Source organism: Halomonas sp. 18071143 (assembly GCF_019211725.1).
GTDB lineage: Bacteria > Pseudomonadota > Gammaproteobacteria > Pseudomonadales > Halomonadaceae > Vreelandella > Vreelandella stevensii.
Map to the genome: position 1 here is coordinate 2159435 of NZ_CP078120.1, position 113764 is coordinate 2273198.

Here is a 113764-nt window from a genome sequence, read left to right on the forward strand (position 1 = left end):
GCGGGCTTCCAGCCAGGTTTCGCGCTGTTTGTTGGCGCCATGCTCGGCCCCTTTGGGGCGGTGGTGGTTACGCGGTTCGGGAAAATCATCCAGCGCCTGCAGGGTGGTGAGCAGCGTCCAACACTTGCCGTTCTTCAACCGCAGGTAGCCTTTGCCGCTGGCAATGGCCGTTTTAAACGTGAACCACGCCTCCACGGTATCGCCGTTCTCACTGGCGTCGCCGTCTATCTGCCACTGGCCAGGCCGGGTATTCGCCAGGGTGGCCTCCAGCATCGCCTGAATCTCCTGTTTGCCTTCGCAGGTTTTGAGATTCCAGGTAAAGGATAAAAAGTCGCGCCAATAGCACTCGTCGTTGAACAGCGTTAATACGCGCTGAATATCCTGCGCCTGCAGCGCGTCATCCAGGGCCTGCAGCCATGCCTGAACGGAGGTGGTGGCGTTAGAGGGTGTACTTGCCTCGGTGTGAGTCATCGCGGGTACTCCAGAGTCGTTGTTATTGTTGAGCTGTCGATAAGACACCCAACCCTAAGCACCCGCCGTGCCAAACGCTCAAAACCGGTAATAAATGACTGAAAAACATCATCAATCAAGCATCTTCGAAGCGCTATAAAACCGTGCCAACCGCGTACAGCTGTCACGCCTTGTGTACGCGCCACGTTACAGGTGTAACGCGCGACTAACGGCGTAATACGCCCTCGTTGACACCCACCACAAAGCGCATAGGCTGGAGACACAACAAGAATTTTGTGTGGATACGCCATGCCAACGCCATCACTGCCACCGACCCGCCTGGCCCCGATGCAGCGCCAGCACATCGAACACATCTTTCAGCTCGGCGAAGGGCTGGATGTGCCCCAGCTACCGGCGCAGGCCACTATCCGCCGCTCCTGGCTGCGCTGCTTGAACGAGTATCGGCTCGACCCCACGCAGCCCCGCCCTGCCCGAGTGGTGCCCCAGCAAACACTGCTCGAGCATCGCGAATCCGTCGATGAACTGCTGCACGTTGCCCGAGCCGGGGTCGACCAGCTCTACGGACAAATCGCCCAGCTCGGCTACGTGCTGTTGCTCACCGACCACCGGGGCATTACCGTCGAGTTTCGCGGCAACCCAAGCCAAGACCAGCAGCTACGCAAGGCGGGCCTCTATTTGGGTGCCGACTGGGACGAGCGCTTCGCGGGCACCTGTGCGGTGGGCACCTGCCTGCACGACCGCCAGGCGATCATTTGCCACCGTCAGGAGCACTTCGACGCCACGCATATTTCACTCACCTGCACCGCTGCCCCCATCGCCGACCCGCAGGGCAACGTCATGGCCGTGCTGGACATTTCAGCGCTCCACTCACCGGCCCAGCACGAAAGCCAGAACTTCAGCCTCTCGCTGGTCACCCTTTACGCCCGCATGATCGAAGATGCCTACTTCTTGCAGCGCTACCGCGACTGCCTGATGGTGCGCCTGGATACCTCGCGGGAATTCGTGCATGTCAACGGGCGCGGTCTCATCGCCATGGAAGAGAACGGCCAAGTGATTGCCGCCAACGCCGTGGGCCGCGAGCTGATCAGTGCGCACCAGCGCCGCTGGCCGCCCTGGTCAAGCCATCACGCCCCCATGCTGGGTGAACTGTTCGAGTGCGACATGGCCGACGTACTGAGCATCAATGGCGCCAGCGACGACCAACTGCGAGCGTTTCGTGCCCGTGCCAGCAATACCATCTATTTTCTCAGCCTGCTGGAGCCAAAACGGCCCCGCCGAGAGGCAGCAGAGCGCTCCCAGACTCCCTTGGCCGCGCCGTTGGCACGGCTGGGTGGCGACGACCCCGCCATGCGCAAAGTCCAGAAGCTTGCCGATCGGTTGCGCAATGAGGTCAGCGTCAACGTGTTGATCACCGGCGAAACAGGCGCCGGCAAGGAAGTCGTGGCGAGAGCCCTGCACGACAGCGGACACCGGGCCAACGGCCCCTTCGTGGCGGTGAACTGTGCGGCCATTCCCGAAGCCCTGATCGAAAGCGAGCTGTTTGGCTACGAACCCGGCGCCTTTACCGGCGGCCGAGCCAAAGGCATGCGCGGGCTGATCCCCCAGGCCCATGGCGGCACCCTGTTTCTGGATGAGATCGGCGACATGCCGCTGGCGCTGCAAACCCGCCTGCTGCGGGTACTGGCCGAGCGCGAAGTGATGCCGCTGGGGGCGAATAAACCCGAAAAAGTCGATATTCGGGTCATTTCCGCCACCCACCGCCATATCGACGCCATGATTGCCCAGGGTGAGTTCCGCGAAGACCTTTATTACCGCCTGAACGGCGCCCAGCTCAGCCTGCCCGCCCTGCGTGAGCGAGCCGACCGGCTCTTCGTGATTCGTCAGGTGTTCGATGAGGTCGTCAACGAGCGCCAGGGGGCGCACACGCCCCGCCTGAGAGCCGATGCCATCAGCGCCCTGCTGGCCTACACTTGGCCTGGTAATATCCGCCAACTAAAAAATGCACTGGCGTTTGCCTTGGCCACCTCAGAAAGCGAGGAAATCACAGTTTATGATTTACCCGAGCAGTGCCTAAGCCAACGCATCACGCGGCAAGCACCTCCCCTGACGGCAGTCGCTGGTAGCGACAGCGATCACACACTGCTGGAAACACTCAAGGAGCAGCACTGGAACATTAGCGCCGTGGCTCGTCTGCTTGGGGTCTCGAGGCCTACCGTATACCGGAAGATGCAGCAGCAAGGCATAGTGCCGCCGAACTGGCAGGGGTGATATGTTGTTCAGCGACCGACTGAGCCATTTAACCTGGACGAAAGATGTCTAAATCCAACCCATCAATATGTCGGTAATGGCGATCATTGGCGGTTAGCAAGGGAGCCCCCAGTTCCATGGCCGTTGCGGCAATAAGTGCATCTGCCATTTGCATGTTATGGCTGAGTGCGTAGCTTTCGACCAGAAACGTGGCACGCGCCGAGACGCCTTCGTCCAAATGAACTATTTTCGCCTGCCAATAGTGTAGCGCTTGGCGCAGTTGGTTGAGTTCTTGCTTGTTGCGCATGCCCTGAACCAACTCCATATAACTCACAGCGGACAACGAAAAACCAGGCAAGTCATCCAGTCGTTCTGCCGCCGCAATATTACCGCGGAGATTCCAGATCAGTACGTCTGTATCGACGAGCATCACTCACTCATCTCGAAGTTACGTGGAGCGCGCAAGCGACGCACTTGTGACTCGACATCGTTGCCATTCGAGCTACCCTGATCCGCCCATAAACCGAAGGCAGGGTTACGCTCCGGGCGCGTTTTCTGGTCGTTCTCAACGACACCGATTAACCGAGCACAAGGCTTACCACGGTAGGTGATGTCGACGGTTTCCCCGCGCTGCGTCGCCGCCAAGAGCGCCCTGGTTTGTAAACGCAGCTGGTTGACGTTGGCATGCATGACGTTGCCCTCTCGTTCCACGCTATCGTTATCTTCTGTTGTAGCGATTATGACAGCTGCGGAGTGATTAAGTTACGCAGATAAGTGTAACTTTTGAGACACCGGCATACCACCCGTCGTAGCCATCGCGGTGTATCCTCTTGGCCTTGAGCACAACCCTCACGTACACTTGTTTGAATTCGTTTACCCTTTTATAAACCCGCTTTCGACAAGCCGAGGCTCTCCCATGGCGTTTGAATCCACTTCTTCTTACATCGCAACCGACGCGCTTAAGCAGGCGGTGAATGCCGCCGTGGTACTCCAGCGCCCGCTGCTCATCAAGGGCGAGCCGGGCACCGGCAAGACGCTGCTGGCCGAAGAGCTGGCGGCTTCGCTGGGCACTCGGCTGATCACCTGGCATATCAAGTCCAGCACCAAGGCAGCCCAGGGGCTCTACGAATACGATGCGGTGAGCCGCCTGCGCGACTCGCAGCTGGGCGTGGAAGGCGTCGAGAACGTCGGCAACTACATCAAGCCCGGCAAGCTCTGGGAAGCCTTCACCGCTGGCGAGCGTGTCGTGCTGTTGATCGACGAAATCGACAAGGCGGACATCGAATTCCCCAACGACCTGCTCCAGGAGCTGGATCGTATGGAGTTTCACGTTTATGAAACCGGCGAGACCATCCGTGCCGAGCAGCGCCCGATCATCGTCATCACGTCCAACAATGAAAAAGAGCTGCCGGACGCCTTCCTGCGCCGCTGCTTCTTCCACTACATCGAGTTCCCCGACCGCGAGACCATGCAGGCCATCGTCGACGTTCACTTTCCCGACATCGCCCCCAGGCTCGCCAGCGAGGCGCTGGAGGTCTTTTTCGACCTGCGCAGCGCTCCAGGGCTGAAGAAGAAGCCTTCCACTTCCGAGCTGGTCGATTGGCTCAAGCTGCTGATGGCCGACGAGCTGGCCCAGGAAGCGCTGTATCATCGCGACCCCGCCAAGGCGCTACCGCCCATGGCCGGCGCGCTGGTCAAGAACGAGCAGGACACCCACCTGCTGGAACGCCTGGCGTTCATGATGCGTCGCCAGAAGAACAGCGGGCGCTAAGCCATGTTCATCGGCTTGTTCGAGACCCTGAAACGCGCAGGCGTACCCGTTTCACTGCGGGAGCTTTTAGACCTTCACGCGGTGGTGGAGCGCAGCGTGGTGTTTGCCGATATGGAGGCGTTCTATCAGGTCGCGCGCACGGTCATGGTGAAGGATGAGCGCCACTTCGACCGCTTCGATCGCGCTTTTGCCGCCTGGTTCAAGGGCATCGAGGACATGGACGCCGCCATCGAAGCGCTGATTCCCGACGAGTGGCTGCGCCGCGAATTCGAGAAACAGCTGACCGATGAAGAGAAAGCCAGGATCGAGTCGCTGGGCGGGTTGGAAGAGCTCATCGAGACCTTCAAGAAGCGCCTGGAAGAGCAGAAAGAGCGCCACGCGGGGGGCAACAAGTGGATTGGCACCGGCGGCACCAGCCCCTTTGGGGCCTACGGCTACAACCCGGAAGGCATTCGAATTGGGCAAGACGGCTCCCGCCACCGCCGCGCCACCAAAGTGTGGGACGAGCGACGCTTTCGCGATTACGACGACTCTCTGGAGCTGGGCACCCGCAACATCAAAATGGCCCTGCGACGGCTGCGCAAATTCGCCCGCCAGGGCGCCAGGGACGAGTTCGATGTGGACGGCACCATTCGCGAAACCGCCCGCGATGCCGGGCTGCTCAATATCCAGATGCGCTCGGAGCGCCACAATGCGGTCAAGGTGCTGCTGTTTCTGGACGTGGGCGGCTCCATGGACGACCACATCCGGGTATGCGAAGAGCTCTTTTCTGCGGCGCGCTCCGAGTTCAAGCACCTGGAGCACTACTACTTCCATAACTGCCTCTACGAAGGCGTCTGGAAAAACAACCTGCGCCGTGGCAACGAGCGTATCCCTACCATGGACGTACTGCACACCTACGGCGCGGACTACCAGGTGGTCATCGTCGGCGACGCCGCCATGTCGCCTTACGAGGTCACCCACCGGGGTGGTAGCGTGGAGCACTTCAACGACGAAGCGGGCGGAGTGTGGCTCAAACGGCTGGCCGATAAATTCCCCCGGTTGGCGTGGCTGAACCCCATGCCACCCCGCGCCTGGGAGTACACCTACTCGACCACCCTGATCCGCGAGCTGATCGACGACCGCATGTACCCCATGACCCTGGAGGGGCTGGAAAACGCCATGCGTGACCTGGCCAAGTAGCGGACGTCTATTCACCACGACTATCCGCCTCAACTATTCACCAAAACTGCAGCGCACAAAAAACGGCGTGCCCAGGAGGCACGCCGTTTTTATGGACGCTATGCTGAACGGGCGCGCAGGCTATGCCATGCGGGTCATCAGGCTGTGGCCTGTCAAACGGCGGTGCAACACCGCCATGCCGATATGGCCCAGCACCAGTACCAGCAGTGCCCAGCCAAGCTCACCGTGCAGCAAGCCCCCCAGGTTGATCATCCACTCCACACGCTCACCGCCTCCCGACATCAGCGGCACGCCGAATACCTCCAGCGGCCGCCCCGAGCCGTACTGACGAATCAGCGCAATGGTGGGTACTGCGATCATCACGCCATAAAGCGCCAGATGGCCCAGCTTGGCCATGACGCTCACGGCAGGCGGGCGGCGCGAGGCATTGGCCAACGCCCAGAGCGCCCGCAGTACCACCAGCGTCATCAGCAGCACGCCAACGTTTCGATGAGTGCCCCACAAGAAGCTTTCAATGGCCGTATCTTCCAGCAGCACCCGTGCCCCAGCGCCACTGAATTGCCAAACGAACAGCAGGGCCATGCCCCAGTGCAACGCCCGACTCACCAGGCCGTAACGAGACGTCGAATCCATGATCGCAAGCGCCATGATGCAAATTCCTCATAACTATCACTATTGAGGAAGCCATTTTACCCTGAACTTGACGACGCTTCGTGACAACAACGTGCAAACAGGTTCTCAAACATGGAACACGCCGCTCCACCTGAAGGCTACAAAGACGTCGGGAACTGATTCAAGCCCGCCAGGAAGGCTTCCTTGGCCTGGCCGAAAGCGGCCGCGTCGTGCTTGAAACGACGCAGAATCAACGCCTCGTCCAGCTCCAGGGTGGGCGCCAGCTCATCCACATGGCTGGCAGGATGGCGCGCCACGAGCCCAACGCGCTGGCCCTGCGCCGTGGTCCACCAGCGCTTGAACCCGCACTGCTGGTAGAACGCCTCTTCCTGCTCACTGCTCACCTCGACACGTAGCGGCGCCTTCAGGCTCAGTTCGCTCAGCAGACGGGCCTTGGCCCCTTCCACCAGCTCGCAGGCATGGGTGACGGTCATGCCCTGGCCTTTCTCGTCCAGCACCAGCAGCGCCAGGGCCAGCGGCTTGCCGTTGCCATCCACCCCCGCCAGCAAGCGCGCGCCTTCCTGGGCAAACAGCACGTTCCGAGTACCGGTGAAGACCACCAGCGGCGTCAACCCTGCCGCCTGGCCATAGACTTCAGCACACAATTTGGCCAAACACGCATCCCGCTGGGCACGTTCACTTACATGGACTACCTTCATGACGCCCTCTCGTTGCGTTCATCTACCCCGCCCTTCAATAAGCGCTGGCGGGCTATAAAAGCCCGCCAGCGTAGAGCAAAGCGCGGGGAGACACCAGCCTGTTTCGATGGAACCCAGTGGTTATGGCACAGTCGCACTATGGGCAAGGCATGTTTGTATTGCCAAGGAGAACACATGACACAGTTCATCAACGATCCTACTCTGCCTAAACCCGACTTTCCGGGCAGCCACATGGTAATCGACGACCACTACGCGTTTATCTCTGGCCTTACCGTGGCCGATCTCTCCAATGGCGACGTAGCCCGTGGTGATGTGAAAGAAGAGACCCGTTTGGTGATGCGTGAGCTGGAACGCATGCTGGTGCAGGAAGGCGGTAGCCTCGCGGATGTCGTGAGGGTAGATGTTCACTTGGCGGATCTGAAACAGATTAGCGCTTTGGACAGCGTCTATGCTGACTTCTTTGAACCAGGACGCTACCCCGCACGAACTTGCACCGAATCCCCGCATATCTGCGGTGGCAGCCAGGTAGAAATTACCCTGATGGCCAAGCGGGCACGCAAAGCAAGCCCAGAAAAGTAAATGTTTGCCTTCACCTCAGCAAGGCCAGTATTGCTTCGATATCCAGGTGCGCCTCCAGCGTATCGGCCAGGCGGTCCAGCGCCTGTTCACGGTGGGCGGTGTAATCGATGCGACTGGCGCTGGCCAGCCCCAAGCGTTCCAGCAAGGCCTGACAGGCATCGGGGTGGTCGAACAACCCGTGCAGGTAGGTCCCCAACACTTGCCCATCTTCGCTGATGGCCCCATCAAAATGGCCGCCCAGGTCGAAGAGCGGGCGCTCCAGCGCCTTGCCCTCACTCACGCCGTGATGGATTTCGTAGCCGCTCACCGCCACCTGGCTACCGGCCAGCACTCCGTGCACGTTGCGCAGTTGCTTGGCCGGGGCCATGCGCGTCGAAAGCGCCAGCCAGCCCAGGCCCGCCACCCGCCCGGCGGTTCCCTCCAGCCCTTCGGGGTCGTCCACCCACTCCCCCAGCATCTGAAAACCGCCGCAAATGCCCAGCACCTTGCCCCCGTAACGCAAGTGCCTGGCAATGGCAGCCTCCCACCCTTGGCGCTTCAGCCAGGCCAGGTCGCTGGCGGTGCTTTTACTGCCCGGCAGGATGATCACATCAGCTGCCGGTATCGGCTGGTCCGGCCCGATAAAGCTCAACGATACCTGCGGGTGCAGGCGCAAGGCATCGAAGTCGGTGTGGTTACTGATGCGTGGCAAGGCAGGCACGATGACATTCAGGGTGTCGCGCTGTTTTTCTGCCTGCACCGTGCCAATGCTGTCTTCGGCATCCAACAGCAGCCCGGGCAGATAGGGCAACGTACCCAGTACCGGCTTGCGGGTGCGCGCCGTCAGCCACTCGAGCCCCGGCTCCAGTAGCCCGATATCGCCCCGAAAACGGTTGATGATGAACCCCCTGGTCCGCGCCTGCTCGCTGTCGCTCAGCAGCGCCAGGGTACCCACCAGCTGGGCAAACACCCCGCCACGGTCGATATCGCCCACCAGCAGTACCGGGCAATCCACGGCTTCGGCAAAGCCCATGTTGGCGATATCCCCCTTGCGCAGGTTGATCTCTGCCGGGCTCCCCGCTCCTTCGGCAATGATCACCTCATGGCGCTGGGACAACGCCTGCCAGGCGGCCATCACACTCGCCTGGGCGGTACGCTTGAAGGCGTGATAATCCAGCGCATCCATATGGCCATGTACCTTGCCCCGCAGGATCACCTGGGCACCCCGGTCCGTTTCCGGCTTGAGCAGCACCGGGTTCATGTCGCTGTGCGGCATCACCCCCGCCGCCTGGGCCTGAAGCGCAGTAGAGCGGCCAATCTCTCCGCCATCGATGGTCACGGCGCTGTTGAGCGCCATGTTCTGGGGCTTGAACGGAGCCACCGAGAACCCCCGGCGCTGCAAAACACGGCACAGCCCCGCCACCACGGTACTTTTGCCTGCATCCGAGGTGGTGCCTTGAATCATCAGTGTGGTCATGGCGTCTTCTCGGCCTACGCAGTTGCTGAATATCCGTCCATTAAATCGCGCGTCCTCAGGCTGCACAAGGTGCGGCGTGGAAGGGCCGGATAACGGGCAGACAGACTGCTCGTTTTCCGCTAGGGTAGCGGCTCTTGAAACGAGCGATGACCCCGAGATGCAAACGCTACTGAACGAGATTGCCGACGAGCTATCCCACGCCACCGAGCGCGGCAAGGTGGCCGACTACATTCCCCAACTGGCCCAGGTCGATCCCAACCAGTTTGCCATCAGCCTGGCCACCGTCGAGGGCGCGCGCTTCTCGGCGGGCTGCGCCGCCACGCCGTTCTCGATTCAGAGTATTTCCAAGGTCTTCACCCTGACCATTGCGCTGGGCAAGCTCGGCGATGCGCTGTGGTCCAACGTCGGCCGCGAACCCTCCGGCGACCCCTTCAACTCCATCGTGCAGCTGGAACACGAGAGCGGTAAACCGCGCAACCCGTTCATCAATGCCGGGGCCATTGCGGTGGTAGACGCCATCATGATGGGCCACGCCCCCAAGGAAACCCTGGCCGAAATATTGAGCTTCGTGCGCTATATCGCCGACGACAACAGCATCTGCTTCGACCATCAGGTCGCCGCCTCGGAAATGCAGTACAAGGACCGCAATGCCTCGCTGGCTCACTTCATGAAAGCCTTTGGGCGGCTGCGCCACGACGTGGACAAAGTGCTTGGCACCTACTTTCACCAGTGCGCCATCGCCATGAGCTGCGAGCAACTGGCCCACGCCGGGCTGTTTCTGGCTTCCGACGGCGTCAACCGCCCCAGCAACCTCCGGGTGGTGTCGCCCCAGCGGGCACGTCGAATCAACTCGTTGATGATGATGTGTGGCCACTACGATGCCTCGGGGGAATTTGCTTTCCGCGTGGGCTTACCGGGCAAGAGCGGCGTGGGCGGCGGCATTCTGGCCATTGCGCCGGGGCGCGGCTCGCTGGCCGTCTGGTCACCGGGGCTGGATAGCTACGGCAACAGCCTTCTGGGGGTGCGCGCCCTGGAGATGTTCGTGCAGCGCACGGGCTGGTCCATATTTGGACATTAGATGGGCCCTAGCCGGTCACTCGCTTCAAGCGCTGTCCGAGGATTCCAGATGCTGGGCCGCTTCCCAGGCCTGGACCTGGCGTTTCACCTCCAGCCCCCAGCGGTAGCCACCCAGGGCGCCGCTTTGCTGAATCACCCGGTGGCAGGGAATCCACAGCGCCACGGGGTTGGCGCCCACCGCGTTACCCACCGCCCGAGACGATTTCGGAGCCCCCAGCCACTGGGCGATGTGGGAGTAGCTGGCAAGCTGCCCGTCCGGGATCATCAGCAGCGCCCGCCACACGTTGAGCTGAAAGTTGGTACCCCGCACATGCAGCGAAAGCGCCCCAGGCGCTGCGCGGCGCGGCGGTTCGAACAGCGCCTCGACGGCGTAACGCGTGGCGTCCGGCTGGTGGCGCAAGGTACAGCGCGGCCACTCGGCGGCCAGCTGCGCCAGAATCTCCGCTTCGGGTGTCGCTGCCAAAAAGCCCATGCGGCAAATGCCTCTCGGGGTGGTGGCGACCAGCACCTGGCCAAACGGCGTGGGGTGAACCCCATAAGCAATCTCCACGCCCTCCCCCTGGCGCTTGAACTCCCCCGGTGTGACCGCCTCCAGCGTCACGAAATGATCATAAAGCCGCGAGCCGCCGCTCAGCCCCAGCGCTTCGGCGGTGTCGGCAAGGCTCTGGGAAGAAGCAATCAACTGCTTGCCCCGCGCCAACGTCAACGCTTGTAAAAAGCGCTTCGGACTCACCCCTACATAGCGGCTGAACAGCCGCTGAAAATGGAACGCACTCAAGTGTACCTGCTCGGCCACCGCCTCCAGGCTCGGCTGCTGGGCGGCGTGGGCCACCATGAAGGCCATGGCTTTTTCGATACGGGCGTAGTCGTTCATCGCGTCCATCTCACGGGCAAAGGGGCAAAAAGAGGCTGATGCTCGCTAAAGCTTACCCAGTGAAAGGCCCGACACCTACCCGAATCTTGCGCACTACACATGCCGGTAAATCACCCGCAAGGGTTGCCCCAGGTGGCGTTGCAGCGACTCGGTCTGTTGGGGGCTCATGGCCCCTGTTCTGGGGTTGATGGCCGTGAGCGAAAACCGAGCGAACCCTTGGGGGAAGGAGTAGTCGAGCTGGTGCACGCTGGCGACACTGCCACAGCACGGCAGCGCCTGGGGAAGGAGCGCAAAGCCACGCTGTGCGTCGTAATCCTGATCCATCACGAGATGCCACTCAGGAAGGGTCAGCTCTTGCGCGCACAGGTGACAGCGCACGTACTCGAAGTTGCTGCCACAGTCATGAAACATCACATGCTCTGATACCTGCTCGTCTATACTCTCTGCCTCGGGCATCCACTGCCACAACGCAGCCTTGGCCTGGGCTACCTGCTGCGCAGTGGGCAGATAGTGAGGCTCTGCCGGAATGATGACGATATGATGATCACTCATGTGAGTCACTCCGTGTGAGTCGCTCCAAGTGCGTCGGTCAATGAGTACGCAACAGTCTACTCTACACGACAACCCCGCACATTCATCATGTGCGCCGCCGCCAGTCGGCCATGCCATTTACGTCAGGAGGACACGATGGCGCTGATCTCTACCCGTACCCAGCACTGGCTGGAGCGTTTGAACGGCTCCAAACACATGCTCTGGCTGATCGCCACCCTCTCGTTTCTGGAAACCATCATCCTGCCCGTGCCCATCGAGCTGGTACTGATCCCGTTGATGGCGGTGAACAAACAGCGGATCTGGGCGATTGCCACGGCCACCACGCTGGGCTGCCTGGTGGCGTCGCTGGTGGGCTATAGCGTGGGCATGGTGCTCTATCAATCGCTGGGGACCTGGTTTATCGAGTTCATGGGCATGGAGGAGAGCTATCAGGCGTTTCAGGGCTTCTTCAACCGCTACGGGTTTGCCGCGATTCTGGCCATCGGCATTCTTCCCATCCCCTTCCAGGTGGCCATGATTACCGCCGGGCTTTCCGGTTACCCTATCCTGCTATTCGTGCTGGCAGCGCTGCTCTCACGCGGGCTACGCTACTACGGGCTGGCCTGGCTGGTGAAACGCTATGGCAAACGGGTTGAAACCCTGTGGAAACGCCATGCGCTGATGACCAGCCTCGCGCTGGGCAGCGCGGTGCTGGTCATCGTGTTGATAATGCAGGCATTGGCGGGAATGATCGTGTGATGCGCTAGCGGCTGATTGGCCCAGCCCTCACTCGATATAGTAACCGCTGACCCGCCAGGTACCCTCTTCCAGATGCGGGGTCACCACTTCCACCACCCGCGGGCGGTTGGCAAACTGGGTCTGGAAAGTGACGACCTTGAAGTCACCCCGCTGAGCGCCGGGCATGGAGGTGTACTGCGAAACGCGCACTCGGCGGCGCGATTGCACCGAGCCAAAGTCCTTACGCGACAGTGCAACGGTGCGTTCAAGCATGGCAGCAGAAAGCGGTGTACGCAGCAGTGGCGAAGCGGCTTCCCATGCCTGTTCATACTCGCTGTTATCGATCTTCACCAACCACGCCAGCGCCGCCTCCTCTGCTGCCTGCACTGATGCCTGAGCCGTTGCGGTAAGCATCAACAAAGTAGCGGACAACAACAGAGCACGTAATTTGGGCATGGCAGACTCATTAGTGGCTAAGAAAAGACGTACCTCTTTATTATCGGAAAGTCGCAAGGATTCTTTAGCATTTCAGCGCCCATCGCTGCCAGCGACGTCAATCTTTCACCGCAGTGGCAAAAAGATGCTCAAGCGACGAACCCAAAAGCCATACAGAAGTCATACATTAAAATTTTACCTGCAAGGAGTAGACCATGAACAGTCATGATGAGCACACGAGGCCTGGCGAACAATACACACATCACCAACCTCAGGGGCTGTCAGACCGCATTGCCTACCGAGTCGTGAAATTCATGCGTTTTTTTGCCGACAAGTTTTTTGCCGGCCGTTACGGCCACCGTGCCGTCATTCTGGAAACAGTGGCCGCCGTGCCCGGCATGGTGGGAGGGGCGATACAGCACTTGCATGCCATTCGGCGCATCAAGGATGATGATGGCTGGATTCGTACCCTATTGGATGAAGCGGAAAACGAACGCATGCACCTGATGACCTTTATCGAGGTCGCCAAGCCCAACCGTTTCGAGCGCTTCCTCATTCTCGTAGCCCAAGGCATGTTCTTTAATCTGTTTTTCCTGCTGTATTTATGCTCCAGCAAGACCGCCCACCGCGTGGTCGGCTACCTGGAAGAGGAAGCCGTCTATAGCTACACCGAATACCTGGAAGGTATCGACCGAGGCGAGTACGAAAACATCCCGGCGCCCCAAATCGCCATCGATTACTGGAAGCTACCCCAGGATGCGCGGTTGCGCGACGTGGTGATCGCCGTGCGTGCCGACGAGGCGAGCCATCGGGACGTCAACCATGACTTCGCCGACCAGCTTTCTTGATGGGCTACCGTAAGCGGCTAACGTGAAAAGCTGTCTCCACAACCCATCACCGGGCCTCTGCACCAGGCCCGGTGATATTAGCCTTTTCAGCTCTCGCCCAGGCATAGCCGCATGAAACAGCTATTGGGGTCAAGCCGGTAGCTGCCGAACGGCCCGCAATACTCGAACCCGAACCGGGCATATAGACGGCGAGCGGGCTCGAAGAAGGCCATCGAGCCCGTTTCCAAATAGACGGTGTGATAGCCCCGAGCCCGGGCCTCTTCCAGCACGTGCGTCAACAGCCGGGCACCCACGCCCTGCTGGCGGGCAGCGGGCGTGGTACGCATGGACTTCAGCTCCGCCTGGCCCTCCCCCAGCGCCTTGATTGCCGCGCAGCCCAACAGCTGGCCGTTCTGGCGGGCGCTGTAAAAGGTGATGTTGGCTGCCTTGAGCGCGGTCACGTCCAGCGCATGCACGCTTTCCGGCGGCGAAGTGGCGTGCATGTCAGACAAGTGCTCTTCCAATAGCGCCACCACATCCTGCGCTTCCAGCGTTTCAATTCCGATATGTATCATCGCCCTCTCCGTTGGCTAGCCAAACCCGGCTTCTCAAATACGAAGCGCTCGTATACCATGCGCCACCTCTTTCCTTTAGCGTTCACCGTTAGGCCACCATGTCCGTCAACGCGCTCTACACCGACCTTTCCGGCTATTACGATCTGATGTGCGTCGACATCGACTACCGCGCGCAAAGTAACGCCATTCATCGCCTGCATCAGCTGTTTGGCAACGCGGGCAGCCAGCACTTGGACCTGGCCTGCGGCACCGGCCCCCACGTACGCCATTTTCTGGATGTGGGCTACACCAGCAGCGGGCTGGACATTCACCAGTCGATGCTGGACCTGGCAGCCACCCGCTGCCCGGAAGCTCACTTTTCGCTGCAAGACATGGGCCAGTTCCAGGTGGATGAGCCGGTGGATTTGATCACCTGCTTCTTATACTCCATCCACTACAACGCCAACCTGGAAAAGCTGAGCGCCTGCATCGCCAGCGCCCACCGCGCCCTGCGCACCGGCGGCGTACTGTGCTTCAACAGCGTGGACAAGGAGCGCATCGACAACGCGCTGTTCGTCAAGCACACCGCCCAACAGGGCGAGGATCGCTTCACGTTTCGTTCGGGTTGGCACTATGCGGGGCACGGGGAACGGCAAACGCTGCGGCTCAGTATCGAAAAGAGCACGCCTGCGGTCACCCAGGTATGGAATGACGAGCACCCCATGGTGGCGGTCAGCTTTGGCGAACTCATCGCCCTGCTGACGCCCTACTTCGAGGTGCACGTGTTCGAACACGACTACCAGACCATCACCCCGTGGGACAACGCGTCTGGCAATGCCATCTTCGTGTGCGTGAAGCGCGACGGCTAAGGTATCACCTTAGCCGTCAGCTCTCCTGGCTGGGGCGCTGCTGTTGCTGCACGCCCATCAGAAAGTTGCGCAGCATCTGGTCCTTGCACTCGCGGTAATTCTTGTGGCTTGGCTTGCGGAAGAACGCGCTCAGCTCGTGGGGGCTGAGCGGTAGCCCCACCTGCTCGAACACCGCCAGCACGTCTTCGGCCTTCATGTTCAGCGCAATACGCAGCTTCTGGAACACCATGTTGTTGTTCAGCTGGGTTTCCGGCGCAGGCACCGGGCCTTCGCGCTTGCCGCGCTTGAAGCTGATGAAGCCATTCAAAAACGCCGCCAGCTCACGATTCTTCATGGGCACCAGCGCTTCATCCTCATCCTTCTTCAGCCAGGCCGTTACCTGGGCAGGCGTCACGTCCACCTCTGCCAGGGCGAAGATATTGACGATGGTGGCCTCCTTCAAATCGAAGGCATAGCGAATACGGCGAAAAATATCGTTATTGGTCAAGGGGACTCCTAACCGTTGGTAAGCGTGGCCAGCAGCTCGTCGATCTCTGCTTTCAGCTCGTTGTCTTCAATCGTTTGGGCGCTGGCCTGGGCGCGTTGCAAGCTTTCGATGGCGGCCTGGGGCTCGCCCAGTTCCACCTGCAGGGTGGCCATGGAAAAGCCAATCGAGGCCAGATGGTCGTTCGACTGCTTGGCCACCGCCTTGTCCAGCGCCTTTTGGTAGATCGGCAGCGCGTCTTCCAGCTCTTCGGTGAAGTCGGCCAGGGTTTCCCACTGCTCGGGGTGGTCTTTCTCGGTGTTCTCATGCTCGGTGCAGATCGCCTGCAGCTCGGCGTAAAGCACTTCAAAGGTGGCGCGGTCATCCTTGGACGCGGCCTTCATCAGCTTTTCGGCCAGCTCGTACACCGCCTTGTAAATTTTGGTGTTGATCATCAAACCACGACCTTATCGACGTAAAACAGCAGGCTAAAGCACACAGGCTTCGCCGGGAAGGGGGCATTATACCTTGTGTGAGGCGGGGTACGGTGACGCGGCGGGCAATATTCGAGCAACGGCGGGCCGATTTTACGCTATGCTGCACCACTTTTTACGTTCGACCCACCTACGACTCGCTGTCAGGGCCCCTTATGCCTTTTTCTACACTCGGTTTATCCACTCCCCTCGTTCAGGCGATCACCGAACTCGGTTACCAGACGCCCACGCCCATCCAGGAACAGGCCATTCCCGCCATTCTCTCGGGGAAAGACCTCATCGCCACCGCCCAAACCGGCACCGGCAAAACCGCCGCTTTCGTGCTGCCGCTGCTGGAGCGCTTCAGCAAGGCAGAAGCGCTGCGGGCCAAGCGCATCCGCGCGCTGATTCTGGTGCCCACTCGCGAGCTGGCGGTACAGGTCAACGCCAGCGTGGCGCAATACGCCAAGCATACCCAGCTCACCTCGATGGCCGCGTATGGCGGTGTGGATACCGCGCCCCAAAAGGAGCGTTTGATCGAAGGCGTGGACATTCTGGTGGCCACACCGGGCAGGCTGCTGGACCTGGCCCATCAGCGCGCCCTGCACTTCGACGAGCTTCAGGTCATGGTGCTGGACGAAGCGGACAGAATGGTCGACATGGGCTTTGTGGATGATATTCACAAGATCATCGTGCGCCTGCCGGAACAGCGCCAGAACCTGCTGTTCACGGCCACCATGACCCAGGACGTTCGCGCCCTCGCCCGCAGCTTTTCAGACAGCAAGATGACCGACCTGGCCGCCAACATCGCGATCACCCCCAACGTTCGCGCCGCCGACACCATCGAACAGTGGCTGATCACGGTCGATAAGGACACCAAATCCGCCCTGCTCAGCCACCTGATCAACGAACAGGCCTGGGACCAGGCGCTGATCTTCGTCGAGAAAAAGCACAGCGCGGCCAAGCTGGTGGCCCAGCTGGAGAAACGCGGCATCGTCGCGGACTCCATCCATGGCGGCAGAAGCCAGGCCATGCGCGAAAAGATTCTGGCCCAGTTCAAAACCGGTGAGCTCAAGTACCTGGTGGCCACCGGCGTCGCGGCGCGGGGGCTGGATATCGGCGAGCTGAGCCGAGTGGTAAACTACGACTTACCCTTCCAGCCGGAAGAGTACATCCACCGCATTGGCCGCACCGGCCGCGCCGGGGCCTCCGGGGAAGCCATCTCGCTGGTGGATATCAGCGACTTCAAGAACCTGTGTGCCATCGAACGGCGCATGAACCAGCTCATCGAGCGCAGGGAAGTGGCGGAATTTCCGGTCAAGAAGGCCGTCCCGGCCTCCAATTTGAAGCATGTGAAGAAAGGCAGCCGCTAGGCGCTGTAGGCAACATCGACGAGCGATGGCCCGCAGGCAGGTGGCAGGCCTTACCCCTGAGCGGGTGAAAACGCCGCCAGCAGCTCGGCGTTGGTGGGGTACTTCTCCATCAACGCCAGCAGCTTCTGCGCGCCGTCGGTTGGCTTGAGCGGCGTCAAGGCTCTGCGCAGGCTGCGTACCTTTTCGATCTCGTGGGCCTCGATCAACAACTCTTCTCGGCGGGTACTGCTTTTGGCAATATCGAGCGCCGGGAAGATGCGCTGGCTGGCCACCTCCCGCGACAGCACCAGCTCCATGTTGCCGGTGCCCTTGAACTCCTCGAAGATCACCTGATCCATGCGGCTTCCCGTCTCCACCAGCACGGTGGCCAGAATGGTCAGCGAGCCGCCGTTTTCGATATTCCGTGCCGCCCCGAACAGTTTGCGGGGGATTTCCAGCGCCCGGGTATCCAACCCGCCCGACATGGTACGGCCACTGCCCCGCTGCCCCGCATTGTGCACCCGGGAAAGCCGTGTCAATGAATCGATCACGATCATCACATCGTGCCCCTCGCCAGCTTGCCTGCGCGCCGTTTGCAGCAGGTTATCGGCCACGCGCGCATGGTGGGCGTAGCTTTCGTCAGACGACGAAGCGTGCACCTCGGCGGTCACGGTCACGCTGCGCTTGAAATCGGTCACTTCCTCCGGGCGCTCATCGATCAGCAGGGCATACAGCTTGATCTCGGGATACGCCGCCGCCACGGCCTGGCAGATATGCTTCAACAGGGTGGTTTTCCCCGCCCCCGGCGGCGCCACGATCAGCCCGCGCTGCCCCATGCCAATGGGCGTGATCAGATCCATCGCCCGCACGCTGTGCTCATGAACGCCGTGGGCGAGATAAAGGCGCGGGGAAGGATGAATGGCCGTGCCGTTGAGAAAGCGCTTTTCGGGGTCGGTGTGTGATTGCTCTTCGAGTGAGGAGTCGGCCACTGTGTCGGCGGGCTTGGCCTCTGGGGGCCGTTTCGTTTTGAGGCTTAGGGTTTTGCGGGTCATGGTTGGAGCCGTCTTGTCAAAGTGAGGATTCGTGGTTGGCCGTGTTCGTGGTGACTCGACGGCGGATGTTAAACGTAGGCATGGTATTCAACGACCTCCCTGACGGCACACAGTGCTTTTTCAAGCTGCTGAATATCTACCGATGCTAGCGCAAGACGGATGGCATGGGGCACCTGGGCTGCCGTTGAAAAGGGAGCTGCGGTCGATACACTGATGCCTTGTTGTAAAAGCGCCACCGTTCCCTCTTGCACCCATTGGCATGCCATCACCGTCACCACTGCTGGCGTATTTCAGGTCGTCGCACGAACCGTGCGCTCTATCTCGGCGACGTCGGGCCGTGAATAAAGGCTAATACATCCGCAACAGCCGTTGGTGATGCATTATTCGTAGTGGCTCCAGAGCCTGAGAACTTTCACCACTCGCTCTTCATCGAGCACTTGATAGACCAGGCGATGCTGAAGATTGATGCGGCGTGAATAGGCCCCCGCAAGATCACCCACGAGTTTCTCAAACGGAGGCGGCTTGCGGTATGGGTCTTCGGCTACCAGCGCTAGCCGTTCCTGCGCTTTTGGGTTGAGGCCGCTGGAGGCCAGCTTCGCAGCGGCGCGACTTTATCGCGTCGGCCTGCCTTGCCTTGTTATGGGTGCTTTGCCATGATATACCAATATTTGGTACAGGAGTTTCCCCATGGCTAGAAATACCAGCATTACACTCGGCCCCCACTTTGACGAGTTTATAGCCACTCAGGTTGAAAAGGGCCGCTATGGCTCGGTGAGCGAGGTGGTACGTGCCGGACTGCGTCTGCTTGAAGAAACAGAAAGTAAGCTTGAACGGCTCCAACGCCTCCTGGATGAAGGCGAACAGAGTGGAATCGCAGAGTATTCCCTTGAAAGCGTTATTACAGAACTGGACAACGAAGCTCACTGATGCGTCCATACCTGCTCACTGCCTCTGCCCGAAAAGACGTTGTCGAGATAGGCCGCTTCACCACCGAAAAGTGGGGAAAGCGCCAACGCGATACATACCTCAGGCAGCTTGACGATGCTTTCAAGCGGCTCGCTCGCCAACCTGATATTGGCCGCGATGCGGGTGACATAAAGCCAGGGTACAAAAAGTTCAGTCAGGGCAGTCATGTTATCTTTTACAGAGCCGGTACGGAATCCAGGATCGTTGTCATCCGAATTCTCCACAACAGTATGGATGTGGAGCAGCATCTTTAACGCCCGCCATCACCGGTGACAAAGCCGTAGCGAAGCGAAGGGTTTGGCATCCGGTGCATGGCTTGGTTATGTTTCGTTTGCAGGTAATTCAAGCTGCCTCTCACTTCGCCAGACTCGTATGAGCACAACCTCTTTAGCTTGCCTGAGATAGACAACTCGAAATGGCGCGTGAATCAATTCGCGAATATGATCCAGGTTGAATTCAGGAACAATACGGCCAGCATCAGGGTGGAGCTGAAGCATTTCGCTATGCTCCAAGATCGCAGCCACGAAATCATCACCGATATGTGGAACATCCTGCTCTTTGTAATACTCTTGAATAGCCTGTAAGTCCTCAAGAGCGGACTGTGCGATGCGTAATTCCATTTACTTGATGCCCAACGTTTTCTTGGCGTCCTCCAACGATACGGTGTTGCCCTCGCGAACATCCATAAGCCCCTGCGCCACCGCTTTTACAAACCGCAATTCCTCTGCACTTTTCTCATAATCCTCGAGCCCCTGCACAACCGCTACGCCGCGGCCACGGCTGGTAAGCAGGATTGGGCGATGCGTGTCCTGTGCTCGACCAACCACCTTTCCGGGATTGATCTTCAGGTCTGATAGAGGAATGACATCCTCGGAAAATTTCACTTGCATAGTGGTTACCTAGCCAACAATTTAGTGCTATTAATAGCACCATTTAACAGGTGCGGTCAAGAAACATAACGCGAAGCTTTGCGGCAATTTTGGAATCGCAAAGCGGTGAAAAAATTGTCCGGCAACAGCGTATTGTTATGACTAAATTAGGTTGAGGGATTTCCATAACCCTGAATGAACTACTAGTTCGTGCTTAAGGTTCAGATTTGCATTTATTTTACGATGTTTCCAAGAGTATCTTGGAGTCCCTTTATTGGTGTCCCACCGATTTCCGAGCCATGAGGAATTAAAAAGGTCTCGTGCGATTTGCTCAGCCGTTATCCCCTTCGAAAGCAACCCATGCTCCTCAAGCTTTTCTTTTAAATCATCTATTTTAAAGTTACGACCCAATTCTGAAATAATATCAGGTAGCTCTACTCGAATGTTTTCATCTATCACGCCAACCAGAGCATCTCCAAGTTCCTGCAAAAACCAATCTGAATAATTATTTAAGGCAGACAGGACGTCTACTCTGTTAAATGGCGGTTGCTTCCCAAGTTTTTGAACCTCCCTGAAAAAACTTATTAAGTCCCTTGGAAGGTATCTTGTATTTACGATCACGAATTCAAATGAGCCCGTACCGTTAATCTCCCTTGGAAACCAGTTATACCAAAGCTCCCTCATAGAAGCCTGGTATCCAGCGAGTGCAGCCCTGCTCCGAATCACCTCTAAAAGGCTGCTATCGAATGGCGATCTAACATTGTCAAACCACTTTAGTTGAACACCGTTATCATTAATTCTTTTGGTAAGGTTTGGATCGGGAACTACCTTTAAAACTTCATTTCGTATCAGAATTATTGCCTTCGCAGATAACCCTAAAGATGCAAAAAATATATTTAGCTGCCTCACGGCATTTATCAGATCGGCAATATATTTTGTATTATCTCTACCCTCCCTCAGAATATAATCTAAACCATCGATTACTAGATAGTAGCTTGATTCTGATGGAGTGGCCTTTTCAAATATGCTCTTAATTGAAGAAAGTAGTGCAGCTGGATCTTTTACCTTATAGTTTTCTTCTTCAACTTTTTCACCTGTAACTTCAGATATTGCAGATTTAACCTTCCCAAAAATGCCTCGGCGACTTGTATACTGGATTATGCTGATCAAGCTATCAGACTCAGATAGGCCATATTTCTTCAAGGATTCACTTAGCTTTATAATCCCAGGATTTTTATCTTTAAAGTGTTCATCTTTTAAAAAAAGGGGAATAATCCTGAGAAAAAGGATTAACTGCCAAGCAGTAACCTGAATCCGTGAGACCGGCCCCCGGAAGCACTTCTAACCCACTGACCTGCATGGCAATATAGCCATTATCGCCATTCACCCAGACAGTGCCATGCCCAACATAAAGTTCCGCGCCAGTCGCCGCACCCTCACCAGCCACGCCGGGCTGTCCATCATCGGGCAATGCTTCGAGATCGCTGGCGTCGACAGCATCGACAGCCGCTTCCCCACCACGCTGGGCATGCGCACCAGTGACGTGATCAAGAGCTACCTGGGCCTGCTGTGTCTGGGCATGAGCGACTATGACGCTGTCGAGAACTTCCGCCGCGACAAGCCCTTCCAACAACTGCTGACCCTGCAGAAGGTGCCGAGCGCGGCGACGCTGCGACAGCGGCTGGAGAAACTTGCCGCCAACGACCTGCAGGCGCGCACCGCCACCTGGTCCACGACCCTGCTGTCACTGATCGAAGCACCGATCACCGCCGAGACGACGCACGTCTGCACGGACATCGACACCTTCGTCATGGACAACAGCAACTCGAAGAAGGAAGGCGTCTCGCGGACCTACCAGAAGGTCGATGGCTACACCCCGATCGCCGCCTACCGGGCAACGAAGGGTGGTGCCGGGTCTGGAACTGCGGCACGGCAAGCAGCACACCATGAAGGAGAGCAACGCCTTCCGAGCGGGTACTGCCTCGCGCCCAATGCCTGACCAGCAACCGATCCTGTTACGCGAGGACAGCGGCTTCGACAGCCGTGCGCACCGGCGCTTCTCGAACAGCAACGCCGGTCTTTGCCGACGAGGGGCGCCGGCTCGACTATGTCGTCAAATGGAACCCGCGCGGCTCGGCCACGGCTGATCGAGATACCTGGCTGGCGGTGGCGGCGGACTACTGGGAAGAGCTGCGTCCTGGCAAGCGCCAGGCGCTGTGGCCGCAGACCGTCTCGATCCACGACGACAACAAGACCGAATACGTCGTCCAACGCGTGATGCGCCTGGTAGAGCGCACCGCCGATCGCGATACCAGTTGCTGCTCGAACCGGACTATGAGTTGGAAGGCTGGTGGACCAGCCGACGAGGCGCCGGAGGCGGTGATCAAGCGCTACCAGGCGCATGCCACCCATGAGCAGTTTCACAGCGAGATCAAGACCGATCTCGACCTGGAGCGCTTGCCGTCCGGCAAGTTCGCCACCAACGATCTGATCCTGCATCTCGCCCAGTTGGCCTACAACATCCTGCGCCTGATGGGACAGCTGGGCATGACCGGCGAGCTGAGCCCGGTGCGCCACCCGGCCAAGCGGCGCCGGCTGCGCACCGTGCTACAAGAGCTGGTGCACCGTGCGGCTCTCGTGATTCACAAGGCACGGCAGATCATCCTCGACTTCGGGCAGGATATCGGGCGCATGACGGTGCTCAAGACGCTGCGGAGCCGACTGCGTTATCCACGAGGAACGCCATGCTGACCGTCAATCGGCGACACTCTATCCACAAGCAGTTCCAAGCGACACGCGATCGCCAGATATGTCGTGCCTGGCGGGTGGAAAGGCATGACAAAACGGGCCGTCAGCACCGATCAGCACGGTGGGTTTTGGCAATAACGGGCTTGCGAAAGCCAACTTGCACGGGGCGAATGATCAAAAAGTGCTCGCTGGCGGTGATAGGGAAAGTGTCGGCGCCGGCTTCACGGATTCAGGCTGATTCCCTGGCTCTACCTGCGTGGCGTTTCCTCCGGTGACTTCCAGGAGGCCCTGAGCGCGCTGGTCGGCGAGCAGGCCAATGGCCTGTCGGCGAACACGGTCTCCCGGCTCAAGTCGAAGTGGCTTGATGAGCACAAGGGCTGGCAGCGACGGGACCTGAGTCAGAAACGCTATGTGTACTGGTGGGCTGACGGCGTGTACAGCAACGTCCGTCTGGATGACCGGCTCTGCCTGCTGGTGATCATCGGCGTGACCGAGCATGGTCACAAGGAGCTGGTGGCTGTGGAGGACGGCCACCGGGAGTCCGAAGCCAGCTGGCGAGAGCTACTCACGGATTTGCGGGAACGTGGCTTGGAGCCCTCGCCCAAGCTGGCTGTTGGCGACGGCGCACTGGGCTTCTGGAAGGCTCTGAGCAAGGTGTTTCCGGACACCCGGCATCAGCGGTGCTGGGTGCATAAGACCGCCAACGTGTTGGACAAGCTGCCCAAGTCGGTACAACCGAAGGTGAAGTCAGCCTTGCATGAAATCTACCTGGCGGAGACCCGAGACAGCGCCCACAAGGCGTTCGACAGCACCTTGAGACGATTCCGAGACAAGTACCCGAAGGCCATGGAAAACCTGGAGAAGGACCGGGATGAGCTGCTGGCCTTCTACGATTTTCCGGCGACTCACTGGATTCACTTGCGGACCACCAATCCGATTGAATCCACGTTTGCCACGGTGAGGCTAAGAACCAAGCGGAGCCGCTCCTGTGGCAACCGGGACACCACGTTATCGATGGTGTTCAAACTGCTCCAATCCGCCCAGAAACGCTGGAAGCGGATCAAGGGGTTCGACCAACTGAAGCTGGTCGTGGATAACGTACAGTTTCAGGATGGAATACAGGTGGAAGATCAATCTGACAGGAACGCTGCCTGATGGTCATACACCAGATTTGACAATAACTCCAGAGTGCGTCATGCTGAACAAAGGGACGCACGTTATCGAAGCGCTTGGTGTGCTCGACAGCATTCTCAAGCGCATGGAACAGCATCAAACCAAAAAAAGGGCACTACTCAGGGCACTGAGATTGGCCCAGAACGGACGGTAACAAGTGGATACCGATGAAGGATTGCTAGCCAGCTATCTAAAACGGAAGTTGTCTGCCCATGAAGCGGTCGAGACCATTTCAGGCTGCAGAAACCTGATTCTCGGAATGAGCGCCGCGCAACCGCCGGCATTGATGGCAGCCACTGCAGATGCCCTCAGAGATCGATTGATTGGTCCGTTAAACGTCTATTATCTGCATGGTACGGAACATCTTCAGCAAACTCTTTTAGCTCCAGATCTCATTGATCTCGTAACACCTCGTCCACTCTTTCTAAGCCATTCAGACAGGGCTGCCATTGCACAATCCAACTCTACAAATTGGATTGAATTCGTACCCGCAATGCTCCACCAGGCCGGCCGCCTGCTGACAGAGCACATAGATCCGGAATGTTTTTTTGTGACCGTATCGCCGATGGATCGCCATGGATATTTCAGCCTCGGCACCAACGCTGATTACGGAGCGTCGGTGATCCGAAAAGCAAGGAAAGTCATTGTCGAGGTCAACCGGTATATGCCTCGAACCTTTGGTGAATGTTCCGTCCATATTTCAGAAATAGACCACATCGTTGAGCACGATCAACCGCTGGTAGAGGCAATCCCCAAGGCGCCCACAGAGGTCGATAGAAAGATTGCGCAACAGATCATCGAACGGATTGAAGATGGGGACACCTTACAGATCGGAGTGGGCGGAGTACCAAATGCCGTGCTCTCGGGGTTGAAGCAGCACAAAGATCTGGGGCTACACAGCGAACTGTTCTCCCCGGCAATGGTTCCCCTGATTCAGGCCGGGATCTTGAATGGTCGACGCAAGACATGGATGCAACACAAGCACATTTTCACCTTCGCTCTCGGAGACCGTGCGCTCTACGAGTTCCTTGACGATAACCCTGCTATCGTTGGATACCCCGCTTCCTGGGTAAACAATCCCGACATCATTCGGCTAAACGACAACATGGTGTCTGTAAATTCAGCACTCGAAATAGATCTGACTGGCCAGATCAATTCTGAACAAATTGGCGATCGCCCCTTTTCAGGCACCGGTGGCCAACTCGATTTTGTTCGTGGTGCTTACGCCGCAAGAAACGGGCGCTCCTTCATTGCATTAAGGTCAACCGCTCAATCGGGCTCTGTAAGCCGTATCGTCCCGCGTCTACTCGGCGGTGCCGTCACAGACCCCCGGAATGATGTGCAATTCGTAGTGACTGAGTATGGCTGCGTAAACCTTAAAGGCCTCTCTATCCCTCAAAGAGCCAGAGCCCTCATCCAAATTGCATCTCCTGAATTTCAAGATCATCTTGAGCGAGAGGCAACGTCACTTGGATGGATATAGGCACTATAGATCGGATCACTGAAATCAGAGCGCTGGATAATGCCAACCTAGTTGTTTAGAACAGCCTCAATCGCCCGGTAATCATCATAGGTCACGAGGTTTATTCCCACCGCTCGCTGAGTATTCAGGTATTCCGAGAGCATTGGCGAAGGGGTTGTCAGTAGATTAATGACCCGGCTCCGAACGTCCTCGCAAATTCCACTGCGGAATACAAAAGGGTCATAGTGTAACGGTACCGAACGCCAGAGAACCGTTAGGGTGTCCTCTGCAATCATGCCGCGCCTGAGCGCTTCATCTGCTCTTGAGCTGGAGACAAAGGCAGCCTCCGCCTTGTTGTCCAGCAACGCCATCAATGCCTTGTCATGGCTACCCGCGTATATGTTGGCTCCAAAGAAATCGGAGAATGGCTCGCCGATCGTGGTTGCAAACTCGTTTTTGGGAATGAGAGCCCCTGATGTACTGGAAGAATCTGTCAGCAGTATCCTGGTATTTCTCAGGTCCTCAATGCTGTTTATCCCCGCTGCCGTTGGAACTACCAGTAACGAATAATAGAAACTCCCCTCGGGTGTAAAGAGCCCGGCCTCGGTGGTTAGAGAAGCGAAGGCATCCAGACCCGGGTCTGTTCGATGGGCGATAACATAGGATGCCGGCCCCATAACGGCCAGGTCGACACCGCCCGAGAGTACACCGTCCATCACGCTCTCGTAAGAGGTGGCTCTAACCAGTTCTACCGGCATCCCAAGCCCCTGCTCTAGCAGCGTAATCAACGGCTGATATTCAGAGGCCTGCTGGTCGATATCTTTTTTTGGGATCATCGTGAAGGTCAATCTGTTCATGTTGCAGTTTTTGACCTCTCGGACGGCTCCCCAACTATAAAACGATGCAAAGGCGAGCGATGCGAACGCGAGAATTAACGTCAGCAACCTCATGCTCTGGCTTCCTCTTCTGCGAAGGTTCTCAGGAACTCAGGAATCTTCTCCGCTGGCATGGGGCGCCCCAGGTGATAGCCCTGTGCAATGTCACAGCCGGCGACTTTCAGGTGAACCAGCTGCTCACGGGTTTCCACGCCCTCGGCCACCACTTTGAGCGCCATGCGCTTGGCCAGAATAATGGTAGAGGACACGATCGGACTGTCATCATGGCTGTTTGAGATGCGGTTAATCAGGCTTCGGTCAATCTTGAGCTTGTCTACCGGTACCGCCTCCAGGTGGGCGAACCCCGCGTAACCGGTGCCGAAATCGTCAAGACTGAGGCGGATACCTGCCGACTTGAGGCAATGCAGGCTCTCAACTGCCCGGCCTTCCAGCATACCCCCGGAGTTCGAGGTCTTCCCGAATAACCTCCGGATGACGGAAAGCAATCTCGATGAGTGCCTTTGCCGGCCCTGAGGGTTTACGTCGACCTTGCTCCCATTCCTGCAACGTACGCGGAGAAATATGCAGTACCTCAGCAAACTCCCTCTGGGTCAGGCCGGTTTTACCGCGTGCCTCTGCCACCTCGTTAGGCTCCACACGACTGACTCGTGCGGCTTTGCCCGCTTTCATTTCTTTGACGGACTGGAGTAGCTTGTTGCCAAGCTCCTCAGCACTCAGGGTCTCGTTACTCATTTTCCAATACCTCACGAATCGACTTCAGGATATGCGCGGGTATGTTGTCCTTGACGGCCTTTTTGTAGATCACCAACAGCCAGATCTCGCCATTTGCCAACCTGGTGAAGTAGATAACTCGCACTCCACCCCGCTTCCCTGAACCCGCAACCGACCAACGAACCTTTCTACATCCACCACTACCGGGAATGGGATCACCTATTTCCGGATTGGCTGCCAGCCAAGCGAAGAAAGAGCTCCGCTCCTCTTCAGTCCAAATTTTCCTGGCGTCCGCTTCAAATGTAGGGGTTTCGATGATGGTAAACATACTGACAAATATACGTCATTGACGGAGTTTTGCAAGGTAGGCGGCTAGAAGGGTTAACGCCTGAGTTAAGCCGCGCCGCGAAGCGGCGTCGGCTTGAATGAATTGTTAGGTGTGATGTTAGCCACGGAACGGCTCATCTGTACGAGGAGCGTCAGGCGCTTGCTTGTCTAGCGACTCGCGGTACTTGATGCAGCCACGCATGAAATGAGGCCACGCTGGCACAGCAATTTTGGGATCAACCTTCTCGGGCAGGAGCGCCCACAGAGCCGGATGGTGCCAGCACAGATCATGGCCAGTGGTGTCTCGGTGTTCGCGGATACCTTGGCGAAGTTTTATGACCTCTGCCACAAGTTGTTCCTGGGACATTTCTAGTAAATCACTATCCATCCATGACCTCTTAAATTTGCGGCGGACTTCACCATCACACCTAACGCAGAGCACAGCGGCGGCCCGTCAGGGACGTCCGGCGGCCATCGGCCGCGTACTGCTGCGCCTTGTTAATTGGATACCTCAATGTACCACTTGGGCTTGATGCGCCCGAAATCCCGGCGAACGTTTGATTTCAGTGCCTTTTTGGAATCGAGCACCTTTGCCTCGCCATTTTCTCGGACGAACAGAACCCAATGCCAAAATGGCTTGCCCTGCTCTATTCGCCATTTAATGGCAAGAAGGGCCTTATCTGGCAACTGCTCCCACGATTCGAATGGTGTTTCTTTGGGAGAAATGGAGATACCGAAATCTCGCAACAGCGTTCGGACGTACTCCGTGTCGGACCAGAGCGATGTGTCTGATGCGTGGATACCAAGAGCACTAGCTCTATTTTTGGCCTCAGCATAGCTGAGACCCGCCAGTGCAGCAGATGCCGCAATGCCACAACCGGTCACTTCTTCTTGAATGACAACTTCCATACCTTTACCAATTAACAGTGAAGCATTTATTCGCCGTGCGGAGCATGGCAAATAAATGCCTGTTGGACTAAGGCGCGTCCATCAGGCGGCTATTTAATAGGGAATTGTATTGACTGACAGGTGGCCTGAGGTGCCAAACGGCGCATTGGCAGGTCGGGGGGCACGCGCTCTGATCGTCCGTTTCGTCATTATGTCGACACTTCCAAATCCAATTTAACCCAATGTAGCGCGTCTGATGGCTAAAATCCATCATCGGGACGAGCTTATCCATGACTCGCTAGCGAGCCGGTTAGCCAGGTCTGTTGTTGTCGTAGGGCGTTACATCATGCTCGATAGTGTTGCTCCTTGTCGTTAGGCGGCTGATCATGGAGGGGGCGCTGGGGTGTGAGCGTCCCGATCATCCGTAAGGTGGGCTGCTTGCAGTGTGGACAGGTGTAGGTCGGCTCCGCATCGCTGGCGGCTGTATCGACATGGGGGCCGGTCAACCATCGCTAGCGCTCGACGGATCTGTACCAGACGTTGCCGTCGGCAGCGATTGGCCAGAAAGCCGTAATGCCGCACTCGCATCAGTCCCCAGGCAGGACGTGGAGCAGGAAGCGACGCACGAACTCCTCGCCATCCAGAATGAGTTGCTTGTGTCGGTTGTGGTCGCGGTAATCCTTGTAACGTAGGGTCACTTGCTGGTCGTCTACGGCGAGGATACGTGCGTTGCTGATGGCGATCTGGCGCGTGTAGCGCGCCGTAGCGTACTACCGCCCGGTGTGTTCAAGGCAGTCCTTGCTGTAAACCACCCAGTCAGTGGCCATCAGTGTGTTCAATTGAGCATCGACATCGCCGGGCCGGGTAACCCGGTGGAGATCGCCAGCATGGGCGGCCTTGCGCAGAGCGCTCACCATGTGCCCACGGAAGTGGCGTGACAGGGCCCGCACGGGGAACAAGTAGTTGCTTCGCGCTTCATGCCACTTGCCATCGTCACTCAAGGCACCGCCTCGAACCAGACAATGCAGATGCACATGCTGGCTCAGGTTCTGGCCCGTGTGAAGCACCGCGATCATGCCCATTTCGCCGTTGAGGCGTTTTGGGTCTCGTGCAAACGTGCACAGCGTTTGCCAGGCACTCTGGAACAGCAATCGGTGAATCACCTCGGGATGAAGCTGAACCCAGCCATTAAGACTGTGCGGTAGCGTGAATACGACGTGGTAATAGCGCACCGGCAGCATATTGGCCTGCTGACGCTCAGCCCATTGCGCCATGGCGCGGCCCTGACACTGTGGACAGTGACGATCACGACAGCCAAAGTAGCGTGGCTGTACATGAGCGCAGTCAGAGCACTGTAAGACCATCCCACCCATCGCCTTCGTTCGGCAGGCCAGCAGATGGGTACACACCCGTTGGCGCTGGCGATCAAGACCGCTTGGGTCGAGAAAGCGGGTCAATGCCTGTTGCAAGGTAGCGGCCTTAGTCATGGCTCACCTCCAGGGCGGCCACCAGGTCAATATGACACTGATCTCCCCCTTGCTGGTTCGGTAGCCAGTGCAGGTAGCGCATCGTCGACTGGAGGTTACGGTGGCCCAGTAGTCGCTGGAGCTGATGGACGGGCAGGCCTTGCTCCAGAACATGGGTGGCATAGGCATGGCGCAGACTATGGATGCCACCCACCCGCTCGACCCCGGCCAGACGCTTGGCCTGGGTAAAGGCCTTCTGTGGCGCACTGGCGTGCAGGGCTTGATCGGGAAACAGAGCGCTCGGGAACAGCCATGTGACTGGCCGATAAGCGCGCCAGTAATCGCGCAAGCGATCAAGCAGGGTCACGGGTAGTAACACCATACGATCCTTGCCGCCCTTGCCCTGCGTCACACGGAGTTGGTAACGCTGGCTGTCGATGTCACTAACTCGCAGGTGGCAGACCTCGGTCACACGCAATCCGCAGCCATAGCACAGTTCGAGCATCATGCGATGCTTGGCGTTTTGGCAGGCGGCCAGGATCCGCCGAACCTCGTCGCGGGTCAGCAGTTCTGGAATCCGCTGCGGTTTTTTGGGGACGGTGAGCGGCACATCAAACGACGGCCACTGCAACACGTGCAAATACAGGAACCGCACGCCGTGCAGATAGACACGGCAACTGGCGGCAGACAAACCGCGCTCCTGAACCAGGTGATTGAAGAAGTGTTGCAGGTCGTCGGTACTCAACGTGTCTGGCGAACGGTGGAAATAACGTGCCAGATCAGTGACCACCATCAGGTAGGTATTGTGGGTACGTTGCGCAAAGCCACGCTGACGCATGGCCGCGATCATCTTCTGTCGCAGGGCAGTCATCGTCGTCACTCCTGTTGATTGACCCACGTGGGTCAATCAATAGTGTGGCCCGATGAGGCGAAAAACGTGATTCGTCAACAGCTACCGCGAAGCGGTTTAGTTCAACAGTGATTATACGCCCTTCCACATAACATTATTGAACGCGCCAGCATGATTATTGATGTTATATCGCCACTCAAAAAATCATAAACCACTGTTTCTAATAGACTATGTCTGACTCATGGCAGCATAACCAAAATTCGCGTGACCGCCGCTTTTTACGGTTTAATCATACTCTATTGATAAATTTGGCTTTGGTCACGCAGATTTTTTGAAAAATTGCGTTGGGTCAGTTTGAGGAGTGTGGGTGAGGGGATGTGGCGGGGTCTGGGCGGCTGGTCGCCGCCTTCGCGCCGGGCCGCCGCTGCGGGTGCCTTCCTCGCTCGTTGCTCTCGCTCGGGCGTTACGCCGCGCTACGGGTATGCTGAGATTTGGTGGCTTGATCGTCGCGAGCTGAAGCTGCCTCCCACAAGGGCGGGTGGGATGAGGCTTGGTGGCTTGATCGTCGCGAGCTGAAGCTGCCTCCCACAATGCAAGTTCGGGGCGGCTGGGGGCCGCCTTCGCGCCGGGCCGCCGCTGCGGGTGCCTTCTTCGCTCGTTGCTCTCGCTCAGGCGTTACGCCGCGCTACAAGTTGCCATCGACCATTTGCATTGCCGTTGCCCCCTTGCACTTTTCGCCTCACTTCATAGCTCGATGCCTTTTTGGGCTTTGATGCCTTGGTCTTTGAAGGCGTGTTTGACGACTTTCATTTCGGTGACGGTGTCGGCAAGGTCGATGAGGGGTTGGGGGGCGTAGCGGCCGGTGACGATGGCGTGTTGCATGGGGGGGCGGGCTTGCAGGTCGTCGAGGACCTGGTCCAGGTCGAGGTACTCGTAGCGCAGGGCGATGTTGAGTTCGTCGAGCAGTACCATGTGGTAGCTGTCGTCTTGCAGCATGCGCTTGGCTTGTGCCCAGGCGGCGTTGGCGGCGGCGACGTCGCGTGCGCGGTCCTGGGTGTCCCAGGTGTAGCCTTCGCCCATGACGTGGTAGTCCACGTTGGGCAGGTGGCGGAAGAAGGCTTCTTCGCCGGTGCTGAACGCGCCCTTGATGAACTGCACCACGCCTACCTTCATGCCGTGGCCCAGGGCGCGGGCGAGCATGCCAAAACCGGAGCTGCTTTTGCCTTTGCCGGGGCCGGTGAGCACCAGCAAGATGCCCTGCTCTTTGTCGGCGCGGGCAATGCGCTCGTTCATGATTTTTTGCTTGGCCGCCATGCGCTGGGCATGGCGTTCCGGGGTTTTGGCATTTTCGCGCATGGGGGCTCCTTGGGGTGTTTTACGCTTTCAGTACATAGCGCAGGGTTTCCACGACCTGATCGGTGGTGGTGCACCAGGCTTGGGCCTGGGCGTCGACTTCTTTCAGCGGGTGAACGATCTCTTCGCTGTGCAGCGTGATGTAGGGCTTGGCCAGGGCTGCGCAGTAGCCTGCATCGAAGGCGGCGTTCCACTGCTTGTACTTGTCGCCGAAGCGCACCACCACCAGATCGGCTTGTTCGATCAGGGTGCGGGTGCGGATGGCGTTCACTTTGGAAGACTGGTGGTCGCGCCAGAAGCCGTTGTCCGGCTTGCCCAGGTGGTCGCCAGCGGCATCGGAGGCGTCGTGGTCGGTCACCGGGGCGGTGAAGACCACGTCCAGGCCTGCGGCTTCTGCGCCGCGCTGGATCTCTTCACGCCAGTCGGTGTGGATCTCGCCGGAAAGGTAGACGTAAAAGCTCATGGTGGCTCCTTGCGATTTGCCGAGGGTATATGCGTCCATTCTATGGAAAGACATTCCATATTCATACCCGTGTTAGTGCAAAGGCTGCTGGGCCAGCAGGTAAATGTCCATGATCCAGCCATGGGCGTCACGCAACTCACCGCGCCGCTGAAGAATGGTATCGGCCACGTCGCTCAGTTGCCCTTCGATCAAGCACTGCTTGTCCATGCCCAGGTAGGCACCCCACCAGATGTAGGTGTCCTGGGGCGGTAGCGTGGTGAAGGCACCGCCGCTGTCCAGCATGACAGCCACCGTGGCGGCATCGCCTGGCCAGCCGCGTTCGCGCAGGCGACGGCCGGTGGTGATGTGTACCGGCTCGGCCAGGGCGTTGAGCGGGATTCTGTGTTCGGCGGTCAGCACTTGCAGGCTGGTAATGCCCGGGATGACCTGTACGTTCATCGCCCTGCCCGCGGCGCTCAGGCGCTGGGTAATCCGCAGGCTGCTGTCGTACAGCGAAGGGTCTCCCCACACCAGCATGCCCACCCGCCCGCCGTTGGGCAGGTGAGCATCGATGTGCTGTGCCCATGTGCGGGCGATGGCGGCGTGCCAGTCGTCCACCGCCCCCAGGTAGTCGTGGCCGTTGGCCCGCTGAGGCAGGTCGAACTCGACCACCCTGGGCGTCATCGGCGCTTCCAGCAGGCGTTCGCAGAGCAGGCGGCGCAGGTCGATGAGATCCGACTTGGACGCGCCTTTGCGGGGCAGCAGTATCAGATCGGCATCATTGAGGGCGCGCACGGCGGCCAGGGTGACGTGGTCAGGGTTGCCGGTGCCAATACCGATCAACGATAACGTAATCATGGCTCGCTCTCCCCCGCTGGGGCCGCAAAGGGAGAATCCGCCGACTGGGGACGAAAACGGCGGTCATAGCCTATCGCGTAGAGGCTGCTCTCCTGGAAGTCTTCGCACTCCAATACCGGCCCCACCAGAATTAGCGCGGTGCGCTGCATGGTGTCATCGATCTTCGTTTCTATCGTGGCTAGCCGCCCACGCACTACCCGCTCATCGGGCCAGCTTGCTCGCCATACCACCGCCACCGGGCACTGCGCTCCATAATGTGGGGTCAGGCTTTCCACCACCTGGGCAAGATTGTGAATGGAGAGGTGAATGGCCAGGGTGGCGCCAGTGCGGGCAAAGTTGGCCAGGGTCTCTTCGCTGGGCATGGCACTGGCCCGCCCAGGTGTACGGGTGAGCACCACCGACTGGGCCACGCCGGGCAGCGTCAACTCCTGGCCCAGGGTCGCTGCTGCGGCGGCAAAGGAGGGCACACCGGGGGTGATGCTGTAAGGAATCTTCAACTCACGCAGGCGGCGCAGCTGCTCGCCCATGGCCGACCATACCGAGAGATCCCCCGAGTGCAGGCGGGCGATGTCCAAGCCTGCCGCGTGGGCGGTTTGAACTTCGTGAAGTATCTCGTCTAGCGATAGCGGCGCGGTGTTGATCACCCTGGCCCCTGGCGGGCAGTGTTGCAGAATCTGCTCCGGCACTAACGAGCCCGCATAGAGGCACACCGGGCAGGCGGCGATCAGGTCACGCCCGCGCAGGGTAAGCAGATCCGGCGCGCCGGGGCCTGCGCCAATGAAATGTACGGTCATTATCGATTTCCTTCTGCCAACGCCAGCGCGGCGGTGGCCTGTCGATCCGCTGAGATGATTCTGGGCCCTAGCAGCCTTGCCCCTGGCCCGGCCCCCAGTAGCGCCACGGCTTCGGCGACGCTGCCCGTACCACGGGCCTGCATGCTGCGAACCGAGTGGGTGAGCGTTGAGGCTGAAGAGAGCTCGGCGTCTGCCACGGCGATTACCTCCAGACTGCGCAGTTGGCCCAGTTGTTGAACCAACGGCAGCATGGAGTGGGCCGATGCCAGTTGGTCGATGGTGCCATACTGCTCGATCAGTTGATCCAGCGCTTGACCAAGAGACGTCAGCGGCGCTTCGCTGCGAAAGCCAAACCCCGCTACTTTTATCCTTTGCACCTTCATCGCGTGCGCTATCGGTGTATCGTCAACATCGTTCATCGAACGCCCCGCCACTGCACAATCGGGTAGTTGGCCTTCCAGCCCCGGCGGGTGCCGATGGGGGCCGCGCTGGCCAGCTCCAGGCGCAGCAGCTCACCGCCTGCCTGCTGGTGCCAATGGGCCAGCAATGCTTCCGACTCCAGGGTGACCGCATTGGCGACGATGCGCACGCCTTGGGGTAGGCATTGCCATAAGGCCTCTAACAGCGTTTGGGATAACCCGCCGCCGATAAACACCGCATTCGGTAGCGGTGTCTCGTTGAGCCTGTCAACCGCACTGCCCTCTTTGACCGCTAGCCAGTCAACGCCCAGGCTGGCTGCGTTGGCGCGTGCCCTAGCAGCCCGTTCAGGGTGGCGCTCAAAGCCGATGGCCTGATTATCCGGGTGAGCGAGCAGCCACTCAATGGCGATGGAGCCCGACCCGGTGCCGATATCCCATAGCCGCTCACCGGGCATGGGGGCCAAGGCGGATAGAGTGATTGCGCGAACGGCCTGCTTGGTGATCTGGCCGTCATGCTCAAAGAGGCTATCTGGCAGGCCGGGGGTAAGCGGCAAGGCGGGGCCAGCCCCGGCAATGTTGAGCCCTACCGCGACGGGGTGGGCGATATCCTCGGGTAACTCGGCCCCAATACGACAATGGCGAATGCGCTCTTCGGCACCGCCCAGGGATTCCAGCAGCGTTAGCTGGGAATCACCAAAGCCGAAGCGGTTCACCAGTGCCGCTAACTCGGCCACCGCCTCGCCGTCTCTTACCAGCACTAATAAACGCCTGCCCGCATGCAGATAGGGGCGAATGCGCGTTAGCGGTTTGGCATGCAGGCCCAGGCAAGTGCAGCGCTCCAGCGGCCAGCCTAAACGGGAAGCCGCCAGGCTAAAGGTGGAGGGCGATGGCAGCGCCTGCCACTCCTCTGCCGCCAGGTGACGTGATATGGAAGTGCCTGCCCCAAACCAGAAGGGGTCGCCGGAGACCAGCATAACGACCCGACGGCCGCGCTGCGCTAACAGCATGGGAATGCCATCGGCAAAGGGCACCGGCCATTCATGCATCTCCATGTTCAGGTCAGCATTCAGGGGTGGCAGCAGGCGTAAGTGGCGGCGCGCACCGAAGACTACCTGGGCATTCTCCAGCGCTTCACGGCTTGTCGGGGTTAGCCCCGCTATGCCACTCTCCCCCCATCCTAATAGCGTCAGCCAGGGAGCCTGACCCACTGGAGCGTGAGAAATTTCAGCCATGATCAACATCCTAATTCTTGGGGGAACCTCTGAAGCCAGCGCCCTGGCCAGCGCCGTCGCCAAGCGCGGCCTTCCTGCTGTGTTCAGCTATGCTGGGCGGGTGAACGCGCCCAAACCCCAGCCGCTACCTACCCGCATTGGCGGTTTTGGCGGCGTCAGTGGGCTAGTCGCTTTTTTAGCCCAGCAGCGCATTACCCATGTTGTTGATGCCACCCACCCTTTTGCTACCCAGATGAGCACTCATGTTGTCGCCGCTGCGGCTCAGTGTGGGGTTAAGGCCACTGCCCTTACCCGGCCTGCCTGGCGACCCATTGATGGCGACCAGTGGCAGAGCGTGGCAACGGTCGATGAGGCGGTTAGCGCGCTGGCTGGCCCACCCCAGCGTGTACTACTGGCCATTGGCCGCATGCACCTGGCTGCCTTTGCCCCCCAGCCCCAGCACCATTACGTTCTGCGTCTGGTCGATCAGCCTAACAGCCCGCCGCCGCTCGTGGATTATAGCACCGTGATCGATAGAGGCCCGTTTACCCTGGAAGGCGACTTGGCTCTGCTGGAGACCCTGCGTATCGAGCGCATCGTATGTAAAAACTCCGGCGGCGAAGGCGCGGCGGCCAAACTCACCGCTGCCCGTAGGCTCGGCCTGCCGGTGGTAATGATCGAGCGGCCGGAGCTGCCTTCCCGCCATGAGTTGCATAGTATCGATGACGTGATGAGCTGGCTTGATGACCACTGTTAAGATACCACTGTTAATCGGCAGAACGTGGCGTATACACCAGCGGCACGCCCTCCCGCTCGATCAGCCGCGTCTGCTGGGAACCGACGATCACCAGCGTGCGCATATCGGCCATTTCAGGTTCAGCCCCGCCTAGCGTCGTGACGCGAACCGATTCCTCGGGGGTAGAAACCGCGCGGGCGAAGATGATCAATCGGTCCGGGCCGCAGGCTTCCCTCAGTACCTGCAGGGTGCGCGCAAAACCCTCGGGCCGCGCTTTGGAGCGAGGGTTGTAGAACGCCATGGCAAAATCGGCCTCGGCGGCCAAACGCAGGCGTTTTTCGATGAGCGCCCAGGGCTTGAGGTTGTCAGAAAGATTAATGCAGCAGAAGTCGTGACCCAGCGGCGCGCCGACACTGGCGCTGGCGGCCAGCATGGCGGAAATGCCCGGCAGCACCTGGATATCCAGGGTACGCCACTGGACGTTCCCGGCTTCCAGCGCCTCGAACACCGCCGCCGCCATGGCAAACACGCCGGGGTCACCAGAAGACACCACCACTACCCGGTGCCCCTCAAGCGCCAGCTGCAGCGCATGCTCTGCCCGGCGAATCTCTTGGCGATTATCCGAGCCATGGCGAATCAACCCGGCTCTAGGCGCGACCCGGTTGACGTAGGGTACGTAGCCCACCACATCGGTGGCCTGCTGCAGCGCAGCCGTCACTTCCGGGGTGATCATCGTTTCGGCCCCAGGCCCCAGGCCGACGATTTTCAGCCAGCCGCTCATGGGCGCCGCCCGTTGCCGTGAATCAGCACGATCGAGAAGTACGGTACGCTCTCGCCAACGTCGGCCAGCGGCAATACCCGTTGCTGAGGCATGGCGGCGTACTCGATCAGCCAGGCATCCTCTTCTCGGCCAGCGTGCACCAGCGCCCGGCGCAATTTGGCCAGGTTGCGGCCAATCTTCATCACCACCAGCGCGTCGGTCTGGGCGATACGTTCGGCCAGCGCCGCTTCGGGTAGCGTGGCCATCAGTACGGTCATGATGTCATCGCCCCAGGTGATCGGCTGGCCGGTGGCTGTCCATGCCGCCGACATGCCGGTAATGCCCGGCACCACCGAGACCGGCACCCGGTTCAACAACCGCGTGTAGAGGTGCATGAAGGAGCCGTAGAAGAACGGGTCGCCTTCGCACAGCACCACCACATCGCAGCCTGCCTCGGCCATCTCAGTTAGCTGGGCCACGCTGCGTTCATAGAAGGCTGACAACAGCTCGTTGTAGCGGGGGTCATCAAAGGGAATCTCCGTGGTCACCGGATACTCCATGGGCAGCTCGATTGCCCCAGGGCTTATCAGTCCTTCCACAATGGTGCGAGCATGGCCGCAGCGGCCCTTCTTGCGAAAATAGGCCACGTGGGTCGCCCCGCGTATCAGGCGGTCGGCGCGCACGCTCATCAAGTCCTGGCTGCCGGGCCCCAGGCCCACTCCGACGATGGCTCCCTGGGTCATTCGATGCGATCCGCCATGGCGTTGATGGCAGCCACCGTCACGGCGCTGCCGCCCAGCCGACCACGAACGACACAGCTGGGCAGTGCCGAATGGGCCAGCAGCGCTTCCTTGGATTCCGCCGCTCCCACGAAGCCCACCGGGCAGCCGATGATCGCCGCCGGGCGTGGGCAGGCCGGGTCTTCGAGCATGTTGAGCAGATGAAACAGCGCGGTGGGCGCGTTGCCAATGGCGACCACGGCGCCTGCCAGACGCGGGCGCCACAGCTCCAGCGCCGCCGCCGAGCGGGTATTGGCCATTTCCCGGGCGAGCGTGGGCGTGCGCTCATCGTTAAGGGTGCAGATGACCTGATTGTCGGCTGGCAGACGCTTGCGAGTGATGCCTTCCGAAACCATCCGGGCATCACACAGAATCGGCGCGCCCTGCTCCAGGGCGGTGCGGGCCTTGTGCACCACATCGTTTCGAAAGTGAATATGCCCGGCCAATTCCACCAGGCCAGCGGCGTGAATCATGCGTACTGCAACCGTCTCTTCTTCCGCTGAAAAGCGGCCAAGTTCCGCCTCGCGGCGAATGATGGCGAAGGATTCCCGGTATATCGCCGGGCCACTGGTTTCATACTGATAAGGCACCCAAACTCTCCAAGTAGGCGATCACCTCACTCTCCGTGAGATCTGACTTCACCGGCGTGCTGTCGGCACTGCCATTGACGATAAGATGGAACCGGCCCGACTGCCCCACCAGACACAGATCGGCCGCAGCGCGTCGGGCGCACCCTTTCGCACAGCCGGAAATATGTACACTGCTGCTGTTCACGCCGCTCAGCCGCTCGGCAAGGCGCTGGGTCTCGACACTGGCCTGCTCGCAGTAGGGCGCGCCAGGGCAAGCATCCAGGGACAACCGCGGGTCGGCGTCATCCAGGATCAAGCCGTCGTTGGCGGCCTCGAATGCCCCTTTCAGCAGCAACCGCCGCCAGGGGGTCACCCGGCCTGCCGTCACCGTGGCGGGCGCTATCCACTCCCGCAGCGTGGCCGCAGTGGTACGCCCCAGGGGTAGCCCCACCACCCATCCAGCCGGATGGCGACCCAGCGCCAGCCGGGGGCCCGCAGGCGCGGGCAGCGTGTCCTCGGGTGCCCAGGCAGGCAGCGGCGCCATATGGCGCCGCATGCGGCCAGACTGCCCGCCACCGCTCTCCATGAACCAGTGGGTCAGGCGGATGAGCAGTGCCACAGCGGTGTCCACATCTTCCACGGCGGTACCTGCCGGATGGCCATCGGCCCGTACCAGCAGACCGCCACACTCGGAGCGCTCGATGCGAAAATCGGCGGCCTCCTCACCCAGCACCGGGGCGTCGCCCGCATCGATGGCGATGCCCACCTTGCCGGGCAAGGCGGCCACTTCAGCGCCCCTGGCCTGCAGCAGGCGAGCCATGGTAGGCGAGTCTTCCCCCGCTTGCCAGTCGGGCGCCAGCATCAGCGGCGGCTGGCGCTCCGTTTCGGGGTCGGCGCTCACCAGCTGGTGCCGAAGCAAAAAGTCCATCAGCGGCGGCCAGCTAGCATGGCTCACCCCGCGTAGCTGGATATTGGCGCGCCGGGTCAGCTCGATCAAACCACTGCCGAAGGTTTCGGCGGCATCGCAGAGCGCCAGCAGCTGCGCTCGCGAAAGCTCTCCCATGGGCGGGCGCACCCTGACCAACAGGCCGTCTCCGGTGGCCATGGGGCGCCAGGCACCAGGGCACCAACCCTTGATACGCGGGCTAGACAACATGGCCATTGGCCTCCCTGGCTTCGTCCAGTGCCAGCAGTAGCTCCTGCAGCGCTTCGCCATGCTCGCCAGGGGAATGCCACATGCCTCGCTGGGCGGCTTCCAGCAGCCGCTCGGCCATCTCTTCCAGGGCTGCCGGATTGTGCTGACGCAGAAACTGCTGATTGGCAGCATCGAGCACCAGGGCATCGCTGACCTGAGCATACTGGTAGTCGGCGACCAGGTCGGTGGTGGCGTCGTAGGCAAACAGATAGTCCACCGTGGCGGCCATTTCGAAAGCACCCTTGTAACCGTGCTCGCGCATGGCGTCGATCCATTTGGGGTTCAATACCCGAGCGCGCAGCACCCGATTCAACTCTTCCTTCAAGGTGCGGATTCTGGGCGCCGCCGGGTTGGCGTGATCGGCGTGGTAAATCTCCGGAGCGATGCCGCTCAGCGCTCGGCTGGCGTTGGCCATCCCCCCCTGGAAGGCGTAATAGCTGTTGGAGTCGAGAATATCGTGCTCGCGGTTGTCCTGATTCTGCATGACGGCATCGAGCCCCTGGAGCTGCTGCTCGAACGCTGCCCGTGCGGGAGCCCCCGAGCCCTTGAACTGGCCATAGGCGTAAGCCCCTGCGTCCAGATACGCCTCGGCCAGATCATCGGCGCTCTCCCAGGCGCGGTTGTCGATCAGCCGATTGAGGCCCGTGCCATACTCGCCAGGCTTGCTGCCGAAGATACGGTAGCTTGCCTGCTGGGCCGCCATGTCCGAGGGCATGCCCTGTGCCTCCAGGGCTTGCTGGCGAGCCAGCACCGCCTGCCGAATTGTGTTGCTGTTACCGGGCTCCTCGTAGCTTGCCACGGCCTGCACGGCGGCATCGAACAGACGAATCACGTTGGGAAACGCATCGCGGAAAAACCCGGAGACGCGCAGGGTCACATCTACCCGAGGGCGATTGAGCAGCATGGCAGGGATGACATCGAAATCGGTGACCCGCTGCGCCCCCAGCGACCACCTGGGCCGCACGCCCATGAGCGCCAGGGCCTGGGCAATGTCGTCGCCACCGGTGCGCATGGTGGCGGTGCCCCAGATCGACAACCCCAGCCGCCTTGGGTAGTCGCCATGATCCTGCAGGTAGCGCTCGACGAACGCCTGGGCGGACTTTTCACCCAGCGCCCAGGCGGCTGGCGATGGAATCGAGCGGTTATCCACGCTGAAAAAGTTGCGCCCGGTGGGCAGCGTGTCCAGGCGGCCTCGGCTGGGAGCCCCACTGGGCCCGGCAGGCACGAAGCGGCCCGCCAGGCCATCCAACAGTGATTGAATTTCCATGCGGGCACCCCGCTGCATGGCCACCCACAGGTGTTCCCGGGCGTAGTGCAACTGTTCCGCCGTGGCGGGGTAGCACTGGGCCAGGGTCTCCAGGCAGCCCGGCGCGAGCACGTAGTCACTCACCCAGCGTTCGGCAAGCAGCTCCAGACGCTCCCGGGTGTCGGCAGCGGTACGCCAGGGGGCATCGAGCTGTGCGAGCAGGATGCCAGGCGTGGGCCCTTGCCAGGGCTCGCTGCCCGCGGCCAGGGGGTCGAAAGCCGCGCCCTCATCGGGGGCGCTCAATCCGAGGTCCTGGGCCAGGTTATGCAGCAGGCCGCGTTGGGCTACGGCCTCCCCTCTGGGCAGCCGCAACAGCGCCACCAGAGTGCCCGCCCGCTTGTCTGCTGGCGGCAGGTCGCCAAGCACATGGAGGCCGTGGCGAATCTGGGCCTCCTTGATATCGCACAGAAAGGTATCCAGCTCGTTGAGCAGTTCGGTGTCGTCGCTGCTGTGGGCCAACTCCTGGTCGATGCCGGTATCCCGCAGGTGGGCCAGTATCTGGCCGCGGATCAGCGCCTCCCGGCGCGGGTCCATGTCCAGCGCCTGATAATACTCGTCGGTGAGCGCTTCGAGTTCGGCCATGGCGCCGTACAGTTCGGCCCGGGAAAGGGGTGGCATCAGATGGTCTATGATCACCGCATGGCTGCGCCGCTTGGCCTGGGCGCCTTCACCGGGGTCGTTGACGATGAAGGGGTAAAAGTGCGGCAGCGGCCCCAGGGCAATATCCGGCCAGCAGTCGGCGCTCAGGGCAGTACTTTTCCCCGGCAGCCACTCCAGATTGCCGTGCTTGCCTACGTGGATAACCGCATCGACTTGATACTGTTCGCGCAGCCAGACATAGAAGGCCAGGTAGCTATGCGGCGGCGCCAGCTGCATATCGTGGTAGGACTGGGTGAGGTCATCGATGAAGTCCCGCTCGGGCTGGATCCCCACGAAGGTATCGCCTAGCCGGATACCGGCAATCATCAGCCGCCCCTGACGACACTTGGGGTCATCCTGGGGGGCTCCCCAGCGGGCCCAGACGACTTCCTGCAGTTCGGCAGGCAAGGTGTGGAACCAGGCCAGGTAATCCTCCACGCTGATGCTCTGCCAGCAGGCGCGCTGGTCGAGGCTGGCGTGGTCGTTGGTCACCGCGCCCTGGAGCTGGCGAATCAAGGTGTCGCCGCTGTCAGGTAGCTCGCTGAGCGGATAGCCCGCCTCGGCCAGCGCCTGCAGAATCTTCAGCGTCGACGCCGGGGTGTCCAACCCTACCCCGTTGCCGATACGCCCATCACGGTTGGGATAGTTGGCCATCACCAGCGCCACCCGCTTTTGCGCATTGGGGGTCAATCGCAGGGCAGACATGCGCCGCGCCAGCTCGGCCACGAAAACGGCGCGCTCCGGTTGGATGACATGGTGGGTCACCGCCAGCTGGCAACGCGGGTCATAGTGGGCTTCGGCCTTGAAGCCCACCGGCCGGGTAATGATGCGGCCATCCATTTCCGGCAGCACCACCTGCATGGCTACATCGCGGCTATGCAGCCCGGCCGCCATGGCTTGCCAATCTTCCAGAGTGCTGCTGGCGAGAATCGCCTGGAGCACGACCGGACGGCCCACGAACAGCTCGTCAGGTAGCGCATCCCCCAGGGCATCCAGGCCGTCGGCGCTGCGATTCACCGCGAAGCTGGTGGTGTTGATCACCAGCAGGGCACCGGTCTGCTCGATCAGATGGTTGATGAAATCGATGCATGGCCCTGCTTTCAACGACGCCACGGCAACCGCCAGCGGCGCCAGCCCCTGCTCCTCAAGCGCCGCGATCATGCCATCGGGCACTGCGGTATTGGCCCCTTGCAGGTGGCTGCGATAAAACAGCAGCAGGCAGACGGGCCGCCCCGGCGCCTGGCGTGCCCGCCATTCGCTCAGGCTGGAGACCTGCTGCGCTGCCGGCGCATATATCACCGCAGACGGGATGACCTTGGGCTCCTGCCACGCGCCCAGGTGGGTCTGCCGATACTCGCTGGCAACAAAGCGCAGCAGCTGCTCGGCGTTATCCACCCCCCCCTCGCGCAGGTAGCGCCACACCCGGTAAGCGTCATCGAACGCCACGCTGGAGTCTTCCAGCAGCGCATCGTCCGGGGCATCGCAACCGGGCACCATGATCAACTGGCGGCCGGGCTTCTGGGCCCAGGCCAGCAGACGTTCGTGCCCATAAGGCCAGTAGGTCTTGCCCCCCAGTAGCGACACGATCACCAGTTGAGCGTGCTCCAGCACCCTGTCTTCGTACAGGTCGTAGGCAGCGGGCTTGACCAGGTTCATCCAGTTGGCCAGCCGCACCGAGGGGCAAGGCTCCCCCAGTCGCTCCACCGCCTGGGCCAGCGCCGACAGGTTGCTGTCGGCGGCGGACAGGATCACGATCTCGGCGGGGCTCTGTTGCAGGTCGATGATGCCCTCATCATCGACGAAGCCTCCTGGCTTGGCGGCAAATAAGTGCATCAGTTGGCCGTCTGGACCTCTGCCGTTGCCAACGCTTCGCGGAGCGCGGCGCTATCCAGGTGCTTGCCAATGATCACCAATTGGGTTTGGCGGGCTTCCCCAGGGGCCCAGAGCCGGTCGAAATAGCCTTCCAGGCGCTCGCCCACCGCTTGAATGACCCGCCGCATGGGCTTGCCGGGAATTGCCGCAAAGCCTTTGGCGCGATAGATCTCATGGTCTTTCAGCAACTGCTGCAACTGGCTGGCCAGGGCATCGCCATCCACGTCGCCCAGGGTGATCACACAAGAGTCGAAATGATCGTGAGCGTGGTCGTGGTGAACACCTTCGGCGTGATGCTTGTCGTGGTGGTTGGTGATGCTATCGATGTGTGCTTCGCTGGCGGCGCCAATCCCCATGAGTGCTTCCAACCGAGCGGTATCGGTCACTTGGGTCTGATCGATGAACAGCGTTTTCACCGAGTCGTTGACCCGCGCCTGGATGACCGTTTCCACTCGCGAACGCGCTTCCGGGCTGAGTAAATCCGCCTTGCTGACCAGCACCAGATCCGCCGCGCTGAGCTGGTCGTCGAGCAACTCGCGCAGGCTGGGATCGTGGTCGAGGCTGTCGTCGGCACGGCGCTGGGCCTCTACTTTATCGACATCGCTGGCATAGCGCCCAGCGGCCACGGCAGGCCCATCGATCACGGTGATGATGGCATCCACGGTGCAGTGCTGACGTACCTCGGGCCAGTTGAACGCCTGCACCAGCGGCTTGGGCAGCGCCAGGCCGCTGGTTTCGATGAGAATGTGGTCGATATCATTGCGGCGGGCGACCAGCTTATTCATCACCGGCAGAAACTCCTCTTCCACCGTGCAGCAGATACAGCCGTTGGCCAGCTCATAGATGCTGCCGTCTTCGCCGTCTAGCTGCCCGCCTTCGCTACCCTCTTCACACCCCAGCGCGCAGCTGCGCAGCAGGCTGGAGTCGATATCCTGTTCGCCGAACTCATTGACGATCACGGCGATCCGCTTGCCGGTCACCTGACGCAGAATATTGGCCAGCAACGTGGTTTTGCCGCTACCCAGAAAACCGGTCACGACGGTGGCAGGAATCTTATTCAATTGCATGGGTAAATGCCTCGCGGTGGGACGGTTCGCCCTGTGCCGGGTTTGCCGCAAACAAGCGGCCCACGGCCTCAGGGTTGTTGGGAAAAAACAGATGTAGATAGGTCGCCGTCAGGCGCTTCTGCCGATAAATCGCCTCACCCGGCGCCGGGTGGCGCTGACGGCGGCCGTGGGCAATCGGCTCCGGCGTGCCCTCCGCCATGGAGCGGTGGTGGGCATGGCCGCGCACTGGCCCTTCCGGCAGTTCAGCGGTCTGCATGCCCTGGCAGCCCCGGCGACCGCGCATGGCGCCTTGCCCAGGCAACAGGCCCAACATGGTGTGGGTAGCATCGGCGTAGTCGGTCAGGGTTTCCAGGCAGTACAGCAGGCCACCGCACTCGGCCAGGATAGGTTTTTCGGCATTAAAAAACGCCTGAATGGCCCCGCGCATGGCGCTGTTATCGGCAAGGGTTTCGGCGTGCAGCTCCGGATACCCCCCCGGCAGCCACAGGGCATCGCACTCGGGCAGGTGGCTATCCGTTAGCGGCGAGAAAAAGCGCAGTGTGGCACCCATCTGCTCCAACACATCCACATTGGCCTGGTAGATGAAACTGAAGGCAGCGTCTCGGGCCACGCCAATGGTGTGGCCTTCGAGCAGCGGCGCGGTGGACGTTCGACTTTTCTGAGGAGCGGCAAACGTCACCGGAGCCAGCGTCGAGAGCGCCTCCAGCAAGCCCGCCGCCTCCAGCGCCTGGGCAGCTGCCTCGAAGCGGATTTCCAGATCTTCGCGAATTTCCGCCGCCTGGACCAACCCTAGGTGACGCTCGGGAAGCGACAGGCCGGGGTCACGTGGCACGGCCGCCAGCAACGGGATCGAAGGTGGCAGCGCCTCTTCGATCAGCTCGCGATGGCGCGCCGAGCCACAGGCATTGGCCACTAGCCCGGCAATATGGATATCGTCACGAAAACTGGCCAACCCCGATACCAGCGCGGCGGCGGTTTGGGCCATGCCTTTGACATCCATGACGATGGCTAGGGGAATGCCGAACAGTGCTGCCAGATCCGCGCTGGAGGGTTCGCCGTCAAACAGCCCCATGGCACCTTCCACCAGGATTAAGTCAGCCTCAAAAGCGGCGTCATGAAAACGCTGGCGGCAGTAGGCTTCGCCTGCCATCCATAGATCCAGCTGATCCACTGGCTGGCCAGAGGCCTGGGCAAGTATCTGCGGATCCAAGTAGTCCGGGCCGGTCTTGAACACCCGCACCACCTTGCCCTGGTTGCGTAGCAGACGTGCCAAGCCCGCCGTGACGGTGGTTTTGCCCTGGCCTGAGGCCGGGGCAGCGATAAACAGCGCGGGACAGTGGGCGGTTGGCATGGTCATCAGGTGGGGCTCCCTGGCAGTAGTGGGCTAAACGGAGCGGGCCAGTAACGCGCGCCCAGCTGCAAGGCAATCCGCTTGCCCTGCCCGCGTTTGACACGGGACTGTTCGGTGTCGATCAGCAGGCACTCTTCCAGGGGGGCAAGGTCGTCCACGTGTTCCCGGGTACGGCCGTCGGTAATCAGGTAAGTGCGCACCCGCAGCCCGGGTTCGCGTCGCTGCCACTGACGAATCAGCCGCTTGGCTTCAATGATCGCTTCCCGCAGGGGGGTTCCCCCACCGCCTTTGGCGTTATCGAGCGTGCCTCGGACGTTTTTGGGTGCACGGCGGCGGGACAGGATCGGCATCACCCCGCCATTACCAAATCCCAGTACCGCTACCTGCTCCCGCGTGGCGTAGGCTTGGGTCACCAGCGCTTCCACCAGCCCTTTCGCCTGCCCCAACAGGCGCTGGCCCAGGGTCGAGCCGGAGGTGTCCAGCAGCACCAGGTGCGCCGTCGCCTGCCCCGCTCGGGCCTTGCGCATCGTCAACTGCCGCCAGGGCCACTGGCCGCGATTGGCAACAATGGTCGCAAAGCCGTCCAGCCGTGAAGTCGCCACTCGGGATCGCCCCTGGTCCAATGCAGCGCCGAGACCCGCGCTAGCGCCGGTGTCGGTGCGTTTAGCCCGCTGAAACAGCGCCTCGCTATCGGGCAGGCTCACCGCAGGCTGGCGAATCGATGCCTGGGCCACGGGAGGCATAGCTCCCCACTGGCCCTGTTTACTGTGGGGATGGGATGAACCGCCCTCGCCCTTTGAGGGCATCTGCTCAGGCGGGGGAGACGGCGGGCTCTGCTCAGGCGATTGGGTACGCCGATGTGCCAACACCCAGGGCTCCACGGTGTCGATATCCTGCTGCTCCACGCTAGCCACACCCCGCCAAGCCGCGTGGGCCTGGGCGGCGCGATGCCAGGTGACATCGGCGCGCAGGCCTTCGACCCCGGCGGCTTCGCAACGGGTGGCAATGATGCGGTAACCCCAAGGCTCGGTGGTGATCTCATCGAGCAAGCGCTGCGCTTGGGCAATCCGCTCGGACAGGGCGGCCTGGGCATCCTCTACCCGTGCGAGAGTGCCAATGGGGTCGCGGTCAAAGGCTTCCCGCTGTTGCACGATGGCGATCCGCTCGTCGATACTCATGGCGCCCGCCTGCTCAAGACAGAGGCCAAAGCGATCCAGCAGTTGAGGGCGCAGCTCACCCTCGTCCGGGTTCATGGTGCCAATCAGGCTGAAACGCGCTGGATGCGTGTGGCTGATCCCGTCACGCTCGACGATATTGGTACCACTGGCCGCCACGTCCAGCAGCAGGTCCACCAGGGTATCCGGCAGCAGATTGACTTCATCCACATAAAGAACACCGCCGTGGGCGTTGGCGAGCAGCCCAGGGTGAAAAGTGGCTTCCCCCGCCGACAGTACCTTTTGCAGGTCCAGGCTGCCGACCAGCCTATCTTCGCTGGCGCCCAACGGCAGCGTAACGAAAGGCGCCTGCGGACGCTGGCCATCGCCGGGCAAGAGGGCGGCCAGGGCCCGCGCCAAGGTCGATTTCGCACTGCCGCGTGGCCCGCTGATCAGCACCCCGCCAATGCGCGGGTTGATGGCATTGAGCAACAGCGCGGTTTTCAGCGATTCCTGGCCGATCACCGACACAAAGGGAAACTCATCCACTGGCACCTCCTGTGCTGGCCATGCCCGTTGGGGGTCATCATCTCGCCACCGAGACAGAGAGCGTCACCCATGAATGACATTCATGAAAAAGTGGCTATACAAAAGTCGCTTAGTATAGAGGAAACCTTGGCCGTGAGGCCAACCCGGACGGCCCATGGAGCGGGAAGAACCGCATGACCATCAGCGCAGATGATCAACTGCCGATGACACGCTCAAAAACATTATGATATAACATATCAATCCAGCACAGGCAGCACAGGCTTCTGGCCTTTCAGTTGTTCGCCACCTACCCGCCCCCTAGAATGGCCAGCGTCGGTGTTCCCAACGGAACTTAATAGAGAATCCGCCGTGGCGTGCCACGAAACGGAACTGCCCCCGCAACTGTAGGCGGCGAGCGACGCTCATCGATGCCACTGGACATCACGTCTGGGAAGGCGAGCTAGCCATGACCCGTCAGTCAGGAGAACTGCCGATCCACTACTTACCTCGAGCAAAGCAGTCTGGCCAGCAGGTCACGGCCAGGGCTGAGCTCATCATGCACGGAAGGGTACATGATGTTGAGATTGACCATGGCCATGGCCGCAGGCGCCATCGGCCTCGTTCAGGTGGCACACGCCGCCACCGACTATCCGCTGACGCTGACCAACTGCGGCGTAGAGATCAGTGTAGCGTCGGCCCCGGAGCAAACGGTGACCGTGGGCCAATCAGCCACGGAGATCCTCTATTCGCTGGGGCTCGCTGACCGAGTGAATGGCACGTCGGTTTGGTTTAATCCGGTGTTGCCACAGTTTTCTGAGGTCAATGAAGGGATCGAGCGGATCGCCAACGACGACCCGAGCTTTGAGGCCGTGGTCAATAAACGGCCTGAGCTGGTGGTAGCGCAGTATGAGTGGCACGTAGGCCCCACCGGCAGTGTCGCTACCCGTGAGCAGTTTCATGAGCTGGGTATTGACACCTATGTCATGCCCGCCGATTGCGACACCAAGGATAACTCCACCGGCGGTGATGGTACCCGCACCGCCGCCTTCTCGACGGATTCAATCTATAAAGGCATTACCGAGCTAGCCCAAATTTATGATGTGCAAGACGCTGGAGAAACCTTGGTAGCCGATCTTATTGACCGCGAAGCGCGTGCAATTGAGCTGGCGAGCAGCCTTGACCTACCGGAAGACCTGTCGGCGGCATTCTGGTTTTCATCGACAGACCTGGGGGTTAGCCCCTTCGTGGCGGGCCAGCTCGGCGCACCGGGCTATATGATGGACAAGCTTGGTATTCACAATGTGATCGAGTCCGATGAGGAGTGGCCCACTGTCGGTTGGGAGAGTATCGCCAGAGCGGATCCCGATGTGCTCGTGATCGCTCGAATGGATCGCCGTCGCTTTCCTGCCGACGATATTGAAGCCAAGCGTGAGTTTCTGCGTCGTGACCCGGTCACCCGTGAGATGAACGCGGTCCAGAATAATCGCATCGTAGAGATGGATGCCCATGCCATGAGCGCCACGATGCGCACTATTTACGGCCTTGAAACTCTGGCCGAGGCGCTGGCGACGATGGCATTTGACGAATGAGCATCGCGTTAACGCGGCTATCGACGGCGGGTTTCGAGGTGCGCTGGCTATGGATAACCCCGCTCGTGCTTGTGACGGCTCTGATCGCGGGCACAGCCATCGGCGAAACCGCCATTCCAGTGGATACCATCCTGAAAGTACTCGCCAACCAGCTGTTGGGGGCTGATTACGCAGTCGACCGGATCGATGAGGGCATTATCTGGAATTATCGTCTTAGCCGCGCCGTCGTGGCCGCCTGCTGTGGCACCAGCCTGGCCTTGGCGGGGGTGGTATTGCAGGCCTTGCTGCGCAACCCCCTGGCCGACCCTTACCTGATGGGTATTTCCGCTGGCGCCTCTACCGGCGCGGTTGCCGTGGCAGTGGCTGGATTGGGCGCCGGGGTGCTTTCGCTCTCTCTGGGGGCCTTTACCGGCGCCCTGCTCGCCTTTGGCATCGTGGTCCTGCTTGCCCACGCAGCCAACAGCGGCGTGGGTGGCGGACGTGGCGTCCAGGCAGCGGGTGCCATCATTCTGGCGGGCATCGCCGGTTCGCAACTCTTCAATGCATTGACGGCCTTCATCATCACCAAATCGGCAAGTGCCGAGCAGGCAAGGGGCATCATGTTCTGGCTAATGGGCAATCTCTCTGGAGTTCGCTGGGCCGATGCGACACTGGCTGTGCCAGCCGCCCTTTTTGGGCTGCTGGTTTGCCTGTGGCACCGCCGCTCATTGGATGCGTTTACCTTTGGTGCCGACAGCGCCGCCTCCATGGGCATCGCGGTGCGCCCGGTGCGCGGGATGCTGATCATTGCCATGGCGCTGGTGACGGCGGTGATGGTATCTATTGTGGGGGCGATTGGCTTTGTCGGCTTGGTGATTCCCCATGCCATGCGCTTTATTGTGGGTAGCCAACACACCCGCTTGGTACCCGCCACGGCGCTTGCGGGCGCAGTATTTTTGATTGGCTCGGATATTCTATCGCGCATTCTGATACCCGGCCAAGTGCTACCTATAGGCGTGATTACCTCGCTGATGGGCGCCCCGGCATTTGCACTTATCCTCATTCGCGGCAGGAGGTACTGATGCGCTTGATGGCCGAACGGCTAGATTGGGCGGTGCATGGTACACCGCTGCTGAGGGACATCAACCTCACCGTGGAACCAAGCCAAACCTTTGGCCTGGTGGGCCCGAACGGCTCGGGAAAAACCTCCCTGCTGCGTCTGCTAGCGGGCCTGAATAAACCCAGGTCCGGGAGGGTATTGCTCGACAGCCAGCCCATGCACTCCCTCAGGCAGCGTGCCATTGCCCAGTCCATTGCGCTGGTAGAACAGCAGGCGGAAACCACTGACCGGATCACCGCACGCCAGGTGGTTTCACTGGGACGCACGCCGTTTCTCTCGGCGCTGCGTCCATGGTCCATGGAAGACGATCACATCGTGGCTAAAGCGTTGTTCGATGTGGACATGGCCCATATGGGCGATCGGCTTTGGCATACCCTCTCGGGTGGCGAGCGACAGCGCATCCATATTGCAAGAGCGCTGGCTCAACAGCCCAGAATACTGCTACTGGATGAGCCCACTAATCATCTCGATATTCGTCACCAGCTATCGATACTGCAACTGGTTCGAGGGCTACCGATCACGGTCATCATCTCACTACACGACCTCAACCAAGCCATGGAGTGTGATCGCATCGGCGTCATGGAGGGTGGCCGCCTGATCGATAGCGGCGCTCCTCATGAGGTGCTGACCCCGAGCAGGCTGCACCACACCTTTGGCGTACACGCGCATCTCATCGAAGACCCCTCGGATGGCCGACAGATCATGCGATTCAGGAGCACGACTGCCTAGCCACTGATAGGCACGAACACCGGCGCGCCGTCCACCACTACCGTGGCCAGCCGCTGGCGGTAGAGCCGCTCCAGGGCGCTGGGCACCAGCATGGTGTCCCGGGGGCCCCAGCAGGCTTCGCCGCTGGGGTATAGCAGCAAAATGTGGTCGCACCAGCGGGCGGCCAGGTTGAGGTCGTGCAGGCACATCATCACCGCGCTGCCCTGGGCGGCCTGTTCGGCCATCAGCGCCATCACCGCACTTTGATGGTGCAAATCCAGATGATTGGTGGGCTCGTCGGCCAGCCAGAGGCTGGGGGCCTGGGTCAGTACCGTGGCCACGGCCACCCGCTGGCGTTCGCCGCCGGAGAGCGTATTCACCAGGCGGTCGCGCAGGTGGGCCACGTCCAGCGCTGCCAGCGCGGCCTCGGCACGGGCGTAGTCGTCGGCGCCTTCCCGCTGCCACAGGGAAAGGTAGGGGTGGCGGCCTATCAGCGCGGTCTCCAGTACCGTGGCGGGAAAGCCGTCCAGCCGCTCCTGAAACACCAGCCCCAACCGCTGGGCCACTTGTCGCCTGCGTAGCTGGCCAAGCGGCGTGTCGCCCAGCAGCACCTGCCCCGAGCGGGGGGCGTGAAGCCCGGCCAAAGTGTGCAGCAGCGTGGTCTTGCCCGCGCCGTTGGGGCCCAGCACGCCCCATACCTGCCCCGGCTCGATGGTGAGGTTCAGCGCGGTGCCTGAACGGCGCCCCGGCACGTCGATGATCAACTCCTGGGTGGCCAAGCGGGTCATCAGCGGCTCCGGTAGAGCAGAAAGAGGAACGTGGGCACGCCCAACAGCGCGGTGATTACCCCCACGGGCAGCTGTTCCGGGGCAATCAAGGTGCGGGCCAGGGTGTCGGCCAGCACCAGCAGCGTGCCCCCGGCCAGGGCGCAGGCGGGCAGAATCAGCCGCTGGTCGTTGCCCAGCACCAGGCGCAGCATGTGCGGCACGATCAGCCCCACGAAGCCGATGCTGCCCGCGCTGGTCACGGCGGCGGCCGTGAGCAGGCTGGCGGCGATGTAGATGCTCCACTCCAGCGGGCGCACATCGACCCCCAGCGCAGCCGCCTGCTGGGGGCCTCGGGCCAGTACGTTCAGGCTGCGCCCCAGCGGCACCAGCACCAGGCAGGTCATCAGCAGCAGGAGCAGCGGCGGCCAGGGGGTGCGGGAGTAGGAAAGGTCGCCCATCAGCCAGTAGAGCATGCCGGGCAGCCGCTCGGCGGGGCTCAGCGCCAGCATCAGGGTAATCACCGCGCCCCATCCGGCGGCCACCACCACGCCGGTCAGCAGCAGCCGGGAAGGAGTCCAGCCGCCCCGGCCATGGGCCAGGCCAAACACCAGCAGCGTCGATACCAGCGCCCCCACGAATGCAGAACCGGAGACCAACAGGCCGCCCAGGCCCGCCAACATGGCCGCCAAGGCACCAATCGAGGCGCCGCCGGAAAGCCCAAGCACGTAGGGGTCGGCCAGCGGGTTACGCAGCAGCACCTGCATCAGCGCCCCGGCCACGGCCAGCAGCCCGCCCACCGCAAAGGCCGAGAGCGCCCTTGGCAGGCGCAGTTCCACCACCAGGGTGCGCGCCAGCGTATCGCCCTGCCCCTGAACCACGCCCCAGAGCTGAGCCATGGAAAGCGAGGCGCTGCCCACCGTCAGCGAAAACAGCAGCGCCGCCACGGCCATCAGGGCCAGCAGGCCAAGGGGTGTCCAGCGGCGCAGCGGCATCAGGCGTCCTCGCGCTTCTGGCGCGCCTGGTCGAGTTTTTCGCACAGCAGCTGTGCGCCTTCCAGCAGCCGCGGGGTGGGCCGCTGGATCAGTGAAGGCGGTACGAAGTAGAGGTTCTCCTTGGCCACCGCATCGAGGTGAGGGTATTGCTCCCAGTGGGTCAGCCAGTGGCGGTTCTCTTCGCCCATGCCGCCCGCGATGATGGCTTCCGGGTTGGCGGCCAGCACGGCTTCGTCATCCAGCCTTGGCACCAGCCGTTCCAGCTCGCCAAACACGTTCTCGCCGCCGCACAGGGTCACCACCTGGCCAATCAGATGTTCGTCACTGACGCTCATCAGCGGTTCGTCCCATACCTGGTAGAAAGTGGGTACCGGGTCGCGTTCGCTATAGCGCACGGTGAGCGCGGCCATGCCGTCTCGGAACTCGCTGGCCGCCTGCCGCCCTATTGGCTCGGTTCCGGCCAGCCGGGCGAGTCGTTCGATGGTGTGGGCGACCGCTTCCACGCTGCGCGGCTCGATGTAGAACACCGGCATGCCCAGCGCTTCCAGGGTCTCCATCTGCTCGGCGGGGTTGCCGGTCACCCAGCCGATGACCAGGTCCGGCGCTAGCCCCACCAGCGCTTCCAGGTCGATGCGCGTGTGGCTGCCTACCGAGGCCACCTGTTTGGCTTCCGGGGGGTAGTCGCTGTAGCTGACCACCGCCACCACCTTCTCCCCCGCCCCGGCGGCGTAGACCAGCTCGGTGGCACCGGGCGAGAGCGCGGCGATACGGTTGGCGGAGGCGTGCAGGCACACCTCCCGGTCGCGATCATCCACCGCGCAGCGCGAATGGTCATACCCCTGGGCGGCGGCCGCCATGAACGAAAACGCGAGGCCCAGGGCCCCGCGTGTCAGTGTGTCATTGGCCAAAGTGAACACTCAGGAACCCTGCCCGGCCAGCGTTGATGTAGTCGGCACCGTCGAAGGAGCGCGTGGTGGTGTACTCCTGGTCCAGCACGTTCTCCAACGTCACCCGGGCGCTCCACAGCGGCGCAAACTGCCAACCGGCGCGCAGGTTCACCAGGCCGTAGCCACTCAGGCGGTCCTGATTGGCGGCATCCCGGAAGCGGTGGTTCTGGGCCAGCCAGGAGCCGCCCACCGACCACTCGCCCAGCTCACGGTCGATGTCCAGACGCAGGCTTTGGGAAGCGCGGTTTTGCAGGCGCATGCCGGTCAGGCGATTCTCCGGGTCGGTGTAGGTGAGCGCCGCCGCCAGCGTCCAGGCGTCGAGTTCGAGCCCAGCGCTCAGCTCGGCTCCCCGAATACGGCTTTCCGGCACGTTGAACTGCAGCCCCTGCCCCGCAATCAGGTTGTCGATGTCGGTCTGGTACAGCGCCGCATCCCAGAACCACTGGGCATACTGGCCGCGTAGCCCAGCCTCGACGGTATGTGACGTTTCCGCTTCCAGATCGGGATTGCCGAAGCCAGGGAAGTAGAGCTGGTTGTAGGTGGGCGCATTGAACGCCGTGCCGTAGCTGGCGCGCAGGGTGTGGTAGTCGTCCAGCTGGTAGCCCAGCCCCAGGCTGCCGGTCACTTCCTCGCCGTAAGCCTGGTTGTCGTCGAAGCGCAGGCTCGCCTGTACCAGCAGCGGGGAGAAGTCCAGCAGGGCCTGGGTGAACACGGCGGCATTGCTGCGGCTGGTTTCATCGTAGGCGGTGGTGCTGTCTACCCGGTCTTCGCTGTACTCGGCCCCGGCCACCAGCTCATGGGCCCCTGCGGTGAAGGTGTTTTCCCAGCGGGCAGCACGGATCCTGGTATTAAAGGCAGACTCGCTGAAGCCATCGAAATTATCGCTTTCATCGCGGGATTCGCTGAGCGTCAGGCGGCTACGCCAGCTGTCTGTCAGCGGCAGCTCGCCATATACCCCGGCCACCTGCTGCACGAAGTCGTTCTCGCCGCCGTCGTATTCGTTGTGGCCACGGGCACGCAGGGCCAGCACGCCCGCTTCGGCACCGTTATCAAAGGTGTGCGATACCCGCGCCAGCGCCGATGTGTTGTCGTACCCCTTGTCGTCGCCATCGCGGCGCACGGGTTGGCCATCGGTGGTGAAGTGGCTACCGGCAAAGCTGTAGCGGGTGCCGCCTTCTCGGCCGCTGATACCTGCGCTGAGCCGCTGGGTGTTGAACGAGCCACCGCCTGCGGAAATACGCGGCTGCGGGCCTTCCTCACGCCCTTCGGGGGTAAACAGTTGAATGACGCCGCCCATGGCATCGGCCCCGTAGAGGCTGCCACGGGGGCCGCGCACGACTTCGACGCGGTCGAACATGCGTGGTTCCAGGTACTGCCAGGCCGCGCCGCCGCTGGTGGCCGAACGTAAGCGAATGCCGTCGATCAGCAGCACGTTCTGGGCGCTGCCGGTGCCGCGCAGAAAGACGCTGCTGTTCTTGCCGAAGCTGCCGTTGCTGGAAACGTCCACGCCCGGCTGGCCGCGCAGCAGGTCCGTAATGCTCACCGGGTCCTGGCGGCGAAGCGTCGCTTCATCCAGAACGGTGACCGAAGAGAGACTTTCGTTGGCGGTACGCGGTGCCAGCGCCGCCGTCACGACGACAGGATTGAGCGTATCGTGACTGGCCGAGGCCTGCTGCTGCGCCTGCGCATGAACGGCCATGGGCACGGCGGCCATGGCAAATGCCGCCAGCGTGGCGGTAGAAGATAAACGTTGCATGATGGATCCCTTGCGCACTGTGCTCACCCGCACAGCGTGTTTTTTAGTGGCCGGTGCAGGCGCACACGCAAGGCAGGCAAGCTGCGTTGGCAGCCCACCCTACACCCTGCACATGCCCACCGCATGCCGGTAATCCGTGGCTTTTCAGCCGTCACTCCTGGGCCGGTCTCCGGGCTGACGAGCGAAAGGAGGCGCTTTTTTCAAGCGCCGACCCTTTCCGAGCGACCACCTTCCCATGCCTGAGCACAGTGGCGTCCTGGCCGTTCTTGTCTCGATCACCGTTGCGGGGGCAGCGTTGGATTGACGCAGTTGCGTTCACCAACTTCCCGTTTAACTGAGGGCGAAGGGTCGCCATCAGCACCTAAGAGTGCGCGTAAACTAGCAACTTGCGCTAATCAGGTCAATTTTGGCCAGGCGGGGCGTGCTGCACTAAGTCGGACTTTATGGCGTGCTTTATGCCGTGCTTTTCAGCGCTTGCACGAGCCCATGGCGCACGTACCACACCTGGCTTGCCTGGGCGGCGGCGTCCTGGGTGAACCAACCGCTGAGGTCCCTCAGGCGGCGCTGGTCCCGGGCCATGGGCACCAGGCCTCGGCCCAGCTCGTTGGCAATCACCACCAGGGTGGCGTGCTGGCCTGCCGCTGCCTCGTCCAGGCGCTGCAGATCTTCGCGCCAGTGGGCGCGCCATTCGTCGCTGCTGAAGTCGGAGTGAATGGCCGCCGAGAGCCATTCGAACAGGCCATGCAGCACCAGCGGAGTGCCGGGGTGCATGACGTGGGACACTTCCTGCAAGCGCTGGCCCGGCGCCAGGCGCCACCACACCGCGCCGGGAAAGCGCTGTTTTACTGCGTCTCGCTTGCCTGCGCTGGCACCGCCGATGAACAGTTGCATTGCCACTCTCCTTTGCCTGCATCGTTGGGCTGATAGGTCAGCTGCCAGCGACGGCCCTGGGCCTGATGGACGATGCCCGCCCAGAAATCCAGCGTTTCGAACCGGCGGCGCAGCTCACGAATCACCCCGCCGTGGGTCACCACCAGCACCTTGCGATGGCCCTGTTCGCGCGCCTGTTGCGCCACCTCTTCCAGCCAGGCATCGAGGCGCTCACGCAACTGGCCAGACGACTCACCGCCGGGTATCTGCAGCTCGCCCGCGCTGTCTATCCAGGCGCGGTAGTGCGGCAGCTCCTTGAGTTCATCGTAAACCTTTCCTTCGTACTCGCCAAAATCCAGCTCTCGCAAGCGCGGCTCCCGGTACACCGGCATGCCGGGCTTGGCCGCCTGTGACCACGCCAGGGTTTCCTGGCAGCGGCCCAGGTCACTGGCATGAATGGCATCGAAACGCTCGCTTGCCAAAGCGTCACGCAGGGCCAGCAGGCCCGCTTCCGCGTCCGGGAACAGCAGCGGGATATCGCGCTGCCCCTGGTACCGACGCTCCAGATTCCAGGACGTTATACCGTGGCGAACTGCCACCAGCTCCACATCAAGACCAGTAGCCAAAGCTCTCCTCCTTCGATAGTGGCACCCACCATGTCACCGTTGATGCCGTGAAATAAGCGCAGCAGCGCCTGACGCACCAGCACGACCCACAAGGCCGTGGCCACCAGCCAGACCCACAGCCCCGGCATGAACAGTGCCCCCAGCAGCAGCGGCAGCAGGGCCAGCACCACGTCTCTTCGGCCCAGCGACTGCTGCCAGCTAAAGGCCAGGCCGCTGGGCTGGGCACAGGGCGTCAACACCAGCAGGGCCACCCCCGCCAGCCGACCCAGCGCGGGGGCCACCACCAGCCAGCCAAGCGGCGCCTGATAGTGCACCAGCGCCCATAGCAGCACCCCTTTCCAGGCCAGCAGAAACACTAGCGCCAGCATGCCAAAGCTGCCCACCACCGGGTCTTTCATGATCTCCCATCGGCGGGCCACGGGCTGGTTGCTGCCCAGCGCATCGGCCAGGTCCATCACGCCATCCAGGTGCAGGCCACCGGAAATGGCCACCCACAGGCTAAGCAGCACCAGCGCCGTGATGGGCGATGGGGTTTGCCACTGGCCCAACAGCAGGGCGACACAGGCCAGCAGCGCTCCCACCATCAGGCCCACCAGCGGGTAGGCGCGAATGGCCCAGCGCCGGGTGGCCGGTGTCCAGGGGCAGGCAACGGGGATCGGCAGGCGCGTCAGAAACTGCAGCGCCAGCAGCATGCCGTACAGGGCATTTTTCATGGTGCGCCAGCCGCCTTCCATTCGATGGACTGCCCGGCCACCACCTCCACCACCCGGTCGGCCTGAGCCGCCAGCCAGCGGTGCAACCTTTGCAGGAATTCAACGTAGCGCCACACCTCTGCCGAGGCAGGCAGGGGCGCTTCGTTGAGATCGTTGGAGACCACCACCAGCGTCACCCCCCGGCGGCGGGCATCGTGAAGCGCACGCACCAACAGTGCAAAGGCTTCCGTTTCACTGACCGGGGCGGCGTCCTCCTGGGTATTGAACATCACCTGGCTGGCCCAGAGGGTCAGACAGTCCAACAGGGCGGCATGGCCGTTGGGCACCTGGGCCACGGCCTGCTCGATGTTGAGCGGAGCTTCCAGGGTGACCCAGTGGTTGGCGCGGCGGGCCTGGTGATGGCCTACCCGTTCGGCCATTTCGCTGTCGTAGATGTCGGCGGTGGCCACGTAGTAACACGTCTTGCCGTCGGCGTACTGCTGAACACACTGCTCCGCCACCAGGCTCTTGCCCGACCGAGCCCCTCCACTAACAAAGACAATCATTCAGCACCTTTAACAACCGATCATTGGTCACACCATCGCGCAGTGCCAGCCTTAGCCAACCACCCTTCAGGCCAGCAAAACCATGGGTATGTCGCGCCAGCATACCTTGGTGAAGCAGGCGTTCAAGCAGCACGATACTGGAAATGCCCCGTTGCCGCTGAGCGGCCCCAGGCCGCACCAGATGAAAGCAGCTGTGGCTGGGCACCACCTCCAGCCCCAGCGCGGCCAGGGCAGCGCCCATGCGCGGCTGCTCACGGGCCAACCACTGGTGGGTACGCCGAGCAAAGCCCTCATCCGCCAGCAGCGGCGGCACCAGATCGGCAGCCAGATGATTGACGCTCCAGGGCGGTTGCTGCGCCTGAAGCTGAGCGATATGCCCCTCATCGGCCAGCACGTAGCCCAGCCGCAGGCCCGGCAGGGTAAAGAATTTGGTCATGGAGCGCAGCAGGATCAACGCCGGGTAGCGTTGGAGCAGCGGGGTCAGCGGTGCAGCCTCCAACGCCAGGTCGATGAAGGCTTCATCCACCACCAGCGAGGCCCCCGGTTTCAAGGCGTCCAGCAGCGCCTCGATAAGCGCCACGGGCAGCAGCGTGCCGGTGGGGTTGTTGGGGCGGCAAACGAATACAACATCAGCGCTGGCCGCCGCCTGCAGCAACGCGGCCGCGGGCGGGTCGAAGGTGCCCGGCAACAGGCCAAGCTCGCTGATGCGCACACCGTGGGCGTTGCAGGCCCGGGCGTACTCGCCAAAGGTGGGGGTGACGATCAGCGCCTGCTGGCCAGCGTGGTGCGCCGCCGCCAGAAAGATGGCTTCCGCGCCGCCATTGGTGAGCAGTACCTGCCCCGGCTCCACGCCTGCGTGTTCGGCAATCGCCTGTCTGGCGGCGCGGTAGTCCGGTTCGGGGTAGCGGCCCAGCCCAGCCAGGCGCTGGGCCAGGTAGCCGGTTACCCAGTCGGGCGGGCCCAGCGGGTTCAGGTTGGCGCTGATATCTTCCAGCGGATGGTCGGCAGGCAGGCCAAAGCGCTGCAGCAGCGCGGCGGCCTGGCCACCGTGGCTTGGCCAATGGTCGAGAGGAAGGTTGCCGGGCTGGTCGCGCATCACCAGGCCACCGTAGCCATCACGAGGCACAGCAGCAGGAAGAACATCAACCAGGCCCCGTGCATCAGCCAAATCGTGGTAGTGATGTGGCTGGCTTGCAGTAAATCATGGGCCGTGCCCAGCGTGGCCCGGTGCGATACTTGCCCCTGGTAGACGTTGGTGCCGCCCAACTGGACGCCCAGCAAATTCGCCACCATCGCCTCGGGCCAGCCCGCGTTGGGGCTTGGGTGGCGGGGTGCCTCGCGCCAGGTGGCCGCCAGGGCGCCTCGCCAGCGCAGAGGTGAGCGGTGAAACACCCCATACAGCACGCCCGCCAGCCACAGGCACAGGGCGGTCAGCCGGGCAGGCAGCCAGTTGGCCAGGTCGTCCAGCCTGGCCGAGGCGTAGCCGAAGTCGCCGTAGCGTTCGTTCCGGTAGCCCACCATGGAGTCCAGCGTATTGACGGCCTTGTAGGCCAGCGCCAGCGGCGCGCCCCCCAGCAGCGCAAACAGCAGCGGCGAGGTAATGCCATCGACGGTGTTCTCCGCCACGGTTTCCACCGCGCCCCGGGTAATCTCGGCTTCATCCAGAGCCTGAGTATCACGCCCCACCACTCTGGACAGCGCCTGCCGCGCGCCGGGCAAATCGCCCTGCCGCAACGGGGCGGCAATGGCCCGCCCGGCATCCGCCAGCCCCTTGATGGCCAGCGTGGTGGCCAGCAGCCACAGCTCGGCGGCCAGCCCCAGCCAGGGGTGCACCCACGACAACAGCGCAAGCCCCAGCCAGGCCACCGAAAAGGTGCCCAGCACCACCACCAGGGTAAGGCACCCGCCCAACAGGCGCCGCCGCTGGGGGCTGCCGTGGTTCCAGCGGTGCTCCAAAGCGCTAATCGCCTTGCCGATGATCACCACCGGGTGGGGCAGCGTGCGCGGGTCCCCCACGATCAAATCGATGACGATGGCCAGCGCGACCCATCCGGCCAGAGCGGGCAGGCTCAGCAAGTCGAGGCTCATGGTGCCTTGCCACTCACCCCCGCTTGGGAGAACGTGGCCATGTCACTGAGCATGGCGGCAGCAGCCTGTAGCAGCGGGTAAGCCAGCGCCGCCCCACTGCCCTCGCCCAGGCGCATTTCCAGGGCCAGCAGCGGCTGCGCCGCCAGGGCTTCCAGCGCCAGGGCGTGGCCCGACTCCGCCGAACGGTGGCCAAACACCAGGTAGTCGCGCAGTGCCGGGGCCATGCGGCAGGCGGTCAGGGCCGCCACCGTGGCAATGAAGCCATCCACCACCGCGGGCAGGCGGTAGGCCGCCGCCGCCAGGTACGCGCCCGCCATGGCGGCGATTTCCAGACCACCCAGCTTGCACAACACCTCCAGCGGGTCGTCAGGATTCGCTTGGCGATTGGCCAGCGCCCGTTCGATGACCGCCGCCTTGTGGGCCTGCTGGGTGCTGTCGATGCCGGTGCCCGCCCCCACCACTTGGGCGGCAGGCACCCCTAGCAAGGCCGCCAGCATGGCGCTGCTGGCGGTGGTGTTGGCGATGCCCATTTCGCCCACGATGAGCCCATTGGCCCCCGCCTGTACGGCCCGCTCGACCGCTGCCATGCCGACCTGCATGGCCTGGCGCGCGTCGTCCAGCGGCATGGCGTCGTGGTGCAGCATGTTGGCCGTGCCCGAACGCACGCGGGCATCGGTGGCTCCCGGCAGCGGTCGCGGCGACGCCACCCCGACATCCACCACGTCCACCCGAGCGCCCAGCTGGCGGGCAAACACGTTGATGGCCGCGCCCTGCTGAACGAAGTTGGCGACCATCTGCGCGGTCACCTCCTGGGGAAACGCCGACACGCCTTCAGCGGCCACGCCGTGGTCGGCGGCAAACACCACCACGGCGGGGCTATCCACCCGAGGGCGTGCGCTGCCCGTGATGGCGCTGAGCTGAATCGCCAGCGCTTCGAGCCTGCCCAGGCTGCCAGGCGGCTTGGTCAAAGTGTCAAGGTAGGCACGGGTGCGCTCAGCGGCGGCGGCATCGACGGGGCCGATGTCGGGCAGCCAGGGGTAAGCGGCAAGGGACTCAGAAGCGGCAGCAGAGGACGCGCAGGGAGGCATGGCAGCTCCAGTGGCAGCAAAACCAGAGATGAAGTGATCGCAAGCGCAGCATGGTAACAGATGCGGGCGGCCAGCGGAGCCGCCCGGGCTGTGGTTACCGTACCGGCAATCAGTAAACGGGGGTTTCCTGCCAGCCACCCCCCAGCGCCTTGAACAGCGTGGCCGTGGCCGCCAGCTGTTCACGGCGCGCACCGGCCTGGGCCAAACGGGCCGAGAGCAGGTTGCGTTCGGCGTCCAGGCGCTCCAGCTGGCTCACCTGCCCCTGGTCGTACATCAGCACGGCCAGCTCCCGGGTGCGGGCAACGGCCTCCAGCTGTTCGTCGATGGCGGCCAGCCGTCGCTCGCTGAAGTCGTAGCTGTAGAGCGCATCGCGCACTTCGTTGAAAGCGGTCAGCACGGTCAGGCGATACTGCGCTTCGGCCTGTTCGGCCAGCGCTTCAGCGCTTTCCACCCCGGACTGGCTACGACCGAAGTCGAACAGCGGCCCCATCACCGAGGCCCCGACGCCCCAGGTGCGGGCCACATCGCTGAACAGATCACTGGTGCTGGCGGCCGCAGTGCCCAAAAAGGAGCTGAGATTGAGCGACGGCAGGCGGTTGGCCTCGGCCACGCCGATCTGGGCGGTGGCCGCAATCAGCGCCGCTTCTGCCGAGCGAATATCGGGCCTGCGCTGGAGCATCGCCGACGGCATCACGGCAGGTATGCCCACCGGCTGGGCCAGGTCATCCAGCCGCGACGTGCCGGTGTCCAGGGTAGTCAGCAGCTCATCAGGGGACATGCCCACCAGCGTGCCCAGGGCCCCGCGCAGGGTTTCCACCTGCTGCTTGAGCGACGGCAGCTCTGCCTGCAGGTTGCGCCACTCGGCTTCGGCCTGGCGCAGTTCCAGTTCGCTGATGTCGCCATGCTCGAAGCGCAGCGCCTGAAGGCGATAGGTCTCCTGGTACGCGGCCAGGGTCTCCTCCATCAGCGCTTGCTGGGCTTCGGCACTTTTCAGGCTGACGTAGGTGGTGACCACGTCACCGATCACGCCCAGCTCGGCGGCGTCTCTGGCAAACAGGCTCTCCTGCAGGGCGGCCATGGCCGCAGCGCGCTGGTTGGCTAGCCGCCCCCACAGGTCGATTTCATACTCCAGGCTAGCGGCCAGGGAGTACTGGTTGTTGGTGGAGGTCAGCAGCTCCTGCACGGGCTGAACATCGATGGGCAGCGCCGCCCCCGGAGTGCGCTCACGGTTGGCTTCGGCCTGATAGCCCACGGTGGGAAAGCGCTCGGCATCGGCAAACCCCAGCTGGGCACGGGCCTCGCGGATGCGCGCCAACTGAATCGCCAGTTCGAGATTGTCTTCGCTGGCGCGCTCGACCAGCCGGTTCAGCGCCGGGTCTTCGAAGCGCTGCCACCAGCGGTGCCAGTCGTCACGGGCCTGCTGCTCCAGAGTGATATGGGCAGGCCAGCTCTCCGGCAGCTCAATGTCGGGCGTTTGATACTCCGGGCCGACCGCACAGCCTGCCAGCAGCAAGGCCAGCGCCGAGGCAGTGGTGAACGGTTTGAGGCGGGGGCCCCACGGGCGATTCCTGTGCACGCTGATCATCCTTGCAGTTCGGGTGAATACCGATTTAGGGCGGCGTTTAACCAAACACCTGTTCGAAGTGGCTAAGAGTACCTATTATAGCCTATTATAGGGGGCTGACGAAACAGGGGATACATCACACCACCGTGATCCCCATTGACTTGCAAGGAGGCATTGGATGAGGTTCATCCGCAAGGGGAAGTGGCTACCCACTCTGGCCGGGTTGCTGGCATGCGTGACGTTATTGGCAGGTTGCAGAGACGCCGAAGAGCCCCCCGAGCCTCCGGCTCAGGTGGTCAAACTGTTTGAGACCGGCCAGCAGCAGGCCTTTTCGGGCCGTCGTTTCGTGGGTCGCGTCGATGCCGTGAGCACCGTCAATCTGGCCTTTCAGGTGGGCGGGCGCCTGACCACCTTTCCAGCCGTACAGGGCACCACGCTGGCCAAAGGCGAGCTGATCGCCCAGCTCGATCAAACCGATTACGCTCTGCAGGTGCGCGCCGCAGAGGCGGAATTGTCCCAGGCCCGCCAGCATCTGCAGCGGCAGGAAAATCTGTATCGCCATAACGCCGTCTCCGCCTCGGTGCTGGAAGCGGCCCGCACTGATGCCGAGCTGGCCGCTACCCAGCTGGAGAGCGCCCGCCAGGAGCTGGCCTACACCTCATTGTACGCGCCCTTTGATGCGCTGATTGCCCGCCGCCTGGTGGAAAACCACACCACGCTGCCGCCCAATGCCGAAGTCGTCCGTATTCAGGACATCTCGGAGCTGCGCATTCGCATCAACGTGCCCGAAGCGCTGATGCAGCATCTCGATGGCGAACACGGTTTCAACGCCGAAGCCGAGATCGCCACGCTGCCCGGCGAGCGCATTGCGCTGGAGTACCGCGAACACATCACCGAGCCCGACGAGGTCGCCCAGACCTATCAGGTGGAGTTCGCGCCCGCCCAAGGCGAGCACCTGGTGGCGCTGCCCGGCACCACGGCCACCGTGTTCATCGAGCCCGCCGAGCGGCTGGTGTCCGGGGTGATGATGATTCCAGCCAGCGCCCTGGACACCACCGAGAGCGGTGATTTTCGCGTGTGGGTCTACGACCCCGACGAGGGCACGGTATCGCCCCGGGAGGTCACCGTGGGTGAGCTGAGCGACGACGCCGTGATGCTGGTGGCAGGCGTTCAGCCTGGCGAGTCGATTGCGGCGGCCGGGGTACACCTGCTGCGCGACGGCATGCGCGTCAAACCGCTCAAAGCCGCGCTCTAGGAGGCCTTATGAATATCGCAAAGCTGTCCATAGAACGGCCTTTAAACACGTGGCTAATCGTCTTAATTTGCTTATTTGGTGGTTTGTGGGGATATAACGCCGTCGGCAAACTCGAAGACCCATCCTTCACCATCCCTAACGCGATTATTAATACGCCCTATCCTGGCGCCACCGCGACAGAAGTAGAAAATGAGGTCACCGAACGCCTTGAGCGCGCTATCCAGAAAATGGAGCAGATCGACGTCATCAAGTCGAAGTCGCTACCTGGGCGCTCGGAAATCCAGGTGGAAGTCCACTCCAGCTACCGCAGCCACGAACTGCCGCAAATCTGGGATGAGCTGCGCAACAAGATCAACGATGCCCAGGGCGACCTGCCCGAGGGGGTGCTGGGCTCCCAGGTCAACGACGATTTCGGTGAAGTGTACGGCCTTTTCTATGCAGTCACGGCCGATGGGCTCACCACGCGGGAGATCCGCGACATTTCGACGTTTCTTCAGCGCGAGCTGCTGGCAGTACCCGGCGTGGCCAGGGTGACCACCGCAGGCGAGCGGGAAGAGACCATCTACATCGACATCTCCAACGAGCGCCTGACCACCCTGGGCATTCCCATCAATCAGGTCATCAACACCATCCAGACCGAAAACGCCGTGGAAAACGCGGGCAGCCTGCGGGTAGGGGAACGCCAGGTGCGGCTGGTGGCGCGTAGCGACATCGACAGCACCGCGCTGATCGAAGCCATCCGCATCGGCCGCCCCGGCACCACCGAACAGGTGTCGCTGATGGATATCGCCACCGTCTACCGCGAGCCCAGCGACCAGCCCAACCAGCTGATTCGCTATAACGGCGAGGATGCCTTCACGCTCGGCATTGCGGGCGCCGCCAACGACAACATCATCGAAGTGGGCGAAGCCGTCGAAGCCCGCATGGAAGAGCTGAAAAGCCGCCTGCCGCTGGGCGTAGAGCTGCATCCTCTCTACGAACAGCACCATGTGGTCAACGATGCCATCAACGACTTCCTGCTCAACCTGGCCATGTCGGTGGTCATCGTGATCGGGGTGCTGTGCCTGGCCATGGGCTGGCGCATCGGCGCGGTGGTCGGCAGTACCCTGCTGCTCACCGTGCTGGGCACCCTGCTGTTCATGGGGCTGTTAAATATCGAGATGGAGCGTATCTCGCTGGGGGCGCTGATCATCGCCATGGGCATGCTGGTGGATAACGCCATCGTGGTCGCCGAAGGCATGGTCACCAACATCAAGCGCGGCCAGCGCGCCAAGGAGGCTGCAGGCAGCGCCGCCAAGCGTGCCCAGCTGCCGCTACTGGGCGCCACGGTGATCGGCATCATGGCCTTTGCCGGTATTGGCCTGTCGGACGATGTCACCGGCGAATTTCTCTACTCGCTGTTCATGGTCATTCTGGTGTCCCTGATGCTGAGCTGGCTGCTGGCGATCACCGTCACCCCGCTGTTTGGCTACTACCTGCTGCGCCAGAAAGGCGACGACGAGGACCAGCCCGCTGACGAGCAGCAAGCAGGCGAGCGCCAGCACGAGAACGAGGAGAACGAGGAGAACGACGACGAGCCCAGCAAGCGCGAGCTGTACGGCGGCCTGCTCTATCGCGCCTATCGCCGGGTGCTGCTGTTGGCACTGCGCATACGCATCATCACCGTCAGCGCGCTGGTGCTGATCACCGCCGTGTGCCTGTGGGCCTTCAGCCTGATACCCCAGTCGTTCTTTCCGGACTCCAACACGCCGCTGTTCTTCGTCAATGTGGAGCTGCCCCAGGGCACCGACATTCGCTCGACCGCCGACTACGCCGCCGATATCGAGGCGTATATCCTGGAGCAGGAGGACGTGGTATCGGTGGCCAGCTTCATCGGCCAGGGCGCTACCCGCTTCATGCTCACCTACGCCCCGGAGCAGCCCAACACCGCCTATGCCCAGTTCATCGTGCGTACCGAAGACCTGGACGCCATTCCCGCGCTGGACCAGCGCTTCTACCGAGAGCTGAACGAAGCGTTTCCCAGCGCACAGGTACGCACCCAGCGGCTACAGTTCGGCCCAGGCGATGGTGCGGACATCGAGGCGCGCTTTCAGGGGCCCTCCCCGGAAGTGCTGCGCTCGCTGGCCGACCAGGCCCAGCGCATCATGGCCGACAGCCCCTACCTGATCGACCCGCGCACCGACTGGCGTCAGCAGGAGTTGGTGGTGCGGCCGCGCATCAACGAGGAGCGCGCCCGCATTGCCGGGGTCAGCCGTGAAGACATCACCCAGACCCTGCAGTTTGCCTCGTCGGGCATTCGGGCAGGCACCTACCGTGAAGGCGAGCACCTGCTGCCCATCGTCGCCCGCCCACCGGCGGCCGAGCGGGACGATGTGGCGCTGCTGGAAAACCGCAACGTGTGGAGCGCCGCGCAGCAGCGCTTCGTGCCCATCAGCCAGGTGGTCTCCTCCTTCGATACCGATAGCGAGGAAGCGCTGATTCAACGCCGCAACCGGGTGCGCACGCTGACCGTCGGGGCCGACCCCGCCGAGGGCTATACCGCCGCCCAGGCGTTCGACGGCATTCGCGAAGAGATCGAGGCCATGACGCTGCCACCGGGCTACCAGCTAAGCTGGGGAGGTGAACACGAGGATTCCGGCGATGCCAAGGAGGCGCTGGCCCAGCAGCTGCCCATCAGCCTGCTGGTGATGCTGCTGACCTCGATTTTGCTGTTTGGCAAGCTCAAGCAGCCGCTGATCATCTGGCTGGTGGTGCCCATGTCGGTGTGTGGCGTGGTGATTGGCCTACTGGTAACCGGCCTGCCCTTCTCGTTTACCGCCCTGCTGGGCATGCTCAGCCTGTCGGGCATGCTGATGAAAAACGCCATCGTGCTGGTGGACGAGATCGACGGGCAGATCAAGGAGGGCAAGGCGCGCTTTTCTGCACTGGTGGACGCTAGCGTCAGCCGCTTGCGGCCGGTCTTTCTGGCCGCTGGCACCACTATCCTTGGCATGCTGCCGCTGCTGGCCGACGCCTTCTTCAACAGCATGGCGGTGACCATCATGGGCGGTCTGGCGTTTGCCTCGCTGCTGACGCTGATTGCCGTACCCACCCTGTATGCCATGCTGTTCCATATCAGCAGCGATGAGGTCGAGTCCTGAGCAGGCGCGTTCGGCCCATGAGCGCTTTTTAGCCATCATGGGCCGGGGCCGGGGTCACCCGGCTCATCCTTTCGGGTAATAAAACTACAACTTAAGCTATAAATCGGCTTTTTATTGCCGTAAGGTCTCTATTATTGGCGCCATAAAATGTAAAATAACTACAAGATACTTTCACCGTCTCTACTCATGCAGAGGTTTCTATGCCTGGTTCAACGTCTGGTTCTACCCCCGCAGCCCTTCATCCCAAGGTCGCGGAAGTCACCCAACGCATTCGTGAACGCTCTGCCGAGCGCCGCGCCCTCTACGAGCGCCGCATGGCCGACCAGCACAAGCGTGGCGTGCATCGTGCCGAGCTCTCCTGCGGTAACCTGGCCCACGGCTTTGCTGCCTGTAGCCCCCAGGAAAAAGACGCCCTGAAGCTGATGAACAGCGCCAACCTGGGCATCATCTCGTCCTACAACGACATGCTGTCGGCCCACCAGCCGTTTGAAACCTTCCCGGAAACCATCAAGGCGGCGGCGCGGGCCATGGGTTCCACCGCGCAATTTGCGGGCGGCGTACCGGCCATGTGTGACGGCGTAACCCAGGGCCAGCCGGGCATGGAACTATCGCTGTTCTCCCGTGACCTGATTGCCATGGCCACGGCGGTGGGGCTGTCACACAACATGTTCGACGCCGCCATTTACCTGGGCGTGTGCGACAAGATCGTGCCGGGCCTGTTCATCGGTGCCGCACGCTTTGGCCATCTGCCCGCCATGTTCGTACCCGCAGGCCCCATGCCCAGCGGCCTGCCGAACAAGGAGAAAGCGCGCATTCGCCAGCTGTATGCCGAAGGCAAGGTGGGCCGCGAAGAGCTGCTGCAGGCAGAGTCCGACTCTTACCACAGCCCCGGCACCTGCACCTTCTACGGCACCGCCAACTCCAATCAGCTGATGATGGAAGTCATGGGCCTGCACCTGCCGGGCACGTCGTTCGTGAACCCCGGCACCGAGATGCGCGAAGCGCTGACCCGCTACGCCACCGAACAGACCATTCGCAATACCGAAGCGGGCGGCGAGTACCGTCCGTTCTACAAGCAGATCGACGAGCGCGCCATCGTCAATGCCGTGGTCGGCCTGCTGGCCTCCGGCGGCTCGACCAACCACACCATGCACCTGATTGCCATGGCGGCAGCGGCGGGCATCACCCTGAACTGGGACGACTTCACTGATCTCTCGGCGGTGACCCCCAGCCTGATGAAGGTGTACCCCAACGGCCAGGCGGACATCAACCACTTCCAGGCCGCAGGCGGCATGAGCTACCTGTTCCGCGAACTGCTGGGCGCTGGCCTGCTCCACGGCGACATTCCCACCGTCTTCGGCACCGATCTGACCGCCTACACCCAGGAGCCCTTCCTGGAAAATGGCAAAGTGGTCTGGCGCGAAGGCCCGGAGAAGAGCCTGGACGAAGAAGTGCTGCGCCCGGTCGCCACGCCCTTTGCCCCCACTGGCGGCCTGACCGTCATGAAAGGCAATCTGGGCCGAGGCGTGATCAAGGTCTCGGCGGTGGCCGAAGAGCATCGAGTGGTCGAAGCGCCGGTCAAGATCTTCGAAGACCAGAACGAAATGAAAGCCGCCTTCGAATCCGGCGACCTGGACCGTGATGTAATCGTGGTGGTGCGCTTCCAAGGCCCGAAAGCCAACGGCATGCCCGAGCTACACAAACTCACTCCCTTCCTGGGCGTGCTGCAGGATCGTGGTTTTAAAGTCGCGCTGGTCACCGATGGCCGCATGTCCGGCGCGTCGGGCAAAGTGCCCGCCTCCATCCACATGAGCCCGGAAGCGCTGGATGGCGGCCCGCTGGCCAAGCTGCGCGATGGTGACGTGGTGCGCCTGGATGCCAATGCCGGCAGCCTGGAGGTCAAGGTGGATGCCGCTACCTGGGCCGAGCGTCCGCTGGCCGTTGCCAGTCTCGACCACTACCACGTCGGCCTGGGCCGCGAGCTGTTTGCAGGCTTCCGTCATCTCGCCATGCGCGGTGAAGAGGGAGCCGGTTCGCTGGGGGGATTCGAAGCCGATGACCTGGCCCGCCAGGAAGGTCAGATCTTTCAAGAGGACGCCTGATGCGACCGGCACTGATCGGTGATATTGGCGGCACCAACGCTCGCCTGGCGCTGGTAGCGCCGGGCGAGGTAACGCCCCACGATATCCTCAACCTGCCCTGCGCAGACTACCCCGGCGTGGTCGAGGCGATTCAGGATTACCTCGCCCGCGTGGGCGCGACCGGGGATAACGCCCCCGAGGAGGCCTGCCTGGCCTTCGCCTGCCCGGTGCACGCCGAGCGGGTGAAAATGACCAATAACCACTGGGACTTCATGAAAAGCGACGTCCAGCAGGCGCTGAACCTGTCGCTGTTCAAGGTCATCAATGACTTCACTGCCCAGGCGCTGGGCGTACCCCACGTGGGTGAAGACAACCTCGTCGAAGTGCAGCCCGGCGTCGCCCAGTCGCACTCGACCCGTCTGGTCATCGGCCCGGGCACCGGGCTGGGCGTGGCCGGGGTGTTTCCCGGCCAGCACGCCTGGATTCCGCTGCCCACCGAAGGCGGGCACGTCACCTTTGCGCCCACCGACACCACCGAGCGCGCGCTGCTGGATGTTTTCCTGCAGCGCCACCAGCGGGTCAGCGTCGAGCGCATCCTGTGCGGCCAGGGGCTACTGGAACTCTACCAGGCCCACTGCGCACTGGAAGGCCAAGCGCCACGTTGCGAAACCCCGGCCGAGGTCACCCAAGCGGCCAATCAGGGCGACGCCCTGGCCACGGCCACCCTGCTGCGCTTTTTGAAAATCCTCGGCGACGTCTGCGGTGACGCCACCCTGACCATGGGCGCACGCGGCGGCGTGTACCTGTGCGGCGGCATTCTGCCCCGGCTGCTGGCGTGGCTGCCTAAATGCGAGCTGCGCGCCAGCTTCGTCAACAAGGGGCGCATGGGAGCGTACAACGCCGATATTCCGGTGTGGATCGTGACCCACCCGTGGACCGGCCTGCTGGGTGCCGCCGAAGCGCTGCATAACGAAGAAGTCTTTTAAACCGACGGAAACACGCCATGGCTGCTGTGACCTTTGACGTGCCGTTCGTACTCGGCATGATGCGCCTGCATGAAGCGCAAGAGATGCACCAGGCAAGCCAGCTGGCCGACTGGATCGAAGCCCGCCTGGAACAGGGCCTGCACTGGTTCGACCATGCCGACATTTACGGCAGCGGAGCTTGCGAAACGCTATTCGGCCAGGCGCTGCGTGCCCGCCCGGCGCTGGCCAAGCGGCTCCACGTTGTCACCAAAGCCAGCATTGCCAACGACAACCCGGCCGCGGGCTCCGGCAAGGTAAAGCACTACAATGCCAGCCCGGCATATCTCGGCCGGGCCATCGACGATGGCTTGAGCCGCTTGGGCGTCGAGCGCCTCGATCATTTTCTGATTCATCGCCCGGACCTGCTGATGGATGCCGAGGCCACCGGCCGTGTGCTGGACGATGCCATCGACGCGGGCAAGATTGGCGCGGCGGGCATTTCCAACCACCTGCCCAGCCAGTGGCGCAGGCTGCAACGCCACATGCACCAGCCGCTGCGGGCCAACCAGATCGAGCTTTCCATTGCCCATAGCGCGCCGCTGTTCGACGGCAGCTTCGACGACCTGAACGCCGATGGCCATGCGCCCATGGCCTGGTCGCCACTGGCGGGCGGCCAGTTGATGCAAGGCGAGATCAGCCGCGTGCTGAACCGTTTGGCAGGCGAGCTTGGCAGCACCCCCGGCGCGCTGGCGCTGGCGTGGCTGCGCACCCTGCCCGGCCGCCCGGCGCCGGTGGTGGGCAGCGTTAAAGCGGAGCGCATTGCCGATATGCTCAATGGTCCGGAAGCCCTACCCCGAGAAGCCTGGTACGAACTGCTGGAGGCGGCCCGCGGCCACTGCGTCGCGTGACGCGCTTGTTTCACATCCAATGCCAATAATGACAAGGAACGACCTATGACGCCGGTGATTGCTTTCGGTGAAGCCTTGATTGACATGCTCTCCAGCCGCCTGGGCGACGACACGGGGCCAGAGACCTTCACCCCCTACGCAGGCGGTGCGCCAGCCAACGTGGCGGTGGCCTGCGCCCGGTTGAGCGTACCCAGCCAGTTTCTGGGCATGGTGGGTGATGATACCTTTGGGCACTTCCTGATCCGTGAGCTACAAAGCCACGGCGTGGACACCCAAGGCATGGTGCTGACCCGGGAGGCCCGCACGGCGCTGGCCTTCGTTTCCCGAGACAGCCATGGCGAGCGCACCTTCGACTTCTACCGCCCACCCGCCGCCGACCTGCTCTACCGCCTGGAGCACCTGCCCCACGGCGTGTTCGAGCAGCCTGCCATCGTGCACCTGTGCAGCAACAGCCTGACCGACCCGGAAATCGCCGACACCACCCTGGCCATTGCCGCCATGGCCAAGCGAGCGGGCTGCCTGGTAAGCGTGGATGCCAACCTGCGCCATAACCTGTGGGCGGACGGCTCGGCGGATGTGTGGCGGGTCACCGAGCTGATCGATAGCGCCGAGCTGGTGAAGGTATCGCTGGAAGAGCTGGACTACCTGCGCGGCGACCATCCCAGGCAGGCGTGGCTCGCCGAGCGCATGGCCGCCGGTGTGAAAGTCATCGTGATCACTGACGGCCCCCATGACGTGGTGCTGAAAGGCGTTGGTATCGAGCAGACCATCACCCCGCCCAGCGTGACGGCCGTGGACACCACCGCCGGCGGCGATGCCTTCATTGGCGGCCTGCTGGCGGAGCTTTCCCGGTTCGGCATCGGCACCAACTGGCATCAGGACAGCGCGTTTCTCAGCCGCGCGGTGGATATTGCCTGCCGCTGTGGCGCCCATGCCGTAACCCGCCCCGGCGCTTATGCCGCCCTGCCCACCCACGCCGATATCGAAGCCCTGCGCGGCTCCGCAGGCTAGCCCTCAGCGTCGCCGAGCAGTCTACTCGGCGACGCTCTGAGTGAGGCCTTCCATGATCGCCACCCGACCGCTGGCCAGGTTCAGCGTGATCGGCTGACGGCGATGATCCACCAGGCTCACCTGGCTGATGCTGCGCTGCTCGGTGGCGCCCTCGATCAGCATTTCCAGCGTTCCGTGATCGCACCACCAGAGGATCTTGACGGTCAATCCATCGACGCTGCCCGCCGCATGGTCGCAGGCGAAGTGCTCATCGAAGGCGGCCTGGCCGTTACTGCCCTGGCGCGCATAGTGCAGCGCCGTCTGCGTTTCGCCTGCCGACAGCCATAACTGCTGCTGGTAGCCCTGCTGCAGCGAGAGCGCCAGCCGCGTCCCCGGCTGCAGCGTCAGGGTCATCTGCCCCCGCACGGCCGTGCCTTCCGGCAGGGCGATACAGTGCTCCCCCACCGTTTGCAGCGAGCGAGGCGAGAGATGGCGGGGGGCGCCGAGCGCTCGAGCCGCCTCACGGGTGAAGCGCTGGTATAAGCGCACGCCGCGATGCGTTGCGCGCAGCGCAAGCTCCCTGGGCAGACTCATGGTGCCCCGCCAGCCCGCTTCAGGGGCATGGTTGGCGTACTGCCAATTGTTCAGCCACGCCAGCGCCAGCCGCCGCCCAGGGGTATTCGACCAGCTCTGCACCGCGTAGAAGTCCCGCCCTTCGTCCATCATCAGCACGCTATCCGGGGCGTTGTCATGGCTGAAACGCTGGCCGTCGAAGTCGCCCACGAAGTACTGGGTAAACGAGCCAAACGGGTTATCCGGCGTAGCACCAATGCCTACCACCAGCACCCAACGCGACGCGGGCTCATGGGGCTCGGCGTCTTCCACCGGTAGCTCGAACAGGTCCGGGCACTCCCAGGGGTGCTGGGTGTGCGCGCCCTCGCCCGCCCCAAAAGCGCTGGCAAACTGCCACGCCAGCAGGTTGGTCGAGGTATAGAAGTGAATCTCCTGCCCGCAGGCCAGCGCCATCACCCAGCGCTGGCTGGGGGCATGCCACACCACCTTGGGGTCGCGGAAATCCTTGAAACCAGGCGGCGGCAGAACGGGATTCCTTGCGTAGCGCTGCCAGGTACGCCCCTTGTCGCGGCTGTACGCCAGACACTGGGACTGCTGGTAATCCTGTGAGTCATCGGAGAGCACCTTGTGGCAGGTATAGAACGCCAACAGCCCAGGCTTGCCATCGAACAGCCCCGTGACATCGTGCTCATCCACCACGGCGCTGCCGGAAAAGCAGGCCCCTTCTTCATCGGGCGCCAGCGCAATGGGCAAATGCTGCCACCGGCACAGGTCACGGCTGACCGCATGCCCCCAGTGCATCGGCCCCCACTCGGTCCCCAGGGGGTGGTACTGATAAAACAGATGGTACTCGCCTTCGAAAAACACCAGCCCATTGGGATCGTTCATCCAGCCCATCGGGGGAGTAAAATGCAGCGCAGGGCGCTGGGGCTCAAAATCCGCTAACGTCATGCTTAAAACCTTAACTTAATCGGTCAACTTAATCGTTTAAGTTAGCGTATCACGACTCCCCTCCATGCGTACTCCTCCCCTTTAGGCGTAAGTATAAAAAAGTTCGTCGCATTCTGGCGTGAAAGCGAAGCAATTCCTGGTAAAGCGCGATGAACCTTGCTTATTGCGGAGGGCCATGTGAGACGGCCATGACCAGTGATGAACATCGGCGCGTGATGGATTCATTGGGCGACTGCCTGGGCAGGCACCAGTGCCGCCATCATCGCGGGCTAAAGCCCCCTCCAACAACAGCAAAGTGGCTGGGGTGGGGCCTGTGAATTCAGGATAGCCTGAGTAGTCACCTAAACCTGCCTGTGGGAGGCCAATTCATTGGGCGACTGCCTGGGCAGGCACCGATGCCGCCGTCATCGCGGGCTAAAGCCCCCTTATATGGACCCGTCCCGTTGAGCAAGCAAGCCATGAGATGGACACGGATGAGGACTGCACGCTTATATCCGGCCTTTGATGATAGCGCTGCTATCTGGCCCTGATGGAATGCGCACTCTCTGCTCTTAATCTCCCACGCGGCCTCTCATTGGGCCTCCGAGCTTTACAGAGTGACAGAGAGTCGGTCTTACCTGTGTGCCATCAATTGTCTTACTCACGCAACCTCGGGTGTGCTTACTTCACACAACAATATGACTTTTTTCCAAGGGCCTCGTCGAGGCAGCTGCCTCACTTTTCTATGCTTGATAAGTGCGTTGATGCGCAAGGATCGACCAGCAAATTCGCGCCATTTTGTTCGCCAGGGCCACAATCGCCTTACGCTGACCTACCCGTGCCGCCAATCGGATGATCCATTGCGCCAATCGGTCGGGGTGCTCTTGACGTTGAAATTGCCTCAACGCCGCTCTCGCTCCATGAACCAGTTGACGGCGCACCTCGCTATTGCCGCGTTTGGTAATGCTTTTCAGGACGTTCTTGCCGCCACTTGAGTACTGTCTTGGCACCAGGCCAATCGAGGCGCTAAATTGCCGTCCATTGGGGAAGCGCCGGGGATCCCCCATATGACTGAAGAGCAACGTGGCATTGACTGGACCAATGCCTGGCACACTCATCAGCTGCTTCACGCTGGGCGTGGCCTGGACATACGCGCCGAGCCGTTTATCGTATTCGGCGACGCGTGTGTCGAGTGCTTGCCACTCATCCAGGAGGTCATGCATGACATCGCATAAAGCCATACCCAGCTGAGTGTGACGCTCGTCGAGCAATCGGCGTATATCGCCTTGTCGGATGACGCGGTGGCCTTGGGCCACAATGATGCCAAACTCGTTTAACAGCCCACGCAACTCATTCCCAACGGCCGTCCGAGCGCGCACAAGGCGGCTGCGCACCCGGTGGAGGGCTTGTAGTGACTGTTGCTCCTGCGTTTTCACCGCCACGCGCCGTGTCGCCGGACGGGCTGCCGCTTCCGCAATACCGGCGGCATCACGCGCATCGTTTTTATGGCCTTGAATAAACGGTTTGACGGCCTGCGGGGGGAGCAGATGCGCCTCATGACCCAGCTGGCGGATTTCTCGCGCCCAATAGTGAGCGGAGCCACACGCTTCCATACCACGAGACAGGGTGGAAGGTTCGCAATCACTGTTCTCAACTGATCACGTTTGACCTTTTTGCTAAACACTTTATGACCACTGTCATCAACTGCATGAAGTTGAAAAACATGCTTGGCAAGATCAATACCCACAATGCTAATGTTGTTCATGGATGGATCCTCTTTCAAGATGCCGTCAGTGCCCTGCGCACGTTAGATGAAGTGCTTCTTCATCTTGGCACAGAGGGACGGGTCCATCCCATTTCCCACAGCAGCAAAGTGGCTGGGGTGGGGCCTGTGAATTCAGGATAGCCTGAGTAGTCACCTAAACCTGCCTGTGGGAGGCCAATTCATTGGGCGACTGCCTGGGCAAGCACCGATGCCGCCGTCATCGCGGGCTAAAGCCCCCTCCCACAACAGCAAAGTGGCTGGGGTGGGGCCTGTGAATTCAGGATAGCCTGAGTAGTCACCTAAACCTGCCTGTGGGAGGCCAATTCATTGGGCGACTGCCTGGGCAGGCACCGATGCCGCCGTCATCGCGGGCTAAAGCCCCCTTATATGGACCCGTCCCGTTGAGCAAGCAAGCCATGAGATGGACACGGATGAGGACTGCACGCTTATATCCGGCCTTTGATGATAGCGCTGCTATCTGGCCCTGATGGAATGCGCACTCTCTGCTCTTAATCTCCCACGCGGCCTCTCATTGGGCCTCCGAGCTTTACAGAGTGACAGAGAGTCGGTCTTACCTGTGTGCCATCAATTGTCTTACTCACGCAACCTCGGGTGTGCTTACTTCACACAACAATATGACTTTTTTCCAAGGGCCTCGTCGAGGCAGCTGCCTCACTTTTCTATGCTTGATAAGTGCGTTGATGCGCAAGGATCGACCAGCAAATTCGCGCCATTTTGTTCGCCAGGGCCACAATCGCCTTACGCTGACCTACCCGTGCCGCCAATCGGATGATCCATTGCGCCAATCGGTCGGGGTGCTCTTGACGTTGAAATTGCCTCAACGCCGCTCTCGCTCCATGAACCAGTTGACGGCGCACCTCGCTATTGCCGCGTTTGGTAATGCTTTTCAGGACGTTCTTGCCGCCACTTGAGTACTGTCTTGGCACCAGGCCAATCGAGGCGCTAAATTGCCGTCCATTGGGGAAGCGCCGGGGATCCCCCATATGACTGAAGAGCAACGTGGCATTGACTGGACCAATGCCTGGCACACTCATCAGCTGCTTCACGCTGGGCGTGGCCTGGACATACGCGCCGAGCCGTTTATCGTATTCGGCGACGCGTGTGTCGAGTGCTTGCCACTCATCCAGGAGGTCATGCATGACATCGCATAAAGCCATACCCAGCTGAGTGTGACGCTCGTCGAGCAATCGGCGTATATCGCCTTGTCGGATGACGCGGTGGCCTTGGGCCACAATGATGCCAAACTCGTTTAACAGCCCACGCAACTCATTCCCAACGGCCGTCCGAGCGCGCACAAGGCGGCTGCGCACCCGGTGGAGGGCTTGTAGTGACTGTTGCTCCTGCGTTTTCACCGCCACGCGCCGTGTCGCCGGACGGGCTGCCGCTTCCGCAATACCGGCGGCATCACGCGCATCGTTTTTATGGCCTTGAATAAACGGTTTGACGGCCTGCGGGGGGAGCAGATGCGCCTCATGACCCAGCTGGCGGATTTCTCGCGCCCAATAGTGAGCGGAGCCACACGCTTCCATGGCCACGAGACAGGGTGGAAGGTTCGCAATCACTGTTCTCAACTGATCACGTTTGACCTTTTTGCTAAACACTTTATGACCACTGTCATCAACTGCATGAAGTTGAAAAACATGCTTGGCAAGATCAATACCCACAATGCTAATGTTGTTCATGGATGGATCCTCTTTCAAGATGCCGTCAGTGCCCTGCGCACGTTAGATGAAGTGCTTCTTCATCTTGGCACAGAGGGACGGGTCCATCCCATTTCCCACAGCAGCAAAGTGGCTGGGGTGGGGCCTGTGAATTCAGGATAGCCTGAGTAGTCACCTAAACCTGCCTGTGGGAGGCCAATTCATTGGGCGACTGCCTGGGCAAGCACCGATGCCGCCGTCATCGCGGGCTAAAGCCCCCTCCCACAACAGCAAAGTGGCTGGGGTGGGGCCTGTGAATTCAGGATAGCCTGAGTAGTCACCTAAACCTGCCTGTGGGAGGCCAATTCATTGGGCGACTGCCCGAGCAAGCACCGGTGCCGCCGTCATCGCGGGCTAAAGCCCCCTCCCACAACAGCAAAGTGGCTGGGGTGGGGCCTGTGAATTCAGGATAGCCTGAGTAGTCACCTAAACCTGCCTGTGGGAGGCCAATTCATTGGGCGACTGCCTGAGCAGGCACCGGTGCCGCCGTCATCGCGGGCTAAAGCCCCCTCCCACTGGGTCATCTCCCACCGGGTCATTGCCCAGCCCACCTGTGGGAGGCCAATTGATTCACGCCAGTCAGCATAGAACCTAAAAAAAGCCCGAGCATGGCAACATGCTCGGGCAAACGTCCTGCTCACATGACCCGACATCAGTGAAGCAAGTGACGAGAGTGCTCGGTACGGTATTACGGTGTTAGCTGGCTACCCATCAGTGATGGAAACGCTCGGCGGCCTGGCGGGCCAGTTCGCGGATGCCGTCCCAATCTTCGGCGTCGACCATGGCTTTCGGGGTCAGCCAGGAGCCGCCGACGCACATCACGTTGGGCAGCGAGAGATAGGATTCGGCATTGTCCACGGTGATGCCGCCCGTGGGGCAGAAACGCGCTTCCGGGATCGGCGCGCCGAACGCCTTGATTGCCTTGGCACCGCCGCTGGACTCCGCGGGGAAGAACTTGAAGCGGCGGTAGCCGTACTGCCAGCCGGTCATCAGCTCGGAAATGGTAGAAACGCCCGGCAGCATGGGCACCGGGCTCTCGACGCCGTAGCGGTACAGCGCCTCGGTGGCCCCCGGCGTCACCACGAAATCAGCGCCGACCTGTTCGGCCTGGCGGTACTGGGCAGGCGTGAGCACCGTGCCGACACCAATGCTGGCCCCCGGCAGGGCTTCTTTCATGCGCTTGATGGCTTCCAGCGCGCAATCGGTGCGCAGCGTCACTTCCAGAACGCTCAGGCCGCCCTCTACCAGCGCACGGCCCAGCGGCACGGCATCCTCGATGCGCTCGATGGTAATGACCGGAATGACTTCGGCCTTCAGGCAAATACTGTCCAGCTCGGCGGTGCGCGTTGAGGGTAACTGTTTATCGATGGTCATCAGTGAATCTCCAAGCAAATTGTTATTGGCGAAGGCCTGCCGTCAGGGCGCCCAGTAGATCGCCAGCGGGCAAGATAAAAAGGCGCGAATCGGCAGTGTCCGAACGTCGTCACCACTCATGGCGTTGGCCAATACGGCACGCTTGTCATCGCCGGTAATGTGCAGAATGTGGCGTTTTGCCTGATGCAGGCGGTCCGCCGAGAAGGTAATACGCGGCTGCGGCTGGCTGGGGGTGCGCACGGCAACCAGCGGCTCGTCGGTGGAGAGCGCCAGCCCCAGCTCCTGGCTATCCGGGAAAAGCGAGGCCGTGTGGCCGTCTCCGCCCATGCCCAGAATCACCACGCTGGCAGGCCAGGCAAGCCCTGCCGTGGCCTCGGCCACGCTGGCTACGCCCTCTTCCGGCGTGCCGTGTGCCGAGGTCAACGGTACGAACGTAGCCGCTGCTGCCGGACCTTGCAGCAGGTTGTCGCGCACCAGTTTGGCGTTGCTGTCGCCGCTCTGCTCATCCACCCAGCGTTCATCGGCCAGGGTGATGTCCACCTGCGCCCAGGCCAACGGCTTTTGCGCCAGCGCTTTGAAAAACGGCACCGGCGTCGAGCCACCCGATACCACCAACAGGGCACGCTCCTGGTGCGCAAGGTCGGCCGCCAGGGCTTGATAAACGGCTTCTGCCAGCTGCTCGGCCAGCGCTTGTCGTGTAGTGCTCATCTCAATAATCCTCGTACCAGCTGCGGCCGTCCTGGGTGATCATGGCAATCGAGGCCACCGGCCCCCAGGAGCCTGCGGGGTAGCGGCGCGGCGGGGTCTCGCGTGATTTCCAGCCGTCGATCAGTTGGTCGCACCAGCGCCAGGCGTGCTCCACTTCATCGCGCCGCACGAACAGGTACTGCTGGCCTTTCATGACTTCCAGCAGCAGACGCTCGTAGGCATCCGGGATACGTGATTTCGGGAAGGCATTGTTGAAATCCAAATGCAGCGGACCGGGGCGCAGGCGCATGCCCTTGTCCAGGCCGCTATCCTTGGTGAGTACCTGAAGGGCGATGCCCTCTTCCGGCTGCAGGCGAATGATCAGCTTGTTGGAAGCGATACCACGCTGGTCCGGGTCGAAGATGTAGTGCGGCTGCTGGCGGAAATGAATGACGATTTGCGACAGCTTTTCCGGCATACGCTTGCCGGTACGCAGGTAGAACGGCACGCCCGCCCAGCGCCAGTTGGACACTTCGGTCTTCATGGCCACGAAGGTTTCGGTCTGGCTCTGGGTGTTGGCGCCCTCTTCTTCCAGGTAGCCCGGCACGGCCTGGCCATCGCTGGTACCGGCAATGTACTGGCCACGCACCACGTCGCGGCCCAGCGCTTCGCCGGTAAACGGCTTCAGCGCCTTGAGCACTTTTACCTTCTCATCACGGATGGCATCGGCATCCAGATTGGAAGGCGGGTCCATGGCAATCAGGCAGAGCAGTTGCAGCAGGTGATTCTGCACCATATCGCGCAGCTGGCCCGCGTCGTCGAAGTAGCCCCAGCGCCCTTCGATGCCGACCTTTTCGGCCACGGTGATCTCGACGTGAGAGATGTGGTTCTGGTTCCACTGGGTGCCGAAGAGCGGGTTGGCAAAGCGCAGGGCAATCAGGTTCTGAACCGTCTCTTTACCCAGGTAGTGGTCGATGCGGTAGATGCGAGACTCGGGGAACACGGCACCGATGGCGTCGTTGATCTCTTCCGACGACGCCAGGTCATAGCCAATCGGCTTCTCGACGATCACCCGGGTGTCGTCATCCAGGCTGTTGCTGGCCTGGAGGTTGTGGCAGATATCGCCATAGATCCGCGCCGCCACGGAAAGGTAGACCACCATGGGGCGCCGTGCTCCTTCACGCCACTGGCGAAGGGCGTCGTAGCCGTCCACCGTGGTGAAGTCGAGCTTCAGGTACTCCAGCCGTTGCAGGAAGCGCTCCATGCTGGCCTTGTCCTGCTCGTCCTTCTTCAGACGCTTTTGCAGCGCAGTGCTGACCAGCTGACGAAACTCGGCCGTGTCGTGCTCCTGACGCGCCAGCCCCATGATCCGCGTGCTCGCCGGCATCAGCCCTTCGCGGTCAAGATGATACAGCGCAGGGAACAGCTTGCGCATGGCAAGGTCACCAAGCGCCCCGAACAGCGCGAGATCAATCGCGTGATTGGGGTCGCCTAGCGGTGCATGTGACTGGCTCATCTCAGCTCCTGTTTATAATTAGGTGATCCAACTTATGTAGTTAGATTACCTAAAATCTATCTGATAACGGGCATTATACGCAATATTTCGTGTAATTTTACTACAAAAAAATCGCCGTGGCTGCTTTTCCTGTCAGGCGGTGCCTGTAGTGCTCGGCCCTACGCCCCCGACATACGCCATCCTCCTCCCCCGTAGGGAGGAGGCGGCGCACCACCAGATTGGCGAGGCTGGCATGACAAGGCACGGGCTGACAGCATCGTGCACGACAATAACAATGGCATTACACGAGGTATGCACATCATGGCAATGAATCGCATCTTTTTCACGCCGCTATTGGCCACGGCCTTCGCCGCCGGTCTCTCCGCCCCCGCGCTGGCCTTCGAGGAGGACCGCCTGACGATCTGGATGGGCGACAACAAGGGGCAGGAAGGCATTCGTGCGGTGGCCGAGCAGTTTCTGGAAGAGACCGGCATCCGGGTAGAGGTGGTGTTTCCGGACAACCTCACCGACCGCTTTCAGCAGGCGGCGGGGAGCGGTCAGGGGCCGGACATCGTCATCTGGGCCCACGACCGCATGGGGGAATGGGCGCAAAGCGGCCTGCTCCGGCAGGTATCCCCCAGCAGCGCGTTCCGTGAAGGGTTTTTCGATTTCACCTGGGAAGCCGCGCTGTGGAACGGTGATACCTATGGCTACCCGATTTCCGTGGAATCCCTTGGCCTGATTTATAACAAGGCGTTGGTGGATACCCCGCCCGACAGCTTCGCAGAACTGATCGAACTGGACGCTACCCTGGCCCCCGAGGGTAAAAAGGCCATCCTGTTCGACTACAGCGAGCCCTATTATGGCTGGACCCTGCTGGCCGCCAACGGCGGTTACCCGTTCAAGCAAACCGATAGCGGCTATGATGTCAGCGACATTGGGGTCAACAATGCCGGTGCCCTGCAGGGAGCCGAGCTGCTGGTGGAGCTGATCGATAGCGGCGTGGTGCCCCGGGGCACCGACTACAACCTGATGGATACTCGCTTCAACCGGGGCGAAGTCGCCACCATGATCAGCGGCCCCTGGGCATGGCCCAACCTGGAGCGCAGCGGCATCGATTATGGCGTGGCGCTGCTGCCCCGGGTAGGCGACGAGCGCGCCCGACCGATGTTTGGCGTGATGACCGCGATGATCAACTCCGCCACGCCCAACGACTTCCTGGCGGTGGAGTTTTTGGAGAACTACCTGCTGAGCGAAGCGGGCATGCGCACCTTCAACAGCGACGGTTCGCTGGGCGCAGTGGCGCATATCGATTACCAGGCAGAGCTGGCGGACAACCCCAACATTGCCGCCACGCTCGACAACGCCGAAGTGGGCATGCCGATGCCCAACATTCCTGAAATGGGAGCCTTCTGGGCGGCCATGGAGCCCGCGCTGCAGAACATCGGCAGCGGGCGCCAATCGCCCCAGGAAGCGCTGGATGCCGCTGCTCGCCGGATGCGCCAGTAGCCACTCTTTTGCCCTTGCTGCCCGGCGGTGTAAGCGCCGGGCAGCCTTCAGGAAGCCATCATGTATACCACCAACGCATCTCGTGGTCTGCCCCGCCACCGCTCTCGTCACCTTGCCGAACGCTACACCCGCTGGGCTCTGCGCGGCGTGATAGCGGCCCTGGTCATCGCTCTGCTCTGGCTGGTGCTGGCCTTTCATTTGAACGGGCAGTGGATGTTTGCACTGCTGTTTCTGCTCCTCGGCGGCTCGCTGGGCGTGGTCTTCACCAAGCGTTCGCTGATGAGCCACCGCTATATTTTCCCAGCCGTGGCAGGGCTGGGGGTGTTCGTCATTTTTCCGCTGATCTACACCTTCGGGATCAGCTTCAGCAACTACAGCTCCACCAACCTGCTCTCGGAAGAGCGGGTGCGCAGTCAGTTGATGAGCCAGACCTATCAGGAGGACGATGACGCTTTCGATCTCACGCTTTATGCCGAAGGCGACCTGGTGCGTTTGCGGCTGGAAAACGAGCGCCAGCGCTGGATGTCATCACCGCTGAACCTGGCCAATGTGGAGTCTCGCCAGCTAGGCCTGCAGGCGGCCAGTGACGCTCCCATCGCAGACCCGCTGCCCATGCGCGACATCATTCAAGCGCGCAGTGCCCTGCAGGGGCTACGCCTGATCACTCCCGAAGGCACCGAGCTGCGCATGGCCGGTATTCGCCAGTTTGCGCCCATGCTCGACCGCTACGAGGCTCGGGAGGATGGCACGCTATACGACCGCCGAGACGACCGCGTGCTGACACCGAACCACACCATCGGCTTTTTCGTCGCCGACGATGGCCAGCGCATCACTCCGGGCTGGCCGGTCAACGTGGGTTTCTCGAACTACACGCAAATCTTCACCGACCCGGACATTCGCGGCCCGTTCATGCAAATTTTCGTATGGACCTTCGTGTTTGCCAGTCTCACCGTGGTGTTTACCCTGGCCGTGGGCTTCGTGCTTGCCTCCCTGTTGCAGTGGGATCAGCTACGCGGCAAAGCGATATACCGCACGCTGCTGATTCTGCCTTACGCCGTCCCGGCGTTCATTTCGATTCTGATTTTCAAGGGCATGTTCAACCAGCACTTCGGTGAAGTGAACATGATTCTGGATACCCTGTTTGGCGTGCGGCCCGAGTGGTTCACCGACCCGTGGCTGGCCCGCAGCATGCTGCTCATCGTCAATACGTGGCTAGGCTACCCCTATATGCTGCTGCTCTGCATGGGGCTGATTCAGGCGATCCCTCGGGATTTGTACGAAGCCTCGGCGGTGGATGGCGGCGGCCCGATCAGCAACCTGTTCCATATCACCCTGCCGCTGATCATCAAGCCCCTGACGCCGCTGTTGATTGCCGCCTTTGCGTTCAACTTCAACAATTTCGTGCTGATTGCGCTGCTCACGGGTGGCAACCCGGACATTCTGGGGGCCAGCACCCCGGCGGGCACCACGGACCTGCTGGTGAGCTACACCTACCGCATTGCCTTCCAGGATGCCGGACAGAACTTCGGCCTGGCGGCCGCCATTGCCACGCTGATTTTCCTGCTGGTGGCCGGTATGTCGTTGCTCAATTTGCGCCTTTCCAAAGTGAAGGTCTAGGAGGTTACTGATGGCAATGGTTCAACCACGTTCCGTGGGCGTTCGCCGCCTGGGGGCACATCTGGCACTGATCTGTTTCGTCTCGCTGATCGTGTTTCCGCTGCTGCTGGTGATCTCGATCTCGTTTCGAGAGGGCAACTTTGCCAGCGGCAGCCTGATCCCCGAGAACGTCTCGTTGGAGCACTGGTCACTGGCGCTGGGTATCCCCTGGGAGCGCGCCGATGGCACCATCGTGCAGCCGCCCTTCCCGGTACTGCTGTGGCTGTGGAACTCCATCAAGGTGGCGGTGGTCTCGTCGGTGCTGATCCTGATGCTGGCTACCACCAGCGCTTACGCCTTTGCGCGCATGCGCTTCAAGGGCAAGGAGCCGCTGCTCAAAGGCATGCTGATTTTTCAGATGTTCCCGGCGGTGCTCTCGTTGGTTGCGCTGTATGCGCTGTTCGACCGGCTGGGGCAGTTCGTGGGCTGGCTGGGCATCAACACCCACGGCGCACTGATCGTGGCGTCGCTTGGGGCAGTGGCGCTGCATATCTGGACGATCAAGGGCTACTTCGAATCCATCGACGGCTCGCTGGAAGAGGCCGCCATGGTGGATGGCGCCAGCACCTGGCAGGCGTTTCGCTACATCCTGCTGCCGCTCTCGCTGCCGATCCTGATGGTGGTGTTCATTCTGGCGTTCGTGATGAGCATCATGGAGTACCCCATGGCGTCGGTACTGCTGGTGGACGAGCACAAGCTGACCCTGGCCGTGGGCGCCCAGCAGTACCTGGCCGACCACAACCAGCGCTGGGGTAACTTTGCCGCCGCGGCGGTGCTATCTGGCCTGCCGATTACCGTGGCCTTCCTGATCTGCCAGCGCTGGATCATCGGCGGCCTGACCGCTGGGGGGGTGAAAGGTTGATGCGTATTTGACGCGCTGTTTCCTCGCTTGAGCGGTTTGCTCATCCCCGGCGCCTGAGAAACCTGCGCCGGGATTTTATTTTTTACGGACTTTTTATGCAGGTGCATGATGTTATAGGCCATGCTTAAGCAAAATGAATGATGAGCAAGGCAATGCACACGACAAACGCGCGGTTTTATCGCAGCAATGAGCTTTACCGACACTGGGCACCGGTGTTCAAGATTTTATCGGTACTATGGCTTATCCTCGCACTGTTCATGATGGTGCCGTGGGCGGTGCTGCTCATTGAGCGCGACCCGGACGCCCGGGCGTTCAGTCTCTCTATCATGCTCGTGCTCGCCTGTGTGGCTACCACACTGCTGCTCACTTATCGTGCGTCGTTAGAACTCAAACCGTGGCAGATGTTTATCCTTACGGCGGGCAGTTGGACCAGTATCAGCTGCTTTGCCAGCCTGCCGCTGATTCTTGGCGCTCCACAGCTGAGTTTCACCAACGCTGTGTTCGAGTCGGTTTCAGCGATCACCACCACGGGCTCTACCGTGCTGGTGGGTATCGATGGTCTCTCGGATGGCTTGAAGTTGTGGCGAGGCCTCATGCAGTGGCTGGGCGGCATCGGCATCATCGTCATGGGCATTGCCATTCTGCCGTTTCTGAAAGTAGGCGGGATGCGGCTGTTCCATACCGAGTCTTCGGACTGGTCGGACAAGGTCATGCCCCGCACCGGCGGCATTGCCAAAGCGACGCTGTCGATCTATGTGATCCTGACGCTAACGGCCATGGTCAGTTACTGGCTTGGCGGCATGCAACCACTGGATGCCATCGTGCATGGCATGACGTCGCTTGCAACAGGGGGCTTTGCCAACTCGGATGCTTCCTTTGGCGCCTACGCGGAGCAGCCTTGGCTACTGTGGATGGCCAGCTTTTTCATGCTCTGCGGTGCGCTACCTTTCGTACTGTACATCCGTTTCATCCGCTCTTCGCGCAGCGCCTTATGGAAAGACCAACAGGTCCGGGGGCTGCTCAAACTACTGTTGGCGGCCATCGTCATCCTGACCGCCTGGCGCGTCTTGCAAGGCGACAACTGGTTTGTCTCCCTCACCCACGTCACCTTCAACGTCATGTCCGTGGTCACCACTACCGGCTATGCGTCGGATGACTATACGCTGTGGGGTACACTGCCGATTGCAGCTTTCTTTTACTTGACGTTCATTGGCGGCTGTAGCGGCTCCACCAGCGGCGGCATGAAGATCTTCCGCTTCCAGATCGCCATGCTGATGCTACGCAATCAACTACGCTACCTGATTCATGCCAACGGCATCTTTACCACCCGTTACAACCAGCAGCCGGTCACCAGCGATATTTCACGCAGCGTCGTAGCCTTCTCGTTCTTTTTCTTTATCACTATTGCCCTATTAGCATTAGGGCTTGCCGCGCTGGGGCTGGACCTGGTGACGGCGCTTTCGGGCGCCACCACAGCGGTGGCCAACGTCGGCCCTGGCCTGGGCGATACCATTGGCCCGGCAGGCAACTTCGCCGCCCTGCCCGATGCGGCCAAGTGGCTTTTATGTGTGGGCATGCTGATGGGCCGCTTGGAGATATTGACGGTCGTGGTACTGATGACCTCCATGTTCTGGCGGCGCTAACGGTGAACAAGATGCCAGCATTTCGCCTTCCTGATCAGCGCGAGTCAGCCTTGGTGCTCGGTACTAGCGGTGCTGCGCTGCTGGCCGCTTGGTGGTTGCACAGCTGGCTCGCGCTGGCCAATTTATCGCTGATTTTTTTAACGGCCGTGCTTGCCTGCGCCGTTCTGGCCAGTAGCTATGCTGCTTTCATGAGTGCGCTGGTGAACTTTGTAGCGTTTAACGTTGGCTTTACCGAGCCGTACTTTTCATTGGCAGTGTCTGAGCGGGAGCAGCTAGTCACACTGCTGTTCTTTTTGTTAATCGCGCTGGTGGTGGGTCGTATCGCGGGCGTTAGCCGCGAGCGTATGCTGGCGCTGAATGCCTCTCGGTTGGCGGAGGAGCAAGAGCGCTTACGCTCGGCCCTGCTCGCCTCGGTATCTCACGATTTACGCACGCCTCTCGCCTCGATTATTGGTGCCGCAAGCTCCCTGCGCACGCTGGATGCGCAGCTCAGCCAGCAGGACCGCTTTGCATTGCTGGACGGCGTTCTCAATGAAAGCGAGCGCCTGAACCGCTACATTCAGAACTTGCTGGACATGACACGACTGGGCCACGGCGAATTGGCGATCGAGCGCGACTGGGTCAGCGTCGATGATCTGGTGGCCTCCGCTCGTCGGCGTCTTACGGGTGTACTGACGCATATCAACGTGCATCAGGCATGGGATGGCGAGCTGCCACTCCTGAACGTTCACCCTGCCTTGATCGAGCAGGCGCTGGTCAATGTACTGGAAAACGCGGCGCGATTTTCGCCGCCTAACGGAGTAATCGCCATCGCTGCGTCTACCGACCCTCGCCATACCACGCTCACACTCACGATCACCGATGAAGGGCCCGGCATTCCCGCTGCCATGCGTGAACGAGTATTCGAGATGTTTTTCACCGGCAACGACGGTGACCGTAGCCTGCACGGCACAGGGCTGGGTCTCGCCATTTGCCGTGGCATGCTGGGTGCCCATGGCGGCACGGTGGCAGCGGCGGATGGCCCCAATGGGCACGGCACGCAAATCATCATGACGCTGCCTCTCTCGCCCTCTATTCAGGAGCCGAGCGATGACACCTGAGCCCGCCCGCATACTGATCGTCGACGACGAGCCCGCGATTCGTCAGTTCTTACGCATCAGCCTGGGGTCACAAGGCTTTTGCATCTGCGAAGCCAGTACAGGGTCTGCTGCTCTGCATACCGTGCGAGAGCGCTTGACGACTGAGCCCATCGATCTGATTTTGCTGGATTTGGGGCTGCCCGATATCGACGGCCATCAGGTACTCAGAACGCTGCGCCAGCAGGTCGGCATCCCGATCATCATTGTCTCGGTACGTGGTCAGGAAGCAGAGAAGGTGCGCGCCCTGGACAGCGGTGCGAATGATTATGTCACCAAGCCTTTTGGCATTCAGGAGTTGCTCGCCCGCATCCGCGCTCTGCTGCGTCAGCATCCGCCGACCATTGCGCCACCACGTTATCAGTGTGGCGCGTTAAGCATGGATATAGCTGCCCACCGGGTGACACTACACGGCGAAACGATCCATTTGACCCGAAAAGAGTTTGCGGTGCTGCAACAACTCATTAGCCAGGCTGGTCGTATCGTGACGCAAACCCATCTGCTGCGCACTATCTGGGGGCCAAGTCATGAGGACGACACCCACTATTTACGTATTGTGATTAGCAAGCTGCGCCAGAAACTGGACGATGACCCCCAAGCCCCCAGTCTACTGCAAACCGAGCAGGGAATTGGTTATCGGCTGTGCGTTGAGTTTGACCATGAGGACATGAGCGAATGAAGATTATCATTCTTGGCGCCGGCCAAGTGGGCGGCACCCTGGCGGAGCACCTTGCCCGCGAGGAAAACGACATCACCGTCGTCGACACCGACGGCGCCAGGCTACGCGAACTGCACACCAAGCTGGATATCCGTACGGTGACCGGTGCGGGCTCCTACCCCATCGTGCTGCGCCAGGCAGGCTGCGAAGACGCCGACATGCTGATCGCGGTGACCAACACCGACGAGATCAACATGATCGCCTGTCAGGTGGCCCACACGCTGTTTCGCACCCCCACCAAGATTGCGCGGGTTCGCTCCACGGCCTATCTCACCCGCAAGGGCCTGTTTGCCCACGAAGCCATCCCCATCGACGTCTTGATCAGCCCGGAACAGGTGGTGACCGACCATGTGCGCCGTTTGATCGAGCATCCCGGCGCCCTGCAGGTGCTGGAATTTGCCGGGGGGCTGGTACAGCTGGTGGCGGTGAAAGCCTTCTACGGCGGCCCTTTGGTGGGCCAGAATCTCGCCTTCCTGGGCAAGCACATGCCCAACGTGGAAACCCGCGTCGCCGCCATCTACCGGCGCAATCGACCGATCATCCCCCAAGGCGACACGGTCATCGAAGCCGACGACGAAGTGTTCTTCCTGGCGGCACGGCGGGATATCCGCGCGGTGATGAGCGAGCTGCGCAAGGTGGAGCGCGACTTCCGCCGCGTGGTGATTGCCGGGGGTGGCAACATCGGCGAACGCCTGGCGGAGCATCTGGAGCATAGCCATCAGGTCAAGATCATCGAGCACAGCCTGGAGCGCTGCACCACGCTCTCGGAACGGCTGGACCGCACTGTGGTGCTGCACGGCAGCGCCACCAGCAAGCGCCTGCTGGAAGAAGAGAACATCGAGGATTGCGACATCTTCTGCGCCCTGACCAACGACGACGAGGTGAACATCATGTCGTCGCTGCTGGCCAAGCGGCTGGGGGCCAAGAAGGTGCTCACGCTGATCAATAACGCCGCCTACGTGGACCTGGTCCAGGGTGGCGATATCGATATCGCCATTTCACCGCAGCAGGCCACCATCGGCAGCCTGCTGACCCACGTGCGCCGGGGCGATATCGTCAACGTGCACTCCCTGCGCCGGGGCGCGGCGGAAGCCATCGAGGCCATTGCCCACGGCGACAAGCAGTCTTCCAAGGTGGTGGGCCGCACCATCGATGAGATCGAGCTTCCCGAAGGCACCACCATCGGTGCGGTGGTGCGCGGCAAAGAGGTGATGATTGCCCACGGCGACGTGTGCGTGGAGAGCGGTGATCACCTGATTCTGTTCGTGATCGACAAACGGCGTATCCGCGACGTCGAGCGGCTGTTTCAGGTCGGCTTGACCTTCTTTTGACAGACGCGCTCGGCTAACGCCGCGAATAGGCTGAAGGCAAACTCAGATCTCCACCGCGCGGCCAATGAACTCGATGGGGCCGGTGGGCAAGCCGGTGGGCGAGCCGGTCTCATCTTCCAGGGTCAGCTCGAAGAGCTGGTTGTCTTCCAGCGGTGGGAGCTGGTCCAGGCGCAGGCGCAGCGGCTGGCCCGGCTCCACCAGCCCCAGCGAAACGGGTGCCTGCCAGTCATCGGCCTTGGTCCAGAATTCCAGTGCCTTGCCCTCCGGCACTTCGAAGGTGCCCAGCGGGATCAGCTGAATCTCCTGGCGGTTGGCCGCTTGCACGACCCAGCCTGCCGACTGCGTCTGTGGTGCCAGTAGCACCACCATGTACTCGGGTACGGCGGGCTGTGTCGTGACGTTGCTCAGCATGACACCCATCGCCAACGCTGCCGCCAGGCCCGCCCCGGTGGCGGCCCGCCAGAACGGCAGGCTGTGCATCAATCGGCGGCGCGGGGCAGTCGGCGCGCGCGCGAGTGTCACTACCGGCGCAGTAGGCCGTACCGCGGATGCTTTCAGGCTGCGCTCGATGCGCGGCCATAGGTAATCGGAGGGGGTGACGGGGTCGACGATGGCGGTATAGGGGAAAAATCGCTCTTCCCAGGCGGCGACCGCCGTTTGTAGCGCGGGCTCGTTGGCCAGACGCGCCTCGAACGCTTCACGCTCGGCTATCGGCAGCGTGCCCAGCACGTACTCCCCTGCCAGGGCATGCAGATCATCGGATTCATGAGCACGTGTCATGCCATACACTCCCGTAAGCGCAGCAGGCTACGCTTGATCCAGGCTTTTACCGTCCCCAGCGGGGTGCGGGTGTGCGCCGCGATCTCGGCGTGGCTGAGCCCATCTACATAGGCGTGCAGAACGCAGTTGCGACGCTCGGCTTCCAACTGCTGCAAGCACTCGTCCATGCGCTCGCCAGTTTGCCAATCGAACGCCTCCTCGATCCGAGAAGCGTGCTGAAAGGTGTCGTCATCGGCAAATTCGTGGGGGTCGTTCAGGTCGGTATAGACGTGGCGCTCACGCCCACGCATGGCATTGAGCGCCAAATGGCGGGCAATGCTAAAAATCCAGGTGCGGGCAGCCCCCTTTTGTGGGTCGAAGGTGTCGGCACGCTGCCATATGTTCAAGCAGGCGTCGTGGACGATGTCTTCGGCCATGCCGCGATCCTTGACGATGCGGTGGACCACTCCGAGCAGCCTGGCGCCTTCCTGCTGGTACAGCTGATGAAGCGCGGCCTGCTCGCCACGAGCGATGCGGGTAAGTGCATCGAGATGATCGAATGGGTTGGCTGTCGTTGATCCACCTTCGTCGGACACATCATCACTCCCTGGTAACGCGTCGGTCGCTATCGTCGCAGTTCAGTGAGGATAATCGCTGGGGGCCCGCGATGCGAGCCCCCATCTTCAACGCATCAGAGTAGCGCTGACGAGATCAGTTAGCGGTCCAGAAGATGTAATCGGCCTGGTAGGTGACCACGGCGGTGGCGCCTTCGTTATCGCTACCACAGGCCACATCGGGAGCCACGCCGCCCTGGGTGTCCAGGCGCTGAATATAAGTGACGCCATTCATGGCACCCTCACCTTCGGCCGGATTGGCTTCTACCAGCTGCAGCGGAATGTTGCCGTCACCGTTGGGAGATACGGCCAGCTGCGTTGCGGTCAGCCTGGAGCCGTCCAGTGATTCCCAAGTGGCGGGCGGACCGTAGTAGCTGCCGACCTGATTGCCTTCGCGGTCATTCAGCGCCGCATGGGGGCCTTTGAAAACCCAACCCAGGCTACCGTCGTCCTTGGCTTCACACATGTAAGTAATCGCGCCTACGCCCACCGTTTCCAGAGCGACGCTGTGGCCATCCGGCACTTGGATGTCGGCAGGCACATCGGCCAGCGCCGCTTGACTGAAGGATGCAATCAGGGTCGCAGCGAGGGTGGCACGCGTTAGATGTTGAATGGTCATGTCAGTCTCCTTGGGTTGTGTATCAGCCACTTTTGCCGTGGCTGTATAGGGGATACACACGTGGAGACCGATTGGATGCACTCTTTTTGAAAAAAATTTAAAAAACGTTATTGGCTCACCCCGTCCACCGTCACTTGGCGAGGGCAGGCATCCCCTTGGGCATCGAACAAATGGCAGCGCTGGCCGTTGATGCCCAGCGGGGATGTCTGCCCTTCTACCAGCCGCGCCAGTCCGTCCAGGCGTTGGGTCAAGGGAGTGTCCAGGCCCGCCACCTGCCAATGGGCCAGGGTCTCGTAGCCCAGCTTTTCGGCCACCATGAGCGTGGCGTCCAGGGTTGCATCCGCCTGCTCTGGGGCGACGAAATCTTCGGCGCGCAGCCCTAATGTGGCCTGATCACCCGCCTTGAGCTGCTGCCCGTTCACGGCCACCGCCAGACTGTCGCCGGTGTGCAGGCGCACCAGCGTGTGGTGCTGGCCGGGGTCGACCACCGTCACCGGCAGGGTATTGATGCGCGGCGAGCCGATGAACTCCGCCACTTCCAGCGTGTTGGGGAAGTGGTACAGCGACAGCGGTGCGCCGACCTGGGCAATACGCCCTTTTGAAAGCAGCACGATACGGTCGGCCAGGGTCATCGCCTCGACCTGATCGTGGGTGACGTAAATCATGGTGGCGTTCAAGCGCTTGTGCAGCGCCGCAATCTGGATACGCATGTCCACGCGCAGCGCGGCATCGAGGTTCGACAGCGGCTCGTCGAACAGAAACACCGCCGGCTCTTTCACCAGCGTCCGACCAATAGCCACCCGCTGGCGCTGGCCGCCAGAGAGATCCTTGGGCTTACGCTCCAGAAGCTCGGTGAGATGCAGCATTTCTGCGGCATGCTGCACCCGACGGCGAATCTCGGCCTTGTCGGTACGCGCCAGCTTGAGCCCAAACGCCATGTTCTCGGCCACGCTCATGTGCGGGTAGAGGGCGTAGGATTGGAACACCATGCCGATGTCCCGCTCCTGGGGTGGAATCTCGTTGATCCGCTGGCCATCCAGCTGCATGTCCCCGGTGGTAATGTCCTCCAGACCCGCAATCATGCGCAGCAGCGTGGATTTACCACAGCCGGAGGGGCCCACGAACACCACGAACTCGCCGTCTTCGATGGTGAGGTCGATATCCCGGGAGATTTCGACGCCGTCAAACGACTTGCCGATGCCGCTAAGGGTCAAACGTCCCATGATGCATCCTCCTGAGCCTGTGGGCAGCGGGCAATTGCCACGCCAAACGGCGGCAGCGTCAGCGTACCGGCCTGCCACTCGCCCTTGAGCCAATGGGGGGCGCCTTCCAGTGCTTCAGCATGCTCGGGCGCCGAGCGGGTAATGGTCTGATCGCTGAAGTTCAGCGCCACCAACAGACGGGTTTGCTGATAGGTGCGCTCCAGGCAGAGCACCTCGTCACGCACCGGGTGGTAGCGTACTTCCCCCTTGACCAGCGCGAGCTGGGTGCGGCGAAACGCCAGGAACTCCCGGTAAGCGTTGAGCAGTGAATCGGCATCCTGCTCTTGCTGATCGACTGCCAGCGCTGCGTGGGTTTCGGGCACCGGCAGCCAGGGCGTGGCACGACTGAAGCCAGCATGGCGGCTATCTGCCTGCCAGGGATGCGGCGTACGGCAGCCATCACGGCCTTTATAGGCAGGCCAGAAGGTGATGCCCGCCGGATCGACAAGCTGCTCGAACGTCAGCTCCGCCTCGGGTAGCCCCAGCTCTTCGCCCTGATAGAGGCATACGCTGCCCCGCTGGCTGAACAGGAACACCAAATAGAGGCGCAGCTTATCGAGCTGCCCTTCCGCCTGCCAGCGGGTGGCCAGTCGCGTTACGTCGTGGTTGCCCAGCGCCCAGCAGGGCCAGCCATCGCCAATGCGCGCTTCCATCTCGGTCAGCGTTTCGTGCAGGTACGTCGGGGCGGCCTTGTCGGTCAGCAGGTTGAACGAGTAGCACATGTGCAGCCGCTGCCCCCCCTGGGAGTAGGCCGCCATGACGCCGAGGGCGTCGTCATCCCCCACTTCACCGACGCTGGTGGCGCCGGGGTACTCATCGAGCAGCGCCCGAAGCCGCTCCAGGAATACCAGGTTTTCCGGCTGGGTCTTGTCGTACTGGTGGAGCTGATAGCCATAGGGGTTATCGGGGCGCACGCCCAGAAAGCTTTCGGTGATCTCTTGACGCGGCGGATTATCCTTCAACTCGCCGTGGGTACAGAAATTGACCGCATCGAGGCGAAAGCCATCGACCCCACGCTCCAGCCAGAACCGCGCTTCTTCGAGAATGGCCTCGACCACGGCAGGGGTGCGGAAATTGAGGTCTGGCTGGCTGGCCAGAAAGTTGTGCAGGTAGTACTGGCAGCGTCGGGTATCCCACTGCCAGGCGCTGCCGCCAAACACGGATTGCCAGTTGGTCGGCGGCGCGCCGTCGGGTTTGGGGTCGGCCCATACGTACCAGTCGGCTTTGGGGTTATCGCGGCTTTGGCGACTCTCCTCGAACCAGGCGTGCTGGTCGGAGGTGTGCGACATGACCTGATCGATGGTGACTTTCAGCCCGCGGGCATGGGCCGCCTCGACCAGCCGGTCGAAGTCTTCCAGACTGCCGAACATTGGATCGACATCGCGGTAGTTGCTGATGTCGTAACCAAAATCCTTCATGGGCGAGGTAAAAAAGGGCGAAAGCCAAATGGCGTCGACGTTCAGTGAGGCAATGTAGTCGAGCTTCTCGATCACTCCTTGCAGGTCGCCAATGCCGTCGCCGCGACTATCCATGAAGCTGCGCGGGTAGATTTGATAAATCACCGCGCCGCGCCACCAGTCGGCCCCCTGGCTGCCAACGTAGTGTGAAGTGGAAGGTGTCTGCATCATGGCGAATCCTTATGGTTGTTATCAGCGATAAGGGCATGATGCAGGCTGCGCGGCGGGATCGAATCCTCCCCCGCAGGGAGTACCGGGCGTAGTCGAGAGGAGGAGGCGAACCGAGGGCGCTGGGCAGCCTCCCCACCGGGTCAATCCCCGTGAATGTGGGCCAGTAGCTGCCCCGCCAGGTGTATGGCCTCCTCCCGGCGCCGAATGTTCTGCTTCTGGTAAAGGCTGCGGATATGGGTCTTGATGGTGGTCTGGGCCACCGAGAGCTGTTCGGCAATCTGCTCGTTGGATAGCCCCGCATGAATCAACCCGAGGATCTGCCACTCACGGCGGGTCAGCGGTGAGGTGCGAATCAGTTCCGGCACATCCGGGCGGGCCACGATATCGGCAATCACCGTCTCGTCGAGAATCAAACGCCGGGCGCTGCCAAAATCCTTCTGGCGCCCTGCCAGTGCCATCAACCGCTCGGCCCTCGCTTTTTCCAGGGCCCCCAACGAGTCGCTTTCGAGCAGGCCAGCCAGCAGCTCCCCCAGCGGTTTGCCCAACCGCAAAAAGCTGCCCACCAAACCGGTGCGCGACGCCAGGCTCAGGGCCTGCTGTATATGCTCGCGAGCGCGCTCTTTTCTTCCTGCATGCCAGGCAGCTGCGGCCAGGCAAAGCTGGTTACGGTTGGCGTCGGTCACCAACCCAGACTGCCGAGCGTGCGCTTCCAGGGCCTCCAGCAGCGTGCGGGCCTCCTCGCACTGGCCTAGCAGCGTGAGCGCTCGGGCGTGGTTGCGCACGTTGCACTGGGCGAAATGGTTGGTGGCCCTGTCGGTGATGGGCGGCGGCGCTTCCTGGCGCCAGCGCTCCACTGCCTCCAGGTCCTGGCTCGACTGCCACCAGCTAAGCAGCGTCGCGTGGGCATTGGCGACCCAGTCGATATGGTAATCGCCGTCGGCGAGAATTTTGCGCAGCCGCCGAATATGGTCGGCACACTGGGCCTGATCGCCGCGACTCTGGGCAATCTTGGCCAGCTGAATATGACACTGCAGGGTCCAGCGCTCCCCCTGGTTGTCCAGCACGGCAATGCCCTTGAGCGCCGCCTGCTCGGCTTCGTCCAGCCGATGCCACTCCCAGAGCAGCTGACTGCGGATACGATAGAGAAACTCGGCCACCGGCAGATGCTCGAGCTCTGCGCGCTCGAGATGCACGAAGGCGCGCTCCTGAATATCGTAGGCGGCCTGCAAGCGCCCTTTTGCCACCAGCGTTTCCGACTGGTGGCAAAAGGCCCATATCAGGCGCTGGTGATCATCGTGGTGATGGGCCTGGCGCACCACGTCACGCACGTTCAGCAGCGACTCCTCCAGGTGCCCCTGAACGAAACGCGCTTCGCTGAGGATCGCGGTGGCCGTCAGGGGCGTCGATGCCAGGTAACGCGCCGGCACCCCCAGCGCCTGCTCGGCCAGCGGCGCAGCGCGCTCGGCGTTCCCCTGATTGATCGCCAGCTGGGCACGCAAGGTGGCAAATTCAGCGCCCAGCGCTTGCCACTCCGGCAGGTGCAGTTGAGCTTCGATCCAGCCGATCACGCGGGCCGTGATATCGAACTGGAACTGGGCATGGGACACCCAGCCATAAAGCAGCGCCAGCTCGGGGCACTGGCCGAGCTGCGGCTCGCCCAGCCGCTCCAACCCTCTGGCCAGCAGTGCGTAGGCGCCTTTGGAGAGCAGTGCCGGCCCTTGCGCGATGAGTAACGGGCTGATCAGGTCCGGCGCGTCGGCCAGAATGGCCTGGCGCAGCGCCATGACCGGGTCATCGAGCGCCAGCCAGGCCTGGCTGGCCCGCTGATGCAGCGTGCGCTGGGTGGCCAGGCTCAGCTCATGGCGGCGGTGGTGCAGGTAGTCGCCAAACAGGCGATGAAAGCGATACCACTGAGCATGCGGATCGGGCCGTTCGATGAACAGCCCGGCCTGCTCGAAGGCCTCCAGCCGCTGCGTCAACCGCTCCCCTTCCAATAGCCGCGCCATCAGCTCGGGAGAGAACCGCTCCAGCACTCCCAGCTGAAGCAGCAGTTCGCGCTCCTCGCTCGGCAAGGTAGTGGTCAGCAGTTCGTCGAACCAGGCGACGAAATCGGGATGCGCGCCGCTTAGCCGTTCCAGCAAGGCATCGAAACCTGCTCGGGTGGTGGTGCGCTCGACCAGCCAGTTGAGCGCCATGGCCCACCCTCCGCTCAAGCGTAGCGCGCGCTCCAGGCTCACCCGGGTAGGCGGAAAACTCAGCTGTTCGGCGCACAGGGTATGCGCCTCTTCACTGTCGAATGCCAGGCTATGCAGGTCGATCTCTTCCAGCTCACCGCGCAGCCGCAGGCTGGCAAGCCCCAGTGCCGGGCGTGACCGGCTGGCCAGCGTCAAGGTCAGCCAGGGCGGCTGATGGCGCAGCCAGTGGGCCAGCGCGGTGAGAATCTCGGGGTTGGCAAGATGCTCGAAGCCATCCACGACCAGTCGGCAAGGCGCGTGCTGTTCGGGTAGCTCCGTCAACCAGCGCTCCATGTGGGCAATGCATTCGCTGTCATCCCCCGGCGTCAGCGTGACCAAAGGGGCCAACAGAGTGTCCATGGCCGCCTGCCAGTAGGCCAGAAAGCGGTGCGTCTGATTATCCTGCTCGTCCAGCCGCAGCCAGCTTGCCTGCTGCTCCAGGACGGGCAGCCGCTCGGCCAGCAGCGTGGTCTTGCCATAGCCCGGTGGCGCCTGAACCACCAGCAGGCGCACCTGCTCGTTCAACGCGAAGTGGTCGTTCAAACGCGGCCGCGCCACCGTACAGGGAGGTAGCGGCGGCGCCTTCAGTTTTTCCTTGAGCAGCAGCATCGGTGCCTCCCTGGGTCGAGTTTAACGAGCAAAAAGCCCGCGACGGAGCGCGGGCAATCGGCATTGGTGAAACAGGTAAGGAAACCTGCCAGGCATGGTGCGATGGGTTAGAACCAGATTTCGCTCTGCACGCCAAAGCTCCACTGGCCACCGGTAAAGCCATCGTTACCAAACGAGTCTTCCATCGTGTAGCCGTTCAGCTCGGCATCCCAGTCAGTATAGGAGGCGAACAGACGAATTTCAGGACGCTTCCAGAAGCCACCGACATCCGGCTTGAAAGTGGGCGCAATGGTCAGCTTGCCGAAATTGCCGCTGACGGCATTGCGGCCATTGAAGCCATTGGGGTCCAGATCCATGTACTGGTAGCTACCTTCGTACTGCATCTCGAAGTTCTGGGTAATCTCGTTGGCCAGACGCACGTTCAGCGTGGCCCAGGAGTAGCTGTCGCCATCGGCAAACCGGTCGTCGCTGACCTCTGCCAGAATCGAGGGCGCAATGCGCCACTGCGGGGCAATGTAGGTGGTACCGTAGACCGCCAGGCGGGTCGCCGTGGCGTCGTCGGTCAGGTCGCCGTTGCTGCCCAGCCCTTTCACTTCCGCACCCAGCCCTTGGCCGTGCAGCAACGCCGCCTTGAAGTTACCCTCGCCCAGGCCGAAGAAGCTGTCGCCGTGGTACGCCACCATGGTGTGCCAGCCGCTGTCGGCGGCGGTCTGGCCTACGCCGATGTCGCGCTCGTCGTTATCGGCGGCCGACATCACGTTCGCCATGACCTGCCAGTTACCGAAGTAGTTGTTGGAGGTCAGGATCAGGTTGTCGGTGTTGCTGCCATCGCCTTCCAGGCCGGGGTTTTCGCGGTTGATGACGTCAAAATCGCTGAAGCTACGGCCATACAGCGAGAAGTTGGACTTCCAGTTATCGGCCAGTTGAATATCGTAGATACCGCCACCGGTACCGGCCAGGAACACGACGTCGCTGTCCAGCCAGTGGATATCGAAGTTATCCCGGTCAAAGCGCTTACCCGCCCAGATGGAGGCATTTTCGAAGGCCCCGGTGAAGCTGGGCAGGTCGCTGAACTCGGCATAGGCCTGACGGACGTTGAGGTTGGTATCGTCGCCAACCCAATCGTTGCTGGAGTTGGTGCCAGCGGCCAGCATGGTGGTGTAACGGGCGCGGGCGCCGTTATCGAACTGCATGCGGTAGTTGAGAATGGCTTCAGTGTAGGTATCGGGCTCGTTGCCCAGACGACCTACGGCACCGCCCAGGTTACCGGCTGGGGTCACGTAGGGGCCGCCATCGATGCTCTTGCGGTCTTCGCCCAGCAGCAGGCCAGAGCGGGCGTAGACGTTGAACGAGAAGCCCTCTTCACCGCTGGCCTGGCGCTCTACTCGCGCCAAGCGCTCTTCGAGGTCGGCATCGGTGGTGGCGGCCGCTGGGGCGCTGGAAGGCGGTGGCGTGGCCCCCTGCTCGGCCAGATCGGCGCGGCGCTCTGCGGCGTCTGCGCGCTGTTCGGCCGCCGCGATGCGCGCCTCCAGCTCGGCAAAACGCTCTTCGAGGGACAGGTTGGCACTGGCCAAACCGCTCATGCCCAGGCTGGCAGCCGCCACCGCAATGGCCAACGGCGTCTTGAACGCTGTCTTGTGCATTGTATTAAATCCTATTGTTTTTAAACGCGAGGCTCTTGAAAAACGATTGTTTTTAAAGCGCTATTGTTTTGATCGTATTGCCTGCTCCAGGCACTGACTTTCCCTTGACGTACTTTCCCTTGAATGTTGCAAAGCAACTCGTGTTTCGAGCCAGCAAGCAACAACCACTAAAACTTAATCGATTAAGTGTTAGTAAACCAACATGCTTTTGCTAATTATCGACCAATGTCTAACCTGCTATTTAGCCTTGGAAAAAACACCCAGCACGGTGTTAGACAGAGTTATTGGTCGGGTAGACCGGACGATTGCTCGTTCCGGCCCCCCACAGATCCGAGCGTGCGCGATTGACGCACTCGGCTCCTCAACCGTCAGGTTCACACGAAGGACGCTCGGTGCACGATTCTCGCTCGCGGTAACGGGAGTGTCAGCAACAGTTGCCTTGCCTTCTCCCACGGGAACCATCCTCTCTGCGATCGCCTCCTGAGCCACTTGATCCAGGTTGTCTGAACCCTGTATTGGAAGCGTTGCAGAGACTCGATGTTGTGGGTTATCCCGTAGTACGCATAGTGCCCCATAACCTTTCGACAGAGTTGGCGGTGCTGATCACGCAGGGGCAGGTGGCGGTTGGCTCGGCACCACAGCGAAATTCGCTTCAGGCCTCGCTTGAACCGGTCCTTGGCCGTTTTCTGCTTGATGATCCAGCGTCCACGCAGGGACTTCCCCCAGTAATAGGTAAAGCCCAGGAAGTCGAAGGTCTCGGCCCGTAGCTCGCGATGTGGCCGAAACCGTACCAGCCGAGTCTTGGTCGGGTGCAGGGTAAGGCCGAAGCGCGCAAAGCGCTTGGCCAGTACCTCCAGCACCTTGCGGGCATCAGCTTCGTTGCTGAAGGCGAGCACGGCATCATCGGCGAAGCGCACCGAGAATGCCCGTCCGCGCAGGCGTGGTTTGACGTCTTGCTCAAACCACTCATCCAGCACGTAGTGGAGGTAGACATTCGCCAGCAAGGGGAAATCACACCCCTTGTGGGCTGCCTATCTCGCCCTTCTGCCATTGCCCGGCGTCCAATACCCCGGCCTTGAGCCACTTGCCGATCAGGCGGAGGATCACGCCGTCCTTCACTCGTTGCTGCAGAAACGCACGCAGGTGCTGGTGGTCGATCGTGTCGAAGAAGGCTTTGATGTCCAGATCAATGACCCAGCCTCCGCCCATCGACATCAGGCCATTCCTCACCGTTCCGATGGCCTGATGCGCCGAGCGCCCCGGCCGGAAACCATACGAGCACTCGTGAAAATCATGCTCATAGAGCGGCTCCAGCAGGGCCACCACGGCACGTTGCAGGACCTTGTCTTCGAAGGTAGGAATGCCAATCGGCCGTGTGGAGCGCCCGTCTCCCTTGGGAATATTGACGCGCCGCACCGGCGGCGCCCGGTAGCGACCGCTCTTGGCCGCTTCCAGCAGACGCTGGACGTTAGCCTCGAAGTCGCGCGCGAAGTCGTCCGCCGTCTGGCCGTCGATCCCGACGGCGCCGTCACGGCGCGTCATCAGGTAGGCCGTCCTCAGCCACTGGGCGTCGATATGATGCGCCAGTGACGTGAAGGCACGCTGCGGGAAGCGCTCTGCCAGCGCTGCTATCCGCACTTGTTTCGTGGACATGACCTCAGGTTCCTGTGCACCTGTCATGTTGCCCTCGTGCAGTTCTGATGATTGGCCGCCCCTTCCTCCAGCGGGTCCCGTCGAGTAGGTTCCCGCCTTCTTCGGTACTATGAGCGACTCCGACTCCCGCCCTTCCATCCGGCTGGCTCCTTATGGTCGCCCGCCGTACCCCTGAGTGCCTGTTGTTTGCTTCCGGTACCGTCAGGCACGACAGCACCGACCGGGAGCTTTCGCCGCAGGCAGCCCCATGCCTGTACCTTTGTCGTTCAGAGGAGAAGGACGGGCCTCCCAGGTTCCTCGGAAACCCCTGTATGGACATGCCCTGCTCTTCGACCCCGGCGGCCCTTCCCTGCCAAGCCATACGGCAGGGTCGTGTTGCCTTCCAGCATTTGAAAACTGTCGGCGACTGCCACTACCACAATTTCGGGGCTCTATCACACGGCCTATCCACTCGCTGTGTACGCTTCGCAGCGGCGGTTACCCGACACCACGCAACACTCGCTGCCGGCTGGTGGCTAGCCTTGGCCGGGTGGGACTTTCACCCACTGGGTTTCACGACATCCTTTCCACCTTCTCGGTTTCCCGGATGTCCAGGCTTTGCCTCGCGCACTCAAATTCTGTGTATGGCCGGTCAGGCGGCAGTCCTGTCTGACTGATCGGTCAAGGGTTCGCCGTCCTTGAACTGGACGTTGTTCACGACCAGCTCCAGCTTGTTGAACCCTTGATCCGCTTCCAGCGCTTCTGGGCGCTCTGAAGCAGCTTGAAGACCATCGCCGTGGTCGTCGCTCTGGAGCCGCAGTTCCGGCTGCGCTTGCTCCGCAGGCGGACCGTGGCGAAGGTCGACTCGATCGGGTTGGTGGTGCGGATATGCACCCAGTGTTCTGCCGGGTAGTCATAGAACGCCAGCAGCTCCTCCCGATCCTTGGCCAGGCACTCCATGGCTCTGGGGTACTTGGCCTCGAAGCGTTTCACCGTGCGATCGAAAGCCTTGTGCGCCTCATCGCGGGTCTCGGCCATCCAGATCTCATGGAGGTCGGCCTTGACCTTGGGCTGCACGGATTTCGGCAGTTTATTCAATACGTTGGCAGTCTTGTGGACCCAGCAGCGCTGGTGCTCGGTCTCTGGATAGACCTTGCTCAACGCCGCCCAGAAGCCCATGGCGCCGTCGCCAACCGCTAGCTTGGGGGCCGTCGTCAGCCCGCGCTCGCGTAGCCCCGTGAGCAGCTCTTTCCAGCTGGCCTCTGACTCACGCTGCCCATCCTCGACGACGACCAACTCCTTGCGGCCCTGCTCAGTGACGCCGATGATCACCAGCAGACACAGACGGTCATCCATGCGCACGTTGCTGTACACGCCGTCAGCCCACCAGTAGACGTAACGCTGGTCTGCCAGGTCGCGCTTCTGCCAGTCGGTATGCTCGTCCTCCCACTGCTTCTTGAGACGCGACACGGTGTTGGCCGAGAGTCCCTTGGCCTGGTCACCCAGCAGGGCCGACAGGGCCTCCTGGTAGTCGCCGGTAGAGACTCCCTTCAGGTAGAGCCAGGGGATCAGCTCCTCGATGCTGCGGGCCCGCTTCAGGTAGGGCGGCAACAGCGCGCTGCTGAAGGTCACCCCGTCGCCACTGCGGTCACGGACGCGGGGCACCTTGATCTCGACGTCGCCGATACCGGTTTGCACGGTGCGCTCCGGCAGGTAGCCGTTGCGGACGACGACACGGCGGCCGTCTTCCAGCGTCTTGTCGGCATATTGCTCCAGAAACGTGCTCAACTCCGCCTCCACGGCCTTGGCGATCAGGTCTCGGGCCCCTTTGCGCAGCAGCTCATGCAACGGATCAGTAGCGCCGGTGTCTGGCTGCGTCACGGCTTGGAGAGTAGAATTGCTCATGGCGTATCCGTCCTATGTTGGTTGTGATCTGGCGAGATCAATCAACAGGATACGCCACCCTCTCTACTGCCCTCCATACACAAGAACTGAGCTTAACTCTGTTAGACAAAAGTCGCTATTGAACTTCATGCCGACAGACGGCTAACTGGCACCTCAACTTAATCGTTTAAGTTGGCGCTGTCAGCGCCTTGTGACTTCACTCCCATAACAATAAACGTCGAGGAATACCGTTATGAAAAAGACGCTTCTTTCATCTGCGATTGCCCTGGCCAGCCTTGCTAGCGCCAGCGGTGCGGTCCAGGCCGCCGACCTGACCATCTCCTGCGGAGCCGTGGGTGCAGAGCTGACCCTGTGCCAGGAGGGTGTTCGCGCCTGGGAAGAAAAAACCGGCCATCGGGTAGACGTCGTCTCTACGCCCAACTCATCTACCGAGCGCCTGTCACTCTACCAGCAGATTCTCTCGGCCAACTCCAGTGATATCGACGTCATGCAGATCGACGTGGTGTGGCCCGGCCTGCTGGCCAACCACCTGCTCGATCTTCGCGAGGTATTGGGTGACGACGCAGCCGAAGGCCACTTCGAAACGATCGTGGTCAACAACACCATCGATGACCGGCTGGTCGCCATGCCCTGGTTTACCGATGCAGGCGTGCTTTACTACCGGGAAGACCTGCTGGAAAAGCACGGTCATGACGTTCCGACCACCTGGCAGGCACTCACCGAAACGGCCCGCGAGATTCAAGCGGCCGAACGTGACGAAGGCAACAGCCGCATGCAGGGCTTCGTGTTCCAGGGGCGCGCTTATGAAGGGCTGACCGTCAACGCCCTCGAGTGGGTTGCCAGCTTTGGTGGCGGCACCGTGGTCGATAACGACGGCGAAGTGACCATCAACAACGAGCGCGCCGCAGAGGCTCTCGATCTGGCTGCCTCCTGGGTGGGCGATATCGCCCCGGAAGGCGTGTTGAACTACACCGAAGAGGAAGCCCGCGGGGTTTTCCAGGGCGGTAACGCAGTGTTCATGCGCAACTGGCCCTACGCCTGGGCGCTGGCCCAAAGCGATGACAGCGACGTACGCGGCAAGGTGGGTGTGGTCCAGCTGCCGGCCGGTGGTGATGAAGGGCAAAGTGCTGCGGGCCTGGGCGGCTGGAACCTGGCGGTCTCTCGCTATAGCGACAACCCCGAACTGGCTGCTGATCTGGTGGCCTTCCTGACCGGCGAGGAAGAGCAGAAGCGCCGCGCCATTCAGGCGTCCTACAACCCCACCCTGGATGCGCTCTACCAGGACGAGGAAGTGCTGGAAGCGGTGCCCTTCTTCGGCACGCTCTACGACACGTTCACCAATGCCGTCGCGCGCCCGTCTGCGCCTACCGGTGATGCCTATGGCCGCGTCAGCAACGCCTTTTTCAGCACCACTCATGACGTGCTTTCCGGCAGCAAGGATGGCGCTCAGGGCGTTGCCGATCTGGAAGGCGAACTGCTTCGCCTGAAGCGTCGTAACTGGTAATTGCGGAGACTCCCATGCCGAGCACTTCTCACCACGACGCGCCCTCCGGGGCGCGTTCCATAGCGCCCCCAAGGCGCCAGCGCGGCACCAAGGTGCGCCGTCAACGGGTCAAGGCGGCCTGGCTGTTCCTGGCCCCCATGCTGATCGCTCTGACCCTGGTGGCTGGCTGGCCGCTCCTGCGCACGTTCTTTTTGAGCTTTACCGATGCGTCGCTATCGGACCTGGGTGCGGCCAACCTGATCGGTTTCGAAAACTATCTGGTCTATGAGGATGGTCGTTGGTTCGGCGTACTGGCCGACCCCATCTGGTGGCGCTCGGTCTGGAACACGGTCTACTTCTCGGTGGTATCCGTGTCACTGGAAGTCATCTTCGGCGTCATCGTGGCGCTAATCCTGAATGCCGAATTCAAGGGCCGGGTGATCGTCCGGGCCGCGGTGCTGATCCCCTGGGCCATCCCGACCATCGTCTCTGCCCAGATGTGGGCATGGATGCTCAACGACCAGTTCGGCATCATCAATCATATGTTAATGGCCGTCGGCATCATCGACAACCCCATCGCCTGGACCGCCAGCGCCACCTACTCCATGTGGGCGGTCATCATGGTGGACGTATGGAAAACCATTCCCTTTGTTGCGCTGCTGGTACTGGCCGCGCTGCAGATGCTGCCCAAGGATTGCTACGAAGCCGCCGAAGTGGACGGCATTCATCCGGTACGCGTGTTCTTCAAGGTCACGCTGCCACTGATCACACCCGCGCTGATGGTGGCGGTGATCTTCCGCCTGCTGGATGCGCTGCGCGTGTTCGACGTGATTTACGTACTGACCTCCAACTCCACCAGCACGATGTCGATGTCGGTCTACGCCCGCCAGCAGCTGGTCGAGTTTCAGGATGTCGGTTACGGCAGCGCGGCCTCCACGCTGCTGTTCCTGATCATTGCGCTGGCCACCATTGCCTACCTCTATCTGGGCCGCAACAAGATCCAACTGGGAGGTGACTGATGACCACTCGTCAGCTAGCCAAAATAGCCAAACGCGTCGGCTTCTGGGCGCTGATTGCGCTCATCATGGTGTACGCGGTCTTCCCGTTCTACTACGCGGTGATCACCTCGCTCAAACCCTCCAGCGACCTGTTTCGCGTGGAACTGTGGCCCTCCAACTGGAACCTGAACAACTACGTTCAAATCTTCAGCCAGACCAGCTTCCTGCGCGCCATCTTCAACTCGATCATTGTCGCGTTCAGCGTGGTGTTCATTGCGCTGCTGCTGGGCATTACCGCGTCCTATGCGCTTGGGCGGGTACGTTTTCGCGGTCGCTCCACGGTGCTGCTGGTGATCCTCGGGGTCTCCATGTTCCCCCAGGTGGCGGTGTTGTCGGGGCTCTTCGAGGTCATTCGCGCGCTGAACCTTTACAACAACCCGGCGGGCCTGATTCTCAGCTACACCATCTTCACCCTGCCGTTCACCGTCTGGGTGCTGACCACGTTCATGAAGCAGCTGCCCATGGAGCTGGAAGAGGCCGCGATCATGGATGGTGCCACCCCCTGGGTCACCATCACCAAAGTGTTTTTACCGTTGATGTGGCCCGCCATGGCCACCACCGGACTGCTGGCCTTCATTGCCGCCTGGAACGAGTTCCTGTTCGCGCTGACCTTCACACTCACCGATGCCCAGCGCACGGTGCCTGTGGCCATCGCCCTGCTCTCGGGCGGCAGTGCTTATGAATTGCCCTGGGGGCCGATCATGGCCGCGTCCGTGGTGGTGACCGTGCCACTAGTGATTTTGGTGATCATCTTCCAGCGCCGCATTGTGTCTGGCCTGACGGCTGGCGCGGTGAAAGGCTGACCCGATAGACACTCTCAATGAATTCGCTGATGACTCTCAGCAACCGTTTTTAAGGAACGATGGTATGCAAGACAATACGATGTGGTGGCGCGGCGGCGTTATTTATCAAATCTACCCGCGCAGCTTTCTGGATAGCCGTGGCGACGGCGTGGGTGACCTGAACGGCATCACCGAGAAGCTGGACTACGTGGCATCGCTCAACGTGGACGGCATCTGGCTCTCGCCCTTCTTTACCTCGCCGATGCTCGACTTTGGCTACGATGTCAGCGACTACCGCGACGTGGACCCGATGTTCGGCACCCTGGACGACTTCAAGGCGCTGCTGGCCAAGGCCCACTCGCTGGGCTTGAAGGTGATGATCGATCAGGTGATCAGCCACACCTCGGATCAGCACCCCTGGTTCAAGGAGAGCCGTCAGGATCGCACCAACCCCAAGGCGGACTGGTTCGTCTGGGCGGACCCCAAGCCCGATGGCACGCCACCCAACAACTGGCTGTCGATTTTTGGCGGCCCGGCCTGGACCTTCGACTCCCGCCGCCAGCAGTACTACCTGCACAACTTCCTGACCAGCCAGCCGGACGTCAATTTCCACAACCCGGAAGCGCGTCAGGCGCAGCTGGACAACATGCGCTTCTGGCTCGATCTGGGCGTCGATGGGTTCCGTCTGGACACGGTCAATTTCTACTTCCACGATGCCGAGCTGCGGGACAACCCGCCGGTGCCCAAAGGCGAAGCCAAAACCCTGGGCGCCCCGGAAGCCAACCCCTACACCTGGCAGCGCCACGTCTACGACCTCAGCCGCCCGGAGAACCTGGGCTTCCTGCAGGACCTGCGCGCCTTGATGGATGAGTACCCCGGCACCACGACGGTGGGCGAAATCGGCGACGACAACCCGCTGGAACGCATGGCCGAGTACACCGCCGGAGGTGACAAGCTGCACATGGCTTACACCTTCGACCTGCTCAACATGCCGCATTCGGCGAGCTACCTGCGCGAAGTCATCGAGCGCTTCCAGCGTTTGGCGGGAGACGCCTGGCCCTGCTGGGCCACCTCCAACCACGACGTAGTGCGCAGCGCCACTCGCTGGGGCTCCGAAGAGGACCCGCACGCCTACCCCAAAGTCATGCTGGCCATGCTGTTTTCGCTACGCGGCAGCGTTTGCCTTTACCAGGGCGAAGAGCTGGGCCTGCCGGAAGCCGACGTGCCCTTCGAGCGCATTCAAGACCCCTATGGCAAAGTGCTGTGGCCCGAGTTCAAGGGCCGCGACGGCTGCCGCACGCCGATGCCCTGGAACGATGGCGAACAGGGCGGTTTCTCGGCGATCGAGCCGTGGCTACCCATGGAGCCCCGCCACCTGGCCTTATCGGTGAGCCGCCAGCAGGATGACCCCAACGCCACGCTCAATAGCGTGCGCGCCCTGCTGGCCTTCCGGCGCCAGCACCCCGCGCTGTTCGATGGTGACCTGAACCTCGTGGACGTCGGCGACGACCTGCTGGGCTTTACCCGGCAAAAAGGCGACGAAACGCTGCTGTGTGTCTTCAACCTGACCGGCCAGACCCGGCACGCTTCGCTGCCCGTCGAAGTGACCAGTGACCTGGCCGTGGCCAACTTCACCGCCACCCGGGACGGCAGCGCGCTGACGCTACCGGCGTACCAGGCTGCCTTCATGCAGGTTGCCTGACCGCCACCGTTACCTTTAATAATGATAGCCGACCCGATCGCGGGTCGAGGTCGGCAAGGAGTTACCATGGCAAGTGTTACGCTTGAAAAGGTCAACAAGGTCTTTGGACGTGACCACATCATCAAGGATGTGGATCTGGCGATTGGTGACGGTGAATTCGTCGTGTTCGTTGGCCCCTCTGGCTGTGGCAAGTCCACCCTGCTGCGCCTGATCGCCGGGCTCGAGTCGATCACCGACGGCGACCTGAACATTGGTGGCACGGTGGTCAACGACCTGCCGCCACGGGAGCGCGGGGTGGGCATGGTGTTTCAGTCCTACGCCCTTTACCCCCACATGACCGTCTACGACAACATGGCATTTGGCCTGAAGTTGGCCAAGACCGCCAAGGAGACGGTACACGAGCGGGTCATGACCACCGCCAAAATCCTTCAGCTCGAAGAGCTGCTGCACCGCAAGCCCAAGGCGCTTTCGGGGGGCCAGCGCCAGCGGGTGGCCATGGGCCGCGCCATGGCCCGTGAGCCGCGCATACTGCTGTTCGACGAGCCGCTCTCCAACCTGGATGCCTCGTTGCGGGTGCAGATGCGCAACGAAATCGCCCGCCTGCACAACCGGCTGGGCTCCACCATGATCTACGTCACCCATGACCAGGTGGAAGCCATGACCCTGGCCGACAAGATCGTGGTCCTCAACCGTGGCCATGTGGAGCAAGTGGGCAGCCCCCACGAACTCTACCAGCGCCCGGCCACCAAATTCGTGGCAGGCTTCATTGGCTCGCCCACCATGAACTTCCTGCCAGCCCAGTTGACCAGCGGCTCCACCGACGGCTGCCGAGTCAAGGCCACGGGCATTGGCGAACTGGCGCTGCCACAATCGGCAGAAAGCTACTCGCCCGGCACGGGCCTGACCCTGGGAGTACGCCCCGAGCACCTGCGCCTGGAAGCCCCGCAAGGCGACAACTGCTTCGACATCGTCAATGTCGAGTATCTGGGTAACGAGGTGTATGTCTACCTGGAGCCTAAGGAAGGCAGTACGCTGCTGATTCATCGCAGCGAGGCCCCCAGCCAATGGCAGGAGGGTCAGCAAGTGTCGCTGGTGCCCGATCAGGCGCATGTACACCTGTTCGATGAAAGCGGCAGCGCACTGACGCTGTCGGCCAAACGTTCGGCGGCCTGAACCCCAGATCGCCCTCTTCGGCCCTGACCCAAGCGCCCTTCAATGAAGGGTAGTCTTGGCCCCCTCAGGGCCGCTATCCTGTGCAACACTCGAATAATTAGCCTGCGTCCTACTTAACCTGCTCAGGAAGCACCGTGACCGTTTCCCGTCGAATGACCCTAAAAGACCTGGCGCTGGAACTTGGCGTTTCCACCGCGACGATCTCCAATGCCTTCAATCGCCCGGACCAGCTCTCCCCCTTGCTGCGCGAACGCATCCTGCGCGAAGCCAAGCGGCTGGGTTACAACGGCCCCGATGCCAAGGCACGCAGCCTGCGCACCGGACGCTCCAGCATCGTGGCGGTGATCCTGGCCGAGAGCCTGACCTACAGCCTCAACGATGCCGTGGCCAGCGAGTTTCTCTCCGGCGTGGCAGAGGTGCTCGATGCCCACGGGCATACCCTGCTGCTGCTGCCGGGTCGCGGACACGCGTCACAGCTACCCAATTCCGCCAACATTGCCGATGGCTTCATCGTCTACGGGCTGATGCCCAATGGCAAGATGATCGATGAGTTGCCCACCCAGCGGCCGCTGGTTTCAGTGGATTTCGACATCGACGGTTACCCTACGGTGCATATCGACGACCGTGACGCCAGCTACGCCATGGCCATGCACGCCCTGAAGCAACGGCCCGAACGCCCTGCCATCATCAATTTGCGGCTAACCAAAGAGCACTGCAATGGACGGGTGACCGCTGCGCATACGCTGCTGCCCGACAGCAGCACCATCAGCCGCGCGCGGCTGGCAGGCTTTCACGCTGCGCTTGCCGAACACGGCTTCGATACCGACACGGTCCCGTTATGGAATATCGAGGAAAATGTCTACGACGTGTGCGCCCCGGTACTCACCGAGATACTCGATCAACCCGCCAGCCAACGCCCTGACCTGCTGCTGTGCATGTCTGATCGCATCGCGCTGACAGCGCTGACACTGGCCGAGCAACGCGATATCAGCGTGCCTGACACGCTGCGCATCACTGGGTTCGATGGGATTGCCGAAGGGCAGTACCGGGCACCGCGACTGACCACGGTGCGCCAGGATAGCACTGGCAAGGGGCGTGTAGCCGCCAGCATGATTCTGGGTCGCATCCCCAAGGCCCAGCAGCTGCTCAAGACCGAGCTGTTGCTGGGCGACACCTGCCCTTGAGACGCCTGATCAGGCGGTTTTCTGCATGGCGATAGCGGTATCCAGCATACGGTTGGAGAAGCCCCATTCGTTGTCGTACCAGGCCATGATCTTCACCAAACGCCCATTCACACGGGTGTGATTGGCATCGAAAATCGACGAGTGGGCGTTGTGATTGAAGTCAATCGACACCAGCGGCTGAGCATTGACATCCAGCACCGCAGAGCCTGCAGCGGCTTTCTCGACGATGGCGTTGATCTCTTCTTTGGTCGTGTCACGCCCGGCGGTGAACGTCAGGTCGACCAGTGACACGTTGATCACGGGCACTCGCACGGCCAGGCCATCGAATTTGCCCGCCAGCTCCGGCAGCACCAGACCAACCGCCTGAGCCGCACCGGTCTTGGTGGGAATCATCGAGTGCGTGGCACTGCGCGCCCGGTACGGGTCCGAGTGATAGACGTCCGACAGGTTCTGGTCGTTGGTGTACGCGTGCACGGTGGTCATCAGACCGTTCTCGATGCCCACGGCATCGTTCAACGCCTTCGCCACGGGGGCCAGGCAGTTGGTGGTGCATGAAGCGTTGGAAACGACCTTGTGCTCGGCGGTGAGCACGTCGTCGTTGACGCCGTAGACCACGGTGGCATCGGCATCCGGGCTGGGCGCCGAGATCAGCACCCGCTGGGCACCGGCGGCAAGGTGTTTGGCCGCCGCGTCACGCTTGGTGAACAGGCCAGTACACTCCATCACCAGGTCCACGTTCAGGGCTGACCAGGGCAGATTGGCCGGGTCACGCTCGGAGGAAATGGCGATTCGGTCGCCGTCCACGGTGATGCTCTCGGCGTCGTGCTCTACCGTGAAGGGAAAATGGCCGTGCACCGTGTCGTGGCGCAGCAGGTGGGAATTCAATGAAGGGTCACCCAGGTCGTTGATGGCAACCACCTGAACGCGGTCACGGTAGCCGTTCTCATACAGTGCGCGCAGCACGTTACGGCCGATCCGTCCAAATCCGTTAATGGCAACTCTTATTGTCATGGTAGCACCTCTATCAAGCAGTGGTCGTCGATGGCGTATTCAGTAAAAAAATTACTAAAAATACGTCTTTAATCACCTGAAGGCCGATTAAAACCTGCCATAACCGCCCCAAAAGGCTAATAACTATCCAATATGTAGTAAAATTACTATATAAAGGCTATCGTAGTCCAATACTTAATGACCGATTCATCGGCCTGCGCGGCAACGCTCCACGGCTAGCTGTTTTGAGCGTTGCCCCTACCTATTCAGGAGTCTGCCCCATGACCACCCCAGCGCCCTCTTCGCCGCTTCGTCGTACCAAAATCGTGGCCACGCTAGGCCCGGCCAGTGATCGCCCCGGCGTGCTGGAGGCCATGCTCAAGGCGGGCGTGGATGTGGTGCGCCTCAACTTCTCCCACGGTTCGGCAGATGACCATCGTCGTCGGCTCAACGACGTGCGCGAGATTGCCCAACGCCTGGGCCGCAGCGTGGCAGCGCTGGGCGACCTGCAAGGGCCCAAGATTCGCATCTCGCGCTTTATCGAAGGGTCCGTGCAGCTGGAGGTCGGCCAGCCCTTCGTACTCGACATGACGCTGGATGCCCAGCAAGGCACCACCGAGCGAGTTGGCTGCGATTACAAGGCGCTGATCGAGGACGTGCACCCGGGCGACAGGCTGCTGCTCGACGACGGCCGCGTGGTGCTGGACGTCACCTCGATTAGCGGGCAGGAAGTGCACACCCGGGTACACGTGGGTGGCAAGCTTTCCAACAACAAGGGCATCAACAAGCAGGGCGGCGGCCTTTCCGCCCCGGCGCTGACCGACAAGGACAAACAGGACCTGCAGACCGCCATCGAGATTGGCGTCGATTACCTGGCCGTGTCGTTTCCCCGCAGCGCGGCGGACATGCAGGAAGCCCGCACCCTGCTGGGAGAAGCAGGCAAGGAGATCGGCCTGGTGGCCAAGCTGGAGCGTGCCGAAGCCGTGGCGGACGACGCAACCCTGGACGGCATCATCGTGGCCTCCGAAGCGGTCATGGTCGCCCGGGGGGATCTGGGTGTGGAAATTGGCGACGAAGCGCTGATCGGCACACAAAAACGCATCATCAAGCACGCCCGCACGCTGAACCGCGCCGTGATCACCGCCACCCAGATGATGGAGTCGATGATCGAGTCACCGCTGCCCACCCGCGCCGAGGTATTCGACGTGGCCAATGCCGTGCTGGATGCCACCGATGCAGTGATGCTGTCGGCGGAGACCGCCGCAGGCGACTACCCGGTCGAAACCATTGAAGCCATGAACCGCGTCTGCCTGGGCGCCGAGCGGGAACGGGTGGCCCAGGCGTCCGGGCACCGGATTCACGAGGGTTTCGAGCGCATCGATGAAACCATCGCCCTGTCGGCCATGTACGCCGCCAACCACCTGACGGGCGTGCGCGCCATCGCCTGCATGACCTCCACCGGCTACACCCCGTTGATCGCGTCACGCATCCGCTCTGGCTTGCCGATCGTCGGCCTGGCCCATAGCCCGATTGCCCAGCGCCGCATGGCGCTCTATCGCGGTGTGGTCTCGCTGCCGTTCGATACCAGCCAGATGGCCGCAGATCAGGTCAATGCAGAAGCCATCAAACTGCTCAAGACCCACGGATTGGCACGCCCGGGCGAGCATGTCATTCTTACCCGAGGCGACCACATGAACGCCCATGGCGGCACCAACACAATGAAAGTGCTGGCCGTTGACGCCGACTAATCCTTGCTCTGGAGAGCCCGACATGACCGATGCCCGCCCACCCCGCCAGGCCGTACGTACGCTGCCCGCGCGCAAGCGCATTGCGCTGATTGCCCACGACGGCAAGAAAACGGAGATGCTGGCGTGGGCGGAGCGCTGGAAGGACACGCTCAGCCAGCACACCCTGGTGGGCACCGGCACGACGTCGAGCCGCCTCTCCGCCGCCCTGGGTCTGCAAGTGGAGGGGCTGATGAGCGGACCGCTGGGCGGCGACCAGCAAATTGGTGCCCGAATTGCCGAGCAGCAGCTCGATATTCTGATCTTCTTCTGGGACCCCTTCGCTCCCCAACCCCACGACCCGGACGTCAAGGCCCTGCTGCGCCTAGCCGCCCTGTGGAACGTGCCGGTGGCCTGCAACGCCGCCAGCGCCGATTTCCTGCTCTCCTCCCCTTACCTGGGGGAGCACTACGAGATGGCCATTCCCGATGCCAACGCCTGGGCCCAGGCGCGCTCGGTGTGAGCGCCGCCCGGGCATTCGCTTCACATCAGAATATTTAGCGGGAACGCAGGTGGCGCTCGACCACCTGCTGGCCAGGCTGGTAACGCCCGTTCATGGCATCCAGTGCACATTGCAGCGTCAGCTCGGCAATGCGGTCGTAATCCTGCAGTGCCGAATTGACCGGCTGAGGCAGGAAATCCAATAAGCGGTGATCGCCAAACGTGGCCAGCCGCAGCGACGCGGACAGCCCGCCTCTGGCCAGCAGCTCGTCGAAGACACCCTCCATCAGCGCATAGGACGCGGTGACCAGCGCATCCACCGGGCCGTTCTCAAACGCCTGGCGCGCCAGCGCGACCCCGACATCGCGTTCATAGCGCTCGCCGCTGAACGTCAGCGCCTGGATATTCTGCCCGGCCAGCGCCTGCTGAAACCCGGCCCGCCGCTCTCGGCTCACCGATAGCTCGGGCATGGCATCCAGCCACGCCACCGTGCGCGTGGC

At 61.7% G+C, this 113764-nt stretch carries 104 protein-coding genes, 5 pseudogenes and 2 riboswitches (2 of these 111 cut by a window edge); of the genes and pseudogenes, 39 read left to right on the plus strand and 70 right to left on the minus strand.

What is annotated here, in order from left to right:
• Positions 1-471: pseudogene (locus KVY02_RS10070) on the minus strand (NAD(P)-binding domain-containing protein) (it extends 955 nt beyond the left edge of the window).
• A 288-nt stretch (positions 472-759) separates the two neighbouring features.
• Between KVY02_RS10070 and KVY02_RS10075 the strand changes: the two are divergent.
• Positions 760-2739: a sigma-54-dependent Fis family transcriptional regulator gene (locus KVY02_RS10075; RefSeq protein ID WP_218313472.1), complete on the plus strand. Its 1980-nt coding sequence runs from the start codon at positions 760-762 to the stop codon at positions 2737-2739.
• A gap of 28 nt (positions 2740-2767) precedes the next feature.
• On the opposite strand, the gene KVY02_RS10080 is transcribed toward KVY02_RS10075, so the two are convergent.
• Together KVY02_RS10080 and KVY02_RS10085 are read right to left on the minus strand one after the other, a co-directional pair.
• The gene (locus tag KVY02_RS10080) at positions 2768-3148 is read right to left on the minus strand and encodes a type II toxin-antitoxin system VapC family toxin (RefSeq protein ID WP_081138899.1); all 381 of its coding nucleotides are present in this window, start codon (positions 3146-3148) and stop codon (positions 2768-2770) included.
• On the minus strand, positions 3148-3408 hold the full coding sequence (locus tag KVY02_RS10085) for a type II toxin-antitoxin system Phd/YefM family antitoxin (RefSeq protein WP_081138897.1): 261 nt from the start codon (positions 3406-3408) through the stop codon (positions 3148-3150). Before KVY02_RS10085 ends, KVY02_RS10080 begins: the two co-directional genes overlap by 1 nt.
• A 226-nt stretch (positions 3409-3634) precedes the next feature.
• Here KVY02_RS10085 and KVY02_RS10090 point away from each other — a divergent pair, with 226 nt between their 5' ends.
• Both KVY02_RS10090 and KVY02_RS10095 read left to right on the plus strand, forming a co-directional pair.
• Entirely contained in the window at positions 3635-4489 is an 855-nt protein-coding gene (locus KVY02_RS10090) for an AAA family ATPase (RefSeq protein ID WP_081192867.1), read from the plus strand.
• 3 nt (positions 4490-4492) lie between these two features.
• The gene (locus KVY02_RS10095) at positions 4493-5671 is read left to right on the plus strand and encodes a vWA domain-containing protein (RefSeq protein WP_218313473.1); all 1179 of its coding nucleotides are present in this window, start codon (positions 4493-4495) and stop codon (positions 5669-5671) included.
• A 120-nt stretch (positions 5672-5791) separates the two neighbouring features.
• Here KVY02_RS10095 and KVY02_RS10100 read toward each other — a convergent pair whose 3' ends face one another.
• Both KVY02_RS10100 and KVY02_RS10105 read right to left on the minus strand, forming a co-directional pair.
• A complete protein-coding gene (locus KVY02_RS10100; RefSeq protein ID WP_218313474.1) occupies positions 5792-6319 on the minus strand; it encodes a cytochrome b in 528 nt (175 codons plus the stop codon).
• A gap of 122 nt (positions 6320-6441) precedes the next feature.
• On the minus strand, positions 6442-7002 hold the full coding sequence (locus KVY02_RS10105) for a hypothetical protein (RefSeq protein ID WP_189463441.1): 561 nt from the start codon (positions 7000-7002) through the stop codon (positions 6442-6444).
• Positions 7003-7176: 174 nt separating this feature from the next.
• Between KVY02_RS10105 and KVY02_RS10110 the strand changes: the two genes are divergently transcribed.
• A complete protein-coding gene (locus KVY02_RS10110) occupies positions 7177-7581 on the plus strand; it encodes a RidA family protein (RefSeq protein WP_081192863.1) in 405 nt (134 codons plus the stop codon).
• 10 nt (positions 7582-7591) lie between these two features.
• Here the strand turns inward: KVY02_RS10110 and KVY02_RS10115 are convergent, their stop codons facing one another.
• The gene (locus KVY02_RS10115) at positions 7592-9037 is read right to left on the minus strand and encodes a cobyric acid synthase (protein ID WP_218313475.1); all 1446 of its coding nucleotides are present in this window, start codon (positions 9035-9037) and stop codon (positions 7592-7594) included.
• A 157-nt stretch (positions 9038-9194) separates the two neighbouring features.
• Here KVY02_RS10115 and KVY02_RS10120 point away from each other — a divergent pair, with 157 nt between their 5' ends.
• The gene (locus KVY02_RS10120) at positions 9195-10115 is read left to right on the plus strand and encodes a glutaminase (protein WP_218313476.1); all 921 of its coding nucleotides are present in this window, start codon (positions 9195-9197) and stop codon (positions 10113-10115) included.
• Between the two features lie 24 nt (positions 10116-10139).
• Here KVY02_RS10120 and KVY02_RS10125 read toward each other — a convergent pair whose 3' ends face one another.
• Both KVY02_RS10125 and KVY02_RS10130 read right to left on the minus strand, forming a co-directional pair.
• Positions 10140-10988, minus strand: a complete 849-nt coding sequence (locus KVY02_RS10125; protein WP_016914138.1) for a methylated-DNA--[protein]-cysteine S-methyltransferase — start codon at positions 10986-10988, stop codon at positions 10140-10142.
• Between the two features lie 93 nt (positions 10989-11081).
• A complete protein-coding gene (locus KVY02_RS10130; RefSeq protein WP_081138886.1) occupies positions 11082-11540 on the minus strand; it encodes a hypothetical protein in 459 nt (152 codons plus the stop codon).
• A 135-nt stretch (positions 11541-11675) separates the two neighbouring features.
• Here KVY02_RS10130 and KVY02_RS10135 point away from each other — a divergent pair, with 135 nt between their 5' ends.
• Entirely contained in the window at positions 11676-12278 is a 603-nt protein-coding gene (locus tag KVY02_RS10135; protein ID WP_218313477.1) for a YqaA family protein, read from the plus strand.
• 27 nt (positions 12279-12305) lie between these two features.
• On the opposite strand, the gene KVY02_RS10140 is transcribed toward KVY02_RS10135, so the two are convergent.
• Entirely contained in the window at positions 12306-12713 is a 408-nt protein-coding gene (locus KVY02_RS10140; RefSeq protein ID WP_218313478.1) for a DUF4019 domain-containing protein, read from the minus strand.
• Between the two features lie 194 nt (positions 12714-12907).
• On the opposite strand from KVY02_RS10140, the gene KVY02_RS10145 reads away from it, so the two are divergent.
• On the plus strand, positions 12908-13540 hold the full coding sequence (locus KVY02_RS10145) for an alternative oxidase (RefSeq protein ID WP_218313479.1): 633 nt from the start codon (positions 12908-12910) through the stop codon (positions 13538-13540).
• An 86-nt stretch (positions 13541-13626) separates the two neighbouring features.
• Here the strand turns inward: KVY02_RS10145 and KVY02_RS10150 are convergent, their stop codons facing one another.
• A complete protein-coding gene (locus KVY02_RS10150) occupies positions 13627-14094 on the minus strand; it encodes a GNAT family N-acetyltransferase (RefSeq protein WP_218313480.1) in 468 nt (155 codons plus the stop codon).
• A gap of 98 nt (positions 14095-14192) precedes the next feature.
• Here KVY02_RS10150 and KVY02_RS10155 point away from each other — a divergent pair, with 98 nt between their 5' ends.
• Entirely contained in the window at positions 14193-14942 is a 750-nt protein-coding gene (locus tag KVY02_RS10155; protein WP_218313481.1) for a class I SAM-dependent DNA methyltransferase, read from the plus strand.
• A gap of 16 nt (positions 14943-14958) precedes the next feature.
• On the opposite strand, the gene KVY02_RS10160 is transcribed toward KVY02_RS10155, so the two are convergent.
• A complete protein-coding gene (locus KVY02_RS10160) occupies positions 14959-15429 on the minus strand; it encodes a DUF1456 family protein (RefSeq protein ID WP_016914145.1) in 471 nt (156 codons plus the stop codon).
• Positions 15430-15437: 8 nt separating this feature from the next.
• Complete coding sequence (locus KVY02_RS10165; protein WP_218313482.1) at positions 15438-15860, minus strand: tetratricopeptide repeat protein; 423 nt, start codon at positions 15858-15860, stop codon at positions 15438-15440.
• Between the two features lie 194 nt (positions 15861-16054).
• Between KVY02_RS10165 and KVY02_RS10170 the strand changes: the two genes are divergently transcribed.
• The gene (locus KVY02_RS10170) at positions 16055-17251 is read left to right on the plus strand and encodes a DEAD/DEAH box helicase (protein ID WP_016914147.1); all 1197 of its coding nucleotides are present in this window, start codon (positions 16055-16057) and stop codon (positions 17249-17251) included.
• 50 nt (positions 17252-17301) lie between these two features.
• Here KVY02_RS10170 and rho read toward each other — a convergent pair whose 3' ends face one another.
• From rho to KVY02_RS10185, 3 genes are all read right to left on the minus strand, one after another.
• Positions 17302-18282: a transcription termination factor Rho gene (rho, locus tag KVY02_RS10175; protein WP_218313483.1), complete on the minus strand. Its 981-nt coding sequence runs from the start codon at positions 18280-18282 to the stop codon at positions 17302-17304.
• A gap of 68 nt (positions 18283-18350) precedes the next feature.
• The gene (locus tag KVY02_RS10180; protein WP_218313484.1) at positions 18351-18518 is read right to left on the minus strand and encodes a hypothetical protein; all 168 of its coding nucleotides are present in this window, start codon (positions 18516-18518) and stop codon (positions 18351-18353) included.
• A 144-nt stretch (positions 18519-18662) separates the two neighbouring features.
• Entirely contained in the window at positions 18663-18875 is a 213-nt protein-coding gene (locus KVY02_RS10185; RefSeq protein ID WP_218315078.1) for a Txe/YoeB family addiction module toxin, read from the minus strand.
• A gap of 94 nt (positions 18876-18969) precedes the next feature.
• Between KVY02_RS10185 and KVY02_RS10190 the strand changes: the two genes are divergently transcribed.
• Positions 18970-19209 (plus strand): type II toxin-antitoxin system ParD family antitoxin, encoded by a 240-nt coding sequence (locus KVY02_RS10190; protein WP_016914150.1) that lies wholly within the window; start codon positions 18970-18972, stop codon positions 19207-19209.
• A complete protein-coding gene (locus tag KVY02_RS10195; RefSeq protein WP_213262573.1) occupies positions 19209-19502 on the plus strand; it encodes a type II toxin-antitoxin system RelE/ParE family toxin in 294 nt (97 codons plus the stop codon). Before KVY02_RS10190 ends, KVY02_RS10195 begins: the two co-directional genes overlap by 1 nt.
• A 66-nt stretch (positions 19503-19568) precedes the next feature.
• Here the strand turns inward: KVY02_RS10195 and KVY02_RS10200 are convergent, their stop codons facing one another.
• The 3 genes from KVY02_RS10200 to KVY02_RS10210 all read right to left on the minus strand — a co-directional run bounded on the left by KVY02_RS10200 (position 19569) and on the right by KVY02_RS10210 (position 21431).
• A complete protein-coding gene (locus KVY02_RS10200; RefSeq protein WP_086904840.1) occupies positions 19569-19868 on the minus strand; it encodes a type II toxin-antitoxin system RelE/ParE family toxin in 300 nt (99 codons plus the stop codon).
• Entirely contained in the window at positions 19869-20138 is a 270-nt protein-coding gene (locus KVY02_RS10205) for a type II toxin-antitoxin system Phd/YefM family antitoxin (protein ID WP_086904841.1), read from the minus strand.
• Between the two features lie 141 nt (positions 20139-20279).
• Positions 20280-21431, minus strand: coding sequence for a P-loop ATPase, Sll1717 family (locus KVY02_RS10210; protein WP_371317424.1), 1152 nt, complete (start codon positions 21429-21431; stop codon positions 20280-20282).
• Between the two features lie 85 nt (positions 21432-21516).
• On the opposite strand from KVY02_RS10210, the pseudogene KVY02_RS10215 reads away from it, so the two are divergent.
• From KVY02_RS10215 to KVY02_RS10225, 3 genes and pseudogenes are all read left to right on the plus strand, one after another.
• A pseudogene (locus KVY02_RS10215) lies at positions 21517-22868 on the plus strand (IS1380 family transposase).
• 231 nt (positions 22869-23099) lie between these two features.
• Positions 23100-24020, plus strand: a pseudogene (locus KVY02_RS10220) (IS256 family transposase); the annotation flags it as partial.
• Positions 24021-24195: 175 nt separating this feature from the next.
• The gene (locus KVY02_RS10225) at positions 24196-25521 is read left to right on the plus strand and encodes an acetyl-CoA hydrolase/transferase family protein (RefSeq protein WP_050980289.1); all 1326 of its coding nucleotides are present in this window, start codon (positions 24196-24198) and stop codon (positions 25519-25521) included.
• 47 nt (positions 25522-25568) lie between these two features.
• Here KVY02_RS10225 and KVY02_RS10230 read toward each other — a convergent pair whose 3' ends face one another.
• The 14 genes and pseudogenes from KVY02_RS10230 to KVY02_RS10300 all read right to left on the minus strand — a co-directional run bounded on the left by KVY02_RS10230 (position 25569) and on the right by KVY02_RS10300 (position 35736).
• Complete coding sequence (locus tag KVY02_RS10230; protein ID WP_016914157.1) at positions 25569-26450, minus strand: phosphate/phosphite/phosphonate ABC transporter substrate-binding protein; 882 nt, start codon at positions 26448-26450, stop codon at positions 25569-25571.
• Positions 26447-26830, minus strand: coding sequence for an EAL domain-containing protein (locus tag KVY02_RS10235; protein WP_218313486.1), 384 nt, complete (start codon positions 26828-26830; stop codon positions 26447-26449). The genes KVY02_RS10230 and KVY02_RS10235 overlap by 4 nt, the downstream gene beginning before the upstream one ends.
• Entirely contained in the window at positions 26808-27128 is a 321-nt protein-coding gene (locus KVY02_RS10240; protein WP_081135004.1) for a helix-turn-helix domain-containing protein, read from the minus strand. Before KVY02_RS10240 ends, KVY02_RS10235 begins: the two co-directional genes overlap by 23 nt.
• On the minus strand, positions 27121-27435 hold the full coding sequence (locus KVY02_RS10245) for a transcriptional regulator (RefSeq protein WP_016914160.1): 315 nt from the start codon (positions 27433-27435) through the stop codon (positions 27121-27123). Before KVY02_RS10245 ends, KVY02_RS10240 begins: the two co-directional genes overlap by 8 nt.
• Positions 27436-27552: 117 nt before the next feature.
• Positions 27553-27822 carry a hypothetical protein gene (locus KVY02_RS10250; protein WP_016914161.1) on the minus strand — a complete coding sequence of 90 codons (270 nt, stop codon included), beginning with the start codon at positions 27820-27822 and terminating at the stop codon, positions 27553-27555.
• Between the two features lie 110 nt (positions 27823-27932).
• On the minus strand, positions 27933-28343 hold the full coding sequence (locus tag KVY02_RS10255; RefSeq protein ID WP_218313487.1) for a hypothetical protein: 411 nt from the start codon (positions 28341-28343) through the stop codon (positions 27933-27935).
• Between the two features lie 566 nt (positions 28344-28909).
• Positions 28910-29809: pseudogene (locus KVY02_RS10265) on the minus strand (transposase).
• Positions 29802-30659 (minus strand): tyrosine-type recombinase/integrase, encoded by an 858-nt coding sequence (locus KVY02_RS10270; RefSeq protein WP_213262753.1) that lies wholly within the window; start codon positions 30657-30659, stop codon positions 29802-29804. Before KVY02_RS10270 ends, KVY02_RS10265 begins: the two are co-directional and overlap by 8 nt.
• 723 nt (positions 30660-31382) lie before the next feature.
• Complete coding sequence (cobO, locus tag KVY02_RS10275; protein WP_100731553.1) at positions 31383-31994, minus strand: cob(I)yrinic acid a,c-diamide adenosyltransferase; 612 nt, start codon at positions 31992-31994, stop codon at positions 31383-31385.
• Between the two features lie 19 nt (positions 31995-32013).
• Positions 32014-32454, minus strand: a complete 441-nt coding sequence (locus KVY02_RS10280; RefSeq protein ID WP_016914164.1) for a YtoQ family protein — start codon at positions 32452-32454, stop codon at positions 32014-32016.
• A gap of 72 nt (positions 32455-32526) precedes the next feature.
• The gene (cobF, locus tag KVY02_RS10285) at positions 32527-33291 is read right to left on the minus strand and encodes a precorrin-6A synthase (deacetylating) (RefSeq protein WP_016914165.1); all 765 of its coding nucleotides are present in this window, start codon (positions 33289-33291) and stop codon (positions 32527-32529) included.
• Entirely contained in the window at positions 33288-34085 is a 798-nt protein-coding gene (cobM, locus tag KVY02_RS10290; protein WP_016914166.1) for a precorrin-4 C(11)-methyltransferase, read from the minus strand. Before cobM ends, cobF begins: the two co-directional genes overlap by 4 nt.
• Positions 34085-34468 carry a cobalamin biosynthesis protein gene (locus tag KVY02_RS10295; RefSeq protein WP_016914167.1) on the minus strand — a complete coding sequence of 128 codons (384 nt, stop codon included), beginning with the start codon at positions 34466-34468 and terminating at the stop codon, positions 34085-34087. Before KVY02_RS10295 ends, cobM begins: the two co-directional genes overlap by 1 nt.
• Before the next feature lie 32 nt (positions 34469-34500).
• Positions 34501-35736 carry a bifunctional cobalt-precorrin-7 (C(5))-methyltransferase/cobalt-precorrin-6B (C(15))-methyltransferase gene (locus KVY02_RS10300; RefSeq protein ID WP_016914168.1) on the minus strand — a complete coding sequence of 412 codons (1236 nt, stop codon included), beginning with the start codon at positions 35734-35736 and terminating at the stop codon, positions 34501-34503.
• Here KVY02_RS10300 and KVY02_RS10305 point away from each other — a divergent pair.
• Complete coding sequence (locus tag KVY02_RS10305) at positions 35735-36472, plus strand: cobalt-precorrin-6A reductase (protein ID WP_016914169.1); 738 nt, start codon at positions 35735-35737, stop codon at positions 36470-36472. The genes KVY02_RS10300 and KVY02_RS10305 overlap by 2 nt on opposite strands.
• Positions 36473-36482: 10 nt before the next feature.
• Here KVY02_RS10305 and cobJ read toward each other — a convergent pair whose 3' ends face one another.
• The 8 genes from cobJ to KVY02_RS10345 are packed head-to-tail and all read right to left on the minus strand — an operon-like array spanning position 36483 to position 47692.
• Positions 36483-37232, minus strand: coding sequence for a precorrin-3B C(17)-methyltransferase (gene cobJ / locus KVY02_RS10310; RefSeq protein ID WP_016914170.1), 750 nt, complete (start codon positions 37230-37232; stop codon positions 36483-36485).
• Positions 37229-37954 (minus strand): precorrin-2 C(20)-methyltransferase, encoded by a 726-nt coding sequence (locus tag KVY02_RS10315; protein ID WP_016914171.1) that lies wholly within the window; start codon positions 37952-37954, stop codon positions 37229-37231. Before KVY02_RS10315 ends, cobJ begins: the two co-directional genes overlap by 4 nt.
• Positions 37951-38580, minus strand: a complete 630-nt coding sequence (locus KVY02_RS10320) for a precorrin-8X methylmutase (protein WP_016914172.1) — start codon at positions 38578-38580, stop codon at positions 37951-37953. The genes KVY02_RS10315 and KVY02_RS10320 overlap by 4 nt, the downstream gene beginning before the upstream one ends.
• Positions 38564-39715 (minus strand): cobalamin biosynthesis protein CobG, encoded by a 1152-nt coding sequence (locus KVY02_RS10325; RefSeq protein WP_040460823.1) that lies wholly within the window; start codon positions 39713-39715, stop codon positions 38564-38566. The genes KVY02_RS10320 and KVY02_RS10325 overlap by 17 nt, the downstream gene beginning before the upstream one ends.
• A complete protein-coding gene (gene cobN / locus KVY02_RS10330) occupies positions 39705-43532 on the minus strand; it encodes a cobaltochelatase subunit CobN (RefSeq protein ID WP_100731552.1) in 3828 nt (1275 codons plus the stop codon). Before cobN ends, KVY02_RS10325 begins: the two co-directional genes overlap by 11 nt.
• Entirely contained in the window at positions 43532-44638 is a 1107-nt protein-coding gene (gene cobW, locus KVY02_RS10335) for a cobalamin biosynthesis protein CobW (protein ID WP_016914175.1), read from the minus strand. The genes cobN and cobW overlap by 1 nt, the downstream gene beginning before the upstream one ends.
• Positions 44625-45995 (minus strand): cobyrinate a,c-diamide synthase, encoded by a 1371-nt coding sequence (locus tag KVY02_RS10340; RefSeq protein WP_016914176.1) that lies wholly within the window; start codon positions 45993-45995, stop codon positions 44625-44627. The genes cobW and KVY02_RS10340 overlap by 14 nt, the downstream gene beginning before the upstream one ends.
• Positions 45995-47692, minus strand: a complete 1698-nt coding sequence (locus KVY02_RS10345; RefSeq protein ID WP_016914177.1) for an ATP-binding protein — start codon at positions 47690-47692, stop codon at positions 45995-45997. Before KVY02_RS10345 ends, KVY02_RS10340 begins: the two co-directional genes overlap by 1 nt.
• A 296-nt stretch (positions 47693-47988) precedes the next feature.
• Positions 47989-48181: riboswitch (cobalamin riboswitch) on the plus strand.
• A gap of 80 nt (positions 48182-48261) precedes the next feature.
• Here KVY02_RS10345 and KVY02_RS10350 point away from each other — a divergent pair.
• Genes KVY02_RS10350 through KVY02_RS10360 form a run of 3 tightly spaced genes read left to right on the plus strand, consistent with a single transcriptional unit; the run spans position 48262 to position 51088 of the window.
• Positions 48262-49260: an ABC transporter substrate-binding protein gene (locus KVY02_RS10350; RefSeq protein WP_237718588.1), complete on the plus strand. Its 999-nt coding sequence runs from the start codon at positions 48262-48264 to the stop codon at positions 49258-49260.
• Positions 49257-50321, plus strand: a complete 1065-nt coding sequence (locus KVY02_RS10355) for a FecCD family ABC transporter permease (protein WP_218313489.1) — start codon at positions 49257-49259, stop codon at positions 50319-50321. Before KVY02_RS10350 ends, KVY02_RS10355 begins: the two co-directional genes overlap by 4 nt.
• Positions 50321-51088 (plus strand): ABC transporter ATP-binding protein, encoded by a 768-nt coding sequence (locus tag KVY02_RS10360; protein WP_016914180.1) that lies wholly within the window; start codon positions 50321-50323, stop codon positions 51086-51088. Before KVY02_RS10355 ends, KVY02_RS10360 begins: the two co-directional genes overlap by 1 nt.
• Here KVY02_RS10360 and KVY02_RS10365 read toward each other — a convergent pair.
• The 12 genes from KVY02_RS10365 to KVY02_RS10420 form a co-directional block, all read right to left on the minus strand.
• Positions 51085-51855 carry an ABC transporter ATP-binding protein gene (locus KVY02_RS10365; RefSeq protein WP_016914181.1) on the minus strand — a complete coding sequence of 257 codons (771 nt, stop codon included), beginning with the start codon at positions 51853-51855 and terminating at the stop codon, positions 51085-51087. The genes KVY02_RS10360 and KVY02_RS10365 overlap by 4 nt on opposite strands.
• A complete protein-coding gene (locus tag KVY02_RS10370) occupies positions 51855-52826 on the minus strand; it encodes a FecCD family ABC transporter permease (protein WP_144983049.1) in 972 nt (323 codons plus the stop codon). Before KVY02_RS10370 ends, KVY02_RS10365 begins: the two co-directional genes overlap by 1 nt.
• Positions 52826-53683 carry a cobalamin-binding protein gene (locus KVY02_RS10375; protein WP_218315080.1) on the minus strand — a complete coding sequence of 286 codons (858 nt, stop codon included), beginning with the start codon at positions 53681-53683 and terminating at the stop codon, positions 52826-52828. Before KVY02_RS10375 ends, KVY02_RS10370 begins: the two co-directional genes overlap by 1 nt.
• Positions 53684-53723: 40 nt before the next feature.
• The gene (locus tag KVY02_RS10380; protein WP_218313490.1) at positions 53724-55529 is read right to left on the minus strand and encodes a TonB-dependent receptor domain-containing protein; all 1806 of its coding nucleotides are present in this window, start codon (positions 55527-55529) and stop codon (positions 53724-53726) included.
• Positions 55530-55671: 142 nt separating this feature from the next.
• Positions 55672-55909, minus strand: a riboswitch (cobalamin riboswitch).
• 73 nt (positions 55910-55982) lie between these two features.
• Positions 55983-56420, minus strand: coding sequence for a bifunctional adenosylcobinamide kinase/adenosylcobinamide-phosphate guanylyltransferase (locus KVY02_RS10385; protein ID WP_039179601.1), 438 nt, complete (start codon positions 56418-56420; stop codon positions 55983-55985).
• The gene (locus tag KVY02_RS10390; RefSeq protein WP_170919403.1) at positions 56372-57025 is read right to left on the minus strand and encodes a histidine phosphatase family protein; all 654 of its coding nucleotides are present in this window, start codon (positions 57023-57025) and stop codon (positions 56372-56374) included. Before KVY02_RS10390 ends, KVY02_RS10385 begins: the two co-directional genes overlap by 49 nt.
• Positions 56977-57738 carry an adenosylcobinamide-GDP ribazoletransferase gene (gene cobS / locus KVY02_RS10395; protein ID WP_081135151.1) on the minus strand — a complete coding sequence of 254 codons (762 nt, stop codon included), beginning with the start codon at positions 57736-57738 and terminating at the stop codon, positions 56977-56979. The genes KVY02_RS10390 and cobS overlap by 49 nt, the downstream gene beginning before the upstream one ends.
• Positions 57735-58283 (minus strand): bifunctional adenosylcobinamide kinase/adenosylcobinamide-phosphate guanylyltransferase, encoded by a 549-nt coding sequence (locus KVY02_RS10400; RefSeq protein ID WP_081135024.1) that lies wholly within the window; start codon positions 58281-58283, stop codon positions 57735-57737. The genes cobS and KVY02_RS10400 overlap by 4 nt, the downstream gene beginning before the upstream one ends.
• The gene (gene cobD / locus KVY02_RS10405) at positions 58267-59379 is read right to left on the minus strand and encodes a threonine-phosphate decarboxylase CobD (protein WP_081135027.1); all 1113 of its coding nucleotides are present in this window, start codon (positions 59377-59379) and stop codon (positions 58267-58269) included. Before cobD ends, KVY02_RS10400 begins: the two co-directional genes overlap by 17 nt.
• Positions 59379-60371: an adenosylcobinamide-phosphate synthase CbiB gene (cbiB, locus tag KVY02_RS10410; RefSeq protein ID WP_218313491.1), complete on the minus strand. Its 993-nt coding sequence runs from the start codon at positions 60369-60371 to the stop codon at positions 59379-59381. Before cbiB ends, cobD begins: the two co-directional genes overlap by 1 nt.
• Entirely contained in the window at positions 60368-61459 is a 1092-nt protein-coding gene (gene cobT / locus KVY02_RS10415; RefSeq protein ID WP_218313492.1) for a nicotinate-nucleotide--dimethylbenzimidazole phosphoribosyltransferase, read from the minus strand. Before cobT ends, cbiB begins: the two co-directional genes overlap by 4 nt.
• A gap of 109 nt (positions 61460-61568) precedes the next feature.
• Positions 61569-63035, minus strand: a complete 1467-nt coding sequence (locus tag KVY02_RS10420; RefSeq protein ID WP_218313493.1) for an efflux transporter outer membrane subunit — start codon at positions 63033-63035, stop codon at positions 61569-61571.
• A 166-nt stretch (positions 63036-63201) separates the two neighbouring features.
• Between KVY02_RS10420 and KVY02_RS10425 the strand changes: the two genes are divergently transcribed.
• From KVY02_RS10425 to KVY02_RS10450, 6 genes are all read left to right on the plus strand, one after another.
• On the plus strand, positions 63202-64278 hold the full coding sequence (locus KVY02_RS10425; RefSeq protein WP_081135032.1) for an efflux RND transporter periplasmic adaptor subunit: 1077 nt from the start codon (positions 63202-63204) through the stop codon (positions 64276-64278).
• Between the two features lie 8 nt (positions 64279-64286).
• Positions 64287-67418: an efflux RND transporter permease subunit gene (locus tag KVY02_RS10430; RefSeq protein ID WP_218313494.1), complete on the plus strand. Its 3132-nt coding sequence runs from the start codon at positions 64287-64289 to the stop codon at positions 67416-67418.
• A gap of 200 nt (positions 67419-67618) precedes the next feature.
• Positions 67619-69520: a phosphogluconate dehydratase gene (gene edd / locus KVY02_RS10435; RefSeq protein ID WP_081191997.1), complete on the plus strand. Its 1902-nt coding sequence runs from the start codon at positions 67619-67621 to the stop codon at positions 69518-69520.
• Positions 69520-70485: a glucokinase gene (gene glk / locus KVY02_RS10440; RefSeq protein ID WP_081191995.1), complete on the plus strand. Its 966-nt coding sequence runs from the start codon at positions 69520-69522 to the stop codon at positions 70483-70485. Before edd ends, glk begins: the two co-directional genes overlap by 1 nt.
• A gap of 17 nt (positions 70486-70502) precedes the next feature.
• Positions 70503-71372 (plus strand): aldo/keto reductase, encoded by an 870-nt coding sequence (locus tag KVY02_RS10445; protein ID WP_218313495.1) that lies wholly within the window; start codon positions 70503-70505, stop codon positions 71370-71372.
• A 45-nt stretch (positions 71373-71417) separates the two neighbouring features.
• Entirely contained in the window at positions 71418-72383 is a 966-nt protein-coding gene (locus tag KVY02_RS10450) for a carbohydrate kinase family protein (RefSeq protein ID WP_218313496.1), read from the plus strand.
• Positions 72384-72404: 21 nt separating this feature from the next.
• Here the strand turns inward: KVY02_RS10450 and KVY02_RS10455 are convergent, their stop codons facing one another.
• The 6 genes from KVY02_RS10455 to zwf form a co-directional block, all read right to left on the minus strand.
• Complete coding sequence (locus tag KVY02_RS10455) at positions 72405-73886, minus strand: glycoside hydrolase family 32 protein (protein WP_218313497.1); 1482 nt, start codon at positions 73884-73886, stop codon at positions 72405-72407.
• 722 nt (positions 73887-74608) lie between these two features.
• Positions 74609-75478 (minus strand): IS110 family transposase, encoded by an 870-nt coding sequence (locus KVY02_RS10460; RefSeq protein ID WP_371317372.1) that lies wholly within the window; start codon positions 75476-75478, stop codon positions 74609-74611.
• 832 nt (positions 75479-76310) lie between these two features.
• Positions 76311-77333, minus strand: a complete 1023-nt coding sequence (locus KVY02_RS10465) for an IS110 family transposase (protein WP_016914199.1) — start codon at positions 77331-77333, stop codon at positions 76311-76313.
• A gap of 729 nt (positions 77334-78062) precedes the next feature.
• Positions 78063-78725 (minus strand): bifunctional 4-hydroxy-2-oxoglutarate aldolase/2-dehydro-3-deoxy-phosphogluconate aldolase, encoded by a 663-nt coding sequence (locus KVY02_RS10470; protein ID WP_039179577.1) that lies wholly within the window; start codon positions 78723-78725, stop codon positions 78063-78065.
• A gap of 42 nt (positions 78726-78767) precedes the next feature.
• Positions 78768-79433 carry a 6-phosphogluconolactonase gene (gene pgl / locus KVY02_RS10475; protein ID WP_100731540.1) on the minus strand — a complete coding sequence of 222 codons (666 nt, stop codon included), beginning with the start codon at positions 79431-79433 and terminating at the stop codon, positions 78768-78770.
• Between the two features lies 1 nt (position 79434).
• A complete protein-coding gene (gene zwf / locus KVY02_RS10480) occupies positions 79435-80928 on the minus strand; it encodes a glucose-6-phosphate dehydrogenase (protein ID WP_081135050.1) in 1494 nt (497 codons plus the stop codon).
• Positions 80929-81228: 300 nt separating this feature from the next.
• On the opposite strand from zwf, the gene malE reads away from it, so the two are divergent.
• The 7 genes from malE (at position 81229) to trkA (ending at position 89762) form a co-directional block, all read left to right on the plus strand.
• Complete coding sequence (malE, locus tag KVY02_RS10485; protein WP_256357484.1) at positions 81229-82416, plus strand: maltose/maltodextrin ABC transporter substrate-binding protein MalE; 1188 nt, start codon at positions 81229-81231, stop codon at positions 82414-82416.
• Between the two features lie 60 nt (positions 82417-82476).
• Entirely contained in the window at positions 82477-84033 is a 1557-nt protein-coding gene (gene malF / locus KVY02_RS10490; protein ID WP_218313499.1) for a maltose ABC transporter permease MalF, read from the plus strand.
• 10 nt (positions 84034-84043) lie between these two features.
• Positions 84044-84934 carry a maltose ABC transporter permease MalG gene (malG, locus tag KVY02_RS10495; RefSeq protein ID WP_016914205.1) on the plus strand — a complete coding sequence of 297 codons (891 nt, stop codon included), beginning with the start codon at positions 84044-84046 and terminating at the stop codon, positions 84932-84934.
• Positions 84935-85086: 152 nt separating this feature from the next.
• A complete protein-coding gene (locus KVY02_RS10500) occupies positions 85087-86577 on the plus strand; it encodes a TrkH family potassium uptake protein (protein ID WP_218313500.1) in 1491 nt (496 codons plus the stop codon).
• Positions 86578-86588: 11 nt separating this feature from the next.
• Positions 86589-87677: a sensor histidine kinase gene (locus KVY02_RS10505; protein WP_016914207.1), complete on the plus strand. Its 1089-nt coding sequence runs from the start codon at positions 86589-86591 to the stop codon at positions 87675-87677.
• On the plus strand, positions 87667-88392 hold the full coding sequence (locus KVY02_RS10510) for a response regulator (protein ID WP_016914208.1): 726 nt from the start codon (positions 87667-87669) through the stop codon (positions 88390-88392). Before KVY02_RS10505 ends, KVY02_RS10510 begins: the two co-directional genes overlap by 11 nt.
• Positions 88389-89762: a Trk system potassium transporter TrkA gene (gene trkA, locus KVY02_RS10515; protein WP_016914209.1), complete on the plus strand. Its 1374-nt coding sequence runs from the start codon at positions 88389-88391 to the stop codon at positions 89760-89762. Before KVY02_RS10510 ends, trkA begins: the two co-directional genes overlap by 4 nt.
• Positions 89763-89804: 42 nt before the next feature.
• On the opposite strand, the gene KVY02_RS10520 is transcribed toward trkA, so the two are convergent.
• The 10 genes and pseudogenes from KVY02_RS10520 to KVY02_RS10565 all read right to left on the minus strand — a co-directional run bounded on the left by KVY02_RS10520 (position 89805) and on the right by KVY02_RS10565 (position 102667).
• Positions 89805-90542, minus strand: coding sequence for an anti-sigma factor (locus KVY02_RS10520; protein ID WP_218313501.1), 738 nt, complete (start codon positions 90540-90542; stop codon positions 89805-89807).
• Entirely contained in the window at positions 90539-91117 is a 579-nt protein-coding gene (locus tag KVY02_RS10525) for a sigma-70 family RNA polymerase sigma factor (RefSeq protein ID WP_016914211.1), read from the minus strand. Before KVY02_RS10525 ends, KVY02_RS10520 begins: the two co-directional genes overlap by 4 nt.
• Positions 91118-91232: 115 nt before the next feature.
• Positions 91233-91754 (minus strand): DUF3455 domain-containing protein, encoded by a 522-nt coding sequence (locus KVY02_RS10530; RefSeq protein WP_016914212.1) that lies wholly within the window; start codon positions 91752-91754, stop codon positions 91233-91235.
• A 107-nt stretch (positions 91755-91861) separates the two neighbouring features.
• On the minus strand, positions 91862-92977 hold the full coding sequence (ugpC, locus tag KVY02_RS10535) for a sn-glycerol-3-phosphate ABC transporter ATP-binding protein UgpC (RefSeq protein ID WP_016914213.1): 1116 nt from the start codon (positions 92975-92977) through the stop codon (positions 91862-91864).
• Entirely contained in the window at positions 92965-94644 is a 1680-nt protein-coding gene (locus tag KVY02_RS10540; protein ID WP_218313502.1) for an alpha-glucosidase, read from the minus strand. Before KVY02_RS10540 ends, ugpC begins: the two co-directional genes overlap by 13 nt.
• 140 nt (positions 94645-94784) lie before the next feature.
• Positions 94785-97487 (minus strand): HTH-type transcriptional regulator MalT, encoded by a 2703-nt coding sequence (gene malT, locus KVY02_RS10545; protein ID WP_218313503.1) that lies wholly within the window; start codon positions 97485-97487, stop codon positions 94785-94787.
• Positions 97488-97594: 107 nt separating this feature from the next.
• Complete coding sequence (locus KVY02_RS10550) at positions 97595-99130, minus strand: carbohydrate porin (RefSeq protein ID WP_009099647.1); 1536 nt, start codon at positions 99128-99130, stop codon at positions 97595-97597.
• Between the two features lie 374 nt (positions 99131-99504).
• Positions 99505-100134 carry a reverse transcriptase domain-containing protein gene (locus tag KVY02_RS10555; protein WP_213262322.1) on the minus strand — a complete coding sequence of 210 codons (630 nt, stop codon included), beginning with the start codon at positions 100132-100134 and terminating at the stop codon, positions 99505-99507.
• Positions 100135-100141: 7 nt separating this feature from the next.
• Positions 100142-100783: a reverse transcriptase domain-containing protein gene (locus KVY02_RS10560; RefSeq protein WP_213262323.1), complete on the minus strand. Its 642-nt coding sequence runs from the start codon at positions 100781-100783 to the stop codon at positions 100142-100144.
• Positions 100784-101414: 631 nt separating this feature from the next.
• Positions 101415-102667 (minus strand): annotated as a pseudogene (locus KVY02_RS10565) (IS256 family transposase).
• 232 nt (positions 102668-102899) lie between these two features.
• Between KVY02_RS10565 and KVY02_RS10570 the strand changes: the two are divergent.
• The 6 genes from KVY02_RS10570 (at position 102900) to KVY02_RS10595 (ending at position 110049) form a co-directional block, all read left to right on the plus strand.
• Positions 102900-104171, plus strand: coding sequence for an ABC transporter substrate-binding protein (locus KVY02_RS10570; RefSeq protein WP_016914217.1), 1272 nt, complete (start codon positions 102900-102902; stop codon positions 104169-104171).
• Between the two features lie 14 nt (positions 104172-104185).
• Positions 104186-105169: a carbohydrate ABC transporter permease gene (locus tag KVY02_RS10575; protein ID WP_009099644.1), complete on the plus strand. Its 984-nt coding sequence runs from the start codon at positions 104186-104188 to the stop codon at positions 105167-105169.
• Positions 105169-106011, plus strand: coding sequence for a carbohydrate ABC transporter permease (locus KVY02_RS10580; protein ID WP_016914219.1), 843 nt, complete (start codon positions 105169-105171; stop codon positions 106009-106011). Before KVY02_RS10575 ends, KVY02_RS10580 begins: the two co-directional genes overlap by 1 nt.
• A 64-nt stretch (positions 106012-106075) precedes the next feature.
• Positions 106076-107692 carry an alpha-glucosidase family protein gene (locus tag KVY02_RS10585; protein WP_218313504.1) on the plus strand — a complete coding sequence of 539 codons (1617 nt, stop codon included), beginning with the start codon at positions 106076-106078 and terminating at the stop codon, positions 107690-107692.
• Between the two features lie 66 nt (positions 107693-107758).
• Positions 107759-108865 (plus strand): ABC transporter ATP-binding protein, encoded by a 1107-nt coding sequence (locus tag KVY02_RS10590; RefSeq protein ID WP_016914221.1) that lies wholly within the window; start codon positions 107759-107761, stop codon positions 108863-108865.
• Positions 108866-109017: 152 nt separating this feature from the next.
• On the plus strand, positions 109018-110049 hold the full coding sequence (locus tag KVY02_RS10595) for a LacI family DNA-binding transcriptional regulator (protein WP_081135061.1): 1032 nt from the start codon (positions 109018-109020) through the stop codon (positions 110047-110049).
• Positions 110050-110058: 9 nt separating this feature from the next.
• Here the strand turns inward: KVY02_RS10595 and gap are convergent, their stop codons facing one another.
• On the minus strand, positions 110059-111060 hold the full coding sequence (gene gap / locus KVY02_RS10600; RefSeq protein WP_026001738.1) for a type I glyceraldehyde-3-phosphate dehydrogenase: 1002 nt from the start codon (positions 111058-111060) through the stop codon (positions 110059-110061).
• A 260-nt stretch (positions 111061-111320) separates the two neighbouring features.
• Here gap and pyk point away from each other — a divergent pair, with 260 nt between their 5' ends.
• Both pyk and KVY02_RS10610 read left to right on the plus strand, forming a co-directional pair.
• Positions 111321-112787, plus strand: a complete 1467-nt coding sequence (gene pyk / locus KVY02_RS10605) for a pyruvate kinase (RefSeq protein WP_016914224.1) — start codon at positions 111321-111323, stop codon at positions 112785-112787.
• A 22-nt stretch (positions 112788-112809) separates the two neighbouring features.
• Entirely contained in the window at positions 112810-113286 is a 477-nt protein-coding gene (locus KVY02_RS10610) for a methylglyoxal synthase (RefSeq protein ID WP_016914225.1), read from the plus strand.
• 34 nt (positions 113287-113320) lie between these two features.
• Here KVY02_RS10610 and cra read toward each other — a convergent pair whose 3' ends face one another.
• On the minus strand, positions 113321-113764 hold the final stretch of the coding sequence (gene cra / locus KVY02_RS10615) for a catabolite repressor/activator (protein WP_016914226.1). Its footprint extends 531 nt past the window's final position; 444 of the gene's 975 nt are visible here — the last part of the coding sequence; its start codon lies off the right edge, out of view — the gene reads right to left on this strand; its stop codon occupies positions 113321-113323.

What these genes read in the sequence shown, in the direction of transcription:
- glk (WP_081191995.1), top strand. Translation starts at nt 69,520, where the DNA reads ATGCGACCGGCACTGATCGGTGATATTGGCGGCACCAACGCTCGCCTG.
- KVY02_RS10105 (WP_189463441.1), bottom strand. Translation starts at nt 7,002, where the DNA reads ATGAAGGTAGTCCATGTAAGTGAACGTGCCCAGCGGGATGCGTGTTTG.
- cobS (WP_081135151.1), bottom strand. Translation starts at nt 57,738, where the DNA reads ATGAAAAATGCCCTGTACGGCATGCTGCTGGCGCTGCAGTTTCTGACG.
- zwf (WP_081135050.1), bottom strand. Translation starts at nt 80,928, where the DNA reads ATGAGCCAGTCACATGCACCGCTAGGCGACCCCAATCACGCGATTGAT.
- KVY02_RS10200 (WP_086904840.1), bottom strand. Translation starts at nt 19,868, where the DNA reads ATGGAATTACGCATCGCACAGTCCGCTCTTGAGGACTTACAGGCTATT.
- KVY02_RS10375 (WP_218315080.1), bottom strand. Translation starts at nt 53,683, where the DNA reads ATGGCGGCCGCCGCCCAGGGGTATGACCATTCGCGCTGCGCGGTGGAT.
- KVY02_RS10610 (WP_016914225.1), top strand. Translation starts at nt 112,810, where the DNA reads ATGACCGATGCCCGCCCACCCCGCCAGGCCGTACGTACGCTGCCCGCG.
- KVY02_RS10170 (WP_016914147.1), top strand. Translation starts at nt 16,055, where the DNA reads ATGCCTTTTTCTACACTCGGTTTATCCACTCCCCTCGTTCAGGCGATC.
- cobN (WP_100731552.1), bottom strand. Translation starts at nt 43,532, where the DNA reads ATGCACTTATTTGCCGCCAAGCCAGGAGGCTTCGTCGATGATGAGGGC.
- KVY02_RS10080 (WP_081138899.1), bottom strand. Translation starts at nt 3,148, where the DNA reads ATGCTCGTCGATACAGACGTACTGATCTGGAATCTCCGCGGTAATATT.
- cobM (WP_016914166.1), bottom strand. Translation starts at nt 34,085, where the DNA reads ATGACCGTACATTTCATTGGCGCAGGCCCCGGCGCGCCGGATCTGCTT.
- KVY02_RS10230 (WP_016914157.1), bottom strand. Translation starts at nt 26,450, where the DNA reads ATGAGGTTGCTGACGTTAATTCTCGCGTTCGCATCGCTCGCCTTTGCA.
- KVY02_RS10510 (WP_016914208.1), top strand. Translation starts at nt 87,667, where the DNA reads ATGACACCTGAGCCCGCCCGCATACTGATCGTCGACGACGAGCCCGCG.
- trkA (WP_016914209.1), top strand. Translation starts at nt 88,389, where the DNA reads ATGAAGATTATCATTCTTGGCGCCGGCCAAGTGGGCGGCACCCTGGCG.
- KVY02_RS10085 (WP_081138897.1), bottom strand. Translation starts at nt 3,408, where the DNA reads ATGCATGCCAACGTCAACCAGCTGCGTTTACAAACCAGGGCGCTCTTG.
- edd (WP_081191997.1), top strand. Translation starts at nt 67,619, where the DNA reads ATGCCTGGTTCAACGTCTGGTTCTACCCCCGCAGCCCTTCATCCCAAG.
- pyk (WP_016914224.1), top strand. Translation starts at nt 111,321, where the DNA reads ATGACCACCCCAGCGCCCTCTTCGCCGCTTCGTCGTACCAAAATCGTG.
- KVY02_RS10140 (WP_218313478.1), bottom strand. Translation starts at nt 12,713, where the DNA reads ATGCCCAAATTACGTGCTCTGTTGTTGTCCGCTACTTTGTTGATGCTT.
- KVY02_RS10595 (WP_081135061.1), top strand. Translation starts at nt 109,018, where the DNA reads ATGACCCTAAAAGACCTGGCGCTGGAACTTGGCGTTTCCACCGCGACG.
- KVY02_RS10575 (WP_009099644.1), top strand. Translation starts at nt 104,186, where the DNA reads ATGCCGAGCACTTCTCACCACGACGCGCCCTCCGGGGCGCGTTCCATA.
- KVY02_RS10090 (WP_081192867.1), top strand. Translation starts at nt 3,635, where the DNA reads ATGGCGTTTGAATCCACTTCTTCTTACATCGCAACCGACGCGCTTAAG.
- cobW (WP_016914175.1), bottom strand. Translation starts at nt 44,638, where the DNA reads ATGCAATTGAATAAGATTCCTGCCACCGTCGTGACCGGTTTTCTGGGT.
- KVY02_RS10465 (WP_016914199.1), bottom strand. Translation starts at nt 77,333, where the DNA reads ATGAACAACATTAGCATTGTGGGTATTGATCTTGCCAAGCATGTTTTT.
- KVY02_RS10430 (WP_218313494.1), top strand. Translation starts at nt 64,287, where the DNA reads ATGAATATCGCAAAGCTGTCCATAGAACGGCCTTTAAACACGTGGCTA.
- cobF (WP_016914165.1), bottom strand. Translation starts at nt 33,291, where the DNA reads ATGATTACGTTATCGTTGATCGGTATTGGCACCGGCAACCCTGACCAC.
- KVY02_RS10240 (WP_081135004.1), bottom strand. Translation starts at nt 27,128, where the DNA reads ATGAGTAACGAGACCCTGAGTGCTGAGGAGCTTGGCAACAAGCTACTC.
- KVY02_RS10470 (WP_039179577.1), bottom strand. Translation starts at nt 78,725, where the DNA reads ATGACCATCGATAAACAGTTACCCTCAACGCGCACCGCCGAGCTGGAC.
- gap (WP_026001738.1), bottom strand. Translation starts at nt 111,060, where the DNA reads ATGACAATAAGAGTTGCCATTAACGGATTTGGACGGATCGGCCGTAAC.
- KVY02_RS10360 (WP_016914180.1), top strand. Translation starts at nt 50,321, where the DNA reads ATGCGCTTGATGGCCGAACGGCTAGATTGGGCGGTGCATGGTACACCG.
- KVY02_RS10325 (WP_040460823.1), bottom strand. Translation starts at nt 39,715, where the DNA reads ATGTTGTCTAGCCCGCGTATCAAGGGTTGGTGCCCTGGTGCCTGGCGC.
- KVY02_RS10195 (WP_213262573.1), top strand. Translation starts at nt 19,209, where the DNA reads ATGCGTCCATACCTGCTCACTGCCTCTGCCCGAAAAGACGTTGTCGAG.
- KVY02_RS10110 (WP_081192863.1), top strand. Translation starts at nt 7,177, where the DNA reads ATGACACAGTTCATCAACGATCCTACTCTGCCTAAACCCGACTTTCCG.
- KVY02_RS10130 (WP_081138886.1), bottom strand. Translation starts at nt 11,540, where the DNA reads ATGAGTGATCATCATATCGTCATCATTCCGGCAGAGCCTCACTATCTG.
- KVY02_RS10095 (WP_218313473.1), top strand. Translation starts at nt 4,493, where the DNA reads ATGTTCATCGGCTTGTTCGAGACCCTGAAACGCGCAGGCGTACCCGTT.
- malF (WP_218313499.1), top strand. Translation starts at nt 82,477, where the DNA reads ATGTATACCACCAACGCATCTCGTGGTCTGCCCCGCCACCGCTCTCGT.
- cobO (WP_100731553.1), bottom strand. Translation starts at nt 31,994, where the DNA reads ATGCGCGAAAATGCCAAAACCCCGGAACGCCATGCCCAGCGCATGGCG.
- KVY02_RS10115 (WP_218313475.1), bottom strand. Translation starts at nt 9,037, where the DNA reads ATGACCACACTGATGATTCAAGGCACCACCTCGGATGCAGGCAAAAGT.
- KVY02_RS10505 (WP_016914207.1), top strand. Translation starts at nt 86,589, where the DNA reads ATGCCAGCATTTCGCCTTCCTGATCAGCGCGAGTCAGCCTTGGTGCTC.
- KVY02_RS10305 (WP_016914169.1), top strand. Translation starts at nt 35,735, where the DNA reads ATGATCAACATCCTAATTCTTGGGGGAACCTCTGAAGCCAGCGCCCTG.
- KVY02_RS10380 (WP_218313490.1), bottom strand. Translation starts at nt 55,529, where the DNA reads ATGCAACGTTTATCTTCTACCGCCACGCTGGCGGCATTTGCCATGGCC.
- KVY02_RS10340 (WP_016914176.1), bottom strand. Translation starts at nt 45,995, where the DNA reads ATGACCATGCCAACCGCCCACTGTCCCGCGCTGTTTATCGCTGCCCCG.
- rho (WP_218313483.1), bottom strand. Translation starts at nt 18,282, where the DNA reads ATGACCCGCAAAACCCTAAGCCTCAAAACGAAACGGCCCCCAGAGGCC.
- malG (WP_016914205.1), top strand. Translation starts at nt 84,044, where the DNA reads ATGGCAATGGTTCAACCACGTTCCGTGGGCGTTCGCCGCCTGGGGGCA.
- KVY02_RS10155 (WP_218313481.1), top strand. Translation starts at nt 14,193, where the DNA reads ATGTCCGTCAACGCGCTCTACACCGACCTTTCCGGCTATTACGATCTG.
- KVY02_RS10590 (WP_016914221.1), top strand. Translation starts at nt 107,759, where the DNA reads ATGGCAAGTGTTACGCTTGAAAAGGTCAACAAGGTCTTTGGACGTGAC.
- KVY02_RS10370 (WP_144983049.1), bottom strand. Translation starts at nt 52,826, where the DNA reads ATGCCGCTGCGCCGCTGGACACCCCTTGGCCTGCTGGCCCTGATGGCC.
- malE (WP_256357484.1), top strand. Translation starts at nt 81,229, where the DNA reads ATGGCAATGAATCGCATCTTTTTCACGCCGCTATTGGCCACGGCCTTC.
- KVY02_RS10570 (WP_016914217.1), top strand. Translation starts at nt 102,900, where the DNA reads ATGAAAAAGACGCTTCTTTCATCTGCGATTGCCCTGGCCAGCCTTGCT.
- KVY02_RS10445 (WP_218313495.1), top strand. Translation starts at nt 70,503, where the DNA reads ATGGCTGCTGTGACCTTTGACGTGCCGTTCGTACTCGGCATGATGCGC.
- KVY02_RS10530 (WP_016914212.1), bottom strand. Translation starts at nt 91,754, where the DNA reads ATGACCATTCAACATCTAACGCGTGCCACCCTCGCTGCGACCCTGATT.
- KVY02_RS10540 (WP_218313502.1), bottom strand. Translation starts at nt 94,644, where the DNA reads ATGATGCAGACACCTTCCACTTCACACTACGTTGGCAGCCAGGGGGCC.
- KVY02_RS10550 (WP_009099647.1), bottom strand. Translation starts at nt 99,130, where the DNA reads ATGCACAAGACAGCGTTCAAGACGCCGTTGGCCATTGCGGTGGCGGCT.
- KVY02_RS10300 (WP_016914168.1), bottom strand. Translation starts at nt 35,736, where the DNA reads ATGGCTGAAATTTCTCACGCTCCAGTGGGTCAGGCTCCCTGGCTGACG.
- KVY02_RS10560 (WP_213262323.1), bottom strand. Translation starts at nt 100,783, where the DNA reads ATGTCCACGAAACAAGTGCGGATAGCAGCGCTGGCAGAGCGCTTCCCG.
- KVY02_RS10295 (WP_016914167.1), bottom strand. Translation starts at nt 34,468, where the DNA reads ATGAAGGTGCAAAGGATAAAAGTAGCGGGGTTTGGCTTTCGCAGCGAA.
- KVY02_RS10255 (WP_218313487.1), bottom strand. Translation starts at nt 28,343, where the DNA reads ATGGAAGTTGTCATTCAAGAAGAAGTGACCGGTTGTGGCATTGCGGCA.
- KVY02_RS10250 (WP_016914161.1), bottom strand. Translation starts at nt 27,822, where the DNA reads ATGGATAGTGATTTACTAGAAATGTCCCAGGAACAACTTGTGGCAGAG.
- KVY02_RS10455 (WP_218313497.1), bottom strand. Translation starts at nt 73,886, where the DNA reads ATGACGTTAGCGGATTTTGAGCCCCAGCGCCCTGCGCTGCATTTTACT.
- KVY02_RS10350 (WP_237718588.1), top strand. Translation starts at nt 48,262, where the DNA reads ATGGCCATGGCCGCAGGCGCCATCGGCCTCGTTCAGGTGGCACACGCC.
- KVY02_RS10075 (WP_218313472.1), top strand. Translation starts at nt 760, where the DNA reads ATGCCAACGCCATCACTGCCACCGACCCGCCTGGCCCCGATGCAGCGC.
- KVY02_RS10385 (WP_039179601.1), bottom strand. Translation starts at nt 56,420, where the DNA reads ATGCAACTGTTCATCGGCGGTGCCAGCGCAGGCAAGCGAGACGCAGTA.
- KVY02_RS10135 (WP_218313477.1), top strand. Translation starts at nt 11,676, where the DNA reads ATGGCGCTGATCTCTACCCGTACCCAGCACTGGCTGGAGCGTTTGAAC.
- cobD (WP_081135027.1), bottom strand. Translation starts at nt 59,379, where the DNA reads ATGCGCGACCAGCCCGGCAACCTTCCTCTCGACCATTGGCCAAGCCAC.
- KVY02_RS10120 (WP_218313476.1), top strand. Translation starts at nt 9,195, where the DNA reads ATGCAAACGCTACTGAACGAGATTGCCGACGAGCTATCCCACGCCACC.
- cbiB (WP_218313491.1), bottom strand. Translation starts at nt 60,371, where the DNA reads ATGAGCCTCGACTTGCTGAGCCTGCCCGCTCTGGCCGGATGGGTCGCG.
- pgl (WP_100731540.1), bottom strand. Translation starts at nt 79,433, where the DNA reads ATGAGCACTACACGACAAGCGCTGGCCGAGCAGCTGGCAGAAGCCGTT.
- KVY02_RS10365 (WP_016914181.1), bottom strand. Translation starts at nt 51,855, where the DNA reads ATGACCCGCTTGGCCACCCAGGAGTTGATCATCGACGTGCCGGGGCGC.
- KVY02_RS10205 (WP_086904841.1), bottom strand. Translation starts at nt 20,138, where the DNA reads ATGCAAGTGAAATTTTCCGAGGATGTCATTCCTCTATCAGACCTGAAG.
- KVY02_RS10585 (WP_218313504.1), top strand. Translation starts at nt 106,076, where the DNA reads ATGCAAGACAATACGATGTGGTGGCGCGGCGGCGTTATTTATCAAATC.
- KVY02_RS10270 (WP_213262753.1), bottom strand. Translation starts at nt 30,659, where the DNA reads ATGACTGCCCTGCGACAGAAGATGATCGCGGCCATGCGTCAGCGTGGC.
- KVY02_RS10190 (WP_016914150.1), top strand. Translation starts at nt 18,970, where the DNA reads ATGGCTAGAAATACCAGCATTACACTCGGCCCCCACTTTGACGAGTTT.
- KVY02_RS10520 (WP_218313501.1), bottom strand. Translation starts at nt 90,542, where the DNA reads ATGACACGTGCTCATGAATCCGATGATCTGCATGCCCTGGCAGGGGAG.
- KVY02_RS10500 (WP_218313500.1), top strand. Translation starts at nt 85,087, where the DNA reads ATGCACACGACAAACGCGCGGTTTTATCGCAGCAATGAGCTTTACCGA.
- KVY02_RS10235 (WP_218313486.1), bottom strand. Translation starts at nt 26,830, where the DNA reads ATGCTGGAAGGCCGGGCAGTTGAGAGCCTGCATTGCCTCAAGTCGGCA.
- KVY02_RS10150 (WP_218313480.1), bottom strand. Translation starts at nt 14,094, where the DNA reads ATGATACATATCGGAATTGAAACGCTGGAAGCGCAGGATGTGGTGGCG.
- cobT (WP_218313492.1), bottom strand. Translation starts at nt 61,459, where the DNA reads ATGCCTCCCTGCGCGTCCTCTGCTGCCGCTTCTGAGTCCCTTGCCGCT.
- KVY02_RS10355 (WP_218313489.1), top strand. Translation starts at nt 49,257, where the DNA reads ATGAGCATCGCGTTAACGCGGCTATCGACGGCGGGTTTCGAGGTGCGC.
- KVY02_RS10580 (WP_016914219.1), top strand. Translation starts at nt 105,169, where the DNA reads ATGACCACTCGTCAGCTAGCCAAAATAGCCAAACGCGTCGGCTTCTGG.
- KVY02_RS10315 (WP_016914171.1), bottom strand. Translation starts at nt 37,954, where the DNA reads ATGACCCAGGGAGCCATCGTCGGAGTGGGCCTGGGGCCCGGCAGCCAG.
- ugpC (WP_016914213.1), bottom strand. Translation starts at nt 92,977, where the DNA reads ATGGGACGTTTGACCCTTAGCGGCATCGGCAAGTCGTTTGACGGCGTC.
- KVY02_RS10280 (WP_016914164.1), bottom strand. Translation starts at nt 32,454, where the DNA reads ATGAGCTTTTACGTCTACCTTTCCGGCGAGATCCACACCGACTGGCGT.
- cobJ (WP_016914170.1), bottom strand. Translation starts at nt 37,232, where the DNA reads ATGAGCGGCTGGCTGAAAATCGTCGGCCTGGGGCCTGGGGCCGAAACG.
- malT (WP_218313503.1), bottom strand. Translation starts at nt 97,487, where the DNA reads ATGCTGCTGCTCAAGGAAAAACTGAAGGCGCCGCCGCTACCTCCCTGT.
- KVY02_RS10245 (WP_016914160.1), bottom strand. Translation starts at nt 27,435, where the DNA reads ATGTTTACCATCATCGAAACCCCTACATTTGAAGCGGACGCCAGGAAA.
- KVY02_RS10125 (WP_016914138.1), bottom strand. Translation starts at nt 10,988, where the DNA reads ATGAACGACTACGCCCGTATCGAAAAAGCCATGGCCTTCATGGTGGCC.
- KVY02_RS10400 (WP_081135024.1), bottom strand. Translation starts at nt 58,283, where the DNA reads ATGATTGTCTTTGTTAGTGGAGGGGCTCGGTCGGGCAAGAGCCTGGTG.
- KVY02_RS10425 (WP_081135032.1), top strand. Translation starts at nt 63,202, where the DNA reads ATGAGGTTCATCCGCAAGGGGAAGTGGCTACCCACTCTGGCCGGGTTG.
- KVY02_RS10165 (WP_218313482.1), bottom strand. Translation starts at nt 15,860, where the DNA reads ATGATCAACACCAAAATTTACAAGGCGGTGTACGAGCTGGCCGAAAAG.
- KVY02_RS10100 (WP_218313474.1), bottom strand. Translation starts at nt 6,319, where the DNA reads ATGGCGCTTGCGATCATGGATTCGACGTCTCGTTACGGCCTGGTGAGT.
- KVY02_RS10450 (WP_218313496.1), top strand. Translation starts at nt 71,418, where the DNA reads ATGACGCCGGTGATTGCTTTCGGTGAAGCCTTGATTGACATGCTCTCC.
- KVY02_RS10460 (WP_371317372.1), bottom strand. Translation starts at nt 75,478, where the DNA reads ATGGAAGCGTGTGGCTCCGCTCACTATTGGGCGCGAGAAATCCGCCAG.
- KVY02_RS10145 (WP_218313479.1), top strand. Translation starts at nt 12,908, where the DNA reads ATGAACAGTCATGATGAGCACACGAGGCCTGGCGAACAATACACACAT.